The 109,220-nt window shown below is 64.5% G+C and carries 119 protein-coding genes and 2 tRNA genes (1 of these 121 only partly in view); 67 read left to right on the forward strand and 54 right to left on the reverse strand.

The features are described from left to right. The 3 genes from purH to HUI96_RS04500 all read right to left on the reverse strand — a co-directional run. Nucleotides 1-157: the beginning of a bifunctional phosphoribosylaminoimidazolecarboxamide formyltransferase/IMP cyclohydrolase gene (gene purH, locus HUI96_RS04490; protein ID WP_188253447.1), read on the reverse strand. It extends 1,460 nt beyond the left edge of the window; 157 of the gene's 1,617 nt are visible here — the first part of the coding sequence; its start codon is at nt 155-157; the stop codon falls past the left edge of the window. A gap of 111 nt (nt 158-268) precedes the next feature. Further along, complete coding sequence (locus tag HUI96_RS04495) at nt 269-775, reverse strand: hypothetical protein (RefSeq protein WP_188253448.1); 507 nt, start codon at nt 773-775, stop codon at nt 269-271. Between the two features lie 59 nt (nt 776-834). Then, entirely contained in the window at nt 835-1,065 is a 231-nt protein-coding gene (locus HUI96_RS04500) for a DUF378 domain-containing protein (RefSeq protein ID WP_188253449.1), read from the reverse strand. A 331-nt stretch (nt 1,066-1,396) separates the two neighbouring features. Between HUI96_RS04500 and HUI96_RS04505 the strand changes: the two genes are divergently transcribed. Continuing rightward, the gene (locus HUI96_RS04505; RefSeq protein ID WP_188253450.1) at nt 1,397-2,095 is read left to right on the forward strand and encodes a fumarylacetoacetate hydrolase family protein; all 699 of its coding nucleotides are present in this window, start codon (nt 1,397-1,399) and stop codon (nt 2,093-2,095) included. Nucleotides 2,096-2,154: 59 nt separating this feature from the next. On the opposite strand, the gene HUI96_RS04510 is transcribed toward HUI96_RS04505, so the two are convergent. The 3 genes from HUI96_RS04510 to htpX all read right to left on the reverse strand — a co-directional run bounded on the left by HUI96_RS04510 (nt 2,155) and on the right by htpX (nt 6,350). Continuing rightward, nucleotides 2,155-3,858, reverse strand: coding sequence for a heparinase II/III family protein (locus tag HUI96_RS04510; RefSeq protein ID WP_188253451.1), 1,704 nt, complete (start codon nt 3,856-3,858; stop codon nt 2,155-2,157). A 63-nt stretch (nt 3,859-3,921) separates the two neighbouring features. Continuing rightward, nucleotides 3,922-5,331, reverse strand: a complete 1,410-nt coding sequence (locus HUI96_RS04515) for an RsmB/NOP family class I SAM-dependent RNA methyltransferase (RefSeq protein WP_210320050.1) — start codon at nt 5,329-5,331, stop codon at nt 3,922-3,924. Continuing rightward, nucleotides 5,322-6,350, reverse strand: a complete 1,029-nt coding sequence (htpX, locus tag HUI96_RS04520) for a zinc metalloprotease HtpX (RefSeq protein ID WP_188253452.1) — start codon at nt 6,348-6,350, stop codon at nt 5,322-5,324. Before htpX ends, HUI96_RS04515 begins: the two co-directional genes overlap by 10 nt. Before the next feature lie 100 nt (nt 6,351-6,450). Here htpX and HUI96_RS04525 point away from each other — a divergent pair, with 100 nt between their 5' ends. Further along, nucleotides 6,451-6,681: a DUF1674 domain-containing protein gene (locus HUI96_RS04525; RefSeq protein ID WP_188253453.1), complete on the forward strand. Its 231-nt coding sequence runs from the start codon at nt 6,451-6,453 to the stop codon at nt 6,679-6,681. A 73-nt stretch (nt 6,682-6,754) separates the two neighbouring features. Beyond that, nucleotides 6,755-7,213, forward strand: a complete 459-nt coding sequence (locus HUI96_RS04530) for a thermonuclease family protein (protein WP_188253454.1) — start codon at nt 6,755-6,757, stop codon at nt 7,211-7,213. Between the two features lie 331 nt (nt 7,214-7,544). On the opposite strand, the gene HUI96_RS04535 is transcribed toward HUI96_RS04530, so the two are convergent. Further along, nucleotides 7,545-8,270: an MOSC domain-containing protein gene (locus tag HUI96_RS04535; RefSeq protein ID WP_188253455.1), complete on the reverse strand. Its 726-nt coding sequence runs from the start codon at nt 8,268-8,270 to the stop codon at nt 7,545-7,547. Between the two features lie 219 nt (nt 8,271-8,489). Here HUI96_RS04535 and HUI96_RS04540 point away from each other — a divergent pair, with 219 nt between their 5' ends. The 6 genes from HUI96_RS04540 (at nt 8,490) to msrB (ending at nt 13,294) form a co-directional block, all read left to right on the forward strand. Next, nucleotides 8,490-9,362, forward strand: a complete 873-nt coding sequence (locus HUI96_RS04540) for an acyl-CoA thioesterase (protein WP_188253456.1) — start codon at nt 8,490-8,492, stop codon at nt 9,360-9,362. A gap of 220 nt (nt 9,363-9,582) precedes the next feature. After that, a complete protein-coding gene (locus HUI96_RS04545; protein WP_188253457.1) occupies nt 9,583-9,921 on the forward strand; it encodes a P-II family nitrogen regulator in 339 nt (112 codons plus the stop codon). 30 nt (nt 9,922-9,951) lie between these two features. Next, nucleotides 9,952-11,322 carry an ammonium transporter gene (locus tag HUI96_RS04550; RefSeq protein WP_188253458.1) on the forward strand — a complete coding sequence of 457 codons (1,371 nt, stop codon included), beginning with the start codon at nt 9,952-9,954 and terminating at the stop codon, nt 11,320-11,322. Nucleotides 11,323-11,682: 360 nt separating this feature from the next. Then, nucleotides 11,683-12,204 (forward strand): Cache 3/Cache 2 fusion domain-containing protein, encoded by a 522-nt coding sequence (locus HUI96_RS04555; RefSeq protein ID WP_188253459.1) that lies wholly within the window; start codon nt 11,683-11,685, stop codon nt 12,202-12,204. Between the two features lie 143 nt (nt 12,205-12,347). After that, the gene (locus tag HUI96_RS04560; protein ID WP_188253460.1) at nt 12,348-12,794 is read left to right on the forward strand and encodes a GNAT family N-acetyltransferase; all 447 of its coding nucleotides are present in this window, start codon (nt 12,348-12,350) and stop codon (nt 12,792-12,794) included. A gap of 98 nt (nt 12,795-12,892) precedes the next feature. Next, entirely contained in the window at nt 12,893-13,294 is a 402-nt protein-coding gene (gene msrB / locus HUI96_RS04565) for a peptide-methionine (R)-S-oxide reductase MsrB (protein ID WP_188253461.1), read from the forward strand. A 9-nt stretch (nt 13,295-13,303) separates the two neighbouring features. Here the strand turns inward: msrB and HUI96_RS04570 are convergent, their stop codons facing one another. The 4 genes from HUI96_RS04570 to HUI96_RS04585 form a co-directional block, all read right to left on the reverse strand. Continuing rightward, entirely contained in the window at nt 13,304-13,645 is a 342-nt protein-coding gene (locus tag HUI96_RS04570; RefSeq protein WP_188253462.1) for a hypothetical protein, read from the reverse strand. A 32-nt stretch (nt 13,646-13,677) separates the two neighbouring features. Further along, nucleotides 13,678-14,082 (reverse strand): hypothetical protein, encoded by a 405-nt coding sequence (locus HUI96_RS04575; protein WP_188253463.1) that lies wholly within the window; start codon nt 14,080-14,082, stop codon nt 13,678-13,680. Nucleotides 14,083-14,315: 233 nt separating this feature from the next. Continuing rightward, nucleotides 14,316-14,498 carry a 50S ribosomal protein L32 gene (gene rpmF / locus HUI96_RS04580; protein WP_188253464.1) on the reverse strand — a complete coding sequence of 61 codons (183 nt, stop codon included), beginning with the start codon at nt 14,496-14,498 and terminating at the stop codon, nt 14,316-14,318. A gap of 142 nt (nt 14,499-14,640) precedes the next feature. Further along, complete coding sequence (locus HUI96_RS04585; protein ID WP_188253465.1) at nt 14,641-15,348, reverse strand: biosynthetic peptidoglycan transglycosylase; 708 nt, start codon at nt 15,346-15,348, stop codon at nt 14,641-14,643. Between the two features lie 147 nt (nt 15,349-15,495). Between HUI96_RS04585 and HUI96_RS04590 the strand changes: the two genes are divergently transcribed. The 4 genes from HUI96_RS04590 (at nt 15,496) to HUI96_RS04605 (ending at nt 19,263) form a co-directional block, all read left to right on the forward strand. After that, nucleotides 15,496-16,428: a polyprenyl synthetase family protein gene (locus HUI96_RS04590; protein ID WP_188253466.1), complete on the forward strand. Its 933-nt coding sequence runs from the start codon at nt 15,496-15,498 to the stop codon at nt 16,426-16,428. 167 nt (nt 16,429-16,595) lie between these two features. Beyond that, nucleotides 16,596-17,849 (forward strand): flavodoxin-dependent (E)-4-hydroxy-3-methylbut-2-enyl-diphosphate synthase, encoded by a 1,254-nt coding sequence (gene ispG, locus HUI96_RS04595; RefSeq protein ID WP_188253467.1) that lies wholly within the window; start codon nt 16,596-16,598, stop codon nt 17,847-17,849. Between the two features lie 85 nt (nt 17,850-17,934). Continuing rightward, on the forward strand, nt 17,935-18,783 hold the full coding sequence (locus tag HUI96_RS04600) for a lytic transglycosylase domain-containing protein (protein WP_425299200.1): 849 nt from the start codon (nt 17,935-17,937) through the stop codon (nt 18,781-18,783). A gap of 144 nt (nt 18,784-18,927) precedes the next feature. Beyond that, nucleotides 18,928-19,263 carry a hypothetical protein gene (locus HUI96_RS04605; protein WP_188253469.1) on the forward strand — a complete coding sequence of 112 codons (336 nt, stop codon included), beginning with the start codon at nt 18,928-18,930 and terminating at the stop codon, nt 19,261-19,263. Between the two features lie 21 nt (nt 19,264-19,284). Here the strand turns inward: HUI96_RS04605 and HUI96_RS04610 are convergent, their stop codons facing one another. Beyond that, on the reverse strand, nt 19,285-21,339 hold the full coding sequence (locus HUI96_RS04610) for a M3 family metallopeptidase (protein ID WP_188253470.1): 2,055 nt from the start codon (nt 21,337-21,339) through the stop codon (nt 19,285-19,287). 122 nt (nt 21,340-21,461) lie between these two features. On the opposite strand from HUI96_RS04610, the gene HUI96_RS04615 reads away from it, so the two are divergent. After that, entirely contained in the window at nt 21,462-21,935 is a 474-nt protein-coding gene (locus HUI96_RS04615) for a MarR family winged helix-turn-helix transcriptional regulator (protein WP_188253471.1), read from the forward strand. Continuing rightward, nucleotides 21,932-23,188 carry a multidrug effflux MFS transporter gene (locus HUI96_RS04620; RefSeq protein WP_188253472.1) on the forward strand — a complete coding sequence of 419 codons (1,257 nt, stop codon included), beginning with the start codon at nt 21,932-21,934 and terminating at the stop codon, nt 23,186-23,188. The genes HUI96_RS04615 and HUI96_RS04620 overlap by 4 nt, the downstream gene beginning before the upstream one ends. Nucleotides 23,189-23,218: 30 nt before the next feature. On the opposite strand, the gene HUI96_RS04625 is transcribed toward HUI96_RS04620, so the two are convergent. The 4 genes from HUI96_RS04625 to HUI96_RS04640 form a co-directional block, all read right to left on the reverse strand. Continuing rightward, nucleotides 23,219-23,863: a carbonic anhydrase gene (locus HUI96_RS04625; protein WP_188253473.1), complete on the reverse strand. Its 645-nt coding sequence runs from the start codon at nt 23,861-23,863 to the stop codon at nt 23,219-23,221. A gap of 65 nt (nt 23,864-23,928) precedes the next feature. Beyond that, nucleotides 23,929-24,702 carry a DUF429 domain-containing protein gene (locus HUI96_RS04630; RefSeq protein ID WP_188253474.1) on the reverse strand — a complete coding sequence of 258 codons (774 nt, stop codon included), beginning with the start codon at nt 24,700-24,702 and terminating at the stop codon, nt 23,929-23,931. Then, nucleotides 24,699-25,583 (reverse strand): pyridoxal kinase PdxY, encoded by an 885-nt coding sequence (gene pdxY / locus HUI96_RS04635; RefSeq protein WP_188253475.1) that lies wholly within the window; start codon nt 25,581-25,583, stop codon nt 24,699-24,701. Before pdxY ends, HUI96_RS04630 begins: the two co-directional genes overlap by 4 nt. A 6-nt stretch (nt 25,584-25,589) precedes the next feature. Next, nucleotides 25,590-25,841 (reverse strand): hypothetical protein, encoded by a 252-nt coding sequence (locus HUI96_RS04640; RefSeq protein WP_188253476.1) that lies wholly within the window; start codon nt 25,839-25,841, stop codon nt 25,590-25,592. A gap of 132 nt (nt 25,842-25,973) precedes the next feature. Here HUI96_RS04640 and HUI96_RS04645 point away from each other — a divergent pair, with 132 nt between their 5' ends. The 5 genes from HUI96_RS04645 (at nt 25,974) to ppa (ending at nt 29,335) form a co-directional block, all read left to right on the forward strand. Next, a complete protein-coding gene (locus HUI96_RS04645) occupies nt 25,974-26,612 on the forward strand; it encodes a LemA family protein (RefSeq protein WP_188253477.1) in 639 nt (212 codons plus the stop codon). A gap of 30 nt (nt 26,613-26,642) precedes the next feature. After that, nucleotides 26,643-27,485, forward strand: a complete 843-nt coding sequence (locus tag HUI96_RS04650) for a TPM domain-containing protein (RefSeq protein WP_188253478.1) — start codon at nt 26,643-26,645, stop codon at nt 27,483-27,485. A 13-nt stretch (nt 27,486-27,498) separates the two neighbouring features. Beyond that, nucleotides 27,499-28,122 (forward strand): TPM domain-containing protein, encoded by a 624-nt coding sequence (locus tag HUI96_RS04655; protein WP_237683953.1) that lies wholly within the window; start codon nt 27,499-27,501, stop codon nt 28,120-28,122. Nucleotides 28,123-28,201: 79 nt separating this feature from the next. Continuing rightward, nucleotides 28,202-28,708 carry a GNAT family N-acetyltransferase gene (locus tag HUI96_RS04660; RefSeq protein ID WP_188253480.1) on the forward strand — a complete coding sequence of 169 codons (507 nt, stop codon included), beginning with the start codon at nt 28,202-28,204 and terminating at the stop codon, nt 28,706-28,708. A gap of 90 nt (nt 28,709-28,798) precedes the next feature. Further along, nucleotides 28,799-29,335 carry an inorganic diphosphatase gene (gene ppa, locus HUI96_RS04665; RefSeq protein WP_188253481.1) on the forward strand — a complete coding sequence of 179 codons (537 nt, stop codon included), beginning with the start codon at nt 28,799-28,801 and terminating at the stop codon, nt 29,333-29,335. Nucleotides 29,336-29,589: 254 nt separating this feature from the next. On the opposite strand, the gene HUI96_RS04670 is transcribed toward ppa, so the two are convergent. Together HUI96_RS04670 and HUI96_RS04675 are read right to left on the reverse strand one after the other, a co-directional pair. Continuing rightward, entirely contained in the window at nt 29,590-29,910 is a 321-nt protein-coding gene (locus HUI96_RS04670; RefSeq protein ID WP_188253482.1) for a DUF167 family protein, read from the reverse strand. Nucleotides 29,911-29,914: 4 nt separating this feature from the next. After that, nucleotides 29,915-30,205: a YggT family protein gene (locus HUI96_RS04675; protein ID WP_188253483.1), complete on the reverse strand. Its 291-nt coding sequence runs from the start codon at nt 30,203-30,205 to the stop codon at nt 29,915-29,917. Between the two features lie 272 nt (nt 30,206-30,477). On the opposite strand from HUI96_RS04675, the gene HUI96_RS04680 reads away from it, so the two are divergent. The 6 genes from HUI96_RS04680 (at nt 30,478) to HUI96_RS04705 (ending at nt 36,137) form a co-directional block, all read left to right on the forward strand. Next, nucleotides 30,478-30,553: transfer RNA gene (locus HUI96_RS04680), tRNA-Ala, on the forward strand. A gap of 394 nt (nt 30,554-30,947) precedes the next feature. Further along, nucleotides 30,948-32,303 carry a phosphoglucosamine mutase gene (glmM, locus tag HUI96_RS04685; protein ID WP_188253484.1) on the forward strand — a complete coding sequence of 452 codons (1,356 nt, stop codon included), beginning with the start codon at nt 30,948-30,950 and terminating at the stop codon, nt 32,301-32,303. A gap of 346 nt (nt 32,304-32,649) precedes the next feature. After that, nucleotides 32,650-33,459 carry an outer membrane protein gene (locus HUI96_RS04690; RefSeq protein ID WP_188253485.1) on the forward strand — a complete coding sequence of 270 codons (810 nt, stop codon included), beginning with the start codon at nt 32,650-32,652 and terminating at the stop codon, nt 33,457-33,459. A gap of 189 nt (nt 33,460-33,648) precedes the next feature. Next, nucleotides 33,649-34,425 (forward strand): outer membrane protein, encoded by a 777-nt coding sequence (locus HUI96_RS04695; protein WP_188253486.1) that lies wholly within the window; start codon nt 33,649-33,651, stop codon nt 34,423-34,425. A 156-nt stretch (nt 34,426-34,581) separates the two neighbouring features. Next, entirely contained in the window at nt 34,582-35,694 is a 1,113-nt protein-coding gene (gene leuB / locus HUI96_RS04700; RefSeq protein ID WP_188253487.1) for a 3-isopropylmalate dehydrogenase, read from the forward strand. Between the two features lie 89 nt (nt 35,695-35,783). Then, entirely contained in the window at nt 35,784-36,137 is a 354-nt protein-coding gene (locus HUI96_RS04705; protein ID WP_188253488.1) for a DUF1428 domain-containing protein, read from the forward strand. A 111-nt stretch (nt 36,138-36,248) separates the two neighbouring features. Here the strand turns inward: HUI96_RS04705 and HUI96_RS04710 are convergent, their stop codons facing one another. From HUI96_RS04710 to rplS, 3 genes are all read right to left on the reverse strand, one after another. Then, nucleotides 36,249-36,716, reverse strand: coding sequence for a DUF6644 family protein (locus HUI96_RS04710; protein ID WP_188253489.1), 468 nt, complete (start codon nt 36,714-36,716; stop codon nt 36,249-36,251). A gap of 7 nt (nt 36,717-36,723) precedes the next feature. Next, the gene (locus tag HUI96_RS04715) at nt 36,724-37,119 is read right to left on the reverse strand and encodes a DUF6152 family protein (RefSeq protein WP_188253490.1); all 396 of its coding nucleotides are present in this window, start codon (nt 37,117-37,119) and stop codon (nt 36,724-36,726) included. A gap of 166 nt (nt 37,120-37,285) precedes the next feature. Further along, nucleotides 37,286-37,768, reverse strand: a complete 483-nt coding sequence (gene rplS, locus HUI96_RS04720) for a 50S ribosomal protein L19 (protein ID WP_188253491.1) — start codon at nt 37,766-37,768, stop codon at nt 37,286-37,288. Nucleotides 37,769-38,148: 380 nt separating this feature from the next. Here rplS and HUI96_RS04725 point away from each other — a divergent pair, with 380 nt between their 5' ends. Further along, nucleotides 38,149-38,901, forward strand: coding sequence for a sulfite exporter TauE/SafE family protein (locus HUI96_RS04725; RefSeq protein WP_188253492.1), 753 nt, complete (start codon nt 38,149-38,151; stop codon nt 38,899-38,901). Here HUI96_RS04725 and trmD read toward each other — a convergent pair. Both trmD and rimM read right to left on the reverse strand, forming a co-directional pair. Continuing rightward, on the reverse strand, nt 38,883-39,587 hold the full coding sequence (trmD, locus tag HUI96_RS04730; RefSeq protein ID WP_188253493.1) for a tRNA (guanosine(37)-N1)-methyltransferase TrmD: 705 nt from the start codon (nt 39,585-39,587) through the stop codon (nt 38,883-38,885). The genes HUI96_RS04725 and trmD overlap by 19 nt on opposite strands. After that, nucleotides 39,584-40,162, reverse strand: a complete 579-nt coding sequence (gene rimM / locus HUI96_RS04735) for a ribosome maturation factor RimM (protein ID WP_425299201.1) — start codon at nt 40,160-40,162, stop codon at nt 39,584-39,586. Before rimM ends, trmD begins: the two co-directional genes overlap by 4 nt. A gap of 132 nt (nt 40,163-40,294) precedes the next feature. On the opposite strand from rimM, the gene HUI96_RS04740 reads away from it, so the two are divergent. The 4 genes from HUI96_RS04740 to HUI96_RS04755 all read left to right on the forward strand — a co-directional run bounded on the left by HUI96_RS04740 (nt 40,295) and on the right by HUI96_RS04755 (nt 43,305). Further along, nucleotides 40,295-41,233 (forward strand): tyrosine recombinase XerC, encoded by a 939-nt coding sequence (locus HUI96_RS04740; protein ID WP_337917954.1) that lies wholly within the window; start codon nt 40,295-40,297, stop codon nt 41,231-41,233. A gap of 72 nt (nt 41,234-41,305) precedes the next feature. Then, nucleotides 41,306-42,376: a TraB/GumN family protein gene (locus HUI96_RS04745; RefSeq protein ID WP_188253495.1), complete on the forward strand. Its 1,071-nt coding sequence runs from the start codon at nt 41,306-41,308 to the stop codon at nt 42,374-42,376. 86 nt (nt 42,377-42,462) lie between these two features. Beyond that, nucleotides 42,463-42,678, forward strand: coding sequence for a hypothetical protein (locus HUI96_RS04750; RefSeq protein WP_188253496.1), 216 nt, complete (start codon nt 42,463-42,465; stop codon nt 42,676-42,678). 165 nt (nt 42,679-42,843) lie between these two features. After that, on the forward strand, nt 42,844-43,305 hold the full coding sequence (locus HUI96_RS04755) for a hypothetical protein (RefSeq protein WP_188253497.1): 462 nt from the start codon (nt 42,844-42,846) through the stop codon (nt 43,303-43,305). A gap of 64 nt (nt 43,306-43,369) precedes the next feature. On the opposite strand, the gene lpdA is transcribed toward HUI96_RS04755, so the two are convergent. From lpdA to HUI96_RS04810, 11 genes are all read right to left on the reverse strand, one after another. After that, nucleotides 43,370-44,776 carry a dihydrolipoyl dehydrogenase gene (lpdA, locus tag HUI96_RS04760; RefSeq protein ID WP_188253498.1) on the reverse strand — a complete coding sequence of 469 codons (1,407 nt, stop codon included), beginning with the start codon at nt 44,774-44,776 and terminating at the stop codon, nt 43,370-43,372. Between the two features lie 23 nt (nt 44,777-44,799). Further along, a complete protein-coding gene (locus tag HUI96_RS04765; protein WP_188253499.1) occupies nt 44,800-45,558 on the reverse strand; it encodes an SDR family oxidoreductase in 759 nt (252 codons plus the stop codon). A gap of 177 nt (nt 45,559-45,735) precedes the next feature. Continuing rightward, a complete protein-coding gene (locus HUI96_RS04770) occupies nt 45,736-46,140 on the reverse strand; it encodes an MAPEG family protein (protein ID WP_188253500.1) in 405 nt (134 codons plus the stop codon). Between the two features lie 86 nt (nt 46,141-46,226). Continuing rightward, nucleotides 46,227-47,507, reverse strand: coding sequence for a 2-oxoglutarate dehydrogenase complex dihydrolipoyllysine-residue succinyltransferase (odhB, locus tag HUI96_RS04775; protein ID WP_188253501.1), 1,281 nt, complete (start codon nt 47,505-47,507; stop codon nt 46,227-46,229). A 22-nt stretch (nt 47,508-47,529) separates the two neighbouring features. Beyond that, nucleotides 47,530-50,517, reverse strand: a complete 2,988-nt coding sequence (locus HUI96_RS04780; protein WP_188253502.1) for a 2-oxoglutarate dehydrogenase E1 component — start codon at nt 50,515-50,517, stop codon at nt 47,530-47,532. Between the two features lie 140 nt (nt 50,518-50,657). Next, nucleotides 50,658-51,569 (reverse strand): succinate--CoA ligase subunit alpha, encoded by a 912-nt coding sequence (gene sucD, locus HUI96_RS04785; protein WP_188253503.1) that lies wholly within the window; start codon nt 51,567-51,569, stop codon nt 50,658-50,660. A 60-nt stretch (nt 51,570-51,629) separates the two neighbouring features. After that, entirely contained in the window at nt 51,630-51,896 is a 267-nt protein-coding gene (locus HUI96_RS04790; protein WP_188253504.1) for a hypothetical protein, read from the reverse strand. A gap of 9 nt (nt 51,897-51,905) precedes the next feature. Continuing rightward, nucleotides 51,906-53,099 (reverse strand): ADP-forming succinate--CoA ligase subunit beta, encoded by a 1,194-nt coding sequence (gene sucC / locus HUI96_RS04795; RefSeq protein ID WP_188253505.1) that lies wholly within the window; start codon nt 53,097-53,099, stop codon nt 51,906-51,908. A gap of 7 nt (nt 53,100-53,106) precedes the next feature. Continuing rightward, a complete protein-coding gene (gene mdh / locus HUI96_RS04800) occupies nt 53,107-54,075 on the reverse strand; it encodes a malate dehydrogenase (RefSeq protein ID WP_188253506.1) in 969 nt (322 codons plus the stop codon). Nucleotides 54,076-54,470: 395 nt separating this feature from the next. Beyond that, complete coding sequence (zapE, locus tag HUI96_RS04805) at nt 54,471-55,667, reverse strand: cell division protein ZapE (RefSeq protein WP_188253507.1); 1,197 nt, start codon at nt 55,665-55,667, stop codon at nt 54,471-54,473. Nucleotides 55,668-55,696: 29 nt separating this feature from the next. Further along, nucleotides 55,697-56,233, reverse strand: a complete 537-nt coding sequence (locus HUI96_RS04810; protein WP_188253508.1) for a protease inhibitor Inh/omp19 family protein — start codon at nt 56,231-56,233, stop codon at nt 55,697-55,699. Between the two features lie 241 nt (nt 56,234-56,474). Here HUI96_RS04810 and HUI96_RS04815 point away from each other — a divergent pair, with 241 nt between their 5' ends. From HUI96_RS04815 to HUI96_RS04845, 7 genes are all read left to right on the forward strand, one after another. Beyond that, nucleotides 56,475-56,636 (forward strand): DUF1328 family protein, encoded by a 162-nt coding sequence (locus HUI96_RS04815; RefSeq protein WP_188253509.1) that lies wholly within the window; start codon nt 56,475-56,477, stop codon nt 56,634-56,636. 119 nt (nt 56,637-56,755) lie between these two features. Next, nucleotides 56,756-57,634, forward strand: coding sequence for a diaminopimelate epimerase (gene dapF / locus HUI96_RS04820; protein ID WP_188253510.1), 879 nt, complete (start codon nt 56,756-56,758; stop codon nt 57,632-57,634). Continuing rightward, nucleotides 57,634-58,917, forward strand: a complete 1,284-nt coding sequence (gene mtaB, locus HUI96_RS04825) for a tRNA (N(6)-L-threonylcarbamoyladenosine(37)-C(2))-methylthiotransferase MtaB (RefSeq protein WP_188253511.1) — start codon at nt 57,634-57,636, stop codon at nt 58,915-58,917. The genes dapF and mtaB overlap by 1 nt, the downstream gene beginning before the upstream one ends. A 13-nt stretch (nt 58,918-58,930) precedes the next feature. Further along, entirely contained in the window at nt 58,931-60,574 is a 1,644-nt protein-coding gene (gene ftsY, locus HUI96_RS04830) for a signal recognition particle-docking protein FtsY (RefSeq protein WP_188253512.1), read from the forward strand. 112 nt (nt 60,575-60,686) lie between these two features. Further along, nucleotides 60,687-61,334, forward strand: a complete 648-nt coding sequence (locus HUI96_RS04835) for a septation protein A (RefSeq protein ID WP_188253513.1) — start codon at nt 60,687-60,689, stop codon at nt 61,332-61,334. Nucleotides 61,335-61,355: 21 nt separating this feature from the next. Continuing rightward, on the forward strand, nt 61,356-61,970 hold the full coding sequence (locus HUI96_RS04840) for a pyridoxamine 5'-phosphate oxidase family protein (RefSeq protein ID WP_188253514.1): 615 nt from the start codon (nt 61,356-61,358) through the stop codon (nt 61,968-61,970). Nucleotides 61,971-62,206: 236 nt separating this feature from the next. Continuing rightward, nucleotides 62,207-62,374 carry a DUF1127 domain-containing protein gene (locus HUI96_RS04845; protein WP_188253515.1) on the forward strand — a complete coding sequence of 56 codons (168 nt, stop codon included), beginning with the start codon at nt 62,207-62,209 and terminating at the stop codon, nt 62,372-62,374. A 69-nt stretch (nt 62,375-62,443) separates the two neighbouring features. Here the strand turns inward: HUI96_RS04845 and HUI96_RS04850 are convergent, their stop codons facing one another. The 4 genes from HUI96_RS04850 to ccmA all read right to left on the reverse strand — a co-directional run bounded on the left by HUI96_RS04850 (nt 62,444) and on the right by ccmA (nt 64,692). Next, complete coding sequence (locus HUI96_RS04850; RefSeq protein ID WP_188253516.1) at nt 62,444-63,079, reverse strand: DsbE family thiol:disulfide interchange protein; 636 nt, start codon at nt 63,077-63,079, stop codon at nt 62,444-62,446. Then, nucleotides 63,076-63,246 (reverse strand): heme exporter protein CcmD, encoded by a 171-nt coding sequence (gene ccmD, locus HUI96_RS04855; protein ID WP_188253517.1) that lies wholly within the window; start codon nt 63,244-63,246, stop codon nt 63,076-63,078. Before ccmD ends, HUI96_RS04850 begins: the two co-directional genes overlap by 4 nt. Before the next feature lie 86 nt (nt 63,247-63,332). Next, nucleotides 63,333-63,995 (reverse strand): heme exporter protein CcmB, encoded by a 663-nt coding sequence (gene ccmB / locus HUI96_RS04860; RefSeq protein WP_188253518.1) that lies wholly within the window; start codon nt 63,993-63,995, stop codon nt 63,333-63,335. Nucleotides 63,996-64,086: 91 nt separating this feature from the next. Next, nucleotides 64,087-64,692, reverse strand: coding sequence for a heme ABC exporter ATP-binding protein CcmA (ccmA, locus tag HUI96_RS04865; RefSeq protein ID WP_188253519.1), 606 nt, complete (start codon nt 64,690-64,692; stop codon nt 64,087-64,089). A gap of 267 nt (nt 64,693-64,959) precedes the next feature. Between ccmA and acnA the strand changes: the two genes are divergently transcribed. Continuing rightward, on the forward strand, nt 64,960-67,650 hold the full coding sequence (gene acnA / locus HUI96_RS04870) for an aconitate hydratase AcnA (protein WP_211892340.1): 2,691 nt from the start codon (nt 64,960-64,962) through the stop codon (nt 67,648-67,650). 18 nt (nt 67,651-67,668) lie between these two features. Here acnA and HUI96_RS04875 read toward each other — a convergent pair whose 3' ends face one another. Next, nucleotides 67,669-68,376: a ceramidase domain-containing protein gene (locus HUI96_RS04875; protein ID WP_188253520.1), complete on the reverse strand. Its 708-nt coding sequence runs from the start codon at nt 68,374-68,376 to the stop codon at nt 67,669-67,671. A gap of 101 nt (nt 68,377-68,477) precedes the next feature. Here HUI96_RS04875 and HUI96_RS04880 point away from each other — a divergent pair, with 101 nt between their 5' ends. Together HUI96_RS04880 and HUI96_RS04885 are read left to right on the forward strand one after the other, a co-directional pair. Next, a complete protein-coding gene (locus HUI96_RS04880; protein ID WP_188253521.1) occupies nt 68,478-69,248 on the forward strand; it encodes a DUF1223 domain-containing protein in 771 nt (256 codons plus the stop codon). Nucleotides 69,249-69,631: 383 nt separating this feature from the next. Beyond that, entirely contained in the window at nt 69,632-70,015 is a 384-nt protein-coding gene (locus HUI96_RS04885; protein WP_188253522.1) for a DUF2794 domain-containing protein, read from the forward strand. Nucleotides 70,016-70,029: 14 nt separating this feature from the next. Here the strand turns inward: HUI96_RS04885 and HUI96_RS04890 are convergent, their stop codons facing one another. From HUI96_RS04890 to HUI96_RS04905, 4 genes are all read right to left on the reverse strand, one after another. After that, nucleotides 70,030-70,599 carry a GNAT family N-acetyltransferase gene (locus tag HUI96_RS04890; RefSeq protein ID WP_188253523.1) on the reverse strand — a complete coding sequence of 190 codons (570 nt, stop codon included), beginning with the start codon at nt 70,597-70,599 and terminating at the stop codon, nt 70,030-70,032. A gap of 104 nt (nt 70,600-70,703) precedes the next feature. After that, entirely contained in the window at nt 70,704-71,480 is a 777-nt protein-coding gene (locus HUI96_RS04895) for a Bax inhibitor-1/YccA family protein (protein ID WP_188253524.1), read from the reverse strand. Between the two features lie 215 nt (nt 71,481-71,695). Continuing rightward, on the reverse strand, nt 71,696-74,239 hold the full coding sequence (locus tag HUI96_RS04900; protein ID WP_188253525.1) for an ABC transporter permease: 2,544 nt from the start codon (nt 74,237-74,239) through the stop codon (nt 71,696-71,698). Nucleotides 74,240-74,294: 55 nt separating this feature from the next. Continuing rightward, the gene (locus tag HUI96_RS04905) at nt 74,295-74,996 is read right to left on the reverse strand and encodes an ATP-binding cassette domain-containing protein (protein WP_188253526.1); all 702 of its coding nucleotides are present in this window, start codon (nt 74,994-74,996) and stop codon (nt 74,295-74,297) included. A gap of 62 nt (nt 74,997-75,058) precedes the next feature. Between HUI96_RS04905 and HUI96_RS04910 the strand changes: the two genes are divergently transcribed. Then, entirely contained in the window at nt 75,059-75,688 is a 630-nt protein-coding gene (locus HUI96_RS04910; protein ID WP_188253527.1) for an arylesterase, read from the forward strand. Between the two features lie 128 nt (nt 75,689-75,816). Beyond that, entirely contained in the window at nt 75,817-76,410 is a 594-nt protein-coding gene (gene thpR, locus HUI96_RS04915; protein ID WP_188253528.1) for an RNA 2',3'-cyclic phosphodiesterase, read from the forward strand. A 28-nt stretch (nt 76,411-76,438) separates the two neighbouring features. Here thpR and HUI96_RS04920 read toward each other — a convergent pair whose 3' ends face one another. After that, a complete protein-coding gene (locus tag HUI96_RS04920; protein WP_188253529.1) occupies nt 76,439-77,080 on the reverse strand; it encodes a LysE family translocator in 642 nt (213 codons plus the stop codon). 187 nt (nt 77,081-77,267) lie between these two features. On the opposite strand from HUI96_RS04920, the gene HUI96_RS04925 reads away from it, so the two are divergent. The 4 genes from HUI96_RS04925 (at nt 77,268) to HUI96_RS04940 (ending at nt 80,729) form a co-directional block, all read left to right on the forward strand. Beyond that, nucleotides 77,268-78,395, forward strand: a complete 1,128-nt coding sequence (locus HUI96_RS04925; protein WP_188253530.1) for a TRAP transporter substrate-binding protein — start codon at nt 77,268-77,270, stop codon at nt 78,393-78,395. A gap of 67 nt (nt 78,396-78,462) precedes the next feature. Further along, nucleotides 78,463-79,101 carry a TRAP transporter small permease subunit gene (locus HUI96_RS04930; protein WP_188253531.1) on the forward strand — a complete coding sequence of 213 codons (639 nt, stop codon included), beginning with the start codon at nt 78,463-78,465 and terminating at the stop codon, nt 79,099-79,101. Further along, complete coding sequence (locus HUI96_RS04935) at nt 79,101-80,522, forward strand: TRAP transporter large permease (protein ID WP_188253532.1); 1,422 nt, start codon at nt 79,101-79,103, stop codon at nt 80,520-80,522. The genes HUI96_RS04930 and HUI96_RS04935 overlap by 1 nt, the downstream gene beginning before the upstream one ends. Nucleotides 80,523-80,561: 39 nt before the next feature. Next, nucleotides 80,562-80,729, forward strand: coding sequence for a hypothetical protein (locus tag HUI96_RS04940; protein ID WP_188253533.1), 168 nt, complete (start codon nt 80,562-80,564; stop codon nt 80,727-80,729). Nucleotides 80,730-80,733: 4 nt separating this feature from the next. Here HUI96_RS04940 and HUI96_RS04945 read toward each other — a convergent pair whose 3' ends face one another. Beyond that, nucleotides 80,734-81,585: a hypothetical protein gene (locus tag HUI96_RS04945; RefSeq protein WP_188253534.1), complete on the reverse strand. Its 852-nt coding sequence runs from the start codon at nt 81,583-81,585 to the stop codon at nt 80,734-80,736. Between the two features lie 148 nt (nt 81,586-81,733). Further along, a complete protein-coding gene (locus tag HUI96_RS04950; protein WP_188253535.1) occupies nt 81,734-83,059 on the reverse strand; it encodes an MFS transporter in 1,326 nt (441 codons plus the stop codon). Between the two features lie 272 nt (nt 83,060-83,331). On the opposite strand from HUI96_RS04950, the gene HUI96_RS04955 reads away from it, so the two are divergent. Further along, on the forward strand, nt 83,332-84,555 hold the full coding sequence (locus tag HUI96_RS04955; protein ID WP_188253536.1) for an argininosuccinate synthase: 1,224 nt from the start codon (nt 83,332-83,334) through the stop codon (nt 84,553-84,555). Between the two features lie 91 nt (nt 84,556-84,646). Here the strand turns inward: HUI96_RS04955 and HUI96_RS04960 are convergent, their stop codons facing one another. Both HUI96_RS04960 and HUI96_RS04965 read right to left on the reverse strand, forming a co-directional pair. Next, a complete protein-coding gene (locus HUI96_RS04960; RefSeq protein ID WP_188253537.1) occupies nt 84,647-85,204 on the reverse strand; it encodes an HNH endonuclease in 558 nt (185 codons plus the stop codon). Between the two features lie 111 nt (nt 85,205-85,315). Continuing rightward, on the reverse strand, nt 85,316-85,975 hold the full coding sequence (locus HUI96_RS04965; protein ID WP_188253538.1) for a DNA-3-methyladenine glycosylase family protein: 660 nt from the start codon (nt 85,973-85,975) through the stop codon (nt 85,316-85,318). Nucleotides 85,976-86,048: 73 nt separating this feature from the next. On the opposite strand from HUI96_RS04965, the gene gluQRS reads away from it, so the two are divergent. Together gluQRS and HUI96_RS04975 are read left to right on the forward strand one after the other, a co-directional pair. Further along, nucleotides 86,049-86,933 carry a tRNA glutamyl-Q(34) synthetase GluQRS gene (gluQRS, locus tag HUI96_RS04970; protein ID WP_188253539.1) on the forward strand — a complete coding sequence of 295 codons (885 nt, stop codon included), beginning with the start codon at nt 86,049-86,051 and terminating at the stop codon, nt 86,931-86,933. Nucleotides 86,934-87,075: 142 nt separating this feature from the next. Next, the gene (locus tag HUI96_RS04975) at nt 87,076-87,987 is read left to right on the forward strand and encodes a DMT family transporter (protein WP_188253540.1); all 912 of its coding nucleotides are present in this window, start codon (nt 87,076-87,078) and stop codon (nt 87,985-87,987) included. Here HUI96_RS04975 and HUI96_RS04980 read toward each other — a convergent pair. Then, a complete protein-coding gene (locus tag HUI96_RS04980; RefSeq protein ID WP_188253541.1) occupies nt 87,954-88,805 on the reverse strand; it encodes a YihY/virulence factor BrkB family protein in 852 nt (283 codons plus the stop codon). The two genes, HUI96_RS04975 and HUI96_RS04980, sit on opposite strands and share 34 nt — an antisense overlap. 90 nt (nt 88,806-88,895) lie before the next feature. On the opposite strand from HUI96_RS04980, the gene HUI96_RS04985 reads away from it, so the two are divergent. The 7 genes from HUI96_RS04985 (at nt 88,896) to HUI96_RS05015 (ending at nt 94,344) form a co-directional block, all read left to right on the forward strand. Then, entirely contained in the window at nt 88,896-89,729 is an 834-nt protein-coding gene (locus HUI96_RS04985) for an SDR family oxidoreductase (protein ID WP_188253542.1), read from the forward strand. 22 nt (nt 89,730-89,751) lie between these two features. Then, nucleotides 89,752-89,949 (forward strand): twin transmembrane helix small protein, encoded by a 198-nt coding sequence (locus HUI96_RS04990; RefSeq protein WP_188253543.1) that lies wholly within the window; start codon nt 89,752-89,754, stop codon nt 89,947-89,949. A gap of 23 nt (nt 89,950-89,972) precedes the next feature. Continuing rightward, entirely contained in the window at nt 89,973-90,560 is a 588-nt protein-coding gene (locus HUI96_RS04995; RefSeq protein WP_188253544.1) for a cob(I)yrinic acid a,c-diamide adenosyltransferase, read from the forward strand. 30 nt (nt 90,561-90,590) lie between these two features. Beyond that, nucleotides 90,591-91,358, forward strand: coding sequence for a rhomboid family intramembrane serine protease (locus tag HUI96_RS05000; protein ID WP_188253545.1), 768 nt, complete (start codon nt 90,591-90,593; stop codon nt 91,356-91,358). 192 nt (nt 91,359-91,550) lie between these two features. Further along, nucleotides 91,551-92,300: an electron transfer flavoprotein subunit beta/FixA family protein gene (locus HUI96_RS05005; protein WP_188253546.1), complete on the forward strand. Its 750-nt coding sequence runs from the start codon at nt 91,551-91,553 to the stop codon at nt 92,298-92,300. Nucleotides 92,301-92,324: 24 nt separating this feature from the next. Next, nucleotides 92,325-93,254 (forward strand): electron transfer flavoprotein subunit alpha/FixB family protein, encoded by a 930-nt coding sequence (locus HUI96_RS05010; protein ID WP_188253547.1) that lies wholly within the window; start codon nt 92,325-92,327, stop codon nt 93,252-93,254. A 211-nt stretch (nt 93,255-93,465) separates the two neighbouring features. Beyond that, the gene (locus tag HUI96_RS05015; protein ID WP_188253548.1) at nt 93,466-94,344 is read left to right on the forward strand and encodes a 3-hydroxybutyryl-CoA dehydrogenase; all 879 of its coding nucleotides are present in this window, start codon (nt 93,466-93,468) and stop codon (nt 94,342-94,344) included. A gap of 83 nt (nt 94,345-94,427) precedes the next feature. Here the strand turns inward: HUI96_RS05015 and HUI96_RS05020 are convergent, their stop codons facing one another. Continuing rightward, nucleotides 94,428-95,873 (reverse strand): FAD-binding oxidoreductase, encoded by a 1,446-nt coding sequence (locus HUI96_RS05020; protein WP_188253549.1) that lies wholly within the window; start codon nt 95,871-95,873, stop codon nt 94,428-94,430. A 121-nt stretch (nt 95,874-95,994) separates the two neighbouring features. Continuing rightward, a complete protein-coding gene (gene tlpA / locus HUI96_RS05025; protein ID WP_188253550.1) occupies nt 95,995-96,717 on the reverse strand; it encodes a thiol:disulfide interchange protein TlpA in 723 nt (240 codons plus the stop codon). 30 nt (nt 96,718-96,747) lie between these two features. Between tlpA and argH the strand changes: the two genes are divergently transcribed. From argH to HUI96_RS05050, 5 genes are all read left to right on the forward strand, one after another. Further along, nucleotides 96,748-98,148 carry an argininosuccinate lyase gene (argH, locus tag HUI96_RS05030; protein WP_188253551.1) on the forward strand — a complete coding sequence of 467 codons (1,401 nt, stop codon included), beginning with the start codon at nt 96,748-96,750 and terminating at the stop codon, nt 98,146-98,148. 68 nt (nt 98,149-98,216) lie between these two features. Beyond that, a complete protein-coding gene (gene lptM / locus HUI96_RS05035) occupies nt 98,217-98,426 on the forward strand; it encodes an LPS translocon maturation chaperone LptM (protein WP_188253552.1) in 210 nt (69 codons plus the stop codon). 9 nt (nt 98,427-98,435) lie between these two features. Continuing rightward, nucleotides 98,436-99,701: a diaminopimelate decarboxylase gene (lysA, locus tag HUI96_RS05040; RefSeq protein WP_188253553.1), complete on the forward strand. Its 1,266-nt coding sequence runs from the start codon at nt 98,436-98,438 to the stop codon at nt 99,699-99,701. A 122-nt stretch (nt 99,702-99,823) separates the two neighbouring features. Next, the gene (locus HUI96_RS05045; RefSeq protein ID WP_188253554.1) at nt 99,824-102,418 is read left to right on the forward strand and encodes a TIGR02302 family protein; all 2,595 of its coding nucleotides are present in this window, start codon (nt 99,824-99,826) and stop codon (nt 102,416-102,418) included. A 147-nt stretch (nt 102,419-102,565) separates the two neighbouring features. After that, a complete protein-coding gene (locus HUI96_RS05050) occupies nt 102,566-103,483 on the forward strand; it encodes a lipid kinase (RefSeq protein ID WP_188253555.1) in 918 nt (305 codons plus the stop codon). On the opposite strand, the gene hpt is transcribed toward HUI96_RS05050, so the two are convergent. Both hpt and HUI96_RS05060 read right to left on the reverse strand, forming a co-directional pair. Further along, nucleotides 103,469-104,023 carry a hypoxanthine phosphoribosyltransferase gene (gene hpt, locus HUI96_RS05055; protein WP_188253556.1) on the reverse strand — a complete coding sequence of 185 codons (555 nt, stop codon included), beginning with the start codon at nt 104,021-104,023 and terminating at the stop codon, nt 103,469-103,471. The genes HUI96_RS05050 and hpt overlap by 15 nt on opposite strands. An 11-nt stretch (nt 104,024-104,034) precedes the next feature. Beyond that, a complete protein-coding gene (locus tag HUI96_RS05060; protein WP_188253557.1) occupies nt 104,035-104,586 on the reverse strand; it encodes a hypothetical protein in 552 nt (183 codons plus the stop codon). Between the two features lie 188 nt (nt 104,587-104,774). Between HUI96_RS05060 and ftsE the strand changes: the two genes are divergently transcribed. The 5 genes from ftsE (at nt 104,775) to HUI96_RS05085 (ending at nt 108,304) form a co-directional block, all read left to right on the forward strand. After that, complete coding sequence (gene ftsE / locus HUI96_RS05065) at nt 104,775-105,434, forward strand: cell division ATP-binding protein FtsE (protein ID WP_188253558.1); 660 nt, start codon at nt 104,775-104,777, stop codon at nt 105,432-105,434. Beyond that, nucleotides 105,427-106,413 carry a cell division protein FtsX gene (locus HUI96_RS05070; protein ID WP_188253559.1) on the forward strand — a complete coding sequence of 329 codons (987 nt, stop codon included), beginning with the start codon at nt 105,427-105,429 and terminating at the stop codon, nt 106,411-106,413. Before ftsE ends, HUI96_RS05070 begins: the two co-directional genes overlap by 8 nt. Before the next feature lie 27 nt (nt 106,414-106,440). Further along, nucleotides 106,441-107,181 carry a YdcF family protein gene (locus HUI96_RS05075; RefSeq protein ID WP_188253560.1) on the forward strand — a complete coding sequence of 247 codons (741 nt, stop codon included), beginning with the start codon at nt 106,441-106,443 and terminating at the stop codon, nt 107,179-107,181. Between the two features lie 90 nt (nt 107,182-107,271). Next, the gene (locus HUI96_RS05080; protein ID WP_188253561.1) at nt 107,272-108,060 is read left to right on the forward strand and encodes a lysophospholipid acyltransferase family protein; all 789 of its coding nucleotides are present in this window, start codon (nt 107,272-107,274) and stop codon (nt 108,058-108,060) included. A gap of 157 nt (nt 108,061-108,217) precedes the next feature. Further along, nucleotides 108,218-108,304, forward strand: a tRNA-Leu gene (locus HUI96_RS05085). Nucleotides 108,305-108,831: 527 nt separating this feature from the next. Here HUI96_RS05085 and HUI96_RS05090 read toward each other — a convergent pair. After that, the gene (locus HUI96_RS05090; RefSeq protein WP_188253562.1) at nt 108,832-109,158 is read right to left on the reverse strand and encodes an ATPase inhibitor subunit zeta; all 327 of its coding nucleotides are present in this window, start codon (nt 109,156-109,158) and stop codon (nt 108,832-108,834) included. Nucleotides 109,159-109,220 lie beyond the last annotated feature (62 nt).

Genomic DNA, 109,220 nt, shown 5'->3' on the forward strand with positions numbered 1-109,220 from the left:
TCGCCTTGGCAGTGCCGCCGGTGGAGACCAACTCGATGCCGAGATGCGCGAGCGACCGGGCGAAATCGACAAGGCCGGCCTTGTCGGAGACGGAAAGGAGCGCGCGCCGCACCGGCATGAGATCGGGTCCGGGAATGTTCTTGGAGACGACGGCCATGCGAGGGCCCTCCGGTCGGTCAGACGTTGCCTGCGGCCTAAACAGAGGGTGAGCGGAAATCAAGCAAGAAGGTTCACCCCTTTCACCCTCAAGGATGAGAGGAACCGGAGGCTAGAGCGTGAGGCTGTCATAGGCCCATTGCAAGAGCGCCTGGCGTTGTCGGGGCCGGCAGTTCCAGTCGCCCGCCTCGCAGTGGCCGCGGACCTGGGCGGCATGGCGCTCGATCGCCTTCCAGCGCCTGATCTGCCTATCATCCTCGCCCGCAAGTCGCCGGCCCATGAAGTAGCGACAGTACCACTGGAACCATCCCCTCGGATCGTCAGGATGGATCCATCCCTTGCTACGCCAGACGCTCAGCGGCTGGCTGGCATCGACGCCGAAGAAATTCAGCGACGCATCACGATTCGCCGAAAGCTTCGCGTCGGCGAACCACTCGGCCGGGAATTCGCCCCTGCAGTCGGTCATGTATTTTCCGCCGAAAACGCCCAGGGAAAGCATTTTGGCGGGTGTGAATGCCGGGCGAAAGCCTTCGTGGAAATCGCGCCCGATCGGCGCTGTCAGGCGATAGCGATAGCCCTGCTGCATCCGATCGTTCACCTCGATCCACCGTTCCGGCATTCATGCTCCTGCCAACAAGGGTGGAAGGCGGCCCGTCGTAGACGAGAGCCGCCTGTCCGTCAGTGGTGAAGCGCGCGCTCCGCCGTCACCTCGCCGGTGCTGAAGGCCGAAACGAGTGGCACGATCTGCCAGAGGGCCGACAGGCCAAACAGGATGTAGATGAGCCGTGTAAGAGCCGAGCCGCCGTGGAAGATCAAGGCGATCACGTCGACGTTGAACAAGCCAAGCATGCCCCAGTTCAGGCCGCCGATGATGACCAGGATGAGGGTAATCAGGTTCAAGGGTTTCATTTGCAGGCTCCACGCATACGCCGCAGGCTCGTCGCGGCGCGCCAGCGCGCCTGATGGGCCGGCGGCAAGCTGGGTTCATCCTTCCGACGGAAGGATAGTCCCATCAAATAGATGGATAACGCCTGCCGTTGCGGCAATGTCGGTAGCGGTCACAGTCGCGTTCTCAACGTTTGAGCGACCAAGATGCCGCATGCCAACCCGGGAGTTGGCGCAGCCGCACCCCCACGGGCGTCGGGGGCGTGGCGATTGTTGTCGCGGCGGCGTAAGCTTTGATGACCAATCCGCTAGATCGGCACCACCTCGGCACGCCTACCAGGAGCAAACGATACCCATGCAAGGCACTTCCCCAGACTATGTCTTCCCGCCCGCGCCCGTCCCGGTGCTGCCGGTGAAGGGCACGGACAGATTTTTTGCCGTGCATCGGGTCTATTGCGTCGGCCGCAACTACGCAGCCCATGCCGTCGAGATGGGCGGCGATCCGGACAAGGAGCCGCCCTTCTTCTTCCAGAAGAACCCGGACAATCTGGTTACCATTGGCGAGTTTCCTTATCCGCCGGCCTCGAGCGACGTGCATCACGAGATCGAGATGGCGGTGGCCCTGAAGGGCGGCGGCAGGGACATACCGGTCGAGCGAGCGCTGGAATGCGTGTTCGGCTATGGCGTCGCGCTGGACATGACACGCCGCGACCTGCAGGCGAGTGCAAAAGAGATGCGCCGGCCCTGGGAAGTCGGCAAGGCATTCGAGGCGTCGGCGCCGTGCTCAGCCCTGGTGGCGGCCAGCGAAATCGGCCATCCATCGCAGGGGGCGATCTGGCTCGACGTCAATGGCGAGCGCAGGCAGACGGGTGACCTCAACCAGATGATCTGGAAAGTGTCTGAGATGATCAGCTATCTGTCCGGCCTGTTCACACTCCAGCCGGGCGACGTCATCCTGTCCGGCACGCCTGCGGGAGTCGGAGCGGTGAAACGCGGCGATCTGCTCTGCGGGAGTATCGACGGGGTCGGCGACCTCGAAGTGCGCGTCATTTGAAGCAGGACGATCCGACCGACGGAAGACGAGCGCAGGCGCCCCCGGCAAAGCCGCCCGCTTTACTCGGCGGCTTCCCTCCGCCGCTTCTCCAGTCGCCATGCCACCTGCGACGCCTCCGAGGCGTTGCAGTAGAGCACGACCTGGCGGCTGCGGCGCGGTCCGCCGACCGCGGCGAAGAAGATCGATTCCTCGACGCGCGGCGCGACGTCCGAGGAGAAGAACCAGCGGTCCGCTTGCGGCGGCGCCAGCACCAGCCGACCCTTGTTATCGCGAAAGAGTTCCACGTCGGGATGGAGGTGGAAGCGGATGGCCACCGCATCGGCTTCCGGAAATCGGCCGCTGCGGGAGATGAATCGGTCGGTCCCTGAAAGCAGGTCGCCCTCATCCGAGAGCCTCAGCGAGCGCTCGTGCCAGAGGCCGAAACGGGCCAGATAAGCGTCGTGGGCCGCCACGAAGCCTTGGCTGCCGGGCTGGTCGAGGCGGTCGCAGCGCACGTTGCGGGGGCCGTCCGTCAAAGGCGCGCCGAGCATGCCGCTGACGCGCGCGGAATGCGTGAAGCGGGCCGACGAGGTGTCGTTCAGACAAGCGGTCGAGTGTGCTGCGGTCGCACGTGCTAGCGGCCGAACCTCGTCGCCGCCAAAGGCGTCAATGCCGGCATTCACCACGAACTGGTGACGTCCCGAGGAGAGCTCGAAGGACAGGCAGCCGGCGTGGGCAGCCTCGGCGATCTCCAGCGGCGGCGGCACTCCGGTATCGGCGATGACCGTGGTGCCGCCGAGCGAAAGCCGCTCGTAGCCCGAGTGAGGCGCGTGCAGGAGCGGCGCTCCGCCAGTCTCGTCATGGCGCAGGATGGCGGCCACGCGCTCATGGATCGTCACCCCCATGCCGTTGAAATGGGCAAGGCTGCCGTCGGCATGGCGGAAGAAGCGAAGCGCCGGAAGCATGCGGTCGACCGCGCCGATGAGCTCGGCCGGCGGTGTCTCGGCCTGGTTGGCATAGGTCTGGCGCAGCGGCAGCAGGTCGGCGAGAAGCTCTATGAGCGCCATCGGATTGCGGGAGACGTGCCCGCCATCCGGAAGGATCTGACGGTCAAGTTCTTCAGCCAAATAACGCGTCGCGCCGCGCAGCGCCGAAGCAGGGGCGGGCAGGGAGAGGGCGGCGTAGGCCAGCGCGATGCGGGCTCGTAGCCGCGCTTCGCCTGCCGGCATTTCGCGGACCACCGAACGCAGATAGCGGATCTGCAGCGCGAGCGACTTCAGGAAGGAGCGGTAGAAGCCGAACTCTGCCCCTTGCAGCACCACTGAGGAATGCTGCAGCCAAGCGATCACGCGCTTGGCAGTGGTGCCCGGGTCCCATGCCGGATCCGAGATGCGGCTGCCGTGGGCGGCGATCCAGTCGGCCAGGAGCGCCCGCGCATTCGCTGCAGCCAGGTCCGTTCCTGCCGCTCGCATGTGGCGTAGCCAGCGGAACCCGTGAAGCGCTCTCAGCCAGCCGCGGTTCCCGACCTCGATGACGAAGGGCGAGCGGCCTGCCGTCTCCACCAGATGACCGGCGAGCGGGAAACGGCCGTGATAGATCTCGATCGCGATCTGGGGGTCTGCCAGACGCAGGTCCGGCGGGGCGATCAGCACGCGCTCCGGCGTGCGGCCGGTATAGCGCCAGCTATAGAACGGTCCGGTGCGCAGGCGGCGGCGTGCCTGGCGCCAGTATTCTCTGGCGACCAGGGCCCAGAGATGCCTGCCGTCGGCTGTCGCTGCCCCCAAAACAATACCCTCCGGTCACGCCGAAGGCTTGTAGATGATTCACGAGTCTCTGCGAAGCGTAGTTCAGCCCCGCCGACGAAGCCGCACCGCGAAGAAGCCGTCCATTCCCGAGAGCGCTGGATCGTCGGAAGCGAAATCGGCCGGCGTCGTGCGCAGCAAACCTTCCGGACTGACGAACTCTGCCGTACCGGGAATCTCGCCTGGCGCGATCCGCTCCAGCTCCATTTCGGGGTGATCGGCGAGGAAGTGCCGGACCAGGTCCTCACCCTCGGCAGGATCGAGCGAGCAGTTCGAGAAGACGATCCGGCCGCCCGGCCGAAGCAGCGCGACCGCGCTGTCGAGAAGCCGGCGCTGCAGGGCGGCGAGTTTTTCGACGTCGGCCGGCGACTTGGTCCACAACACATCCGGGTGGCGTCGTACGGTGCCGGTGGACGAGCAGGGCGCGTCGAGCAGGATCGCATCGAAGTTTTCGGCCGGCCGCCACGCGAGGACGTCCGCCTGAACAACCTCTGCCTCGAGTTGCAGCCGCGCAAGATTCGCCGTGAGCCGTTCGAGACGGCTGCGTGACGTGTCGACCGCCGTCACCTTTGCACCGGCGAAGGCAAGCTGCGCCGTTTTGCCGCCGGGCGCGGCGCAGAGATCGGCCACGCGCACGCCGCTGACCGCGCCGAGCAGGCGGGCCGGCAATGCTGCAGCGGCATCCTGCACCCACCACTCGCCTTCGGCATAACCAGGAAGCTCGGGGACCGCGGAGGGCAGGCGTGCCACCCGCACCGAGCCGGTCGGAAGGACGATGCCGCCAAAGGCTGCGGCCCAGCGCTGCGGGTCGGATTTGACTGTGAAGTCGGTCGGCGGCTCGACCCGATGCGCCGCCAGGATCTGTTCGGTGCGCTCGACATCGTAGGCCTCGCGCAGGCGAGAGACGAACCAGTCGGGCGCATCGGTCACCTTGCCGAGGACGCGCGGCACCGCCTGTTCCTTCTCGCGCGCCAGTCCGCGCAGGACCGCGTTCACCAGCGCCGCGAAACGCGCCGTGCGCGGATCGGATTTGGCGTGGGTGACCGCCAGATCAACGGCGGCGCTGTCCGGCACGTCGAGGAAAAGGATCTGTGCCGCCCCGACATGCAGGATCTGAGACAGCGTCGTCGCGTTTGCAGGAAGAGGCGAATGAAGGCGCTCGGCGATTAGCGCTTCGATGGTGCGGCGATGGCGCAGCGCGCTGGCCAGGATGGCCCGGACCAGGCCGCGGTCACGTACATCGAGGGCGAGAAACTGCGGATGCCCGTGCTCGGCATCGGTCAGCCCGTCGAGCGGCGTCTTGGCGTCGACCACGGCAGCAAGCAGCCGTGCGGCAGTTTTGCGCGAGGCCAGCCCGGCGACCTCAGATGCCGGCGCCTCGCGGGAGTCCGCCCTGTCCGCGCGACGCTTTTCGCCGCGATGGCCATGACGGCCGCTCCCCGACCTCACGACCAGGGACCGCGGCGCGTGCTCGGCCCCGTCGGGTTGCGTCCCCACCGATTGGTCTTCGGGGCCTGCTCTTGCGGCGTCTCGCGCGCAGGCGTGCGGCTGCCCCACGGGCCTTCATTCGGGGTTGCAGAGCCGGTCGCCTGCGTGCGCGGAGCCGCCTGCCCGCCACCGCCAGCAGATGAGAACTCCGGCTCCATGGCCATGAGGGCGGCGATCCGGTTCTCTGTGGCCGGATGGGTGGAGAAAAGATTGTCCATGCGCTCGCCGGAGAGGGGATTGATGATGAAGAGCGGGGCCGTCGCCGGATTGCGTTCGGCATCCGGATTGTGGATCTGCTCGACATTGCGGGCGATCTTGTCAAGGGCGGAGGCGAGCCATCTCGGGTTACCGCAGATTTCGGCGCCGCGCCGGTCGGCCGAATATTCGCGGGTGCGGCTGATCGCCATCTGCACGATCATGGCCGCGATCGGCGCCACGATCACGGCGACCAGCACGCCGACGATGCCCAACGGGTTGTTGTTCTCGCGGTTGCCGCCGAAAAAGAATGCGAAGTTGCCGAGCATGGAAATCGCGCCGGCGATCGTCGCGGTGATCGTCATCGTTAGCGTGTCGCGGTTCTGGACATGGGCCAGTTCGTGCGCCATCACACCGGCAACCTCCTCGTAGCTGAGGCGGTTGAGTAGGCCGGTCGTCGCCGCGACGGCGGCGTTCTGGGGGTTGCGGCCGGTGGCGAAGGCGTTGGGCTGGGGATTGTCGATCAGGTACACCTTCGGCATAGGCAGTTCGGCGCGCTGCGCGAGTTCGCGCACAATGCCATAGAACTCCGGCGCGGCGCGCTCGTCCACCTCCACCGCATGGTTCATCGAGAGCACCATCTTGTCGGCGTTCCAGTAGCTGAAGAGGTTCATGGCGGCGGCGATGAAGAAGGCGATGATCATGCCGCTGGAGCCGCCGATCAGATAGCCGACCCCCATGAACAGCGCCGTCATCACCGCCAGAAGCATTGCGGTCCGCATGATGTTCATCGCATTCAACCTCATACCGGCCAGCGGTCGCATGCCGCCGAAACCTCGCTATATGTTGGAAACATAGAGCCCTCTTTCAATGTTTCTGCAGGAGTCACGGATGCCCGTCAAACCCGAAAAACCGCCGGCGGACGACGCTTCCGACAGCGACGACGCCGCGCGCAAGGAGCTTGCGCCGGCTGCCCGCCGGGCGCTCGAGGAGGCGGCGGCGCGGCGTGTGGAAAGGGAAGCGCGGGTCGGCGCCATGCCACGTGAAGTCGGGGGCCGCGGCGGCGAGGAGCCGGTCCGCTACGGCGACTGGGAAGTGAAGGGGCTCGCGACGGATTTTTAGCCCCATAAACATCGCTCCCTGACGCCGCAGGGGCAGTTGCGGGTTTCATGAGAAAGGAATAAATTCCTTTTCCATGATTCGCTCCCTCTCGATCGCTGGTCTTTGCATCTGGGCCGCATTCAGCCTGTCGCTTTGTGCGTCAGACACGGCTGTAGCAGGGGAGCGCGTGTTCAAGGGGCCGGTCGAGGCGCGGGTGCTCGATGTGCTCGATGGCGACACCTTCGTGGCCGAAGCGCATGTCTGGCCCGATCAGTTCGTCCGCGTCAACGTCCGCATAAGAGGTATCGACACGCCAGAGATGAAAGCGCGCTGCGATGTGGAGCGGGTGGCTGCGCGGCGTGCGCGGGAAGTCCTTGCGCAGTTGCTCGAGCCCGGAACGGTCGCGATCTCCAACATCGGCAGCGCGAAATATTATGGGCGGGTGCTTGCGGACGTGATCACTCCGGACGGGGAACTGCTGGCCGACATTCTCGTCGCGGAGGGGCTGGCCAGACCCTATCAGGGTGGGCATCGAGCCGGCTGGTGCGGATAGCGCGGGACGGGACGCGCCCAATCAAACCGGCCCGGACATGGAAAAGGGCCGCTGCCTCGATGAGACAACGGCCCTTCCGTGCTTTTCGTCCAGCGCGGCCCGTAGCGGCGACCCCTCAGGCCGCCGGCCGCGCGTCATGCGCTTAACGGGAAGGCTGCTCCCCGAAAAGGCAATCCGCCGAGACCAGGCGCTGGGAAACGAAACCACTCGACATCGGATCACCTCCTTTCAATTCGTTGAACACGAGCCATAGAATGGTGGCTCCCCGTGGCGGTTACAAGGCGTGCCGTGAATTCTGCTCCAACGGCAGCGAGCATGCCGTTGGAGACGCCTAGATGATCAGCAACTCGTCGCCCACGAAAACCCGGCCCGGCCTGTCGACGGTGCAGTACACTCCCATGTTGTGGCTGTTGTGACGGACGAGCGTGCGCAGGATCTCGGGATCTTTCTCAAATCCGTCCTGCGCGATGATGGTAAAGCCGCAGCGGCGGCAAGGCTCCGAGACGGTCAGTTCGAGGTCGCCGATGGTCAGTCGCCGGCCGATCCATTCCGTTTCGGGGAACGAGCCCTCTACTGCCGGCAGGCCGACGACAATGTTCGGGCGGAAGCGCCGCGGATCCGCGACGCCCGTCGGATGCAACTGCTTCAGTCGATCCAGGGATGCGGTCGTGAGCAGATGGATCGGAGCCTTTTCGTAGCGCGGCGACAGGGTCTTGCCGGACTCATCGGCACCGAAAGGACGAACCGCAGCAGCAAGGCCGAGAAAGTCGGAAATGACTGCGTCCGCCTCGGCGCCTGGCGCCGAAACCCACGCGCCTCCAGGGACGGCGATCTGGAGGAGCCCAGCCGCGGTGAGCCTCGCCTTGATGCTTGAGACACCCTCCCACTTGGGAACTCCGTAGGGACGGGCCACCTCGTCGCTGCCGGCGTCGACAATACCGAACAGCCTGTCGCCGACGACGCCCTGGGGATCGACCCAGATCTCATCCTGCCTCTCGCCCCCGAACGAACTCACCGGATAGCGCCAGAGCTCGGTCACGCGATGCGGGGCAGTCATCGGCTCTGCGCTTTCTGCAGATGATTGCGTGCCAACTTGGTCGTTCCTCCGTCATGTGGGCGCAAGGTTTGCCTGGCCGACCCCATATTGCCAAGGGGCGGATCCGCGATGGCCATCGTCCAAAGCTTGACAGGGAGGGATGCCCGTTGCACCCCGGCCACCATAAGCGGATGGACGTCTCTGCTGCGGAGCCCGTCGGCTGAAGGAGAGCTGATCAAAATGTCTGCGCTGCGAGAGCTTCTTTCCATCCTCGATCTCGAGATGATCGAGCACAATCTCTACCGCGGCCGCAGTCCGAAGGAGAGCTGGCAGCGCGTGTTCGGCGGCCAGACCATCGCCCAGGCGCTCGTGGCCGCCCAGCGCACGGTGGAGCCCGACCGCCACGTCCATTCCCTCCACGGCTACTTCATGCGCCCCGGCGACACGGCTGCGCCGGTCGTCTACGAGGTCGACCGGATCCGCGACGGCAGCAGCTTCACGACGCGCCGCGTCGTCGCGATCCAGCACGGCCATGCCATCTTCTCGCTGGAAGCCTCTTTCCAGGTCGAGGAGACCGGGCTCGAGCACCAGATCGCGATGCCCTCCGGAGTGCCCGACCCGGATACGCTGAAAGGTCCGGCCGAGATCCTGCGCGACTATGGCGATGCGGTCCCGGAAGGAATCCGCCTCTATTGGTCGCGCGAGCGGCCGCTTGAAATCCGTCCGGTGTTTCTCGACCACTATACCAGCCGGGAGAAGCTGCCGCCGGTCCAGCATGTCTGGATCAGGATTGTTGGACCGGCGCCGGCCGACAGGGCCATGCGAGCGGCCGTGCTTGCCTATCTTTCCGACATGACGCTGCTGGACACTTCGACCTTCGCCCATGGTCGGGCGGTGTTCGACCGCGATATCCAGGCGGCCAGCCTCGATCATGCGATGTGGTTCCATCGCGACGCCGGGCTGGACGACTGGATTCTTTACACGCAGGACAGCCCCTCCGCCCAAGGCGCGCGCGGTTTTACGCGCGGCAGCCTCTATTCCCGACAAGGCCTCCTGATCGCTTCGGTGGCACAGGAAGGACTGATCCGCCTGAAGCGTCCGCCTGCAGAATAGGCAGTTTTCTCAAACAGCCTAACAATTGTGCAAGTGCAATGCTGCGCCTGCTAAGGCGTAGGTCCGCTTGCGCTCAAATTCTCTTTGTTTCCAGACAGTTGATGCTGCAGTGCCGCAACTGGCACGGAGCTTGAATTACCCTTTGCATGCACCGGCTGCCGGAAACGGAAGCCGTCGAGGCATGAAGCGCGGAACACCGCAAGGCGAAGGGTGAAACCTCATGAAGATCGTGATGGCCGTCATCAAGCCATTCAAGCTTGACGAGGTGCGCGAGGCGCTCACCACGGTCGGGGTGCACGGCCTGACCGTCACCGAGGTCAAGGGTTATGGGCGCCAGAAGGGCCACACCGAGATCTACCGTGGCGCCGAATACGCGGTGAGCTTCCTGCCGAAGATCAAGATCGAAGTCGCCATTCCCTCGGACCTCGCCGACAGGGCGGTCGAGGCCATCACGTCTGCAGCCAAGACGGGCCAGATCGGCGACGGCAAGGTGTTCGTCTTCCCGCTCGATCAGGCCGTGAGAATCCGCACCGGCGAAACCGACGCCGACGCCCTTTGACGCGTGCCACCAAATATCATGGAGACCTCAATGACCTTACTTGGAAGACTTGCGCCGGTGGCGCGCACCTCGCTGGGGAGCGCTCTTGCGCTCTGCGCGCTAGGCACTCTCGCGGCGTTGGCCCAGGAAGTCGCGCCCGCGGCCGCGGCTCCCGCCGCCGCTCCCGTCATGGACAAGGGCGACACCGCCTGGATGATGGCATCCAGCGCGCTGGTGCTGTTCATGCTCCTGCCGGGCGTTGCCCTGTTCTATGGCGGCCTGGTGCGCGCCAAGAACGTGCTCTCCGTGCTCATGCAATGCACGACCATCGCCGCCCTCGTCATGGTGATCTGGGTGTTCTGGGGCTACTCCTTCGCCTTTGGCGGCGGCACCAGCCCCTACTGGGGCGGCCTCGGCAAGATCTTCCTGGCGGGGGTGCATAAGGACACCACGGCGGCTACCTTCACGCAGGGCGTGGTCCTCCCGGAATACGTCTTCATCGCCTTCCAGATGACCTTCGCCTGCATCACGCCGGCCCTGATCATCGGCGCTTTCGCCGAGCGCATCAAGTTCACGTCGGTGATCCTGTTCGTGGCGCTCTGGGTGACTTTCGTCTACTTCCCGATCGCGCACATGGTGTGGGATTCGCACGGTCTGCTCTTCGGCTGGGGCGCGCTCGATTTCGCTGGCGGCACCGTCGTCCACATCAACGCCGGCATCGCGGCGCTGGTGGGCGCGCTGATCATCGGCAGGCGCGCCGGCTACGGCAAGGACAACATGGCCCCGCATTCGATGACGCTCACAATGGTGGGCGCCTCGATCCTGTGGGTCGGCTGGTTCGGCTTCAATGCCGGCTCCAACCTTGAGGCCAATGCCGGCGCGGCGCTCGCCATGATCAACACTTTCACCGCCACGGCGGGCGCCATCCTCGCCTGGGTCCTCATCGAGGGTGTGCTCCGCGGCAAGGCATCGATGCTTGGCGCGGCGTCCGGCATGGTCGCCGGCCTGGTCGCCGTCACCCCGGCTGCAGGCTTTGTCGGCCCGGTCGCTGCCATCGTGCTCGGCGCCATCGCCAGTGCGGCGTGCTACTACTTCGTGGCGGTGGTGAAGGTCAAAATGGGTTACGACGACTCGCTGGACGTGTTCGGCGTCCACGGCATCGGCGGCATCATCGGCGCGATCGGCACCGGCATCTTCGCCTCTTCGTCGCTGGGTGGCGTCGGCTACGCAGAGGGTGTCACCATGGGTGGGCAGGTGACGACGCAGATCCTCGCCGTGCTGGTGACCATTGCATGGTGCGGCATCGGCTCCGCGATCCTCTACAAGATCGTCGACGCGCTCATCGGCCTTCGCCCGGCCGAGGAAGCCGAGCGGCAGGGGCTCGACCTCACCTCGCACGGCGAAGTCGCCTATCACGGCTGATATAGCAGCCGCCGCCCGACCATGTCGGGGAGGCCTCTTCTCCCGATTTTTGGCCCGGCCTTTGCGCCGGGTCGATCCTTTGCCCGAAGCACAGGCACCGCCGACATGGCTTTCCACGTGATCGCGGCACGGGTCGACCAAATGTCCTGTTGCCCAAGATCAAAGCCGCTCCGCCCATTCTCCTCTACAATTAAGCAAGCACGCGCCGGCCACTGCCTTCCGAGTGTGACGGCGTGCTTGGCGCTCCTATCGTACGAGGCCATCGCGCGACCTCGTGGTGCAACCGGCACTCGCCTGTTCTTCGGAGCCCGCCAGCATCGACGTCGGCTCCTGCAGGCTTCGTCAGAGGAGGAAACGACCATGAACCTCAAGCGAGCTATTGCCGCTCTCTGGGCCGCCCTTTGCTTCGTTGGTGCACTGACGCTTCTGCCCGGCAATGGCCAGGCTCAGGATATCCAGGTCAAGGGGGCGATGGAGATCCTGCGCTCTATGACGGACGAACTGGGTCCGCCGAAGATAGAGGGGACGGATATGGTGGCGGGCAAGAAGGTGCCCGTCCTGTATTTCGGCTCCACCAAGATGAACAACAACTTCGATGTCGTCGACAAGGTCGTCGAGCAGGCTGGCGGGACTGCCACGATCTTTGTGAAGAGCGGCAACGACTATGTCCGCATCGCCACCAATGTGAAAGCGGCCGACGGTACGCGGGCGATCGGGACCATCCTCGATCCGAAGGGCAAGGCGATCCAGTCCATCAACAAGAACGAAGCTTTCTACGGAGACGTGGTCATCCTCGATAACCCTTACACGGCCGGGTATGAGCCGATACGGGATGGCTCTAACCAGGTGATCGGGATCCTTTATGTGGGCTATATGAAGTAGCGCGCAGACGCCCGCCGCCGCGGGCAAGCGCTAGTGTCCGCCGAGGCATGTTCGGTGCGGACAGCGAAGGACGCCTGCCTGTGCCATAGCCGCCGCGGCGCTCTGACGTATAACCTCATGATACAAACTTCGTGAGGTGCGCCATGCCGTCTGTCGTCGTTCGTCCGCTGCAACAGGCCGATCATGCCGATTGGCGGCGGCTGTGGACCGCCTATCTCGCCTTCTACAACACGGTCCTGCCGGAGGAGGTCTATGCCTCAACCTGGCAGCGGCTGTTCACGGACGGTGAATTTGAGCCAAAGGGGTTTATCGCCATGCTGGAGGGCAGGGCAGTCGGGCTCACCCATTATCTCTACCACCGCTCCTGCTGGGCCAAGGAGGACAACTGCTACCTGCAGGACCTCTTTGCCGATCCGGAGGTGCGGGGCAGGGGCGTGGGCGCGGCACTGATCAAGGCGGTGCAGGATGCCGCCGCGGAGAAAGGCGTCACCAACGTCTATTGGATGACGCACGAGACGAACGAGACGGCACGGAAGCTTTATGATCGCGTCGCGCGGCGCACGGGATTCATTGAGTATGATCTGCTCTGATTGACGACCATTCATGCGTCGAGTTCCCTGAGGTGGGACACCACTTAGCAAGTGCCTATATTGCGGTCAGGCGAGAGGTCGCGCAGGAGAAGCAAAGCATGGACAGCAAGGTCTATCCCGTCACCCGAACCGACGCCGAGTGGCGCGCCATGCTCACGCCTGAGCAGTACCAGGTTATGCGCCACCACGGTACGGAGCGCCCGGGCAGTTGCGCGCTGCTCCACGAGAGGCGGGCCGGCACCTTCAGATGCGCGGGCTGCGACCAGCCGCTGTTCGAATCGAAGCTGAAGTTCGAGAGCGGCACCGGCTGGCCGAGCTTCAACGATCCGGTTCCGGGCTCGGTCGAGACGACCGTGGATCGGAGTTACGGCATGGTGCGGACCGAGGTGCATTGTTCGCGCTGCGGCAGCCATCTTGGCCATGTCTTCGAGGACGGCCCGCCGCCGACCCACCTGCGCTACTGCATTAACGGCGTGGCGCTGAATTTCGAGCCGGCCTGACGGCCTGTTTCAGAGCAGCAGCGCAGCCAAGAGCCACAGCAGGGCGGCCGCCTGATAAGCGACGGCGGTCGCCCAGGGCTTTTGCTCGGCCGTGCGCCAGACGGCGAAGGCAAGGAACAGATTGTAGGGCACGGGCGCGAAGTGCACGATAAGTGTCGCCCAAAGCGGTGCTTGCGCGGCGAGGAGCGCCAGGGCTGCAAGCGTGGTCGCTGCGTTAAGCGCGGTGCCGACCAGAAGCAGGTCGCGCCAGAACAGACGCTCGATCGGCACCCGACCATTCCAGCGCGAGGCGAAGAAGCCGTGGCGGCTGCGCTCGGAAGAATCGTGATCATCATCGGCGCGGCGCTGCATCTCCCGATCCGCCGCGCCCATCCTTCGGGCTATCAGCCGACGTTCACGTCGCGGCCCACCGAGCGGATCGTCACAGAGAATCCGGCCAGCAGATCGACCAGAGCGGCCACCATCAGCGTGAAGAAGACAGGATGGGCGGCCCCGCGCACCAGTAGGAACTCGACCAGAAAGGCGACGAACACGAAGGTCGAAAGCAGATGGTCGACGATCGACGCATTGGACGACCGGGTCGACTTCAACATCTCGGCAAACAGAAGCACCAGGGAAAGCACGATCAGGAGATCGCCGACCGACATGGTCCAGACGCCGCCAGACATCATGTAGACCGAGAAAAGTTCGGCCGAGAAGGGGTCTTCCGCCGTTCCGCCGAACAGGCCGGCAAGACCCAGATTAAAGAGCAGGAATGGAACGATCAGCAGGGGAAACATGCCGAGCATGTGCAGTCTCCGGAACGAGTGGCGCCGGTCTTTACATTCAGGGTGTGTTGAGATTCAGGTCAGGCCGAGGCGAAAATGGTGATGGTACGTGAGCATCGGAAGCGACGCAGAAAAGCACCAGTTGCGGCCGTCCCCACCTCAAACTCAACCGCAGTCAGGCGCTGATGGCGCGAGTCTGACGCAAAAAGACCGGCGCGAGGCCGGTCTCAAGTCATGTGAAAGCCGGGCGAGCCTCAGCTCTCCTTGGGCTCCAGCACCTGCCGGCCGCGATACATACCGGTCTTCAGGTCGATGTGGTGCGGGCGGCGCATTTCGCCGGAGTTCTTGTCCTCGACATAGGTCGGGGCCTTGATCGCGTCGGCGGACCGGCGCATGCCGCGTCTGGACGGCGAGGTCTTTCGTTTTGGCACAGCCATGGAAGTGCTCCATTCCTTCGGTCAATGGACCCGGCTGCTCAGGCAAGGGAGCCACGCGGTTCGGGCCTGTATCGTGAAATTCGGCGAGCCTATACACGCGCGGGGCGGGTTTGGCCAGACTCGGGCTGAAACTTTTTCGGCTCTACCTGACGCATTGCACATAGTCGCCGGCGCCTGCTGCACGGCGCTGGATGAGACTTGCCAGCCTGCGCATGCCGGGTCCCGGCTTCGCAGGGTTGCGCGTTATCGGGTTCGGCAGGGTGACGGCCATCAGCGCCGCCTGGCGAGGGCTGAGCCTTTTGGCCGAAACGCCGAAATGGTGCTGCGCGCCGGCCTCGATGCCGTAGATCCCCGGGCCCCACTGGGCGATGTTGAGATAGATCTCCATGATCCGGCGCTTCGGCATGACCAGGTCGAAATAGGCGGCGTAGGGGAGTTCGATCACCTTGCGCACGAACGAGCGACCGTTCCAGAGGAAGAGGTTCTTCACCGTCTGCATGGTGATGGTCGAGGCGCCGCGCGTTTGCTCGCCGGCAAGCGCATCGTTCACCACGCCCTTGAGTTCGCCGAAGTCGATGCCGTAGTGGCGGCAGAACTGCCCGTCCTCCGACATGATCACGGAGTTCACCAGCACCGGGGAGATATCCTCGAGAGCAACCCAGCGCCGGTCGTAGCCCCGGAGTGACGCAAGGTCGGAGACCATCAACGTCGAGACAGGATGGACAAAGGGTGGCAGGTAAAGGAGCGTCAGGCCGACCGGGATCAGGAGCACCGCAATGGCGGCTGTCACGGCTCTGCGGACCCACACGCCCAGGCCGAGGCGTCGTGACCGGCCCCTCTCTCTTGCCATTCCCTCGGTGTCCGTTTGAACGGTTTCGTCCAAGCCCACTCGCCATCCCGCTCGTTGTGTCCCGGCATAAAGGTCCAAGGCTGCGAGCGCAACGCTTGCCTTCGTCGGCCGGCTTGACCGCGGCCCGGTTTCGCCTAAACGGGCCGCATGGTGACACCGACCCCACCTTCCTTCGAAGATTTGCTCGCTCGCCGCGCGGCCGAGATCGAGGATGAACTCGCCCGCTTGCTTGGCGAAATCCCGGCCGACCGCGAGATCGTGAGGCCGAAACAGCTCCTGGCCGCCATGCGGCACGGGGTGTTCAACGGCGGAAAGCGAATTCGTCCGTTCCTGGTGCTGGAGAGCGCGGCCCTGTTCGGCCATGCCGGGCCCGAGGCTTTGCGGGTGGCGGCGGCGCTCGAATGCGTCCACTGCTATTCACTCATCCACGACGACCTGCCGGCGATGGACGATGACGACATGCGCCGTGGCCAGCCGACCGTGCATCGCGCCTTCGACGAAGCCACCGCGATCCTCGCGGGCGACAGCCTGCTGACTTTGGCTTTCGATGTGGTCGCCGAGCCGCCGCCGGCCGGGCGCGATGCCGCGGGTGCGGCACGGCGGCAGTTGGAACTCACCCGCGGCCTCGCCCGCGCGGCAGGGCTTGGCGGCATGGCCGGCGGCCAGGCGCTCGACCTCGCTGCGGAAAGGGAGACGCCGGACGAGGCCGGCATCATCACCCTGCAGGCGATGAAGACCGGCGCGCTGATCCGCTTCGCCTGCGAGGCGGGAGCGATCGTCGCCGATGCGGCGCGCGATGACCGGGAGCGGCTGGCCGAGTTCGGCTCTGCGATCGGCCTTGCCTTCCAACTGGCCGACGACCTGCTCGACGTCACGGCGAGCGCCGAAGCGATGGGCAAGGCGACGGGCAAGGACGCGGCGGCCGGCAAGGCGACGCTGGTCGCGCTGCATGGCGCCGACTGGGCGCGCCGGCAGCTTTCCGGCCTGGTCGATCAGGCTCATGCGCTGCTCGAGCCTTATGGCGACCGCGCCGCGACACTGAAGGCCGCCGCGTCGTTCATCGCGGAAAGGCGGAGCTAGAATCTCGTTCCGGGCGAGGGCTCCGTCCCCCGCGGCGGTTCAGGATCGATCGTTCTGAACTTTCCCTGTGTGGCGCCTCTTCGCTCGGCGCATTCCCGCCCGCCATTGACAAGGCAGGCCTCATCCGCCACCTCAAGGCCATCCCTTCAACAGAGGCGCACCGGGCCATGACCGGATATCAATCCTCTCCCTTGCCGCGGAGGCGCTCGGTTGCCGTCAATGTCGGCGGCGTGATCGTTGGCGGCGATGCGCCGGTGGTCGTGCAGTCCATGACTAACACCGATACGGCCGATATCGACTCCACCGTCGCGCAGGTGGCGGCGCTGTGGGAGGCGGGCTCCGAAATCGTGCGCATCACGGTCGACCGCGACGAGAGCGCGGCGGGGGTCGCCGGCATCCGCGAGAGGCTGGACCGGCTCGGCATCCCCGTGCCGCTGGTGGGGGACTTCCACTATATCGGCCACAAGCTGCTCGCCGATCATCCCGAGTGCGCCCAGGCCTTGGCGAAGTACCGGATCAATCCCGGCAATGTCGGCTTCAAGGACAAGAAGGACCGGCAGTTCGCGGCGATCGTCGAGATGGCGATCCGCTACGACAAGCCGGTGCGGATCGGCGTGAACTGGGGGTCGCTCGACCAGGAACTGCTCACCAGGCTCATGGACGAGAACCAGAGGAACGGCGCGCCGCTGACGGCCGACGAGGTGACGCGCGAGGCGATCGTGCAGTCCGCGCTGCTTTCGGCCGAGATGGCCGAGGAGATCGGGCTCCCGCGCGACAAGATCATCCTATCGGCCAAGGTGAGCCGGGTGCAGGACCTGATCGCCGTCTATATCGAGCTGGCCCGCCGCTCGGACCACGCGCTGCATCTCGGCCTCACCGAGGCGGGGATGGGGACGAAGGGCATCGTGGCCTCGTCCGCGGCCATGGGGATCCTGCTGCAGCAGGGCATTGGCGACACGATCCGCGTCTCGCTGACGCCCGAACCCGGCGGAGACCGCACCCGCGAGGTGCAGGTGGCGCAGGAACTTCTGCAGACGATGGGGTTCCGTCAGTTCACGCCGGTGGTGGCTGCGTGCCCCGGCTGCGGCCGCACCACCTCCACCGTGTTCCAGGAACTGGCGCAGACGATCCAAGAGGATCTCCGCCGCAACATGCCGGTATGGCGGGAAAAATATCCCGGCGTCGAGGAGCTCAAAGTCGCCGTCATGGGCTGCATCGTCAACGGCCCGGGCGAGTCCAAGCATGCCGACATCGGCATCTCGCTGCCGGGTACCGGCGAGACGCCCGCCGCACCGGTCTTCATCGATGGCCGCAAGGCCGCGACGCTGCGCGGCCCAGATATCGCCCAGGATTTCCAGAAGATGGTGGCGGATTATATCGAGGCGCGGTTCGGACAAGGTGGAAGGGCTGCGGCGGAGTAATTTCGCGTCTTTGCGCACCGCACGTTGGTGGCCGCTGCGCGCCTTTGCCTGCTGGCGTGCGAAGGGGCACAATCAACTAACACAAGTGGGCTTCTGCCTCGCGACACTTTTCCCGTCGTTGATCGCATCCAGCGCCCTCGCTGAACCCTCCACTCCGCGGCCCGATCCGCCCATCACCACGGCGCGCATCTGCGACCTGATCGACGTGCATGCCACGAAGAACGGGCTGCCGCGTGACTTCTTCGCCCGCCTGATCTGGAAGGAGAGCCGCTTCGATCCGAACGCGGTGAGCCCGGTGGGAGCCGAGGGGATCGCACAGTTCATGCCCGGCACGGCCAAGCTGCGCGGACTGGCAAACTCATTCGACATCGAGCAGGCGCTACCGGCGTCGGCGCGCTATCTCGCCGAACTGAAGACCGATTTCGGCAATCTCGGCCTCGCGGCCGCCGCCTACAACGCCGGCGAGGCGCGGGTGACGAACTGGCTCGCCTCCGGCGGCTTTCTGCCGCTCGAGACCGAAGGTTACGTCCTCGACATCATGGGCGAGCCAGCCGACAATTTTAGCGACAAGAGCCACGCAGGAACGATACGCCCGCTGGATCCAAAACGGTCGTTCGGTGAGGCCTGCCGCGACATGCGTACCATCCGCTCGCACACCATCGCCATGGCGACGATCCATATTAAGCCGTGGGGCATCCAGGTCGCCGGCAATTTTAACCGTGCCGCGGCGATCCGGCAGTGGCAGCGGGTATCCGGGCAGTTCAAGGGAATGTTGAAGGGCGAGGAGCCGGTGGTCAGCAGGATCCGAACGCCACGCGGCCGACGTGGCATCTATGCCGTCCGCATCGGTGCGGATGACCGCAAGAAGGCAGACGACATATGCCAGCGGCTGCGGCAGGCGGGTGGCTCCTGCCTCGTGATGAGGAACCGCTGAGCCGTCGGAGCCCTGTCCGCGCCCGCACCAAAGAAAAAAGATAAAAAAGCCTTACTTCGGAAACCTGTTGTTAGGGATATTCCCTAATTGATTGAGCTGCGCCGTCGTGATGGAACGAACGGCGATCGCGGCTGTTTCAGAGACATGGCGACCTCGAAGATGTTCGGCAATAAGAGATGGCGGCTCCTGGCGGGCGTTGCGGCGCTCGTGATTTCCGGTGCCGCGGTGGCGGCCGAAATCGCCTATCCCCTCGAGGGAGAGCGCCTCGCGCTGGTGGCTCCGCAGATCGGCGCCGCTGTTTCGAGCATCAATCCTGCGCAGCCTTCCCAGGATGAAACGGAGCGCTTCGCCGACGCCCCGTATGGCGTCGACGCAATGGTGACCGGACCGGTCAGCGCCGCCTTCAAGCAGCAGCAGGAGCGGCTGGGCTGCGCCGAGGCCGAGTGGCCCAACATCCCCACCGGCTGCTATCCAGACTGAGCCGGCGCCTGACGGCCTGGATTAAGCCAGGCCGCGCTTGACCATCATCGCCTCCGGGCTCGGCATCTTGCCGCGGAACGCCTTGTAAAGCTCTTCCGGATCTTGTGAGCCGCCTGCCGCGTAGATGTGCGTGTTGAGCTTGCGGGCGAGCTCCGGATGGAAAGGATCGCCGGTCTCCTCGAAGGCCGAGAAGGCGTCCGCGTCGAGCACCTCCGACCACATGTAGGAATAGTAGCCGGCCGAGTAGCCGTCGCCGGCGAAGGCGTGCTGGAACTGCGGCGTGCGGTGGCGCATCGCGATCGCCTGCGGCATCTCGATCCTCTTCAAGGTCTCGGCCTCGAAATCCATCGGATCGACTGGGGAATCAGGCCGCGCGTGGTATGCCATGTCGACCAGCGCGGAGGAGGTGAACTCCACGGTCGCGAAGCCTGCGCCGAAAGTGCGGGCAGCCAGCATCTTTTCCAGCAGCGCCTTCGGCATCGGCTCGCCGGTCTCGTAATGGCGCGCGTGCTTCTCCAGGATCTCCGGCACGGTCAGCCAATGCTCGTAGAGTTGGGAGGGAAGCTCGACGAAGTCGCGGCTCACCGACGTGCCGGAGATGGAGGGCCAGGTCACGTCGGTCAGCATCCCGTGCAGCGCGTGGCCGAATTCGTGGAACAGCGTCTTCGCCTCGTCGAGCGACAGGAGCGCTGGCTCGCCCTCCGGCGCCTTGGCGAAGTTCATGATGTTGTAGATGATCGGCTCCGAGCCCTGGCCCAGCTTGTAGCCGGAGCGCAGCGCGCTCATCCAGGCGCCGGAGCGCTTCGACGGCCTAGCGAAATAGTCGGCGAGGAAGACGGCGACGCGACGATCGCCCTGCATGACCTCGAAGGCGCGGACGTCCGGGTGCCAGGCGGGAATGCCTTTCCGCTCTACGAAGGTGAGCCCGAACAGCCGGCCGGCGACGTCGAAGCAGGCCTCGATGATCCGCTCGAGTTGGAGGTACGGCTTGAGTTCCGCCTCGTCGAAGGCGTAGCGCTCGGCCCGCAGCTTCTCCTGATAGTAGCGCCAGTCCCAGCCGGCGATCTCCTCGTTCGCGCCGGAGGCGGCGGCGATGCGCTGAAGCTCCGCTTGGTCGGCGGACGCCTTGGCCTTCGCCCGGTCCCATACCGGCTCGAGTAGGCCCCAGACATTCTCCGGCGTCTTGGCCATGGTGTCGTCGAGCTTCAGGGCGGCATAGCTCCCGTAGCCGAGCAGCTTTGCCTTTTCGGCGCGCAGGGCCAGCGTCCGGGCGACGACCTCGCGATTGTCGGTCGAGCCGCCGTTCTCGCCGCGCTTCGTGAACGCTTTCCAGGCCGCCTCCCGCAGGTCGCGGCGGGTGGAGAAGGTCGTGAACGGCTCGTAGATCGAACGCGACAGAGTCAACGCGTACATGCCCTTGCGGCCGCGCGACTCCGCAGCCTGGGCCATGGCGTCGCGCAGGAACTCGGGCAGGCCGTCCAGGTCGCCTTGTTCGAGGAAGAGCACCCACTCCTTCTCGTCGGCCAGAAGATTCTGGCCGAAGCGGGCACCGAGCGAGGCAAGTTCCTCGTTGATCGCCGCCAGCCGCTTCTTGCCCTCCGGATCGAGTTTTACACCGGCGCGGACGAAATTCTTCCAGCTTTTTTCCAGGACGCGCAGGGTCTCCGCATCGAGACCGAGCGTATCGCGCCTCTGATAGAGCGCGTCGATCCGGCCGAAGAGTGCTTCGTTCATCGAGATCGCGGAATAGTGGCGCGCCAGCTTCGGCGCCATGTTGCGTTCGACGGCCTGGATGGTGTCGTTCGTGTTCGCGCCGGCGACGCACCAGAAAATGGCGGCGACGCGGCTCAGCGCATCGCCGGACAATTGCAGCGCCGCCAGCGTGTTCTCGATCGAGGGCTCCTCACCATTCGAGGCAATCGCATCGATTTCGGCATCGTGCGCGGCCAGCGCCGCATCGAAGACCGGCCCGAAATCCCCGTCGCTGATTTGCGCGAAATCCGGCAGGCCGAGCTGTCCTGTCCATCGCGTCAGCGGTTGGCGTTCGAGGTCGATGGCGGGAGTGGCTTCGGTCATCTGCATCGCTCTTCAGGGGAGGGGTAGCTTCCATTTAGGAGGGGGAGGAATGCGGCGCAACGATGTTGACCGGCTGCCTCTCCCTTGCTAGGTGCGGCAAAATAGTAAGGGAAACTTATCAAATGCCGGCGGTCTTGGATTCTGACAGCTTCGGCTTCCTCATCACTGACGCGACGCGCCTATATCGCGCCGAGTTTGACCGGCGGATCGCCGCCGCAGGGCTCGGCATCAGCCCCGCGGACGCGCGCACGCTCAGCCACGCCACTCGCTGCGGCCCGATCCGGCAGAACCTGCTGGCCGGACGGATCGGGGTGGAGGCGATGACGGTCAGCGAGTCCCTCGACCGGCTGGAAGGGCAGGGGCTGGTGGAGCGCGGCATCGATCCTTCCGATCGTCGAGCGAAGCTGGTGCACGTGACGGACGCGGGTGCGGCCATGCTGGGCAGAATCCACGAGATCGCCCAGAGTCTCTGGGCCGATGCATCGGCGGGTGTGACCGGGTCGGACTGGGAGCGTTTCCTTCAAACCCTGAAATCGGCGCGCGACAATCTCGCCTCCTTGCGCGAGCAGTCCCGGAGCGGAGGCGTCGTGGCATGAACGTGCAGTCCAGGCCGGCAGCGCGACCGGTGATGAGTGAGCGCCGCGTCAGCCTGCTCGGCGGCCTGCTGGTGGCGATCGGGCCGGTCTCCATGGCGCTCTACACACCGGCCATGCCGGAGATCGTGCACGCCTTCGGGACGACCGAGGCGGCGGTCAAGCTTACGCTCTCGGTATATTTCGCCGGCTTCGCGCTGGCCCAACTCGTCTGCGGCCCGTTGTCGGACGGGCTCGGGCGCAAACCCGTCACCTATGGCTTCCTCGCGATCTATCTCGTCGCTTCGCTGCTGGCGATGATCGCACCGAACGTGCATGTGCTGATCGTAGCGAGGTTGCTGCAGGGCGTCGGCGCCGCCGTGGGCTGGGCGATCGCCAGAGCCATCGTCCGCGATCTCTTCACGCATGAGCGCTCCGCCCGCATCATGAACCTGATCGGCCTGATCCTGGCGGTCGGACCGGCGGTGTCGCCGACGCTCGGCGGGCTTACGATGGAACTCGCAGGCTGGCATGCGATCTTCGTGCTGATGTTCGTGGCGGCACTCGGCATCATCCTGGCCGTGCGGCTGATCATGGTGGAGACGGTGCAGCGCGACATCTCGCGTATCCGGCCGCGCGCGCTGATCGGGTCGTACCGCCAGGTCCTCGCCTCGCCCTATTTCGTGCTGTCGAGCCTGGTGCTGTCCGGCTCGGTGGGAGCCCTCTACACACAGGCGACGGTCCTGCCCTTCATCCTGATGGACAGGGTGGGGTTCACGCCCAGCCAGTTCGGCGCGGGGATGCTGATGCAGTCGGGGATGTATTTCGCGGGCTCGCTTGCCGTGCGCCAACTGCTCGGCCGCTTTGGCGCTTTCCGGCTCGTGCCGGTCGGGCTTGCCTTCATTGGCCTCGGCAGCGTCGCCGTTGCCGTCACGTTGCGGGTCTATGAGCCCTGCTTCCTCGGGGTCATGGGACCGGTCGCGCTGTTCTCGTTCGGCATCGCGTTCGTCATACCGGCGACTGCGACCGCAACGCTGGCACCTTTTCCGCACATCGCCGGAGCGGCCTCCTCGATGAGCGGCTTCTTCCAGATGGGGGGCGGCCTGCTCGGAGGCCTGATCTGCGCGGCGATGGGCGATCCCGTGGTGGCGATGGCGACGGTCATCCCCGCCATGGGGCTGCTTGCCATCCTAAGCTGGGCATTGTGGACGAGGCTTCCGACGCCGAAGGCCGCCTCGGTCGTTCAGGCCCCTCCGGTCAGTTCCCCGTCGGAGTAGACCGGGGCAAATCGCGCCAACTGTACTGGTTCAGTCGATCTCGGGGCGCCTGAAGTCGCCGGTCTCGCGGTCCATCACCCACAGCTCGCCGGTCGATATGTCGAACCAGGCGCCGGAAAGTGTGAGCTGGCCCTCGTCCTCCAGAGCCTTGATGTAGGGGAAGGTGCGGAGGTTCGCGATCGAATAGCGGATCGAAATGCGTTCGAGTGCGGTCTGCCGCTCGCCCTCGGTGAGCAAGGTGTTCCCGGACACGGCATCGGCCGAAGGCGCGAGCAGGCTCATCCATTTCCCGATGAAATCGCCGGGCGAAGCCGGCCCGGAGCCGGGCGCCAGCGCGGCGCGGATGCCGCCGCAGCGACCGTGACCCATGACCACGATGTTCTTGACCTTAAGGCTCTGAACCGCGAATTCGAGGGCAGCCGAGGTCGAGTGGAATTCGCCGTCCGGTGCATAGGGCGGCACGAGGTTGGCGACGTTGCGCAGCACGAAGAGTTCGCCCGGCCCTGCGTCGAAGATGACCTCGGGGGCAGATCGGGAGTCGCAACAGGCGACCACCATCGTTGCGGGCGCCTGCCCCCCGCGCGCAAGCTCGCGATAGCGATCCGTCTCGGCGGCGTAGCGCCCCTGCATGAAATTGCGGTAGCCGGAAAGCAACTGGTCGGGGAGATCGGTCATGGATTTCCTCCTAAAGGCAAGTGCCCCGGCGGATCAATGGGCGACTTGCTGCGCCGCAGCATTTTTCAAGCCCAGATCGCGACCGGAATTCCGTGCCCGTCGCGCCCGGGAGGATCGGGGAAGGGCAAGGCCTCGCCTCGCGCATGCCGCGCCGCGATCATGAGTACGGCGCAGGCGTCGAGGAAATCGTCGTCGCCAGCACCGCGCGGGGTAGGACCATCCAGGAAATCTCGCTCGATCCCGCATCTGGCGAGGAGTTCGCGCCGCTCCTCCATGCCCTCCGGATTGATGCGGCCCTTCACCTTCTTCGGCTTTCCCATAGGGCGGCCACCGTTCAGTCGCCAGAACGCGACCTCGGGATGCGACTCCAGGATGCGCTCCCGGAGGTCGGGGCGGGCGATGAGAAGTTGGTCCAGCTCGCGGATTTTCGAGAAGATCCCGAACGCCTGAATGGAGACGCCGCGCGGCGGATCGGAGGTCGCGCGGGCAATCCCGCTCGCCTGCCGGTGCAATTCGTACCAGCGGTCGAGCGTGCTGAAGGGCTCGTCGGCGGCATAGACGGCCGCCCGCGAGGGTATCGAGAAGACGCTCGACTGGCGCTCGCCCAGAAATTTGCGCACGATGGCCTCGGGTCCGCGGCCTCCCTTCGTGCTGAAGGAAGGAAGACCGATCGGCATGTCGACCGCGACGACCGCATCGTCGGGAAGCGCATCGACCAGGTCGCAGAAGCGCCGCGCGATCAGCGCCTCGGGTGCCTGCCCGCGCCGGCGGACGACGGCGATCCAGCCGGCCTTGCAGCCATCCACGCCGGCGATATCGACCGGTGCGTCAAGGCTCATGCGCGGCGGTCGGGTCCGGGATGCATCAGATGCCGCAGATGGACCATCGCCATCGGATGAGAGAGGCTCTGCGCGTCGGTTTCGATCTGGAGTTCGTCGCCGCCTCGCTTGGCTGTACGAGCGAGGATCTCGAAGACAGAGGCTGTCGCCGACTGCAGTGCCTTGCCAGCCGGCTGGCCCTCCAGGAATCTCGCCAGTAGTAGAGCCGAGGTCAGGTCGCCAAGCCCGTTCGGAGGCTTGTCGATCATGCGGTGCTCGGCGAGCAACGCCTCGGAGGGGGTTAGCAGCAGGTTGCCGATGCCGCCCGCCATCAGAGCGGGGGAGGACGTGACCAGCATCGTGGGCGGACCTGCCGTCAGCGCCGCCGACATGACGTTGCGCAGTTCGTCGAGGCGTTCGCCCATCATCCATTCGAGTTCGTAGCGGTTGGGCGTCGCAATGTCGGCGATCGGCATCAGCACGTCACGCATGGCCTCGGCCACCGGCTGCGGAACATAGAGGCCGCGCATGTCGCCCATCACCGGGTCGCAGAGATAGATGGCGCGCGGGTTCCTCGCCTTCACGGCGCCGACCAGCGAGGCGACGGCCTCGGCCTGCGTGGCGTCGCCGAGATAGCCCGACAGGACGCCGGCGACCTCGCCCAGCCATGGCGCGTTCTCCAGGTCCTTCATCAGGGCGGCGAACTCGCGCGGATCGGGAACGATGCGCGTGGCGCGGCCATGGCCGGGATGCCAGGGCAGGATGACGGTCGGCACGGCCCAGACGGGGATGCCCAGGCTCTCCAGGGCCAGCACGACGGCCCGGTTTCCGACCGAGCCACGGGCGACGTGGCTGGACACCACGATCACGGCGCGGGGATTTTCCTCAGGCGGGGCGTTCATTGCAGATCAGAGTCCGCGCAGCAGGTAGGAGGCAAACCAGAGGACCAGGCCAATTGTCAGCACGAAGCCGAGCGTGCGGCCGATCCGGGTTCCCCAGGTCTCGATCGGATCGTCGTCCTGCCGGATGCCGGCCGCGTCCCTGTCTGGTCGATCGCCGGTCGGGAGGCCGGAGAACAGCCCGCCATCTGCTTCGCGGCCCACTCGTCCAATGATGCGCCGCGATTCATCGGTCCGATCCGCGTCGTTGCCGCTACGCACGCGATCCTCCTCAGTCAACCGAAAGAATCGCTATCACACCCTTCGCTGCGCGTCCAAGGCTGTTCGGGCCAACCCGTTTCATTGTGGCCGGAGTGTGATAAGTCTTCGCCTCTATTGATTGCGAGGGGTTTCATGTCGATCAACAGCCTAGCCGCCGCTTCGCCCCAGCGTCGGACGCTGGCCCTCATGGTGCTTGCCGCGCTGCTGCCGCTGTTGTCGGCCTGCGGCTACAATACGATCCCGACGGCGGAGGAAAAGGCCAAGGCGGCCTGGAGCGAGGTGCTCAACCAGTACCAGCGCCGCGCTGACCTCATCCCGAACCTGGTGGAGACCGTGAAGGGCTATGCCACGCATGAGCGCGAAACGCTAGAAGCCGTGGTCGAAGCCCGCGCAAAGGCCACCCAGGTAAGGGTCACACCGGAGACGCTGACCGATCCCAATGCCTTCAAGGCGTTCCAGGAGAACCAGGCCGGCCTGACCAGCGCGCTCTCCCGCCTGCTTGCCGTGGTGGAGAACTATCCGGACCTCAAGGCCAACCAGAACTTCCTCTCGCTGCAGGCGCAACTGGAGGGCACAGAGAACCGTATCGCGGTCGCCCGCCGTGACTACATCGAGGCGGTAAGGGAGTATAATCTCACGTTGCGCACCTTCCCGTCCGTGCTGTGGGCGAAGCTCTGGTTCACCGATGCTGAGCCGTTCCAGAATTTCACAATCGCCGAGGACAAGATGCAGGCGCCGACGGTCAATTTTGGCACCAAGCAGGGCGGTTAAGGGGCGTTCGAGCACTCGGGTCGACCTCATATGGTCATACTCACGTCCGGCCGAGAGCCGTTGAAGGCGGCTATTGCCTTCCTGGCGCTGTTCACGGCCCTGCTGCTGTCGAGCCTCGCGCTCGCTGCCGAACTGCCGAAACTCACCGGCCGGGTGGTCGACAATGCCGGGATGATCGACCCCGCGGACGATACGGCGCTCACCCAGAAGCTCGAAGACTTCGAGAAGAAGTCCACCGACCAGATCGTGGTGGCGACCATCGACAGCCTCAATGGCGAGGCGATCGAGTCCTATGCCAACCGGCTCTTTCGCGAATGGCACCTCGGCCAGGCGGGCGAGAACAACGGCATCCTGCTCCTAGTCGCAAAGGTCGACCGCAAGATGCGCATCGAGGTCGGCTACGGCCTGGAGGGCACGCTGACCGACCTCCATTCCAAGCTGATCATCGAGAACACGATGCTGCCGGCCTTCCGCGCCGGCGACTTCTCGGGCGGGATCTCTCGCGCCGTCGACGATATCATAATGGTTCTGGAGGGCAATGCGGCCGAGTTGGAAGCCCGCTACAAGCGCAATCAGCCGAGTGCTATTGAGGATGTCGACTGGGTCGCCGTAGTCTTCATCGCGCTGTTTCTCACGATCTTCCTCGGCGCGATGGCAATGGCGATCCTGCCGCCCATCTTCGGGAAGAGGATCGGTCGCAATCGATATCGCTGGCTCGGCATGGACATCACTACCGGTGGCGGTGCGGGAGGCTGGTCGTCCGGGCGCGGTGGCGGATGGTCGTCCGGTGGCGGAGGATGGTCGTCGGGCGGAGGCGGTTTCTCCGGCGGCGGTGGCTCTTCCGGTGGCGGCGGCGCCTCTGGGAGCTGGTGATATGCGGCACGGCATGACCCCTGACGATCACCAACGCATCGCCGCGACGATCCGCGCAGCAGAGGCCAAGACGTCCGGCGAGATCTTCTGCGTGGTGGCGCGCCGCAGCGACGGCTATTTCTATCCCGCCGCGTTCTTCGTTGCCCTGTTCACGATGGCCGCGGCACTGATTGCCGCCTTCGTGCTCGAATATCTGTGGATCAGCGTAAGGCTGCCGATTTTCGTGTCAGCGGTGGTCTCGGCACTTGCCACGGCCTGGCTTCTCCTCCTGCTCCTGCCGCAAGCGCGCATCCTGTTCGTGCCACACCGGCACCGCCATCGGCGCGCCCACGAGAATGCCATGAGGCAGTTCCTGGCCCGCAACATCCATCTCACTTCGGCCAGGACTGGAGTGCTGATCTTCGCCTCGCTGGCGGAGCACTATGCCGTGGTAATCGCTGACAGCGGCATCAATGCCAAAGTGCCGCAGGAAACCTGGAATGAGATCGTCGGCGATCTTGTCCGCAAGGCCGGCGAGGGGCGCTTGCCTGAGGGCCTGGGCGCGGCTGTCGACAAGGTGGGAGGCCTGCTTTCCTTGCATTTCCCGCGCGGCGCCGGGGACGTCAACGAACTCGACGATCATGTTGTGGAAATCTGAGGTTGCATCGAAGGCTACGTAGAGACCACAACCTGTCGCCGCTTGCATTGATCGTGTGGAGTTCTACACTCGATCGGTCATGACTACGCTGACCATCGATATCCGCAAGGCCGTCCCCGAGGACGCGTCGACGATCGCCGAGATCCATCACGACGCGTGGATGGGGGCGTATGCCGGCATCATTCCGCACAAGGCGCTCATCCGCATGGTGCACCGCCGCGGCGAGGACTGGTGGGCGAGCGCTATAAGGCGCGCGGCGAGCGTCATGGTGATCGAACTCGGCGGCGAGATCGCCGGCTATGCCACGATAGGCAGGAATCGGGCTCGCCAGCTTCCGCAGCAGGGCGAGATCTACGAACTTTACCTGAAGCCCGAATATCAGGGCGTCGGCCTGGGCAGCCGGCTATTCCGCGCCTGCCGCAGGAAGCTCACAGGCCATGGCCTGAAGGGGCTGGTCGTATGGGCGCTGGAGGACAACCAGAACGCCCTGTCCTTCTACGCCGGAGCCGGTGGACGGGACGTGGCCGAAGGCGTCGAGGTCTTCGACCAGAAGGCGCTGAAGAAGATCGCATTCGTCTGGGATTGAACCACCTCTGCCTGCGACGCTTCGGCACGGGGCGTTGCGCCTGCGTGTCGGGGCAGTTATCGGGAGCCCGTCAGAAAAGGGATTCCCGCCATGCGCATCGAAGCCATTTCCACGGGCAGCAACCCGCCCGAGGACGTCAACGTCATCATCGAAGTGCCGGTGGGCGGCGAGCCGATCAAGTACGAAATGGACAAGGAGGCCGGCACGCTCTACGTCGACCGCTTTCTCCACACCCCAATGCGCTATCCCGGCAACTACGGCTTCGTGCCGCACACGCTCTCGGGCGACGGCGATCCGATCGACGTGCTGGTCTGCAATACGCGCGCGCTGGTGCCGGGCTGCGTCATCAATGTCCGTCCGATCGGCGTGTTGATGATGGAAGACAATGCCGGCGTCGACGAGAAGGTGATCGCGGTGCCGTCACCGCATCTCACCAAGCGCTACGAAAAGGTCTCCAACTACACCGACCTGCCGCAGATCACGCTGGACCAGGTCGCCCACTTCTTCCAGCATTACAAGGACCTCGAGCCGGGCAAGTGGGTGAAGATCAGCGGCTGGCAGGACGCCGACAAGGCCCGCCAGATGATCGTGGAAGCGATCGAGCGCGCGCGCGCCGCCAAGGGCTGATGGCCAGCGCGCCGGGTGGATCCTGGCGCGAAAATTCCGGCAGCGCGGCGTCTTCATTCACGACGACGCGCTTGTCGTCTCGCACGAGAAGTCGCGGGCCTGTTCGTCCGCGATTCTGCGGACTGTCTTGTTCGCCCTCAACTCCCGCTCGTCGCCACCAGTTCGACGGCGCAGCTTCGCCAGGGCTCGGCTGTCCGACTCTCCTGCTGCTGTGCGACCGCTAGCTCAAATGCTGGCCGGAGGGAAACGGACGCTCAATCCTCAGCAGCCGCGAATGTGTCGAGCTTGGTTGAGATGGCGGCCGGATCCGCCTCGATCCGCACAGTCTTGAGGCGGGCGGTATGGCCGGCCACTACCGTGACCGTGGACCGTGGAATTTTCAGGCATTCTGCAATCACGCGCTCGAGCGCGGTGTTGGCCGCGCCTTTCTCCGGCGCTGCACGCACGCGCACCGCGAGGTGGCTGCGACCGTCCGCGCTTTCCTGGATGGCGTCCACCCGGTCCGTGCCGGATTTCGGCGTGAGCCGGACGAAGAGGTCGATGCCGCCGTCGCGCGCCCGGTAGAAGGCGCTCATTGCCTTAGACGACGAGCGGAGCCACACTGGTCCACAGGAACTGCCGGAGGAAGAAGATAATGAGCAGCACGATGATCGGCGAGATGTCGATGCCGCCGAGATCGGGCAGCAGCCTCCGGATCGGCGCGAGCACCGGCTCGGTCACGCGGAACAGGAAGGTGCCCACCGTGCCGACGAACTGGTTGCGCGGGTTCACCACGTTGAAGGCATAGAGCCAGGAGAAGATCGCGGAAGCGATCAGCAGCCACCAATATATTCCGAGCGCGAGATCCACCGTCTGGATGAGGGCGAGCATGAAGGTCTCCTGAGAACCGCCGACATGTAGCCACTAACCCGTTGCAGGACAAGGTTTGGAAAGGTCACGGCAGCATCTGATCGCGCCCTGGCAATCCAGAGTTCGATCCAGCCTGTTTGCCGCTCATCCGCTTGCGCGACCAGCTAAACTTTCTCCTCGGCAAGCCTGTTCCGGAAAGGACATCGGCACCGCCTATCGGTATGCGCCAGAGAGGCCATCCAGGATGCTTGACAGCGGAGGCGGCGCTGCACATAACACCGCATCCGTCGGACGGGGCTGTAGCTCAGCTGGGAGAGCGCGTCGTTCGCAATGACGAGGTCAGGGGTTCGATCCCCCTCAGCTCCACCAACGGCGGATCATCTTATACCCTCAGTCACCCCGCATAAGGTGATCTTGTGGCAAACGGCGATTGGCGCGCCACATTGGTGACAAGCATCATCTTTCCAGAATCGGGGGGATGCACCCGGCAAGTGTAGCGGGTACGCGGCGCTCACAAGCCAGTGATCCACCTTCCGATACGGAAAACTAACCGGAAGAATCTACGCTGCGTTTACGTTGGCGAAGCGGTTTAGTTTGCCGCGCGGCAGGACCAGGAAGATGCAACCGGCGATGGCGACAATGCAATCTCGAAGAATGCGGCAGCCACGCGGGAGCATCGTAACAGGGAATCACACTTTGTGATGTCGCGTCGGCGCGTTTTTGTGGCAATGCGGTCTCACCAGGTCTGTTTGGGACAGTCTGCATGACGAGACAATATTTCGGGACGGACGGCATTCGCGGGAGAGCGAACAAGCACCCGATGACGCCGGAAGTCGCCATGAAGGTCGGCATGGCGGCCGGGCTCTCCTTTCAACGGGGCAAGCACCGTCACCGCGTCGTCCTCGGCAAGGATACGCGACTCTCCGGATACATGATCGAAAACGCCATGGTGGCCGGCTTCTGCGCGGCCGGCATGGATGTCTTCCTGCTCGGCCCGATCCCGACTCCGGCGGTCGCCATGCTGGTGCGGTCTCTGCGCGCCGACATCGGGGTGATGATCTCGGCGTCCCACAACCCTTATTACGACAACGGCATAAAGCTGTTCGGCCCGGACGGCTACAAGCTCTCCGACGAGATCGAGTCCCGGATCGAGGCCCTTGTGGATCAGAACGTCGACATCGCTCTCGCAGATGCCGACAGGCTGGGCCGGGCGAAGCGCATCGACGGCGTTCACGACCGCTATATCGAATTCGCCAAGCGGACCCTGCCCAAATCCATGTCGCTGGCCGGCTTGCGCATCGTCATCGACTGCGCGCACGGCGCGGCCTACAAGGTGGCGCCCGCAGCCCTCTGGGAACTCGGCGCGGAGGTGTTCGCGATCAACAACGAGCCGGACGGCTTCAACATCAACCAGGAATGCGGCTCGACCCATCCCGAGAGCCTCGCCAAGAAGGTCCACGAGGTGAGGGCCGACATCGGCATCGCGCTCGACGGCGACGCCGACCGCATGATCATCGTCGACGAGAAAGGCAATGTCATCGACGGCGACCAGATCATCGCGCTGATCGCGGAGACCTGGCTGCAGAACGGCAGGCTGGCGGGCGGCGGCGTGGTGACGACGGTCATGTCGAACCTCGGGCTGGAGCGCTTCCTCGCCGATCGCGGGCTGCAACTGCACCGCACCAAGGTCGGTGACCGCTACGTGGTGGAGCACATGCGGGCGCACGGCTTCAATGTCGGCGGCGAACAGTCGGGCCACATCGTCCTGTCGGATTTCTCGACCACCGGCGACGGGCTGGTCTCGGCGCTGCAGGTCCTTGCCTGCCTCAAGCGTTCCGACAAGCCGCTGAGCGAACTGCTGAGCAAGTTCGAACCTGTGCCACAGGTCCTCAAGAACGTTCGCGTGACAGGGGGTGGCAGGCCGCTCGAGACGGCGGAAGTCAAGGCGGTGATCGAGGGTGCCCGCGAGCGGCTGGGCGATTCCGGGCGTCTGGTCATCCGCCCCTCCGGCACGGAGCCGCTCATCCGGGTCATGGCCGAGGGCGACGATCCTCAACTGGTCGAGCAGGTGGTCGGCGACATCGTCGAGGCGATCTCGGAGCTTCGGACGGCGGCCTGACCCGGCCGGCAAGAGGCTGAAGGAAGCCGCGCGCCTAGCGCGGCTTTTCTTTTGTTCGGCAGGACAGTGGGGGTGAATCAGGCGCGGCGGTTCATGTGCGCCAGTCAAGTTCCCCCGCGATCCCTATGCACTAGCCTCGAATTGCGGAGAGGTAGTGCTCCGTCCTGCTGCTCAGCTGGACAGCAAGTCAGCAACGGTGCGTGTTTATGCTTAACCGGCGTGGTTAAAGAACACGGTTAAGCGCACTTTAACCTTTCCCCTCCATTATCCATGCTCTGTTGAAACTAGTCGGGCGCGGGCGGTCCAGTCCGATGAGCGTGGGGTATCTCAGATGGTGAGACTTGGAATGAGGGGGCTCGCGGCCGTCCTGGCGAGCGGCATCGCCTTTCCGGCCGTCGCTGCCGATTTCTTCGAGCCGCCTCCGGTCGTCGAGGCGCCGCCGCCGGTCTACCAGGCTCCCGCAGTCGGCGGGTGGTACATCCGCGGCGATGTCGACTATCACTGGAACGATTTCAGCCACGCGGACTACATCACCGGCACGCCCGGCGCCGAAGGCAGGCTCAACGGCGACCTGAAGGGCGCGATGTCGATCGGCGCCGGCATCGGCTATCAGGTCAATGACTACTTCCGCGTCGACTTCACGGGCGACTATTTCTTCGACGCGGATTTCGACGGCTCGACGGTAGGCTTCTGCGGCGGCGGAGCGCCGTGCGTGTCCAGCGACTCGACCTCGATGAATGCGCTGCTGCTGCTCGCCAACGCCTATGTCGATCTTGGCACCTATTATGGCTTCACTCCGTATGTCGGTGCCGGCATCGGCGGCGCCCATGTGCGTTGGGACGATCTGCGCAACGTCAATGACGACGGCGAGTTCTTCCACGAGGGCGGCAAGGAGTGGCGTTTCGCCTATGCCGCGATGGCCGGCGTTTCCTACTGCCTGACCAGCGCGACCAAGCTCGACGTGGGCTATCGCTTCTCGCACATCAATGGCGGCCGCATGTTCGGCTTTGATACCGGGGCAGGCCCGGGCTTTGACGACGGCATCAATGTGCACGAAGTGCGCGGCGGCCTTCGCTACCAGTTCACCGGCAATAACGGCTGCGAACCGCCGCCCCCGCCGGTCGCTTACGAGCCGCCGCCCGTCTACAAACAGTAGGCCGCCGCTCAGCGAGTTCTCGACCGCCCGGTTCCGCCGGGCGGTTTTGCTTTGGGCGCAATTGGCCGAAGGCGGATTCGTCAACCATCCGTTAGCCTTAACTGGCGTTTAACCGTTATGGTTAACAATGCTTCCGAATAGCGATGCAGGATCGTTCCGCCGCGTCGCCGCATCGGGAGTCTTGCACCAATGACCCTTGCCAGCCGCGCCGCACTCCTTCTGGCTGTTTCAGTTCTTCCGCCGGCGACCGCCGCTGTCGCTGCCGATTACGAACCGCCGATCTATGTCGAGCCCGCGGAAGAATACGTTCCGGTCGAGGTGGGCTCCGGTTGGTATTTGCGCGGGGATATCGCCTACAACTTCGAAACGCGGTTCAAGAACACCAGGGCCGAGCTGAGCGGCGACTTCTCGGAGTTCGCGCCCTTCTTTCCTTACATCCCGACGCGCTTTGATGAAAAGGAGACGCCGGTTTTTGGGAGCGTCGGATTCGGCTATCACTTCAACGACTATCTGCGCGCGGATGTCAATCTGGGCCTGCTGCCGAAGGATCGCTTTGCCATCGATGGGTTCCTAGGAGGAGGGTGCACTCTGAACTGCGATCTTGGGGTCGATATCGAGCAGACCTATTGGACAGGGATAGCCAACGGCTACATCGATCTCGGAACCTATGCCGGTCTCACGCCGTACGTCGGTGCGGGAATAGGAGTGCTCTACAGCAAGATCGAAGTAGAAGGTGAGGCCGCGGGGGTCCGGGCCGAGTTCACGGATAGGGACTATAACTTCCTTTATACGCTTAACGCGGGGCTCTCCTATCAGATTGCCGCCAACACGTCGCTCGACGTTGGCTATCAATTTCTCTCGGCGCCGGATGCTCAGTTCATCAGGATCGATCCTGATCGCGTCAAGGTGGGCGAGGGCATCGACTTCCACCAGGTCCGCGTAGGCCTGCGCTACGATCTCTGGTAAATCGCACTTCTAAGAAAACAGTGGGCGGCGGTGTGACGGCACCGCCGCCTTTGTTTTTGGGCCATGGGCGCCGTGAGGCTTGGCTTGCGCCTTGCGCAGGCGAGGCTCCGGGGCTAGCAAGGCTCCAGCTTTCCAAACGTTCAGGAACATCGCGACATGGCTTCGAAGACACTCCTCCTGCTCCCCGGCGACGGCATCGGTCCGGAGGCGATGGCCGAGGTCGAGAAGCTGATCGCGGTCATGAACGCCGACTATGGCGCGGGCTTCGAGACCGAGCGCGGACTGGTCGGCGGCTCGGCCTACAATGCCCACGGCGAGGCCATCTCCGAAGAGGATATGGCCAAGGCGCTCGCCGCGGACGCAGTGCTGTTCGGTGCGGTCGGCGGACCGAAGTGGGACCATGTTCCCTACGAGGTGCGGCCTGAGGCGGGGCTGCTGCGCCTGCGCAAGGATCTGGCGCTCTTCGCCAATCTGAGGCCCGCCATCTGCTATCCGGCTCTCGCCCAGTCGTCCTCGCTCAAGCCGGAGGTTGTCGAGGGTCTCGACATCCTGATTGTGCGCGAGCTCACCGGCGGCGTCTATTTCGGCGAGCCCAAGGAGATCATCGATCTCGGCAACGGTCAGAAGCGCGGCATCGACACCCAGGTCTACGACACCTTCGAGATCGAGCGCATCTCCTCGGTCGCCTTTGAACTCGCCCGTACGCGCAAGAATCACGTCACTTCGATGGAGAAGCGCAACGTGATGAAGTCTGGCGTGCTGTGGAACGAGGTGGTCACCCAGACCCAGAAGGCGAAGTATGCCGACGTGAAGCTCGACCACATGCTGGCCGACGCGGGCGGGATGCAGCTGGTGCGCTGGCCGAAGCAGTTCGATGTGATCGTCACCGACAACCTGTTCGGCGACATGCTTTCCGACGTCGCCGCCATGCTGACCGGCTCGCTCGGCATGCTGCCGTCGGCCTCGCTCGGCGCGCCGGATGCCAGGACCGGCAAGCGCAAGGCGCTCTACGAGCCGGTGCACGGCTCAGCGCCTGACATCGCCGGCAAGGGCATCGGCAACCCGATCGCGATGATCGCCTCCTTCGCCATGTGCCTGCGCTATTCGTTCGGAATGACGGCGGAAGCCGACCGGCTGGAGGCCGCGATCTCCGGCGTGCTCGACGATGGCCTGCGGACGGCCGACATCATGTCCGAAGGCATGACCCAGGTCGGTACCACAGCGATGGGCGACGCCGTCATCGCGAAGTTCCGCGCCTTGTCGGCTTGATGGTCTCGCCAGCGAAATAATCTTCCCTCCGCTGTCGGATTGCTGTTTCCTCCTTCGTCCTTGGGGCTTACCCACGAAGGAGGAACCGAATGTCCTATGTCGACGGATTTGTGCTGGCAGTTCCGAAGAACAATCTCGACGCCTATCGCAAGATGGCGCAATTGGGTGGCGAAGTCTGGAAGGAACACGGCGCGCTGGCCTATGTCGAATGCCTGGCCGACGACGTGCCCTATGGCGAACTGACCTCGTTCCCGCGCGCGGTCCAGGCCAAGGAGAACGAGGTCGTCGTCTTCTCCTGGATCGTCTATGAGTCACGCGCGCACAGGGATGCCGTCAACGCCAAGGTCATGGCCGACCCGCGTTTGAAGTCGGACTGGGAGACCATGCCCTTCGACGGCAAGCGCATGATCTTTGGAGGCTTCCAGCCGTTCCTCGAGCTTTGAGCCGCTTCCGGCCGGCTCCACACGACGCAATGCTGCGGGACTGACACGCCTTCAGGGCCGGGGTCCCAGCAGTCGGCGTGCTTCTGCGACGGACGCAAGTGGGTCTTGGCTCTATGCCACGAACCCTATGAAGCGGCCGGCCAGAAGCACGGAGGTCCACAGCAACATCGAGACCAACGCCGATGCCTGCTGGGCGGGGGAGGGCGCCTTGTCCGCGGGCCTCTTGCGGGCGAGCCACAGGAACAGCAGGAAGTTCAGCCCGGCGAGCACGATGAGACCCATCTTGGCGAGGAAGATGGGCATGGCGGCATATTCCGTCGCCCGCACCGAGAAGAGCGCAAGACCCGTGATCACGGCGCCTAGGAAAGCGAGAAGAGCGACCCGCCGCATGAGGGCCAGGAAGGGTTCACCGGCTACCAGCTTCAGAGCTCCGAGCAGGCGCAGATCCATCAGCAAGACAGAGGTGAACAAGGCGCCTATTGCCGCGACGTGCAGGGCGTTGACGATCGGATAGACATAGAACGACCCCTTGAGCAGCCGGACCAAGCCGGTGTGTTCTAGGGCTGCCAGGAACTCCACGGCGGGCTCAGACCGGCGGTATCCGGTCCGGATAGACGTCGAACGTCTTGCCGTTCACGATGATGCGCACTGCCTTCATGCGGTTTTCCGACTTGTCTCGCGAGCGATTGCCGATCGCGATGACCTTGTCCCCGGCCTTGGCCGAGTCCTCGGTGAAGCCGGCGCGGATGGTCGCCGAAGGAGGGGCAAGCTCCACCCGCCAGATTGCACCTTTCACCTCGACATCCAGCGTCACATGGGGGTTGCCCATATCGATGCTGCGGATCGTGCCTTCGATCTGCGAGCTCTGTTCCTCGGTCCAGGACCAGCCGTGATGAGCCATTGCCGGCAAAGCCGGTCCAAGTGCAAACAGAGCCGCGGCCACGAGTCCGGCCAGCCAATTTCCACGAGCTGATTTCCTCATCGGCTCCTCCTCGGAGGTGCTGCAGGCCCACTGATCCCAACAGCATGTGCGTCCGGCGGACGCGTGCATTGAGCACGGTCAATATCGGTCAAACACCTGGCCGCAGTCCAGACGCAAAAAAGGCGGCACAGCGGCCGCCTTTTCTCGTTTCGATGAATGCCGGAGCTTATTCCGCCGCGTCCTTCTTCTCGGCGGCGAGCGCCTGAGCGGCAGCGATCTTCTCGGCCTCGAGACGCGCCTTCTCGGCATTCGCGGCTTCGCGCTCGGCGTCGTTCAGCTTGCGGGCGCGCACGCCGGTGTTCTCGGAGATGCGGGCCGACTTGCCGCGGCGGTCGCGCAGGTAATAGAGCTTGGCGCGGCGGACCTTGCCGCGGCGGACGATCTCGACCGCCTCAACGGCGGGGGAATAGATCGGGAAGACGCGCTCCACGCCCTCGCCGTAGGAAATCTTGCGAACCGTGAAGTTCTCCTGGAAGCCGGAGCCGGAACGCGCGATGACCACGCCCTCATAGGCCTGCAGGCGGGTACGGCTGCCTTCGGTGACGCGCACCTGGACGCGCACGGTGTCGCCCGGCTGGAATTCCGGGAGCTTGCGCTTGGCTTCGATCTTGGCGGCCTGCTCGGCCTCGAGCTGACGGATGATGTCCATCTCAGTAACCTCTTCTTGCTTCTCGACAGCCAGAGCGCCCGACTCTTGCCTTGCAGCCGATGGCCGCTCAGCTATGCCGTCTCTCGGAAAGAGAAGCAGGGGCGAGTTCACCGTCCTTATGACGGGCCCGGTCGGTCATCCTTCCGGTAGCGTCCGCGCGATACACCAAAACGACCGGCTTGTCACTCCCTAAGAGCGCGGATTGGCCGAGGCGTCGACCCTCGCAGGAAGCGCCGCGCGAGACAGTCGAGGCTTCTCCACCTTCTCGAGCAAGACTGAAAGCCTGGCATATCCTTAAGCTCGATCCGGCGGCTTGCGCCACGGTGGCTCTGCCCGTAGACCCGACGACCATTCATTCAGCATCAGGGCGGTCCCTCGAAATGCAAATTGCCGAAATCCTGCTCCTTGCAGTCGCGGGCTTCGGCGGGGGCGCGATCAATGCGGTCGCGGGCGGTGGCACGTTCCTCACCTTTGGCGCCATGACGCTGGCCGGGGTGCCGCCAATCTCCGCCAATGCCACCTCGTCGATCGTACAATTTCCCGGCTATGTGACCTCCACGCACGCCTACTGGCGCGACATCAAAACCTTCTGGCGTGAGGCGCTTGTGCTTGCCGCGCTCTCCGCGGTCGGCGCGCTTGCCGGCGCGCTCATCCTGCTTGCGCTCGACAATCCGTCCTTCCGCGCCATGGTGCCGTGGCTGCTGATCGCCGCAACTGCGCTATTCGCCGCCGGTCCATGGCTCAAACCGAAGCCACGGCCGGGCGAGGCGGCAAAGGTCAACTCCCTCGCGAGTTCGGTCGCGCAGTTCCTGACCGCGATCTATGGCGGCTTCTTCGGGGCCGGCATGGGTGTGATGATGCTGGCCAGCCTCGGGCTTACGCAATCCGGAGACTATCACCGGCTCAATGCGCTGAAGAACATGCTCGCAGTGGTCATCGCGGCCGTCGCGATCCTGGTCTTCGTTTCGGGCGGCGTGGTCGCTTGGCCCGAAGCGCTGGTGATGATCCCCGCGGTGGCGCTCGGCGGCTACGCCGGCGTGTGGGCGGCGCGGCGCGTGCCGCAGGCCGTCATGCGCGGCATCGTGATCGCGGTGGGGCTATTGCTTGCCGCCTATTATTTCGTGACAGGCTGAGTGCGGCCCGAAAGCAGATCCGGCCGCCGCTCTCTCGTCAGCCTCTCCGCCTGCTCGCGCCGCCATGCGGAAATTTTCGCATGGTTGCCCGAGGTCAGTACGTCGGGGATCGGCATGCCCTCGAACTCCTGCGGGCGCGTGTAGTGGGGATGTTCGAGCAGGCCGTGCTCGAAACTCTCCTCTTCGCCGGACTGCGCGTTGCCCATGACGCCGGGAAGCAGCCGCACGATCGCATCGAGCAGCACGATGGCCGCCGGTTCCCCGCCCGACAGGATGTAGTCGCCGACCGAGATTTCCTCGAAGCCGCGGGACTCGATCAGACGCTGGTCGATGCCCTCGAACCGGCCGCAGAGGATTACCGCACCGGGACCGGCGGCGAGTTCGCGCACGCGCGCCTGGGTCAGCGGTTTTCCGCGCGGGCTCATCAGCAGGCGAGGCCTCGGGTCTCCGGCGGGTGATCCATGATCGACGGCGCGCGCGAGCACGTCGGCGCGCATGACCATACCCGCCCCGCCGCCGGCTGGCGTGTCGTCGACGCTGCGGTGTTTGTCGAGCGCAAAGTCCCTGATCTGCACCATCTCCAGCGACCACGCCCCTTCCGACAGCCCGCGACCCGCCAGCGAGAGGCCGAGCGGGCCCGGAAACATCTCCGGGTAGAGCGTGAGAACGCTGGCGCGAAAAGTCACCGGTTTTCTCCAGCGTTCTTCGGGCCGCGTGGGCGGCGGTCCGTTTCGGAGGCCGATCCCGATAGCTCGGGAGATCCGTTCTCTTCCATATCGATAAGGCCCGCGGCCATCTCATCGATTGCGATGAACCCGCCCGCGACATCGACCAGGGGCACGGCAGCCTCGCTGAAAGGGATTAGGACGCCCTTCTTGTTACGGTGCGTGATCTCGAGAAGATCGCCGCCGCCGAAATTCTGGACGGCGGTCACCTTGCCGATCACCTCGCCGCTAACGCCGCGAATCTCGAGCCCGATCAGGTCGGCATGGTAGAACTCGCCTTCTTCGGTGTCGTCGGGCAGGGCCGAGCGATCGACGTAGAGAGCCGTGCCGTTCAGCGCCTCGGCAGCATTGCGGTCGCTCACGCCCTTGAAGCGGACGACGACCATGTCCCCCGCCGGCCTGATGTCGAGGATTTCGAAGGAGCGGCCATCTAGCGCTTTCACCGGACCGTATTCGCCGAGCGCGAGCGGATCCTCGGTGAAGGTTTTCACCCGCACCTCGCCGTGAATGCCGTGCGCGGCGCCGATCACCGCCATCTGGACCGGGTTCTTCAAGCTTTGCTCCATGGCGCCCGCTCTAACGCCGGCGGCGTAGAGTTTCAACGAGCGCGCGTTCACCGCGTGCTAACTTCTCGCGCGCCAGCATTGGTGCTTTCCGGGAGAATCGCCGTGCAGGAGTTCCTCATCGCCGCCAAGCCGGACCTGCAGGCGGCGCGCGAAAGCTGGCTGAAGATGCTGGGCAAGGAGCGGCGGATGTCGCCGCTGACCGTCGATGCCTATGAGCGCGACACCAGGCAATTCCTGCAGTTCCTCACCGGCCATTGCGGCGGTCCTGTCGGCATCAGCGACATTGCCAGCCTGCGCCCGGCGGACCTGCGCGCCTTCCTCGCTTCGCGACGCAATGGCGGGGCAGGGGCGCGTACGCTCGGACGAGGCCTCGCCGGCGTGCGCTCGCTGCTGCGGTATCTTGAACGAAAGGGCCTCGTGAATGCAGCGGGGGCAACCGCACTGCGGGCGCCCAGGCAGCCGAAGTCCCTGCCGAAGCCGTTGACGGCGCTGGATGCCCGCAGGGTCGTCTCCGTCGATGAACAACTCGCGGAGGAGCCATGGGCGGCAGCGCGCGACGCCGCGGTGCTGACCCTGCTCTATGGATCGGGTCTGCGCATTTCCGAGGCGCTCGGCCTCCCGGCCTCGGTGCTCCTAGGGTCGGACGAAAGCGTGCTCAGGGTCACCGGCAAAGGCGGCAAGACGAGGCTTGTCCCGGTCCTGCCGGTAGCGCTGGAGGCGGTGGCGGAATACCGGCGGCTCTGCCCCTACCACCTTGATCCGGACGGGCTGTTGTTCCGCGGCGCCCGGGGAGGGCCGCTCAACCCCGCCATCATCCAGCGGGCGATGCGGAAGATGCGCAGCGCCCTCAACCTGCCGGACACCGCTACCCCACACGCACTTCGCCACTCCTTCGCGACGCATCTGTTGGGGCGGGGCGGCGACCTACGCGTCATCCAGGAACTGTTGGGGCACAGCAGTCTTTCCACCACGCAGGTCTATACTGGTGTCGATACGGCGCGCCTGCTCGAAATCTACGATGCGGCACATCCGCGGGCCTGATCGGTTCGGATGCACCGCCTTTTCAGTTGGAGCTTAACAGTTTCGCCGTGTTTTCAGGCTAATCCGGTCTCCATGAAACGGGTTGTCGCCATCGCCGAACGCGGCGCCGCGCCACTGCTGCATCTGCTTGCGGCCTTACGGCTGCTTTTCTTCCTCGCCTTCCTCTTCTCGCTGGTCTTCGCTGCATCGCAGGTGCGGGCCGAGACGATCGCCTGCGCCGGCAAGGATCTGATCTCCGGTCTCCAGCACGATGACCCGGCACTCTATGAGGAGATAAAGTCGGCGGCGGCGAAGACCGAAAACGGTTCGGGCATATTGTGGAAGATTGAGAAGCAGGGGGTCGGGCCGTCCTACCTGTTTGGTACCATGCACGTCACCGACCCGCGGGTCACCAGCCTGCCACCCGATGCCAAATCCGCCTTCGATCAGTCGAAGACGGTCGTCATCGAAACGACCGACGTCCTCGACCAGGCCAAGATGATGGCGGCGCTGGCGAAGACGCCCGAACTGATGATGTTCACCGACGACACCACGCTGACCTCGCTGCTGCCGCCGGACGAAGCGGAGATCGTCAACAAGGCACTTGATGCACGCGGCATACCGCATCTCAGCGTGGCCAAGATGAAGCCGTGGATCATTGCCGCCATGGTGGCGCTGCCCGCCTGCGAGCTTCAGCGCAAGGCTGCCGGGGCGCCTGTGCTCGACGTCAAGCTCGCCCAGGACGGCCAGGCCAGCGGCAAGGTCCTCATGGGCCTGGAGACCGTCGCGGACCAACTCGGCGCCATGGCCTCCCTGCCAATGGATTTCCATCTCAAGGGCCTCGTCGAGACCCTGAAGCTCGGCGACCGCATGGAAGACGTGGTGGAGACCATGGTGGTGCTCTACCTGCGTGGCGACACCGGCATGATCTGGCCGCTGCTGCGCGGGGCGCTGCCCGCGGGTGCCGACGATGAGGCCGGATATGCGGCCTTCGAGGAAGCCATGCTCACGGCGCGCAACAAGACGATGGTCGAGCGTGCGCGCCCGATCCTGGATGAAGGCAATGCCTTCATAGCCGTCGGCGCCCTGCATCTTCCGGGTTCCGACGGCATCGTCTCGTTGCTCCGCAAAGACGGCTATACCGTCTCGCCCGTTGCCCACTGAGCGCTCCTTCACGCAAAGCGTGATTTGTCGTCCGGGCGATCTTTGCTAACCTCGGCCTGCCCACTACGCAGGGAAGGAGGACGTGCATGATCAAGCTGTTGGTGATTGCCGCCGGTCTCGGGCTTGCCATCTCGAGCGCACAGGCCTGCGAATCGAAGACGCATATTCATACCACCAAGGCGACTGTCGATCAGAGCACCGTTGCAAGCGTCACGGAACAGAGCGCGACGGCGGCACAGTCTCAGCCAGTGCTTGTTCAGGATAATTCCAACGAACAGGCGGTAAAGGAAAGCGCGAAATAGCCGCGCTTACTGAGGGGTTTTCACAAGATCTTGGACGGCGGGTGTCACAGTTGTGGCACCCGGCGGAGAAGTCATTCGCGACACGAATCCGTTCCTGACGGCCGGATTTGAAACCGAATCGGATTTTGTGCGTTCAGCCTCCATTGAAGCGCATGGAGGACTAACATGGCCAACCCTGAACGTATGCGGGATCCACGTCTCGACGATCCGATCAATCCGGTTCCGCCGCTTGGCACGGATCCCGTCGATGCTCGACTGAACCCGGCAAACACCGACGATCCACGGGTCGTCAACCGCAACGTTGTCGCCGAGCGCCGTGGCGGAAGCGGCGTACTGATCGCAGCCGTCGTTCTCGTTCTGGCCGTGATCGCCTACTTCATCTTCGCGCCGGCAACCGACAACACCCCCGCGACGACCGACCAGCCGGTGACGACCGAGCCGGCGACCGGCGGTGCTGATGCGACCGCTCCGGCCGCCACCACGCCGGCTGCTCCGGAGGCCACGGCCCCTGCCGCTCCGGAAGCGACCGCGCCGGCCTCGCCCGATGCTTCGACGCCGGCTGCTCCGGCTCCCGAGTCGACGGCTCCGGCCGAGACCGCTCCAGCGAATCCGGCTCCGGCCCAGTAATCTAAAGTTCGTCTCCCAGGACGGGCGGCCCGCTTCGGCGGGCCGTTTCCGTTTGGGGGCCTCGTCAGATGTGGATCGGCTTGAAGAAGGTCGCCAGCGCGGCTTCCTTGACCGCTTCCGACATCGTCGGGTGCGCGTGACAGGTCCGCGCCAGATCCTCGGCCGAGCCGCCGAATTCCATCAGCACCGCCGCCTCGTGGATCATCTCCCCGGCGCCGAAGCCGACGATGTGGACCCCCAGCACCTTGTCCGTCGTCTTGTCTGCGAGGATCTTCACGAAGCCATCCGTGTGCAGCATCGCGCGTGCGCGTCCGTTCGCGGTGAACGGGAACTTGCCGACCTTGTATTCGATGCCTGCCTTCTTCAGGTCATCTTCGGTCTTGCCGACGGAGGCGATTTCCGGGCTCGTATAGACGACGCTCGGGATAACGTCGTAGTTCACGTGGCCTGCCTGGCCGGCGAGGATCTCGGCAACGGCGACGCCCTCGTCCTCGGCCTTGTGCGCCAGCATCGGGCCGGCAATCACGTCGCCGATGGCATAGATGCCGGGCACATTGGTCCGGAAGTGGCCGTCCGTATTCACCCGGCCACGTTCGTCCAGCTCGACGCCGGCCTCGGCAAGCCCCAGCCCATCCGTATAAGGGCGACGCCCGGTGGCGATGAGCACCACATCGGCCTCGACGCTTTGCGCTTCGCCGCCCTTGACCGGCTCAAACGTGACACTCGCGCCTTTCCCCGTCTTCTCGACGCCCGTGACCTTGGCGCCGAGCCTGATGTCGAAACCCTGCTTGCCCAGCATCCGGCCGAACTGCTTCGCCACCTCGCCGTCCATGCCGCCCAGGATGGCGTCCAGATATTCGACCACGGTGACCTTCGCGCCTAGCCTGCTCCAGACCGAACCGAGTTCGAGGCCGATCACACCGCCACCGACCACCACGAGCCGCTCCGGCACCTTGTCGAGCGCGATCGCGCCGTCCGAGGAAATGATGACCTTTTCGTCGAAGTTGACCTTCACGCCGGGAATGCCAGCGACGTCGGAGCCGGTGGCGATGACGATCGCCTTGGTCTCGAGTTCCTGGCTGCCACCGTTCTCGGTAGCCACGGATACCTTGCCGGCCGAGACGATCCGGCCCGTTCCGCGGATTCCGTCGATCTTGTTCTTCTTGAATAGGAAGGCCACGCCGTTCACGTTGGCGGCGACGGTGGTGTCCTTGTGCTCCATCATCTTCGCGAGATTGAGCTTCGGCTTGTCGACCTCGACGCCCAGCGCGCTCACTCCATGGCCGACCTCCGCGAACATCTCGGACGCGTGCAGCAGAGCCTTGGATGGGATGCACCCGACGTTCAGGCAGGTCCCGCCATAGGTCGCGCGCTTCTCCACCACCGCAACCTTCAGGCCGAGTTGCGCGGCCTTGATCGCACAGACATAGCCCCCCGGACCGCTGCCGATCACCACGACGTCATAAGCCATCAATCCGTCCTCTTCCTCTGCGGCTAGCGGCCGCCGCTCACTGTTACGATTGTGCCCGTGGCATAGGATGCCTCGTCGGACAAAAGCCAGAGGATCGCCCCGGCGATCTCCTCCGCCTTGCCCGGCCGCTTCATCGGAATTGCCGGCGCCACTCGCCCGGCCCGGTCGGGCTGGCCGCCGGATGCATGGATTTCGGTATCGATCGTGCCGGGCCGCACCCCGTTGACGCGGACTCCTTCCTCGGCGACCTCGCGCGCCAGGCCGATCGTGAAGGAGTCGACCGCGCCCTTGGAGGCAGCGTAGTCGACATATTCTCCCGCCGAGCCGAGTTCCGCGGCGACCGACGAGACGTTGACGATCGCGCCACCCTTGCCGCCATGACGCGTCGACATGCGCCGGATCGCCTCCCGGGCGCACAGGATCGTGCCGACCACGTTGATGCGCATCATCCGCTCCAGGCGTTCCACGCTCATCTCGTCGACACGGGCTTTCTGGTCGACCACCCCGGCATTGTTGACCAGCCCGTCAAGGCGCCCGAAGCGCTCGTCGACTGCCTTGAACATGGCGAGGATCTCGGCCTCGCTGCCGATGTCGCCGCGGATGGCGAACGCATCGCCTCCGGCGGCAACAATTGCAGCGACGATGCTGTTCGCTGCTTCCTCGTTGGCGGTGTAGTTCACCGCGACGCGCCAGCCCTTTTTCGCTGCCATGAGGCAGGTCGCGGCGCCGATGTTGCGCGAACCTCCGGTGACCAGAAGCGTCTTACGTTCGGTGAGGCTCATTGCTGGCATCCTGTGATCGAAAAGACGTCTCACCGCGCGTGCTGCAGCGCGCCGGATCTCGCTTCGCAGTAGTGTTCAATGGGGCAGGGGCCTGGGCGGCGGTGGGCATCGCCGCAAGCTCGGCGGTCGCCGCTCCCGCAGCCCTGGCCGGCGCAGGTCTCGAGACGCGCAGGAAGTTCACGCGATCAACCTGAACAGCATCATCAGGAGACCGGCTACCGAGACCAGCCAAGTCAGCGTGCGCAGCACGGGCACGCCGGCGGCGTAAAGGACCAGGTAAACGACGCGGGCGGCCAGCCAGACCCAGGCTCCGGCCGCGCCGATGCCGCCCGTGTCGCCCGTGACCACCAGCGCGAGGGCAAGAGCGACGAAGGCCGGATAGGTTTCCAGAAGGTTCCTAAGCGCCCGCTCCAGGCGGCCCGCGATCAAGTTGGGGGATTGGCGTCGCTCGTCTCGCGGCCCGAGCAGATATTTCGGACCGAGATCGTAGGTGGAGACGGCCTGCAGCACGACCTGCACGAGCAGGAGAACCACGCTACAGGCGAGGACGACGATCTCGGTCGAGGCCGTCACCGCTTCCATGTCAGACCTCTGACGAAGATCGTCCGGACGGACGCGATGTCATAGGCTCAGGCATTACGGGCTCATCCCCTCCCGGGCTCGCTTCCTTACAGGTCCAGAACCAGCCTTTCCGGATCCTCCAGGCTTTCCTTGACCCGCACCAGGAAGGTGACCGCTTCCTTGCCGTCGACGATGCGGTGGTCGTAGGAGAGCGCCAGGTACATCATCGGCCGGATGACGATCTCGCCGCCGACGACAACCGGGCGCTCCTGGATCTTGTGCATCCCGAGGATACCCGACTGCGGCGCGTTGAGGATGGGCGTCGACATCAGCGAGCCGTAGACGCCGCCGTTCGAGATTGTGAACGTGCCGCCCTGCATGTCGGCCACGGAGAGCTTGCCGTCACGTGCGGCGAGGCCGAGGCGGCCGATCTCCTTCTCGATCTCGGCGATCGACATGCGGTCGGCATCACGCACCACCGGCACGACGAGGCCCTTCTCGGTACCGACCGCCACGCCGATGTGGGCGTAGTTCTTGTAGATGATGTCGGTGCCGTCGATCTCGGCGTTCACCGCCGGGATTTCCTTCAGCGCATGCGTCACCGCCTTGGTGAAGAAGCCCATGAAGCCGAGCTTCACGCCGTGCTTCTTCTCGAAGACGTCCTTGTACTTGGAACGCAGGTCCATCACCGCCTTCATGTCCACCTCGTTGAAGGTGGTGAGCATGGCGGCCGTGTGCTGCGCATCCTTCAGCCGCCGGGCGATCGTCTGCCGCAGCTTGGTCATGCGCACCCGCTCCTCGCGCACCTCGTCCTCGGCGGGCGAGGGAGCGCGAGCGATCTGCGGGGCAGGAGCCGAGGGCGCCGGAGCCTCGGAAGGCTGGGAAGGCGCGCCCCTGGCGATCACCTCCAGCACGTCGCCCTTCAGCACCTGTCCGCGCTTGCCGGAGCCCTGCACCTGATCGACGGAAATGTTGCTCTCGGCGAGAAGCTTCGCCGCGGAGGGTGCCGGGGACATTTCCCGCTCGGTGATGGGGCCGACATCGCCGGCAAGGGCGGCGGTCTTGGCTTGCGCTTCCTTGACCGTGCTCGCGCCGGATGCCCCGGCGGCCTGGGCCACCGAACTGGCTTTCTGGGACTTTCCGGCGGCTGCGCCGTCCGAAATGGTCCCGAGCAGGGCTCCAACCCCCACGGTTTCGCCATCCGCGGCGGCAATCTCGGAGAGCGTTCCGGCAGCCGGCGCGGGGACCTCGATGGTTACCTTGTCGGTCTCGAGTTCCACCAGCGGCTCATCGGCGACAATCGGGTCGCCGACCTTCTTGAACCACTTGCCGATGGTTGCTTCGGTGACCGACTCGCCGAGCGTGGGGACGCGGATTTCACTGGCCATGTTTCCTGCCCTATGATGCTGATTATTCGCCGAGCGCGTCGTCGAGGAATGCCTGGAGTTGCGCCTGGTGCTTCGACATCAAGCCGGTGGCGGGCGATGCAGCGGCCGGCCGGCCGGTATAGCGCACGCGCTGGTGCTTGGCGTCGATGTGCGCCAGCACCCATTCCAGATACGGGTCGATGAAAGACCATGCGCCCATGTTCTTCGGCTCTTCCTGGCACCAGACCATCTCCGCGTTGCGGAAGCGTGACAGTTCGGTGATGAGCGCCTTGGCCGGGAAGGGGTAAAGCTGCTCCACACGGAGCAGATAGACGTCGTTGATGCCCCGCTTCTCGCGCTCTTCGTAGAGGTCGTAGTAGACCTTGCCCGAGCACAGCACGACCCTGCGGATCTTCGAATCCTTGACGAGCTTGACCTGCTGGTTGGGCAGCATCTGCGCGTCGTCCCACAACAGGCGGTGGAACGAGCTTTCGCCGGCCATCTCCGACAGCGTCGAGACGGCCCGCTTGTGGCGCAGCAGCGACTTCGGCGTCATCAGGATCAGCGGCTTGCGGAAGTCGCGCTTCAACTGTCGGCGCAGGATGTGGAAGTAGTTCGCCGGCGTGGTGACGTTGGCAACCTGCATGTTGTCTTCGGCGCAGAGCTGCAGGAAGCGCTCCAGACGCGCGGACGAATGCTCCGGACCCTGACCCTCGTAGCCGTGCGGCAGCAGGCACACCAGGCCGGACATCCTCAGCCACTTGCGTTCGCCCGAGGAGATGAATTGGTCGAACACCACCTGGGCGCCGTTGGCGAAGTCGCCGAACTGTGCTTCCCACAGCGTCAGAGCGCGCGGCTCAGCCAGGCTGTAGCCGTATTCGTAGCCCAATACCGCCTCTTCCGAGAGCATCGAGTTGATGACCTCGTAGCCGGCCTGTGCGGCCGAAAGATTGTTCAGCGGGATGTAGCGGGTCTCGTCGCGCTGATCGTAGAGCACCGAATGGCGCTGCGAGAAGGTGCCGCGCTCGGAATCCTGACCTGACAGTCGGACCGGATGGCCTTCGACGAGAGTCGCGCCGAAGGCGAGCGCCTCGGCCGTCGACCAGTCGATGCCTTCGCCGGACTCGATCATCTTGCGGCGGGTATCGAGGAAGCGCGCGATGGTGCGGTGCGCCTCGAAATCCTTTGGAATTTCGGTGAGCTTGCGCCCGATATCCTTGAGCGTCTTCAGCGGCACTGCGGTCTTGCCACGCCGCTGCTCGTCCTGATTGTCGGCCGTGCGCAGGCCGGACCAGACGCCGTCAAGCCAGTCGGCCTTGTTCGGCTTGTACGATTGACCGGCCTCGAACTCAGCCTCGAGCCGGGCACGCCAGTCAGCCCTCATCTTGTCGACCTCGCCCTCGGTCACGAGGCCTTCACCGATCAGCTTGTCGGCGTAGAGCTGCGTCGTCGTCTTGTGGTTGCGGATGGTACGGTACATGATCGGCTGGGTGAACGCCGGCTCGTCGCCTTCGTTGTGCCCGAACCGGCGGTAGCAGAACATGTCGATCACGACCGGCTTGTGGAACCGCATGCGGAACTCGGTCGCGATCTTGGCGGCATAGACCACGGCTTCCGGATCGTCGCCGTTCACATGGAAGATCGGCGCCTCGATCATCTTCGCCACGTCGGAGGGATAGGGCGAGGAGCGCGAGTAGCGCGGATTGGTGGTGAAGCCGATCTGGTTGTTGATGATGAAGTGCAGCGAGCCGGCGACGCGATGCCCGCGCAGGCCGGAGAGACCGAAGCACTCCGCCACGACGCCCTGGCCGGCAAACGCGGCGTCGCCGTGAATGAGCAGCGGCAGAACCTTCGCGCGCTCCTCCAGCGGCACGATCTCCTCGCGGCTGCGGCCATAGAGATGGTCCTGCTTGGCGCGGGCCTTGCCCATAACAACCGGGTCGACGATCTCGAGATGCGAGGGGTTCGCCGTCAGTGACAGATGCACCTTGTTGCCGTCGAACTCGCGGTCCGACGAGGCGCCGAGATGGTACTTCACGTCGCCCGAGCCCTCCACGTCGTCGGGCGCGTACGAGCCGCCCTTGAACTCATGGAAGATGGCGCGGTGCGGCTTGGCCATCACCTGCGAAAGCACGTTGAGGCGGCCGCGGTGGGCCATGCCGAGCACGATCTCCTTCATGCCCAGCGAGCCGCCCCGCTTGATGATCTGCTCCAGGGCGGGGATCAGCGACTCGCCGCCGTCCAGGCCGAAGCGCTTGGTGCCTTTGTACTTGACGTCGATGAACTGTTCGAAGCCTTCGGATTCGACGAGCCTCTGCAGGATCGCCTTCTTGCCCTGGGGGGTGAAGGCGATGCCTTTGTCAGGTCCTTCGATGCGCTCCTGGATCCAGGCCTTCTCGGCCGGGTCGGAGATGTGCATGAATTCGACGCCCAGCGTCGAGCAATAGGTCCTGGTCAGGATCTCCAGCATCTGCCGGACGGTAGCGTATTCAAGCCCCAGAACGTTGTCGATGAAGATCGGCCGATCGTAGTCCGCCTCGGTGAAGCCGTAGGCGATGGGGGACAACTCGTCATAGTCCTCGATGGGCTTTGCCAGGCCGAGCGGGTCGAGATGGGCATGAAGGTGACCGCGCATACGGTAGGCGCGGATCATCATGATGGCTCGTACGGAATCGCGGGTGGCGCTGACCACGTCGGGGCCGGACACCGCCTTGCCTTCCGCGACAGCCTTTTCCTTCACCCTCGTTTCGATGCGCCTTTCGACCGCCGGCCAGTCGCCGTCGAGGGCGGAAACCAGTTCGCCGTTGACGGCGATCGGCCAACCCGGCTTCGTCCAGGAGGCGCCCTCGGCGTTGCGGCGCACGTCACCCGCATCGTCGTTCAGGCCGCCGAAGAATTCGCGCCATTCGGCTGAAACCGAGTGCGGATCATCCTGATACGCGGCGTAGAGCGACTCGATATAGTCGGCATTGCCACCGTAGAGGAAGGAAGTGACCGAGAACTGGTCGTTGGCCTTGTCTTGCCGTGACATCTATCCTTGCCGGAGCCTGTTGCCCCGCCCCTTGTATTCGTCAGCTGTTGATCGTCGGTCGTCAGTCGTAATTCCGCCGGCTACGTTTGCCGACATTTCACTCGTCTGCCGAATGACGACTTACGAACCACGGACCGACCCTAACCCTTGATCGCCTCCACCAGCGTCGTGCCGAGCCGTGCAGGTGACGGCGAAACCTTGATGCCTGCCGATTCCATCGCGGCGATCTTGTCCTCGGCGCCGCCCTTGCCGCCCGAGATGACCGCGCCGGCGTGTCCCATCGTGCGTCCGGGAGGCGCGGTGCGCCCTGCAATGAAACCGGCCATCGGCTTCCTGCGCCCGCGCTTCGCCTCGTCCTTTAGGAACTGCGCCGCGTCCTCTTCGGCCGAGCCGCCGATCTCGCCGATCATGATGATCGACTTGGTCTCGTCGTCGGCCAGGAACATCTCGAGGATATCGATGAATTCCGTTCCCTTAACAGGATCGCCACCGATGCCGACTGCGGTCGACTGGCCAAGTCCTTCATTCGTCGTCTGAAACACCGCTTCATAGGTAAGCGTTCCGGAGCGCGAAACAACGCCCACCGAGCCCTTGCGGAAGATGTTGCCGGGCATGATGCCGATCTTGCATTCGTCCGGCGTGACGATGCCCGGGCAGTTCGGCCCGATCAGACGCGACTTCGACTTCATCAGCCTGGCCTTGACCCGCACCATGTCCAGCACCGGAATGCCTTCGGTGATGCAGACGATCAGCGGGATCTCTGCGTCGATTGCCTCGATGATGGCTTCCGCCGCGCCTGCCGGCGGCACATAGACGACGCTGGCATTGGCGCCGGTCTTCTCCTTGCCCTCGGCGACGGAAGCGAAGATCGGCAGTTCCACCGGGCCGTCATTGACCTGGCCGGTCCACCTCTCGCCGCCCTTCTTGGGGTGGATCCCGCCCACCATCTTGGTGCCGTGATAGGCCAGCGCCTGCTCGGTGTGGAAGGTGCCGGTCTTGCCGGTCAGCCCCTGCACGAGGACTTTCGTGTTCTTGTCGATCAGGATGGACATGAAGCGCTAGCTACCCTGTGAAATCAGGTGGTGTGTTGAAAGCCCCGCTCTATCGGGACCCTACAATCGCGTTATTCCGAGTTCGTCCCGCCAATTCTGGGAAGTTTGCTGGCGGGTCTGTTCGTCGAGCGTAATGGGTCCGTCGCGATGAATGCCCCGCCGCGTTAGTCGCCCCTGCGATTCCAGGTAATCGATGTCGAGCCAGTCCTCGACATAGGCTTTGACGAGTTGTTCGACAGAGACCTGCCGACAGGCGGCACAGGTCTCGAGCATCGTCATCGTCTCTGCGTCAAACTCCACCTGGACCGCTTGACCGCTCCCCGCCATCGCCCGCTCCTAGTTTTTCACCGCCGATACGATCTTCTTCGCAGCATCATCGAGATCGTCCGCCGGAATGACGTTCAGTCCGCTCTCGCGCAGAATCTTCTTGCCGAACTCGACATTCGTGCCCTCAAGCCGAACCACCAGCGGCACCTTCAGGCCGACTTCCTTGACAGCCGCTACCACGCCCTCGGCGATCACGTCGCACTTCATGATGCCGCCGAAGATGTTGACGAGGATGCCTTCGACCGCAGGGTCGGCGGTGATGATCTTGAAAGCTGCCGTCACCTTCTCCTTGTTGGCGCCGCCGCCGACGTCGAGGAAGTTGGCCGGCTCGGCTCCGTAGAGCTTGATGATGTCCATTGTGGCCATCGCCAGCCCGGCGCCGTTCACCATGCAGCCGATGTTGCCGTCGAGCGCGACATAGGCGAGGTCATGCTTCGACGCCTCGATCTCCTTGTCGTCCTCCTCGGTGATGTCGCGCAGTTCCTCGAGTTCCGGGTGGCGGAACGAGGCATTGTTGTCGAAGGACACTTTGGCGTCGAGAACGCGCAGCCGGCCGTCCTTCATGACGATCAGTGGGTTCACCTCGAGCAGGCTCATGTCCTTCTCGACAAAGGCCTTGTAGAGGGCGGGGAACAGGCTGACGCTGTCCCTCGCCGCATCGCCTTCGAGCTTCAGCGCCGAATTGAGCACACCGATCTCGCGCCCGGTGACACCCTTGTCCGGATCGATCGCCACGGTGACGATCTTCTCCGGCGTGTCATGGGCGACCTGCTCGATGTCCATGCCACCCTCGGTCGAGACGACGAAGGCGACGCGGCCGACCGAGCGGTCGACCAGGATCGACAGGTAGAGCTCGCGAGCGATGTCGGCGCCGTCTTCGATGTAGAGGCGGTTCACCTGCTTGCCGGCGGGGCCTGTCTGCTTGGTGACCAGCGTGTTGCCCAGCATCTCGCCGACGTTGGCGATGACCTCGTCCACCGACTTCGCCAGCCGAACGCCGCCCTTGGCGTCGGCGCCGAGTTCCTTGAAGCGGCCCTTGCCGCGTCCGCCGGCGTGGATCTGGCTCTTCACCACCCAGAGCGGACCGGGCAACTGGCGCGCGGCCGCCTCGGCGTCCTCGGCCTTGAGCACCGGAACGCCCGCCGCCACCGGCAGCCCATAGCCCTTGAGAAGTTGCTTGGCCTGGTACTCGTGGATGTTCATGGACGCCTCACTTCGAGCCGAGTGCGGGCGCGATGTTGACGCAGGCTTCGCAGAGGCCGCGAACGGCCTCGACGGACTTGTCGAACATCTTCTGCTCGGCGCCGTTCAAGTCGAGTTCGATGATGCGCTCCACGCCGCCGGCGCCGATCACCACCGGAACGCCGACATACATGTCCTTCAGCCCGAACTGGCCGGAAAGGTAGGCCGCACAGGGCAGCACGCGCTTCTTGTCCTTCAGGTAGGATTCCGCCATCGCGACTGCCGAGGAGGCGGGCGCATAGTAGGCCGAGCCGGTTTTCAGGAGGCCGACGATCTCGCCGCCGCCCTTGCGGGTGCGCTCGACGATGGCGTCCAGCTTCTGCTGCGAAGTCCAGCCCATCTTGACGAGGTCGGGGAGCGGGATGCCCGCGACGGTCGAGTAGCGCGTCATCGGGACCATGTCGTCGCCGTGGCCGCCGAGCGTCATGGCGCTTACGTCCTCGATCGAGACCTTGAACTCCTCGGACAGGAAATAGCGGAAGCGGGCGGAGTCGAGCACGCCGGCCATGCCGACCACGTGAGTCTTGGGCAGGCCCGAGAACTTCTGCAGCGCCCAGACCATCGCATCGAGAGGGTTGGTGATGCAGATGACGAAGCTGTTCGGCGCATACTTCTTGATGCCGGCGCCGACCTGTTCCATGACCTTGAGGTTGATGCCCAGCAGGTCGTCGCGGCTCATGCCCGGCTTGCGCGGCACGCCGGCGGTCACGATGCAGACGTCGGCACCCTCGATCCCGGCATAGTCGTTGACGCCGAGATAGCTGGCGTCAAAGCCGTCGACGCTCGAGGACTGCGCGATGTCGAGGCCCTTGCCCTGTGGAATGCCTTCGGCGATGTCGAAAAGCACAACGTCGCCAAGTTCCTTGAGGCCGATCAGGTGGGCCAGAGTGCCCCCGATCATTCCCGAGCCGATGAGGGCTATCTTGCTGCGTGCCATGCGGATGGAACCCCTGTCTTAAGAGACGTAGCGATGTCGCGTCAGGATCTACGGGCTGATTGCCGCCCTAAAAAACGCGGCAGGCATACCGCTGGACCGGTAAATTTTCAACCAACATATTCGAGCTTAGCGATTTCAAACGGTTAGATCAATCGGCATTTACGTAAGCGTCAAAAATGTATCGCGAAAGCCTGCTCTCGCGCCCGGCAGCGCTCGGGATATTATCGCCGGTACAGCGGGCACGGCGCGCAGGCGTTTCACTGTTTCAACTTCAACGAAGACTGGTAGCTCATGTTCCCAGGCATCGCGGCATGCAGCGTCGAGCCGCTCGGTACTTCTCGTCCGCTTGCGCGGCCCTAGCGGGAACGGTTATGTCGCGCCGCCTACCTTGCGGTTTAAGTCCCGGCCATCACTTCCGGATCTGGGCTTGCGGGGCCGTGCTTATCCGCCCAGTTCCACAGCCAGTCCTGACTCTGCATCTCGGTAAGTCGCGAGGCGGTGCGCTCGAATTCGAAGGTCTCGACGCCGCTCCTTCCAGAATAAAGTTCGGAGGGCGGGGCAGCGGCGCTCATCACCAGTCTGACATGACGGTCATAGAGCGTGTCGATCAGAAGGATGAGCCGCTTGGCTTCGTTGCGCCTGCCATCGGCCAGCACAGGTACGTTCTCGACAAAAATCGTCGAGTAGCGGTCGGTGATCGCCAGATAGTCGCGCGCGCCGAGCGGCTTCTCGCAGAGATCGGCGAAGCTGAAGCGGGCGGCGTCGCCGCAGGCGAGCGGCACGCGGATCTCCCGGCCTTTCAGCGGAATCGTCTCCGGCGCGCACCGGTGGCCGTGGGTCATCGCATCCCAGGCTTCATCCATGAGTCGGTCGGCCTCGGGTCCGAGCGGCGTGATGTAGACCGGCAGCCGAGACAGCTTCTCCATCCGGTAGTCGGTGTCGGCGTCGAGGCAGATGACGTCTGCATGCTGCTTCAGCACATCGACGAAGGGCAGGAACAGCGCTCGGTTCAGGCCGTCGCGGTAGAGATCGTCCGGGGCAACGTTGGAGGTGGCGACCAGCACCACGCCGTTGGCGAAGAGGGCGGTGAAGAGCCGCGACATCACCATGGCGTCGGCAATGTCGGTGACCGTGAACTCGTCGAAGCAGAGAAGCTGCGCCTCTTCCGCGATCGACCGCGCCACCGGCGGTATCGGGTCGTTCTCACGCACCGTACCGAGCTTGCGCGCCTCGCGGTGCTTCTGGATACGATCGTGCACGTCGGCCATGAAATCGTTGAAATGGGCTCTGCGCTTGCGCCGCATAGGGATCATGTCGAAGAACATGTCCATCAGCATGGTCTTGCCGCGGCCGACCCCGCCGTGGATGTAAAGTCCTTTCACGTCCTTGGATTCCGGCTTCCGCCCGAATAGCCAGCCGAGCGAACTCGACTTGCGCGCCAGCCGCTTGGCGGCCAGGCAGTCAAGCAGGCGGTCGAGAGCCGCTATGACCCGCGCCTGGGCCGGGTCGGGCTGAAGTGCTCCGGTCTCGGCGAGATGGTCATAGCGCTGCCTGACCGTCACATGTGTCGTCAGGCCGTCGCGCAGGTGCATTTTTCAGACGATGCCCGCTTTGCCGATCGTCAGCGGCTGAGGGATATGGGAACGCCGGACTCCGTCTGGCCGTCGAACTTCTCGGGGCCGGAGGAGTAGAGGCGGGCCATGACGCCGCCATTCTCGTCATAGAGCGAGAGCTGCTTGCCGGCGACCGCCCAGGACTTCACCCCATCCACCGGAGCGGGGCAGCGCAGCGGGCCCGCCCGATAACCTTGGCCGTACTTCGTCTGCGAGGTCGCGATTTTGCAGCTCTGGCCGGAGACCGAGACCGTCCACACGCCGCCCACCGAAGAGGGCGTCAGGTCTGGCGCGCCTGCCGGCGGTGCCGCTGGCGTGGCGGCGGCCATCTGGTCTCCCATGGTGCCCGGTGCGGCCGGGAAGTCGGTGGTCGCTCCGCCGGGTGCCACCGGCGGGGGAAGTTGGTTGCTCGTCACCTGGCCGGCCGGGGCCGCCGGGAGTGGCGTCGGCCCCGCATCCGGTGCGGAGAACCGTGAACTCTGGCAGCCGCTGATTGCCAGCGCTGCGACAACTGCGAAAAGGACCCCCGTCCTGAAAAGTACCATTCCCGATCTCCTGCGGGTGCCGCCCGCTTTGCCCGACCCGAATGCAAGTTCTGCTGAACGGATAATAGGGCAGAATTTCAACCGTTCATGATTAACATCGGGTTTCCAGAAACACATGTTGCAAATTTGCCGCGCGTTTCCCGACAACTGCAGCGTGTGCCGCTAGGTCAGCACGCGAGGGCGGCAGGCTTGAGGAACGAAGAAGCCACACTGTCGTTTCGCGCCTGCATCGGAGGCAACTATGATCAAGTGGATCTTGATCCTTCTGGTCGTGGCGGCAGTGGCGAGCCTGCTCGGCTACCACACGCTGGCCGGGGCGGCAGCGACGGGTGCGCGCATCCTCATAGGCATCGTGCTGGTGATCTTCCTGCTTGTCCTGTTCGGCCTTTTCGCCGTCACCTGAAGGCGCGGGCCGGAGAGGCGGCGGCAACAGGCCAACGGACATGCCGCAGCGGCCAACGCTGGTAATTTAGCCGCGCTTCCGCCATATAGGCCCAAACCGGACAAGAGACTTTGGCCCCAATGGCGCGCGCTTCCTTCGCCAAGATGAACGGGCTCGGCAACGAGATCATCGTTGCCGACATGCGTTCGCGCGCCGATCGTGTCACCTCGGAGGCGGCGCGCGCGCTCGACGCCGATCCGGCCACCAAGTTCGACCAGATCATGGCGATCCACGACCCGAGGACGCCGGGCACCGACTGGTTCGTCCGCATCCTCAACTCGGACGGCTCTTCCGCGCAGGCTTGCGGCAACGGCATGCGCTGCGTTGTGCAGGCGCTCGCCGCCGAGACCGGGCGCAGCGTCTTCACCTTCGAGACAATTGCCGGCATCCTCAACGCCGCCGAGCACGAGGACGGCACCATCTCGGTCGACATGGGCCGGCCGCGCTTCGGCTGGCAGGACATTCCGCTCGCCGTGGAGTTCCGGGACACAAGGGCGATCGAGTTGCAGATCGGGCCCATCGACGCGCCCGTGCTGCACTCGCCCTCGGTCGTCTCGATGGGCAATCCGCACGCCATCTTCTGGGTCGACGAGGACGTGTGGTCCTTCGATCTCGACCGCTTCGGTCCGCTGCTCGAAAACCACCCGATCTTCCCGGAACGCGCCAACATCACGATTGCCCAGAAGACGGGACCGGACACGCTGACCATCCGTACCTGGGAACGCGGCGCGGGGCTGACCAAGGCCTGCGGCACGGCCGCCTGCGCCAGCGCGGTGGCGGCAGCGCGTACCGGGCGCACTGGGCGGCTCGTGTCGATCGTCGCGCCGGGCGGAACGCTGAAGGTCGAGTGGCGGGAGGACGATCATGTCGTGCTCACCGGCCGCGCCGAATGGGAGTTTTCCGGCAGCTTCGACCCCGCCACCGGCGCCTGGGCGCGCGACACCGAGAGTGCGGCCTGATGGCGGTTGAGATCGTCACCTTCGGCTGCCGCCTCAACACCTATGAATCCGAGGTGATGCGCCGCGAGGCCGAAGCTGCCGGGCTGGGCGAACTCGCCGGCGGCGCGGTGGTCGTCAACACCTGCGCGGTCACCGGCGAGGCGGTGCGACAGGCGCGCCAGGCAATCCGCAAGGCGCGACGCGACAACCCGCAGGCACGCATTATCGTCACCGGCTGCGCGGCCCAAACCGATCCCGCGAGCTTCGCCGAGATGAACGAAGTCGACCTCGTGCTCGGCAATGAGGAGAAGCTCAAGGCCCACAACTACCGGGCGCTTCCCGACTTCGGCGTGAACGATTTCGAGAAGGCGCGCGTCAACGACATCTTTTCCGTGCGCGAGACTGCGTCCCACATGGTCGACGCGATCGAAGGCCGGGCCCGCGCCTTTGTGCAGGTGCAGAACGGCTGCGACCATCGCTGCACGTTCTGCATCATCCCCTATGGGCGCGGCAATTCGCGCTCGGTGCCGATGGGCGCCGTGGGGGAGCAGGTGAAGCGCCTTGTCGGAAACGGCTACGCCGAGGTGGTTCTGACCGGCGTCGACCTGACCAGCTATGGCGGCGACCTGCCGGGCGCACCGAAGCTCGGGCGTCTGGTGAAGACGATTCTGCGCCAGGTGCCCGACCTGCAGCGGTTGCGGCTGTCCTCGATAGACTCAATCGAGGCCGATCCCGATCTGGTCGAGGCGATCGCGGCGGAGCGCCGGCTGATGCCGCACCTGCACCTGTCGCTGCAGGCCGGCGACGATATGATCCTGAAGCGCATGAAGCGGCGGCACAGCCGCGACGATTCCATCCGTTTCTGTTCGGAAATCCGGGCAAGCCGGCCGGACATGGTTTTCGGCGCCGACATCATTGCAGGCTTCCCGACCGAAACCGAGGCGATGTTCGAAAACTCGCTGAAGATCGTCGAGGAGTGCGGGCTGACCCACCTTCACGTATTCCCGTTCAGCCCGCGCAAGGGAACACCCGCGGCGCGCATGCCGCAGGTCGACCGGGGCGTCGTCAAGGAGCGTGCCCGCCGGCTGAGGCAGGTCGGGGCTGCGGCGTATCGCCGGCATCTCGACAGGCTTTTGGGAACGGAGCAGCGCATCTTGATCGAAAAGCCGGGTCTTGGCCGGACGGAAGGTTTTACGCTGGCCGCGGTCGGGGTGGGCGAGCCGGGCGAGATCGTCCGCGCCGTTGTCGCCGGCCATGACGGCGAGCGGCTGACCACCGCGCCTGCCGCTCCGCAGGCGGCCTGAGTTCGGAGCGCATATGGCCCTAAAATTTATCAAGAAGGTATTCTCCTTCGGCCGCAAGGAGGCCGAGGAAACTCCTCCGGAAGACCAGCCGCTCGCCCCGCTCAATCTCGACGCGCTGAAAGAGTTCGCGGCGGAGAAGCCGGCCGAGGTCTCTCCCTCCCCCTTGAGGGGAGGGTCGGTCGGCGAAGCCGACCGGGGAGGGGTCCTTGATGAAGCGCGCGAGGTCCTCTCCTCGCCAACACCGTTTGAAGAGGCGCCGCGCGCTGCCGACACGACCCCCTCTGGTCCTTCGGACCATCTCCCCATCAAGGGGGAAGGGGCCGCCGCGCCGGCAATAGAACCTTTCCCGGCGCGTCCGGAGATTCCAACCACTCCAGGCGAAGTGCCCGAACCGGCTCCCGCGGAGATCCCGGTCACGCCCGAGGATGTACCCGCGCCATCGATGCCGGGCGAGGTGCCGCCCGGACCCGGCGAGACGCCTGCGCCCGAGCAGCCGGAAGTGCCTCCGGAGACGCCGGCGCCTAGCCAGCCCGAACCAGCGCCCGCGCCTTCTCCACCCGATGTCCCCGAGACGCCGAGCGTCCCAACCCAGCCCCCCACCGAAGTGCCGCCGGAACAGGCGCTCGCTACAGGGCCTGTGCAGCCCGCCGCTTCCGCGCCGGTCTTGACAGGCAAGGTCACTGTTGGAAAGGCGGTCGAGAAGGCTGCCGAACCGCCTGCTACGGTTGCCGCCGAGGCGCGCCGGACCTGGTTCCAGCGACTTCGGCAGGGGCTGTCGCGCTCGTCGCGGGAACTGAGCGGCTCGATTTCCGGCATCTTCACCAAGCGCAAGCTCGACGACGATACGCTCGAGGAACTCGAGGACGTGCTGCTGCGCGCCGACCTCGGCATGGAGACCGCGCTTCGGGTCACTGACTCGCTGGCCTCGTCGCGCTATGGCCGCGACGTCTCGGATGCGGAAGTGCGCGCCATTATGGCGCAGGAGGTCGAGAAAGTGCTGGCGCCGGTCGCCATGCCGCTCGAGCTCGACCTCTCCCACAAGCCGCACGTGATCCTGGTGGTCGGCGTGAACGGCACCGGCAAGACCACGACCATCGGCAAGCTCGCCGCCAAACTGCGGCAGGGCGGGCTTTCGGTGATGCTGGCCGCCGGCGACACTTTTCGCGCCGCGGCGATCGAGCAGCTGAAAATCTGGGGCGAGCGCACCGGCTCGCCGGTCGTTTCCTCCAAGCTCGGAGCAGACGCCGCTGGGCTCGCCTGGGACGCCTTCGAGAAGGCAAAGGCGGCGGGCTCCGACGTGCTGATCATCGACACCGCGGGGCGGCTACAGAACAAGGCCGAGCTGATGGCGGAGCTCGAGAAGATCGCCCGGGTGCTCGGCAAGCATGATCCGGAAGCGCCGCACACCGTGCTGCAGACGGTTGACGCCACCACCGGGCAGAACGCGCTCAGCCAGGTCGAGATCTTCCGCAACGTGGCGGGCGTGAACGGGCTGGTGATGACCAAGCTTGACGGAACGGCGCGCGGCGGCATCCTTGTCGCCATCGCCGCCAAGCACAAGCTGCCGGTCTACTTCATCGGCGTCGGCGAGCAGGTGGAGGATCTTGAGCCGTTCTCGGCGGGCGATTTCGCCAAGGCGATTGCGGGGGTGGGATGATGAGAGGGGCTGTCATCGACGCGCGTCATCCCGGAAGCCATCTCTCGCTGCCGCTCGGGACGGCTTCCGGGATGCCGTCTGGTGGTGGTGCCGTCGCGAGTGAGGGCAGACGATGAACCCACCCATTCTCGAGCCGGATCCGACCGATCCCCGCAAGAAGGAGATCAATCCGCTGCTGAAGCTCGCGCTGGAGCTCGGGCCGCTCTTGGTATTCTTCTTCGCCAACACGCGCGGCGAATGGCTGGCAAAGACCTTCCCGGTGCTCGGCGAAATGGGCCAGCCGATTTTCATCGCCACCGGCCTGTTCATGGTGGCGACCGCGATCGCGCTTGTCGCGTCGTGGGTGTTGACGCGGACCTTGCCGATCATGCCGCTGGTGTCCGGGATCGTGGTATTCGTGTTCGGCGCGCTCACGCTCTGGCTGCAGGACGACATCTTCATCAAGATGAAGCCGACCATCGTGAACACGCTGTTCGGCGCGGTCCTGCTCGGTGGGCTGGCGTTCGGAAAGCCGCTGCTCGGCTACGTCTTCGACGCGGCCTTCCGGCTGGACGCGGAGGGTTGGCGCAAGCTCACGTTCCGCTGGGGGCTGTTCTTCCTGTTCCTGGCTGTCGTCAACGAGGTCGTCTGGAGGAGTTTCTCGACGGACACCTGGGTGGCGTTCAAGGTCTGGGGCATCATGCCGATCACGCTTCTGTTCACGTTCAGCCAGATGCCGTTGATCATGCGCCATTCGCTGGAGGAGCGAGCGCAGAAGTAGAAGCGAGCCTGGGAGGGGGAAATGGAGTTCATCAGGTCACGCGACGAGTTGCGCGCGCATTACAAGCCGGCGTCGGACACTGCACTGCGTAAGGAACTCCGGGCGCTGGACGGCCACTGCAAGCGGTTCATTGCGGCTAGCCCCTTCGTCCTGATCGGCTCCTCGGACGGCCACGGCAACGCCGACGTCACGCCCAAGGGTGACCGCCCTGGCTTCGTCGCCGTGCTCGACGACGTCACCATCGCCATCCCGGATCGCCCCGGCAACAATCGCCTCGACACGCTGGAGAACATCGTCGCCAATCCGGCCGTCGGGCTGCTCTTCCTCATTCCCGGCATGAACGAGACGCTGAGGATCAACGGCGAGGCGCGAATCACGCTGGACAGCTCGCTGCGCGAGGGTCTTGCGGTGGACGGCAAGCTGCCGCTCGGCGTGGTGATCGTGAAGGTACGGGCGGCCTACATGCATTGCGCCAAGGCCTTCCTGCGTTCCGAGCTTTGGAATCCGCAGAGCTGGCGGCCCCGCTCCGAAATGCCGACGCTGGGCGAGATCCTTAAGGACCATCTGGCATTGTCCGAAACAGCCGATCAGACGGACCGCTGGCTGGACGAGGGATATCGCGCGACGATGTGGTAGCGCGATCGCTTAACGGTGTCTGCTGCGGTGCAGCATCGCTGCCCAGGGGGCGTCGCTCCCTGAGCGGGCCTTGCGCGGATCGATCAACGATCTCAATGATCTATTAAGCTGCCATGCGCTCTCGTCAATGCTGCGTTGCAGCATAACGGGTTGCTGAAAGGCGTCCGGATAGCGATCTTACGCAAAGGGAGGATCAACCAGATCGCCGCACGGCGGTCCAATATGGGGATCCAGAGATGTTTTCCAATCTGATTCAGAACGCCCGTGAGCGCGTGGCTAAGCGTCGGCGCTACAATCAACTCGTCGACGAGATCATGGGCCTGTCGCCCCGCGACCTCGCCGACATCAACGGCAACCGCACCGATATGCTGCGGCACGCCTACCGCCAGGTGTACGGCAGGTAACAAGTTGCCAGGGTGGCATCGAAGGCGGGCGCCTGACCGGCGACCGCCTTTTTGCGTTTCTGAACGGCGTCAGTTGGTAGGGGCGACAGGTGATGCGCCATCGCTTCCGGCATTCGAAGCCGCAGGCGCTCTGCCCGACGCCAAAGCCTTCTCGATCTGCGGCATGAACACCTTCTCGGCGCTCTCGGGATCGAGCGGGCCGACATGCTTGTAGGCGATCTTGCCGTCCGAGCCGACGATGAACGTTTCCGGCACGCCGTAGACGCCCCAGTCGATCGCGGTGCGGCCTTTTTCGTCACGTCCGATTGCAGAATAGGGATTGCCGAGGTCGCCGAGGAAGCGGCGGGCGTTTTCCGGCTGATCCTTGTAGTTCAGTCCGGCCACGACGAACCGCCCGTCCTTGGCCAGTTCCATCAGAACCGGGTGCTCCTGGCGGCATGGCGCGCACCAGGATGCCCAGACGTTGACCAGCGTCACCTTGCCGGCGAAGGCGGAGGACTCCAGGCCGGGCAGGCCAAGACCCTCGATCGGCGGCAGATTGGTCTGGGGCGCCGCGCTGCCGATCAGCGCCGACGGCACCGTTGAGGTGTCCTTGCCGGACATCAGTTGCGCGAGGAAGATGCCCGCCAGCACCAGGAAGAATGCCAGCGGCAGCAGCGTGATCCAGCGGCGGGACCGCCGCGCTTCGGGCTGTTCGGCGGTCATGGCCGCGCCTCCGGCTTGGCGGAGCGGCGGCGGATGCCTTCCGACTCGAGTTCCGCCAACTCGCGGCGCCGGGCGCGGTAGTCGAGCAGGATCCAGCCGACGAGGCCGGCGAGGGCCACGGCAGTGGCCGCGTAGGCCGCCAGAACGTAGAGCGCGTGAGCGGACATGCTCGTTTCCATTCGTTCGGTGCACCCTTAACCGTTCCGACTAACGCCTGCAATTCGCGCGCCCTGCGGCCGATTCGCGGCCTTGGCTAGTCGGCATGGCGCAAGGCGGACGCGGCGGCGACGGGCCCGACCACGGCGAAGAAGAGGGTGAGCGCGCAGAGGATCAGGAAGGGCGGCAGGAAAGGCGACGGATCGGTCACCGCGCCGTAGGTCGCGGTGACGCCGAAGATCAGTATAGGAATGGTCAGCGGCAGCACGAGCACGGAGATCATCAGCCCGCCGCGCGGGAGCGCCACCGCGACCGCAGCCCCCGCGGCGCCGATGAAGGTGATCGCCGGCGTGCCGACGAGTAGCGTGAGCGCCGCCGCGCCCAGCCCGGCAGGCTGGACGTTCATGAACAGGCCAAGCAGCGGCGAAGCGGCGATCAACGGCAGCACGCTGGCCGTCCAGTGGGCAAGGCATTTCACGATCACGGTCAGGGCCAGCATGTGCCGGTCGTCGGCCAAGAGCAGCAGGTCGAGTGAGCCGTCCTCGCGGTCGGCCTGGAACAGCCGGTCGAGACCGAGCAGCGAGGCGAGCAGCGCACCGATCCACAGAATGGCCGGGCCGATCCGCGACAGAAGCTCGAGGTCGGGCCCGACGCCGAACGGGATGGTGGCGACGACGGCAAGGAAGAACACGACGCCGGTCAGTGCCCCGCCGCCCGCACGGATGCCGATTCTGAGGTCGCGGAGGAAGAGGGCTAGCATGACATAGCTCTGCGGGGTGAAGCAGACTCTCGAACGCCGTGTTCCTTCGCGTAGGGCGGGACCTTCGCCCAGTCGCGATCCTGAGCGAAACTCATCCGGAATACTCCCCCATCCTCAGTTCACTTGCCCCCTCCAGCCCGAGTGCGAGATGGGTGGCGGCGATGACGATGCCCCCACTCCGCAGATGCTCGCGCATGAGGCCGGCGAACCGCATCTCGGAGGCCGCGTCCAGCCCGGAGGTCGGCTCGTCGAGCAGCCAGACCGGCCGCCGCGAAATCAGCAGGCGCGCGATCGCGGCGCGGCGCTTCTGCCCGGTCGACAGGACGGCGAAGGGAAGGTGCCCCAGGCCATCGAGCGCCACCATCTCCAGGGCCTCTGCGATGGGAAGAGCGGAATCGCCATAGAAATCGCACCAGAAGCGGAGGTTCTCCGCCACGGTGAGCGCGGTCTTCATGCCGTTCTGGTGCCCGAGATAGTGGGAGGCGGCGGCAACAGAGGGGTCGTCCGCGCCCTCGAGGCCGATGCGACCTGCCGCCGGCGGCAGCAGGCCGGCCACAATCCGCAGCAGGGTGGATTTGCCCGAGCCGTTCGGGCCGGTGACGACCAGGGCCTGGCAGGGCTCAAGGGCGAAATCGACTTCGGAGAAGATGACTCCACCGCCGCGCTCGCCGCTCAGTTTGTCGGCGATCAGCCGCATCAAGCCCCCTAATCGCGAATGTCCAAAAGTGGCGCTCCGAAGCGCAGGATGTGTCTAGAACTATTCCAGGATTTTCTCTATATGCGAGGCAACCGTGCCAGCGGCCGGCGCGGTAACGAAATTTGCGCCGGACCAGCGCGACGCCGGGAATGCCGGCGGGAGCGCTCGGGAGCGGACTGCGGAAATGGCCGTACCCGCACCTTTGCGCGTGATGAGCATGCCATCGGAGTCCGTTCTCTTTCAGGCGGAACAGACCAGGATGGGATCGTGACGAAATCACTCGACAGTTTCAACAGCCGCAGAACCCTCACGGCGGGCGGGCGTGAGCACGTCTACTACAGCCTCGTCGAGGCCGAGAAGAACGGGCTCCCCGGCGTTTCCCGACTGCCCTATTCGATGAAGGTGCTGCTGGAGAACCTGCTCCGAAACGAGGACGGGCGCTCGGTCACCAAGAAGAGCATCCAGGCCGTCGCCGAGTGGCTGACCGACAAGGGCACGGCGGGCGTCGAGATCGCCTACCGCCCGGCCCGCGTGCTGATGCAGGATTTTACCGGCGTTCCCGCGGTGGTCGACCTCGCAGCCATGCGCGACGGCATCGCCGCGCTCGGTGGCGATCCGCAGAAGATCAATCCGCTGGTTCCGGTCGACCTGGTGATCGACCATTCGGTGATCGTCGACGAGTTCGGCACGCCGCTCTCATTCGCGCGTAACGTGGAACTGGAGTACGAGCGCAACCAGGAGCGCTACAAGTTCCTGAAGTGGGGGCAGCAGGCGTTCCGCAACTTCCGTGTCGTACCGCCGGGCACCGGCATCTGCCACCAGGTGAACCTCGAATATCTCGGCCAGGTGGTCTGGACCAACACCGAGGACGGCGAGACGACCGCTTATCCGGACACCTGCGTCGGCACCGATTCGCACACGACGATGATCAACGGCCTCGGCGTGCTCGGCTGGGGCGTCGGCGGCATCGAGGCCGAGGCGGCCATGCTGGGGCAGCCAGTGTCGATGCTTTTGCCGGAGGTGATCGGCTTCCGCCTCACTGGCAAGCTCAAGGAGGGCGTTACCGCCACCGACCTCGTGCTCACCGTTACGCAGATGCTGCGCAAGAAGGGCGTGGTCGGCAAATTCGTCGAATTCTTCGGCCCCGGTCTCTCCAACATGACCCTCGCCGACCGCGCCACGATCGGCAACATGGCGCCCGAATATGGCGCGACCTGCGGCTTCTTCCCCGTGGACGCCGAGACCGTGCGCTATCTCACAATGTCGGGCCGCGCCGAGGCGCGCATCGAACTGGTGGAGGCCTACAGCAAGGCCCAGGGCATGTGGCGCGACGAGAACTCACCCGACCCGGTATTCACCGACACGCTGGAACTCGATCTCGGCGACGTGGTGCCGTCGATGGCTGGCCCGAAGCGTCCGGAGGGCAGGGTGCCGCTTTCGGGTATCGCCGCTGGTTTCGCCAAGGCGATGGAGACCGATTACAAGCGCACCGCCGACATCGATGCGCGCTATAACGTGGAAGGTGAGGACTACGACCTCGGCCACGGCGACGTGGTGATCGCGGCGATCACCTCCTGTACCAATACTTCCAATCCGAGCGTGCTGATCGCCGCTGGCCTGCTGGCCCGCAACGCCAACCGGCTCGGCCTCAAGCAGAAGCCCTGGGTGAAGACTTCGCTGGCTCCCGGCAGCCAGGTCGTCGCAGAATATCTGGAGAAGGCAGGCCTGCAGAAGGAACTGGACCAGATCGGCTTCCACCTTGTGGGCTTCGGCTGCACCACCTGCATCGGCAACTCCGGCCCGCTGCCGGCGCCGATCTCCAAGACGATCAACGACAAGGGCCTGATCGCCGCGGCGGTGCTTTCCGGCAACCGCAACTTCGAGGGGCGCGTCTCGCCCGACGTGCAGGCCAACTATCTTGCCTCGCCGCCGCTGGTCGTCGCCCATGCGCTCGCGGGAACGGTCACGAAGGATCTTACCACCGAGCCGCTCGGCGAGGGCAGCGACGGCAAGCCGGTCTATCTCCGTGACATCTGGCCGAGTTCGGCCGAGATCCAGGAGTTCATCGAGAAGAACGTCACCCGCGACCTGTTCGCGCGCAAATATGCGGACGTCTTCAAGGGCGACGAGAACTGGCGCAACGTGCAGGTCCCCGCCGGCGAGACCTATGCCTGGGACAATGCGTCGACCTATGTGCAGAACCCACCCTACTTCGAGGGCATGCAGCGCAAGCCGGGAGCCATCGGCACGGTCAAGGACGCGAGAGTCCTCGGGCTGTTCGGCGACAAGATCACGACAGATCACATCTCGCCCGCGGGCTCGATCAAGGCTGCGTCGCCGGCTGGCAAGTACCTCATCGAGAATGGTGTCGGTGTCGCCGACTTCAACCAGTACGGCACGCGGCGCGGCAACCATGAGGTGATGATGCGGGGCACCTTCGCCAACATCCGCATCCGCAACCACATGCTGGGCGAGAACGGACGCGAGGGCGGATACACCATCCACTATCCGACCAAGGAGGAGATGCCGATCTACGACGCCGCCATGCTCTACAAGCAGGAAGACGTGCCGCTGGTGATCTTCGCCGGCATCGAATACGGCAACGGCTCGTCGCGCGACTGGGCGGCCAAGGGCACGAACCTGCTCGGCGTACGGGCAGTGATCGCGCAGTCGTTTGAGCGTATCCACCGGTCGAACCTGGTTGGCATGGGCGTCATCCCCTTCGTCTTCGAGGAAGGCACCTCATGGCAGTCGCTCGGCCTCAAGGGCGACGAGACGGTCAGCATCGAAGGATTGGAGAACATCCGGCCGCGCCAGAAGATGATCGCGAAAGTCAGCTTCGCGGACGGCGCGGTGAAGGAGGTGCCGATCCTCTGCCGTATCGATACGCTCGATGAGCTCGACTACTTCAGGAACGGCGGCATCCTGCACTACGTTCTGCGCGAACTGGCGGCCTGACGCCGCTCAAGAGGTCGCTTATCGAGCCGCGGGCGCCAGGTGCGTCCGCGGCTTTTCCATGCCTCGATCCACCTCGCCATGCTTCGCGATGGCCGCGAGAACGATCCCGAGCATGAGGCCGTTGAGAAGGTGCCACATGAAATGCGTCCCGATGGGAAGCGTCCCGCACACCATCGGATCGAGCATGCGGAAGGTCACGGCCAGAACGAAAATGCCGGCGGCGGCGATGTTGTACCAGCCGGCCGGGCTGCCGCGCAGCGCTGCGATCAGCCCCAGTACGATCAAGGCAAGGAACGGCGGCAGGTAGCCGGTCGATCCGTTCGTCGCCTGGCGGAGCCAGTCGGGCACCAGCAGCGTCACCGTGCCGGCAATGGCGTAGAAGCCTATGAAGATTGCGAGAGTGGCGGTCCAGGAGAGGCGGGCAAAACGACGCAAGGTGAATATCGAATAGGCGAGGGTGAAGGTGGCAATCGGCAGGATGTCCGCCCACTTCATGATTTCCGTCGCGAATGTGTGGAAAAGAAACGATCCCACTCCGATGGCAACGACCCACCACGCCAGCGTGGTGGCGAACGTGTCGGCCCCGGTCCTGCGCATTGCCGCAACGCCCCACAATCCCGCCAGCACAAACGAGAGGTTGCTGAGTGCGTTGACCGGCTCGGCCCAGAAGCCCGGTCCCAGCCGCTCGCAGTAAAGATCGACGTTTTCAAGAAGCGACGCGTCCATGCCTCACCGCAACGTGACTTCCCGTTGAAATTGTCATCTGCCTATGTTCCTGTGAACAAAAAAGAAAAGCCGGCCAGTCCGGCAGGGTACCTGGAAACGCTATGAAGCGCGAAAAACTGACCGGCTTGGCGGCCTTCGCGCTTGCGGCGGCGATCTGTGCGTCGATGATGCAATCCGCACTCGCCGAATCTCCTCGATTGCGGGGCGTTGTAGAGCTTTTCACAAGCCAAGGTTGCCGGTCCTGTCCGCCAGCGGATGAGATCCTGGGAGAGCTTGCGGCCAAGGGGGACGTGGTCGCGCTAGCCTATCACGTCGATTACTGGGACTATCTCGGCTGGAAGGACACGCTCGGTTCACCGGACAACACGAAGCGCCAGCGCGATTACGGCCGCACGTTCGGCATCCGCTCCGTGTACACGCCGCAAGCCGTCATCAACGGCCAGGTCCATGTAAACGGAGCCAAGCGGAACGCAGTTACCGGCGCTCTGGATGCGCTGGCCAAGTCCGGCAAGGGCATGTCCGTGGAGCTCAAGGCCGAGCAGGTCGGGGAAAGCATTGTTATCGAGACGGGTGCGGGCCCGACCTACAGCAAGGCCCACTTGGTGCTCGTCTTCTTCGAGGATGCGAAGCCAGTCCAGATCGAGCGTGGAGAGAATACTGGCAGTACGGTCATGTACTGGAACGCTGTGACCGGCGTCCAGACAGCGGGGATGTGGAAGGGCAAGCCTGCCCGGTTCGAGTTGCCGATGAGTGCCATCACCGATAAGGGCGGCTGTGCGGCGCTGCTGCAGTCCGTCAGCAAGGACGGTCTTCCGGGCCCAATCCTCGGAGCCACCATCCTGCGCAGCCCGGAGACGGCCTGGAACAAATAGCGCGGATCCGATCCGGATGCCGCGCAACAAAATACCGGTGGCGGCGAATGCCGACACCGGCTGCAGCGATTGAAACAGCGGTTTTCGATTGGCCAGAGTTGGTTCGATCCGACCCGGGCTCGTGGGCGGGGGGCTTGGGGTTACGAGCCAGTGCCGGACCGAACCGTCTCAGGCAACGAGGGCTAGACTCGCGGCACATTGGGGCGTCAGGGAGAGTAAAACACGGCAGCATTGTGGCGGCATTTCACCAATCATTGCCTGTTGCAACATTGCGTGATCAGTCGAATTCCTTTCCTTTCGCGCCGCTTGCGAATGGCTGCAGCTTGCATTTCGTGGCCGGACACTCCACCTTTGAGTGGCTGATGTCACGGAGGCAATTGCTGATGACAGATCATGGCGGATCGGAGGGTGGGGACGGATCCGCGATATTGATCCAGCTGAATCACCCAAGACGCGACAAGGCTGAGGCCCCTGTCGGCTTCGACCGGCGTGAGCTCGACCAGATCCTGCGGATCTATGGCCGCATGGTAGCCGCTAACGAATGGCGCGATTACGCCATTGACCACCTGAAGGACCGGGCGGTCTTCTCGGTCTATCGCCGCGCCCACGACCTTCCGCTGTTCCAGATCGTCAAAGACCCGCGGCTTGCCCGCAAGCAGGGCATGTTTTCCGTGGTCGCGACGACAGGCGCGGTCCTGAAGCGCGGACACGATCTGGCCCGCGTGCTGGGCGTTTTCGACAGCAAGCTGAAGCTGGTCGAGGCGTAGCCACTAAAGCACGATCAAACGCCACCGCGGAATCGGCGTTCCGGCACCGACTCCGGATTGGGCGGCAGCGAGGTGCCGCCGTTGAGTGGAAGCTGCATGAAGACAGTGTCCAGCCAGCGCCCGTGCTTGTAGCCGGAACCCTCCAGAACGCCGCTGTGCCGGAACCCCAGGCGCTCATGAAGACGAACGGATGCGCTCTCGGGCGAGCCGTCGCCAATGACGGCAACGATCTGCCGATAGCCGCCCAAGCGAACATCCTCGATCAGTCGCTCCATGAGCACGCGGCCGATACCGCGGCCCTGCGCCTCGGGTGCGACGTAGATCGAATCCTCAACGATGAAGCGATAGGCAGGCCGTGGCCTGAACGGTCCCGCATAGGCATAGCCAGCGACCGTCCCCTCGGCTTCCGCCACCAGATAAGGAAATCCGCCCGGCTTCAGCACCGTGAAGCGTCCGGTCATCTCGGCGAGCGAGGGCGGCTCGAGTTCGTAGGAGGCCGTCCCGCTCAGCACGGCATCCGCATAGATTTCGGTGATCCGGCCGAGATCCGTCAAAACAACTGGGCGAACGACAACATTGCTCATCAACTAGGCAAGCTCCGGAACTGCCTAATTAATAGATGGGATTTTCGCAAAAATGAAGGGCGGCACAAAGGCCGCCCCGTTGGTCCAATTCCTGGAAGCTCCGCTTACTCGCGGTTGCCGAGGAACGACAGCAGGAAGGTGAACAGGTTGATGAAGTCGAGATAGAGCGTCAGCGCGCCCATGATGGCCTTGCGGCCGGCGACGAGAACCTCGTCGCCCTCGAAATACATCTCCTTGATCTTCTGGGTGTCGTAGGCGGTGAGGCCTGCGAACACCAGCACGCCGATAGCCGAGATGGCGAACTGCAGGGCCGGCGACGCCAGGAAGATGTTCACTACCATCGCGATGATGAGGCCGATCACGCCCATGAACAGGAACGTGCCCCAGCCGGTCAGGTCGCGCTTGGTGGTGTAGCCGAACAGCGACAGCGAGCCGAAGGCGGCGGCGGTGATGAAGAAGGTCTGGGTGATGCTCTGCGCCGTGTAGACAAGGAAGATCGACGACAGCGACAGCCCCATCAGGCCGGCGAAGATCCAGAATGACGTCTGGGCGGCCGAGACGCTGAGCGTATGCACTCGGGCGCTCAGGAAGAACACCATGCCGAGCGGGGCGAGCATGACGACCCACTTCAGCGGCGAGCCGTAGAGCGCGACGCCCAGCGAGGTCAGCATCTTGCCGTTGCCGAGGGTGGCGACCGCCGCCGACGGATCGTTGGTGGTGGCCAGCATCATCGTGCCGAGGGCGGCCAAGCCGGTGATAGCGAGACCGAGCGCCATAAGGTTGTAAACCTTGAGCATATAGGCGCGCAGGCCCTCGTCGATGGCGGCGTCGGCGCGGGAGCCCGCCGCGACACGCGCCTGATAGTTGCGAAGGTCAGCCATAGGTTCCTCTATTGCTTCTGCCCCGTCGGGTGTCGGGCTTTCATGCCCAGGCGCCGCTGGCGAGGCTCCAGCATGCCTGACAAGAATATGATATGCCGCGGGAGTTTGGACAAGACCCGTAGCCCTCTCGTCGCCCTACACGTGCGCGTTTTTTTTCTACAATTTCATACAAAGCAGGCACTTGGCCCCGAACATTGCGACGGCCTGGAGGCGGCTCACAGGTTCCTCAGCACCGGCGCGGCCTTGTGGCCGAGCACCCGCCAGGTCCCCACGAGCCCGATGCCGACCGTGAGCACCAGCGCAATCGCGATCGTGCTGAGGGCCACCGTCGGCGAGAACGCCGACGGCAGCTTCATGATGCGATCAACCACGAACCAAGCGGCAATGCCTCCAGCGACAAGCGCAAAAACCGCTGTGGCGAGCCCGATCAGCATGTATTCGAGCGAGAAGGCGGTGATCAGGGTTTTGCGCGTGGCGCCGAGGGTCTTCAAGACGACGGCGTCATGGACGCGCGAGCGATTCCCTGCAGCGAGTGCCCCCGACAGCACGAGCACGGAGGCGATCAGGGCGACGCTTGCCGCCGCCCTGATGGCGCTGCCGAGTTGCGCCACCAGCCGATTGACCACGTCGAGGGCGTCCTTGACGCGCACGCTGGTCACGGCCGGAAATGTCTGGGTCACGCGATTGAGGACTGCCGCCTCCTGCTGGAGCGTGGCGCCCGGCATGGTGAGCGTCGCCAGCCAGGAGTGCGGCGCGCCGGCGAAGGTGTTGGGCGAGAACACCATGACGAAATTGATGCCCAGCGACTCCCACTGGACCTCGCGCAAATTGGCGATGCGCGCGGTGATGTTGCGACCGAGCACGTTGACCGTCACGGTGTCGCCGATGTTGAGACCGAGTTGGCCGGCTTCCTCGGCCGAGAAGGAGACGAGCGGCTCGCCGCTGTAGTCGGCCGGCCACCACTCGCCGGCGCTTAGCGTGGCATTCTCCGGAATGTTCCGCGCATAGGTGATGCCGCGGTCGCCGCGCAGAACCCAGGCGCCCTCGGGCGGTACCTTCACCTTCTGCACCTCCACGCCGTTGAGCTCCATGATACGGCCGCGCAGCATGGGCACGCGTATCAGCTTACCTTCGGGCGCGGTCTCGGCGATAAGGCTCGAAAAGCTGTCCACCTCCGTTGGCTGGATGTCGACGAAGAAGAAGTTCGGCGCCTGCTCGGGCAGCGAATCGGTGATCTGCCGCCGCAGGTTGCCGTCGATCAAGGCCAGCGTCACCAGCAGCGTGAGACCGAGGCCGAGCGACAGGATCACGGATGGCGTCAGCGCGCCCGGCCTGTGAATGTTGCCGATGGCGAGCCTGAGCGCCGTTGAGCCGACGCGCGGCGAGCGGCGCGCCAGAGCCTGCACCCCGAGGCCGACGGCATGCAGCACAATGAAGGCGAAGATGGCGGAGGCGACGAAGATCGCCGCGATGCGGCGATCCGTCGCGAACCAGACCGAAAGGCCGGCAAGCACGGCCGCGATGCCGAGCGCCAGCGCGACGTATCCTGTCTTCGGCAGTCCGCGCGCGCCGGTTCCCATCTCGCGGAACAGTGCGGTTGCCGGAACTTGCCGGGCCCGACCGAGGGGCAGGACCGCGAAAACCAGGGTGACGAGGACGCCGAAGGTGGCTGCGAGCGCCAATGCGCCGGGATAGATCCCGGTCTGCGTGGGAACGGGGATGTAGGAGGACAGCGCGGCACTCGCACCAAAGGGCATCAAGGCCGCTAGGACCAGTCCCGCCACGATGCCGATCGAGGCGATGATCAGAATTTGCGCGAGATAAAGCGTGAACACGAATCCGCCAGGCGCTCCGAGGCATTTGAAGGTGGCGATCACCCCGCGCTTGCCGTCGAGATAGGCGTTGACCGCGTTGGCGACGCCCACGCCTCCCACGACCAGGGCCGTGAGGCCAACCAGGGTAAGGAATTGCGAGAAGCGCTCGATGTTGGCGGAGAGCGCCGGAGCCGCGTTCGAGCGGGTGCGGATGCTCCACCCGGCTTGCGGGAATTTCTCGGCCGCCACCGCCCTGATCTCGGCGATTTGCGCGTCGCTCGTCCCGGCCGGCAGGCGCAGCTTGTAGACGTGTTCGACCAGACTGCCCGGCTGGACGAGCCCGGAGGCGCGCAGACCCTCGAGCGAGACGAGCAGGCGAGGCGCGAAGGCCAAGCCGTCTGAGATGGAATCCGGTTCCGTCACGAGCTTTGACCGAAGCTCGAATGTGAGATTGCCCAGCTTGATACGTGAACCGGGCGTGAGGCCGAGTCTCTCGAAGAGCAGGTCGTCGGCGGCAGCACCCCACACGCCGTTCCGGTTGCCGAACAGGTCCTGCTGCGGCAGCACCGGCTCCGTCTCTAGCTCGCCATAGAGCGGATAGGCGCCGTCGACCGCCTTCACCTCGACGAGCGCCTGGTCGGAGCCGTCTTCCAGGCGGGCCATAGAGCGCATGTCGGCGCTTTCGGCGAGATCGCCCAAGCCTTGAAGGAATTGCTGCTCCTGCGGCGTCGCCTCTCGCTGGTTGAGCTCGAAGCGCATGTCGCCGCCGAGCAGCGCCTGTCCCTGGGAGGCAACGCCCGCCGAGATCGAGCGCGCCACCGAGTTGACGCCGCCGATCGCGGCGACCCCGAGCGCGATGCAGGTCAGGAAGATGAGAAAGCCCGAGAGGCCGCCGCGCATCTCGCGCAGCGCGAAGCGGAGGGCGAGGGGGAGGTTTTTCAGCATGGTGCGCCGCTTCCCGAAGAAGCGCGGCTTACTCGCAACTGCACAATGCGAGCCATCATGCCACGACCGCATGAGGTCGCGCGCCCGCCTCGATCCGCCCCGAGCGCATGGCGATCTGGCGCGAACAGCGGGCGGCGAGCGAGGGATCGTGCGTCACAAGGACCAGCGTCGTGCCGCGCTCGGCGGCGCTGGAGAACAGAAGGTCGGCGATGTGCCGGCCGGTCGCCTGGTCGAGATTGCCGGTCGGCTCGTCGGCGATCAGGATGCGAGGCTCCGGCGCCAGCGCCCGGGCGATCGCGACGCGCTGCTGCTCGCCGCCGGACAACTGGCCCGGGTAGTGGTTGAGCCGCTCTGCGAGCCCGACCATCTCCAGTTCGCGTCGCGCCAGCTCGAACGGTTTCGGCCGGCCGGCGAGTTCCAGGGGTACGGCGACGTTTTCCAGCGCCGTCATGTTAGGGATGAGGTGGAACGACTGGAACACGATTCCGATGGTTCGGCCGCGAAAGGCCGCGATCTCGTCCTCGCTCCTGCCGTTGAGCAACTGCCCCGCTATCCTCACCGTGCCGGAATCGACGCCTTCCAGCCCGGCCAGCACCATCAGCAGGGTCGACTTGCCGGAACCGGACGGCCCGACGATGCCCGCAGTCTCGCCCGCCGCGATATCGAGGCTGATCTTTTTCAGCACGTGAACCGACGATGCTCCCTCGCCCAGCGTCAGCGACACCTCGCGAAGTTCGATGACGGCTTCTGTGCTCACGGATCGGTCCTATATGGAGGGCAAGAGGGGCAGGAATGTTTCGGTCATATGGGGGTCAGCGGATGTCTTTCAAACGGTTGCTGTTCTTCGTGCTGGCGCTCGTGATCCCGTTCGGCGCCGCCTCGGCTGAGCCGCGCACGATCGTCGGCTTCGGCGACAGTCTGATGGCCGGCTTCGGCCTCGATACCGGACAGAGTTTTCCTGAAAAGCTGCAGGCGGCGCTTAAGGAGAGGGGTCACGATGTCGTGATCACCAATGCCGGCGTTTCCGGGGATACGACCAGCGGCGGCCTTTCGCGCCTGGACTGGTCGGTACCCGACGGAACGGACATCGTGATCCTCGAACTCGGCGCCAACGACATGCTGCGCGGAGTAGGCCCCGAGGTCACGCGGAAGAATCTCGAGGCGATGATCAAGCGTCTGAAGGAACGCGGAATCGCGGTTCTGCTTGCCGGGATGCTCGCTGCGCCGAATCTCGGCCCCGACTACCAAGCCAAATTCAACGCCATATATCCGGAACTGGCCAAGCAATACGGCCTCGCATTCCACCCCTTCTTTCTCGATGGGGTCGCAGGGGACCGGAAGTTTCTGCTGGAGGACGGAATGCATCCCAATGCGGCAGGCGTGGATCGAATGGTGGAGAGCTTCCTGCCGACCATGGAAGCGATGCTGAGGGAGCAGGGCGCCTCTTAAGGGGGGCGCGGAAGAGTACGGATCGTCAGCAATTTAGAATTGTGTTGCATACAAACAGCTTGCCCAGGGGCGGGATCGATGGTCCCGTGTCCCATAAGGCGAGTTCGATTCGAGGAAGGGAGGCTTTCATGCCACGTCTTTTCACCGCCCTCGAAATTCCCCGCGATGCGGCGCTGTCGCTTTCGCTCCTGCGGGGCGGCTTGCCGGGCGCCCGGTGGGTCGACGTCGAGAACTACCACATCACCTTGCGCTTCATCGGCGACGTCGAGGGCTATGTGGCCGACGAGATCGCCAACGCACTCGACCGAGTCAGGCGGCCCGGCTTCGAACTGCAACTTGCCGGGGTAGGCGCATTCGGATCGAAGAAGCCTCACTCGGTCTGGGCCGGGGTTGCCCAGTCTCCTGATCTTTCTGCCTTGCAGGCCGAGATCGAACGCATCTGCCAGAGGGCCGGCGTGCCGGCGGATCAACGCAAGTTCACGCCGCATGTGACGCTGGCGCGGCTACGCAACTCCAGCCCGGCCGAGGTCGCGAAATATCTTTCCGCGCGGGGAAATTTCGAGGCCGCGCCGTTCAAGGTTTCGCGCTTCGTGCTGATGTCGTCGCGAGACTCCGTCGGCGGTGGGCCCTATGTCATCGAGGAAGCGTGGCCGCTTGTCGGTGGCGACGCCCGCGGCGGATCGCTGCCGGAATATTCCGGCTTCGCCAATATGTGGCGTTGAGTTTGGCGGAACCTGGCCCTTGGGGAATCTACTTCGCGTTGGCCGTCAAGATCTTCAGTGCGAAGGCGGAAAACACCCCGGCGAACAGGTAGTCGACGACGCGCGTCACCTTCGGGCTCTTGCGCAGAAGCCCGGCAAAACTGTCGGCCGCGATCACCATCGGCACGGTCACCGGCAGCGAAAGCGGGATGAACAGCAGCCCGAGGAAGAACAGCTTGCCCGGCCCGTGCGGGTCGCTTGCCGATACGAACTGCGGCAAGAAGGTCATGAAGAACAGGATGATCTTCGGGTTGAGCAGGTTGATGCCGATCCCGGTCGCCCAGCTTTTGACCAGCGGCCGGCGGGCCCGCTGACTGGTATCGGGCGAAAAGGCCGAGCCCTTCGTGACCGCCTGCCAGGCGAGCCACAGCAGATAGCCGGCGCCGCCGATCTTGAGCGCAAGGAAGGCCTCCGGCGAAGCGACGATCAGCGCCGACAGTCCCAGCGCCACAAGTGTCGTGTGGATGATGCAGCCGGTCATCGCGCCGGCCATGCAGGCGAAGCCCGAGGCCCGGCCTTCGGACAGCGCGCGGCCGACGAACAGCGTCATGTCCGGTCCGGGCGTGATTGCGATGATGAAGGTGGCGATCGCGAACTGGGCGATCGTGAAGGTGTCGGGGATGAAGGTCATGGCGCAACCGGTACTGTAGTCGCCTTCTACGCGCAGCGCCCGCCGGCTGCAATATCGTGGCAATGCCTACCCGCTTTATGTGTGGGAAGTGCATTGTAAGTGAATACGAAGACTTGCAACGAGTCGTTGAACCTCTATTCTGGTCTAGCCAGAAGGGAACTACCCTTCGGCATTGGAGGAGGAACCAATGACAGGTAATTCACTATCGCGCAGGCGATTCCTGAAGACATCGGCAGTGGGTGGCGCAGCAACGGCGGCAACTGCTCTTGCCGCTCCGGCTGTGCTGGCGCAGACTCCGCTCACGATCAAGATGCAGTCCTCATGGCCGGCTTCCGACATCTGGATGGATTTCGCCCGCCAATATATTGAGCGCGTCGAAAAGATGTCGGGCGGCCGGCTGAAATTCGAGCTTCTGCCGGCGGGCGCGGTGGTCGGCGCATTCCAGGTGATGGACGGCGTGCATGACGGCGTGATCGACGCCGCCCATACGGTGCCAGCCTACTGGTACGGCAAGCACAAGGGCGCCTCGCTGTTCGGCACCGGGCCGGTCTTCGGCGGCAGCGCAACGACGATGCTCGCATGGTTCCACCAGGGCGGCGGCAAGGAGCTTTATCGCGAGCTCACTCAGGACGTGCTCGGACTGAACGTCGTCGGCTTCTTCGGCTTCCCAATGCCGGCGCAGCCCTTCGGCTGGTTCAAGAACCCAGTCGAGAAGGCAGCGGACGTGCAGGGCTTCAAGTACCGCACCGTCGGCCTGGCCGCGGACGTGATGCAGCAGATGGGGATGAGCGTCGCTCAGCTTCCGGGCGGCGAGATCGTGCCGGCAATGGAGCGCGGCGTCATCGACGCCTTCGAGTTCAACAACCCCTCGTCGGACCTGCGCTTCGGCTCGCAGGACGTCTCCAAGCACTACATGCTGTCGTCCTACCACCAGGCCAGCGAGACGTTCGAGTTCATCTTCAACAAGGACGTCTACGACGATCTCGACGACGACCTGAAGGCGATCGTGGAGTACGGCGTCGAGGCGGCGTCGACGGCCAACACGGCCTCCGCGATGGACAACTACTCAGCCGACCTGCAGAAACTGCAGAACGAACACGGCGTCACCGTCCATCGCACGCCGAAGGAGATCCTCGACGTCCAGCTCAAGGCATGGGACGCGGTGATCCCGACGCTTGAAGCCGATCCCTTCCTCAAAAAGGTACTGGATAGCCAGCGCGCCTGGGTCGAGCGCGTCACCTTCTACGAGTTGATGAACGCAGCTGACCTGCAGCTTGCCTACGACCACTATTTCCCCGGCAAGCTGAAGCTCTAGCCTCCTCCGCGTCGGTCCGGACCCGGCGAATCGTTCGCCGGTCCGGCTTCCCAACCCGCGAGCCTCCATGCACCGCTACATCATGTTTGCCGACGGCCTGTCCGCCTGGTTCGGAAAGGTCTTCTCCTGGAGCATCGTGCTGATGACCTTGGCCGTCAGCTACGAGGTCCTGGTCCGCTACTTCTTCAGGGCGCCCACCCCCTGGGCGTTCGACATCAGCTACATGCTCTACGGTACGCTGTTCATGATGGCCGGTGCCTACACCCTGTCGCGCGACGGCCATGTGCGCGGGGACTTCATCTACCGACTCTGGTCTTCGCGGACGCAGGCCGCGGTCGAACTCGTCCTCTATTTCCTGTTCTTCTTCCCCGGCATTATCGCGCTGGTGCTTGCCGGCTGGAAGTATGCCGCTCGAAGCTGGGCGCAGCAGGAAGTCAGCATCAACAGCCCGGCCGGCATCCCGATCTACCAGTTCAAGACCGTGATCGTGGTGGCCGGTGTACTTCTGTTCCTGCAGGGCATCGCCCAGGTCTTCCGCTGCCTCATCTGCCTCAAGACGGGCCAATGGGTACGGGCTGCCGAGGACGTCGAAGAAACGGAAAAGGTCCTCATGGATACCAAGAGTCTGGACGTGCTGAGGCACGGATCCGAAGCCGTGGACATTCCCGACGGATCCGTCGGGTCGCGTCGTGATGGAGACGCGTGATGAGCGATCCGGCAATCGCCGTCCTGATGCTTCTGGTCCTGATCCTCGCGATCTTCCTTGGGTTCCCCGTCGCGTTCACGCTGATGGCGCTGGGCGTCGCCTTCGGCTACTACGCCTATTTTGACCCGCATCGCATGTGGCGCGCCTTCGAGCGGGCGGTGGAGAACGGCGCCGATGGCTGGACGCTCACCGAAACATGGGTCGGGGGCTTCTTCAACAACCGGATCTTCGACCTTTTCGTCAATCAGACCTTCTCGGTCATCTCAAACGACGTCCTGACCGCCATCCCGCTGTTCCTGTTCATGGGATACATCGTAGAGCGGTCGAACATCGTCGACCGCCTGTTCAAGACGCTGTTCATCGCGACCCGCAACCTGCCGGGGTCGATGGCGGTCGCGGCGCTCGTCACCTGTACCCTGTTCGCCACGGCGACGGGCATCGTCGGGGCGGTGGTGACGCTTATGGGGCTGCTGGCCCTGCCGGCCATGCTCAAGGCGCGCTATGACGTCCGCTACGCGTCGGGCGTAATCTGTGCAGGCGGCACGCTGGGCATCCTCATCCCGCCGTCGATCCTGCTCATCGTCTACGGCGCCACCGCCGGCGTCTCCGTCGTCCGCATGTATGCCGCGGCGCTGCTGCCCGGACTGCTGCTTGCCGGACTCTACCTCATCTACGTGATCGGGCGCGCCGTCCTCAATCCGAATCTCGCGCCGAAGCCCTCCAAGGAGGAGGTCGGGGACCATTCCTTCCTCGAGATCACCTGGATGATGGTGACGTCGTTCCTGCCGCTCGCCTTACTCATCCTCGCGGTGCTGGGGGCCATCCTCTTCGGCTTCGCGACGCCGTCCGAGGCGGCGGCAATCGGCGCTTTGGGAGGCGTGCTGCTTGCAGCCGCCTACCGTGCGCTCACCTGGCAGCGGCTCAAGGAATCGACCTATTTGACGGCGCGCACCACCGCCATGGTGTGCTGGCTGTTCGTGGGTTCGGCCACCTTCGCCTCGGTCTTCGCCTATCTCGGCGGGCAGCAACTGGTCGGCGACTTCGTGACCGGGCTCAACATGTCGCCGCTGATGTTCCTGATCGTTGCGCAGTTGATCATCTTCATACTCGGCTGGCCGCTGGAGTGGACCGAGATCATCGTCATCTTCATCCCGATCTTCCTGCCGCTGCTGGCGCACTTCGAGATCGACCCGCTCTTCTTCGGCGTCCTGGTGGCGGTCAATCTGCAGACCGCATTCCTGTCGCCGCCCATGGCGATGTCGGCCTACTATCTCAAGGGCATTGCTCCGCCGGGCGTTCAACTGCCGGACATCTTCTACGGCATGATGCCCTATATGCTGATCGTCATCCTGTGCATGGTGATCCTCTACACCTTCCCGCAAATCGTCTATGGGCTGCCGAATATGATCTACGGAGGCTGATTCAATGCGCGTGGACACGACGGTCCGGGAGCACTTGCGATGATGCTGGACAGGATATTCGCGCTGCTGGCGTACGCCGCCTTCCTGGGCTTCATCGGCATCGTGGTCATGAAGGTGGGGCGGATCGACCTCGCGGTCGCCGCCGCCATAGGCGCAGCGCTGGCAGGCTACGATATCTGGTCGCAGATGTTCGCCAGGCGCCGCTGAACTGTCAGGGGGTCATCGTTCCCCTCAGCGGCTCCGTCATCTCCTTTGCGATCTGCTCGTCGCGCAGCGCATAGCGCTCCCTGTCGAAGGCCCAGTGCATCTGCTCGGTTTCTCCCGTCGACGGGACAGTGACGAGTTCGGGCCAGTTGTCACTGGAGGCGTTCGGGTCGAGATAGAGCGACATGCCTTCGCTGTGATAGATTTCGCGCCAGGGCGTGTCCGTGGCCGTGCGCGCGTAGCCGAATAGCGTGCAGCCGCTACGCCCGTAGTACCATGCCGAGCCGCAGAGCGAGGCGAACAGCATCTGGTGTCCGCCGCCGCGTTCCACGATCGCGGCCGAGAGTACTGGCGTTGCGGTGGTGGCGGTACGGAACAGTTCGACCTCCTTGGCGAGGAGCTTGTTCGCCTGGTCAGCCGGCGGCCCGGCCTGGGCCAATGCCACATTGACGTAGGGCGACATGTCGATTGGGCTGCAGCGCGGCGCGACTGCGTCGATCACCCGCTGCGAGTTGCGCAACGCGAAGGCAGCCGAGAGCCCATCCGCGCCGGAGCCGACAGAAACCTGCAGGCGTGCGCCCGCCTTTATCGCCCGCACGAACTCGAAGGTGATCGGGATCGAGATGGAAGTGGCCGTCTGCTCGGCCTCGATCTCCCGGGCCCTGCCGTCGATGGTGACCTTGGACGGCAGGTTGGGCGCGAACGCCTCCCGCTTGTCGGTCCTCAGCCGCATCGTCCAGCGCTGCTCGGCGCAGACAAGGGAGCCGCCGTTGATTCCGTTTGACTTCAAGGGGACCGGCAGGATGGCGACCGCGCCGCTGCCGGCCTCTTCCCATCGGTCAGAGGCGAAGGCAGGCATCGCGATTGCCGCCGCAAGCGCGGCCATGGGGAGGCGGAGCAGGGCTCGCCGCCTCCAGTTCAGGAGCGTATTCGGGATCATAGCCCGGAGTTTCGGGGCGATTGATTAAAAGTGTATTGAATGGGGCAGGCAGGGCTTAGTCGTGGCCCTATTCGTATTCGCGCTCGATATCCCTGCCGGTGTAGTCCGTCATCAGCGCTGTCGCGATCAGACTGAGCACCGAGCAGGCGAGGATGTAGAACGCGACCGCGTAGGCCGTCCCAAACGTGCTGAACAGCCATGCGGCGATGAGAGGAGCAGGGCCGCCGGCAATGACGGACGCGAGCTGATAGCCGAGCGACGCACCGCTGTAGCGCAGCCGACCGGTGAAGGCTTCCGCGATCAGCGCAGCTTGCGGTCCATACATCATGTCGTGGGGTATCAGCGAGATCACGATGGCGAGGAAGATCAGCGCCGCGGAGCCCGTATTCAGCAGCCCGAAATAGATGAAGCCGTAGACGCCGATAGCCGTCGCGCCGATCATGTACATGCGCTTGCGTCCGATCCGATCGGAGATGTGACCGAACAGCGGGATCGAAACGAAGGAAACGATCGCCGCCGCCAGCACGGCAACGAGAAGAAAGTCGCGCGAGACCTTCAGCGTTCCAACTCCATACGCGAATATGAAGGCCGTGAAGATGTAGAAAGGCGCCTGCTCCGCCATACGCAAAAGCGCGCAGAGCAGAATCTCTTTTGGTTGGCGGCGCACGACCTCCAGCATCGGTGCCCGCTCGACTTTGTTTTCAGCGACGAGCCTTTGGAATATCGGCGTCTCCATGATGCCAAGCCTGATCCAGAGGCCGAGGACGACGAGCAGGAGGCTCAGCAGAAACGGAACACGCCAGCCCCATGTCAGGAACTGATCGCCAGACAGCCAACTGAACACGAGGACCGCGAGATTGGCGAGGAAGAGGCCGCACGGTACGCCAAACTGCGGCCAGGATGCGATGAAACCGCGATGGCCGGAGGTCCGCGCCCATTCCATCGAAAGCAGTACGGAACCGCCCCATTCGCCGCCCACGCCGATGCCCTGAATGAAGCGCAGCGCCGTCAGGATGATCGCGCCCCAGATGCCGATGCTTTCGTAGGTCGGGACGAGCCCAACGAGGAACGTCGCGATGCCCATCGTCATCAGCGTGGCGATGAGCGTGGATTTTCGGCCGATGCGGTCGCCATAGTGGCCGAAAATCGCTGCGCCGATGGGGCGGGCGAGAAAGCCGACAGCATAGATGGCGAACGCCTCGAGCGTGCCGACGAGCGGATCCGAGTGCGGGAAGAACAGCCGCGCGAACACGAGGCCGGTCACCGTGCTGTAAAGGAAGAAATCATACCATTCGATCGCGGTGCCGACCGTGCTCGCTATCACGGCGCGCCGAAGCTGCCTGCCGTGTTCCTGCTCGGACAGCATCACGGCGCCAAGATCGATGGCTACCATAACCGCCTCCACGCATCGTCGTGCCGACTGCGCAGACCGGTGCAAAATATACTTAGATCTTGATACTTGCTCAAGCTGGCCAATGGCGGCGACTCATCCAAGGCAGACGACAGTCTCGGCCACCTGGTGCCGAACCGCGGTCAAGCGACTGCCAATACCCAGCCGCAGATTTCAAGCTAAGGCGCCACTCCGCCGCCTTGCCCGGCAAGGCATTCCTGATATTAGTGCCGCCGGATCGGCCAAGGGGCCGAAAAGCGTATGCCGGGGAAGTCATGTCGAAGTGGAAAGACGTCAAGAAGGTCGTGCTCGCCTATTCCGGTGGCCTCGACACGTCGATCATCCTGAAGTGGCTGCAGACGGAGCTCGGCGCGGAGGTCGTCACCTTCACCGCCGACCTCGGCCAGGGCGGCGAGTTGGAGCCGGCGCGCAAGAAGGCCGAGATGCTCGGCATCAAGGAAATCTACATCCGCGACGTGCGCGAGGAGTTCGTCTCCGACTTCGTCTTCCCGATGTTCCGCGCCAACGCCGTCTATGAGGGCCTCTACCTCCTCGGCACCTCGATCGCGCGACCGCTGATCTCGAAGCATCTCGTCGAGATCGCGCGTGAGACCGGCGCCGACGCCGTCGCTCATGGCGCGACCGGCAAGGGCAACGACCAGGTGCGTTTCGAACTCTCTGCCTATGCGTTGAACCCCGATATCAAGGTGATCGCGCCCTGGCGCGACTGGTCGTTCAAATCGCGCACGGACCTCCTCAATTTCGCGCGCGACCACCAGATCCCGATCGCCAAGGACAAGCAGGGCGAGGCTCCGTTCTCGGTCGACGCCAACCTCCTGCACTCCTCCTCGGAGGGCAAGGTGCTCGAGGATCCGTGGCAGGAGCCGCCGGAATATGTGCACCAGCGCAGCGTCTCGCCGATGGACGCGCCGGACCAGGTGACCGAGATCACGATCGAGTTCGCCAAGGGCGATGCGATCGCACTCAACGGCGAGAGGCTTTCGCCGGCGACGCTGTTCTCGCGCCTCAACGATCTCGGCCGCGACAACGGCATCGGCCGCCTCGACCTGGTCGAGAACCGTTTTGTCGGCATGAAGTCACGCGGCGTCTACGAGACGCCGGGCGGCACGATCCTGCTCGCCGCCCACCGGGCGATCGAATCGATCACACTTGACCGCGGCGCCGCGCACCTCAAGGACGAGATCATGCCGCGCTATGCCGAACTGATCTACAACGGCTTCTGGTATGCGCCGGAGCGGGAGATGCTGCAGGCGCTGATCGACAAGAGCCAGGAGGAGGTCGAGGGCGAGGTGCGGCTGAAGCTTTACAAGGGCAACGTCATCGTCACCGGCCGCCGCTCCGACAAGTCGCTCTATTCGGATGCGCTGGTGACCTTCGAGGACGATCGCGGCGCCTATGACCAGAAGGACGCCGCCGGCTTCATCCGCCTCAACGCGCTCCGGCTGAGGACGCTCGCGGCGCGGAACAAGAAGGGGTGAGATAGCAGCGCCGAGGGAGGGAGGCTCCCATAACTCTCCGTCCGCCCGCGACAATGGGAGTAGCGAGAGTGGCCGGAACTGCAGAGAACCCTTACGGCTCCAGTTCGACGTCCCAGTAGAGATAGTCCATCCAGCTTTCGTGCAGGTAGTTGGGCGGGAACAGCCGGCCGTTGTTGTGAAGATCGTGCACCGTCGGCTGATAGGGCCTCTGCATCGGCCACATCTTGGCCTGCGCCGGAAGATGGCCGCCCTTCCTCAGATTGCAGGGCGAGCACGCGGCGACCACGTTCTCCCAGGTCGTGGCGCCGCCGCAGCGGCGCGGGATGACATGGTCGAAGGTCAGGTCCTCGTTCTTGCCGCAATACTGGCACTGGAATCTGTCGCGCAGGAAGACGTTGAAGCGCGTGAAGGCAGGATGCCTGGACGGCTTGATGTAGCTCTTCAGACTGACGACGCTCGGCACCCTCATCGAGAAGGAGACCGAAGAAACCGAATGCTCGTATTCGGCAACAATATTCACGCGGTCGAGGAAGACAGCCTTGATTGCGTCCTGCCAGGACCAGAGGGACAAGGGATAGTAGCTGAGCGGCCGGTAATCGGCATTCAAAACCAGCGCGGGAAGCCCATCCGGAGATACGGCAACCGTCAAGCGAAGGGCCTCCTTGGCATGGGAATGACTGGCCCGAATAGTCTAAGCCCTAGATGACAGGCGTGTGAAGCCGCTAGGCTGCAAGAATCGTTTGTAGAAGCGCAGAAAATCTCAAGATTTCTTGTGATTTTGCGTGATCGGCGCGGCTTCGCGCCCTTTGATGTGCCGATAATAGGCCCAGAAAAGGCGGGATGCGACACCTCGCCACGGCGCCCATGATTCGGCGATCTCAGCCACGATTTGCTCGCCCGGCCGCTCTTCCAGCCCCAGCGCGTGGCCGACCGACACCTGAAGCGCCAGATCGCGCGCGGGAAACACGTCCGGATGGCCTGCGGCGAACAAGAGATAGATCTCGGCGGTCCACGGACCTATGCCCGGCACGGCAGTGAGCCGCAAGATGGCCTCTTCAGCCGGCAGTTCGCACAGGTCGATGAGGTCAAGCCCGCCGCGAACGGCTTCTGCCGCGGCGATCAGGGTGCGTTGCTTCGGGCGGGAGAACCCGGCCGCCCGGAAGAGCTCGTCGTCCGAGGCGATGACTGCGTCGGGTGTTATCGGGTCCATGAGCGTTAGGAGCCGTCCCATGATCGCGTCGGCGCTGGCGCGCGAGACCTGCTGCGACACGATGATCGAGGTCAGGCTGGCAAAGCCGGGCTCAGTCAGGCGCAGCGGCACGTCTCCCGCCAGGTCACGGACGCGGCCGAGGCGCGGGTCGGCCACGCAGAGCGCATCGAGCCCGGCCCTCACGTCCTCGATCCCGGTGATGCGCTGCATAGGAGCCCTTGTTCTGCAAAGGCCGGCAAAGTAGCAATCGTCAGGACGACCGCACAACCCAAATCCGGCGCAGATGAACATCCCCGTCTTCCGATTCGCGCCAAGCCCGAACGGTCTCCTGCATCTCGGCCATGCCTATTCGGCGCTCGTCGATCAGCATTTCGCCGAGCGCCTGGGCGGGCGGCTGCTGCTCAGGCTCGAAGACATCGATGCGGCGCGCTGCACGCCGGAGTACGAAGCGGCAATTTTTCGCGATCTCGCCTGGCTCGGCATCGGCTGGGAGAATCCGGTGCGGCGGCAGTCGGACCACTTTGGCGAGTACGAGGCAGCGCTGAACCGGCTGAGGAAGGAAGAGCTCGTCTATCCGGCCTCCATGAGCCGGGGCGAGGTACGGGCATTCATCGCCGACCGTGAGACGGCCGGGGAGAACTGGCCGCGCGACCCGGACGGCGTGCCGCTCTATCCAGGCTCGGACAGGCGGCTTTCCGGGCGCAAGCGCGCTGAACTCCTGGCCGAAGGCATACCGTTCGCCTGGCGGCTGGACATGGCGGCGGCGCTGGAGCGCGTCGGTGCGAAGCTTTCATGGAGCGAACTCTCCGGTGCCGATCTTTCCGCCTCGAGCTGCATCGAGGCGAGGCCGCAGGACTGGGGCGACGTAATCCTGGCGCGCCGGGACGTGCCCACCAGCTATCATCTCTCGGTGGTGCTCGATGATGCCTTGCAGGGCGTCACCCACGTGGTGCGCGGCATGGACCTTTATGCGGCGACCGCCGTCCACCGCGTACTGCAGGAACTGCTGGACCTTCCCGCTCCGGGATATCGCCACCACCGCCTGATCCTCGGCCCGGACGGGCGGAAGCTATCGAAGAGTTTTCAGGACACGGGGATTGCAGCATTGCGGGAACAAGGCGCGACGCCGGAGGCGGTGCGGCGGATGGCGGGGCTGGAGGAGGGATGAGGGAACATTGCCGGGCGCGAGCGCTGCTGGCGAAGGATGGCTTCCTAAGTTCACCCCAACCAAATCAATGATTCAGCTTTTCGCCTTTGCCTCCGACGGGCCGGGAAAATAGAGCGGGCGATAAACAGAGACGTCTCCCCGCATGCCACTCGCTCGCAAGCTCATCCCGTTGCTCTTCGTTCTGCTCTGGTCGACCGGCTTCATCGGCGCGCGTTATGCCATGCCGTGGGCCGAACCGTTCACCTTCCTTGCCGTACGCTTCGGGCTTGCGATGGTTATCCTCGCCGGCATCGCCGCCGTGCTCGCGCCGGCACGAGCCGAGGCCAAGGCCCGCGGGACGAAGCGCAAGGAGGCGGCATCCTCCATCGCGACGGGGGTTCTCATGCACGGTGTCTATCTGGGCGGAATCTTCTGGGCCGTGCGGGAAGGGCTGGGCGCCGGCCTTGCCGCCCTGATCGGAGGGCTGCAGCCGCTGATCAGCGCCGTGCTGGCCGGTGCCCTGCTCGGCGAAAAAGTCCGCCCCCGCCAATGGCTGGGGCTGATAACCGGCCTCGCAGGCGTGGTGATGGTGATCCTGCCCAAGCTCGGGGCCGGGCTCGATGCCGTGACCATGCCGATGCTGGTCGCGGCGCTGACCGCCGTCGGCGGCTTGAGCCTCGGAACCATCCTGCAGAAGAAGATCGGCGGATCGGCCGATCTGGTCAGGGGCACGGCTTGGCAATATGTCGGCGCGGCCGCCCTGATGTTCACAGCCTCTCTTGTATTCGAGACGCGTACCTTCGTGCTGACCGGCGAACTCGTCTTCGCCATGGCCTGGCTGGTTCTCGTGCTGTCGATCGGTGCGATCTTCTTGTTGATGATCATGATCCGCGACGGCGCGATGGCGAAGGTCTCCTCGCTTTTCTACCTCGTTCCCCCGGTAACGGCGGTGATCGCCTGGGTGCTGTTCGGCGAGAGCCTTACGCCGGTGCAGGTGGCCGGAATGGCGGTTGCGACCTTCGGCGTTGCGCTTGCCACCGCTCAGGAGCCGACGCGAGCACGGGCCTCGAGATAGCGGCGGATCGAGGCGTTGAGCTCGCCGCCCAGGATGAAGATCGCCGAGATGATATAGAGGAAGACCACCGCGATCATGATCGAGGCCAGACCCGCATAGGTGGTCACATATGACGAGAAGTGGTCGAGATACGTGGCAAATACGGTCGAGCCGATCAGCCAGCCTATCAGCGTGAAGATGATCCCGGGCACGATCTGCACGAAGCGCCGACGCCCGGCCGGCAGCCACATGTGGACGGCGATCAGGCCGAGAACAATCACCGCAGACGCGATCACGATGCGCCACAGCGTGATGGTTCCCATATAGGGCGCGAGCCATTCCGCCTGGGCCACCGCGAAACGGCCGATCAGCGGCGCCAGAACCAGCAGCACGCTGATGGCCACGAAGCCGATCGTGGCGATCAGCACGAAGGCGATGCTCTGGATGCGTCGGTAGAGGAACGAGCGCGTCTCGGTCACGCGATAGGCGCGGTTGAGCGAGGTGCGCAGCGCCTCGATGCCGTTCGAGGCGAAGAAACCGGCGAGCAGCACGCCATAGGTAAGAAGGTCCGTGCGCTGCACGGTAAGCACGTTGACCACCTCGCGCGCGATCGGGTCGGCGATCTCGTCCGGCCATGTGTCGAACACCAGATGCACGGCCGTATCGGCGAAGGCTTGTGCCCCGAAAAAGCTCGCCAGGGTGGTGGCGAAGATCAGGAAGGGAAACAGGGCCATCAACGCCGTGATGGCCAGATGGCTCGCCATCGACCAGCCGTCATCGTCGTAGAAGTGTCCAAGCATGTCCGCCAGCACCCGACGAACGGCCACGATCTTCCGCATCCCCACGGATCTCCGTCGATTGTGTCCCGCGGCGGAATATGGGAAGGGGTCGTTCAAATTGGCAACCCAGACTTGGCCAGGATCAATGACTTGACGACGGGGCGCACGATCATCGTCACCGGTGCCTCTTCGGGCATCGGCGCCCATTGTGCAAGGGCACTGAAGCGGGACTGCTGGCAGGTCTTCGCCACGGCTCGCAAACCCGCTGACATCGGTGCACTGGAAGCAGACGGCATCGAAGCCTTCTATTTGGACTACCGCGAGCCGGCGTCAATCGAGGCCCTCGTGACCGCCGTGCTCACCCGGACCGGCGGCCGGCTCGATGCCCTCTACAACAATGGCGCCTACGCGCAGCCCGGCGCTGTGGAGGACCTGCCCGTCTCGGCATTGCGCGAGCAGTTCGAGGCGAATGTCTTCGGCTGGCACGACCTGACGCGACGAATCGTCCCGGTGATGCGGGCCCAAGGACACGGTCGCATTGTGAACTGCTCGTCGATCCTCGGCTTGGTGCCGGTCAAATGGCGTGGAGCCTATGCCGCCTCGAAGCATGCGCTGGAGGGGTTGATGCTGTGCATGCGGGCCGAGTTGGAAGGCTCCGGCGTCCATGTCTCGATGATCGAGCCAGGACCGATAAGATCCAGGATCGCCTCGAACGGGCTCGAGTGGTTCCTGAAGAACATCGACCACGAAAACTCGGTGCATCGGGAAGCCTACCAGGCGCAACTCGCCAGGCTTCGCGGGGGCGGCTCGAGTTCTCGTCTCAAGCTGGGGCCGGAAGCGGTCTATGAGGTGCTGCGCCATGCACTCCTGTCACCTCGGCCGCGGCCGCATTATGTAGTGACCCTGCCGGCCAAGGCCGGCGTCGTCCTCAAGCGGCTGCTGCCGGCATCACTCCTATACCGCGTCCTGGCTTCGCAGGCCTGAGCGGCAACCAAGCGGAACGAACATGGCCTCAGTCTTCAACATCCTCGCCATCGTCGCCATGGCTGCCGTGGTGATCGTGCTAATCCGTGGCCTGATCAACATGATGCGCGGCGGATCCGGCAACACCTCGAACAAACTGATGCAGGCACGCGTCATGCTGCAGTTCGTGGCCCTCGTGCTGATCCTGATCACGGTCTGGCTGACGCGCGGGGGAGGCTGAAGCGCTTCTGGAGGGTGGAAGGAATGGTCAAGCTCAACAAGATCTACACGCGCACGGGCGACGACGGCACGACGGGGCTCGGCACTGGCGAGCGCCGCATGAAATCCGACCTGCGGGTCGAGGCCTATGGCACGGTCGACGAGGCGAACGCCTGCATCGGACTGGCGCGGCTGCACACGGCGGCAGGCGATCCAGAGCTCGACGCCATCCTCGGCCGGATGCAGAACGATTTCTTCGATCTCGGCGCCGATCTCTGCACGCCGGAAGCCAAGGAGGGCAAACCGCTCGGCTACGAACCGCTGCGCATGCTCGGGTCCCAGACCACGCGGCTGGAGGCCGACATCGACCAGCTAAATGCCCGGCTGGAGCCGCTGCGCTCTTTCGTGCTGCCCGGCGGCTCGCCTGCCTCCGCCGCATTGCATCTGGCCCGCACTGTGACGCGGCGCGCCGAGCGTCTGATGGTCGCGCTGGCGGCCACGCCCGGAGAGCACGTCAATCCGGAGGCGGTCCGATACGTCAACCGCGCATCCGACCTGCTCTTCGTCGCGGCCCGTGTGGCCAATGACAGCGGCAAATCCGACGTGCTATGGGTGCCGGGCAAGAACCGCTGAACAAACAAGACGGTAGGGGCGGGGCCAGCCTTGTTCATTCCGCTCCACGACGCGAACAGCCTCAAGCACATCCGCATGCAGTACGTCACGATCGGCCTGATCGTGGCCAACGTGCTGGTCTTTCTGCTGACCGGGATGGGTTCCGAGGAGTTCAGCATCGCCACCACCCTGGGTCTCGGCTACATCCCCTCCGTTGCGTTCCATGAGGTCCAGCTTCCTCCGGAGTTCTATTTGCTGCCGGCGCCGTTGAGCTACGTCACTTATGCCTTCCTGCATGCCGACCTGTGGCATCTCGGCGGCAACATGCTGTTCCTCTGGGTCTTCGGCGACAATGTCGAGGATGCCCTCGGTCACTTCAGGTTTCTGATCTTCTACCTGCTCTGCGCGGCTGGCGGCGCGGCGCTGCACGGCTTGGCCGCTCCCGCCTCGCAGGTGCCGCTGATCGGCGCCTCGGGCGCCGTCGCCGGAGTCGTCGCGGCCTATCTGATCCTGCACCCACGCGTGAAGATCTGGGTGCTGGCCTTCGGCCGCATCCCGTTGCGCATCCCTGCCTGGATTGCGCTCGCGCTCTGGATCGGCTTCCAGTTCGTCAAGTTCGCCATCGCCGGGGAAGACGAGGTGTCCTGGGCCTGCCACATCGGCGGCATCCTGACCGGCGCGCTCCTCGTTCTGATCCTGAGAAGGCGTTCGGTGCCGCTACTCGACCGCGAGGTCGTCACCCCGAAGGCGGTTATGGTCGAGCAGCCGATCTCTGTCAGGCCAGTTCAGGCCAAGCCGGGGCCTTGGGATAGGCGGTGACCTTCAAACGATTCGAAGCTCTCCTTCGTATTGACGGCCGGGCCTGCGCTATCTAGGTTCCGCCGCGCTTCCGGCGGCGCCCGGGATATTCAAATTTGGCCGGATATTTCGCGGATTCGTCGCCTTTCGGCAAATGACGGCATGGCTGCCCTGATAGGAGCATCCGCGACTGAAGAAGAAGGACCAGGACGGATGAAAGTTCTCGTACCCGTAAAGCGGGTGGTCGATTACAACGTGAAGATCCGCGTGAAGCCGGACGGGTCGGGCGTCGAGCTTGCGAACGTCAAGATGTCGATGAACCCGTTTGATGAGATCGCGGTCGAGGAGGCGATCCGCCTCAAGGAGGCCGGCAAGGTCGAGGAGATCGTCGCGGTCTCGATCGGACCGGCGCAGGCTGCCGAGACGCTGCGCACCGCGCTGGCGATGGGCGCCGACCGTGCCATCCTGGTCAAGGTCGATTCGCTGGTCGAGCCGCTCGGCGTCGCCAAGGTGCTGAAGGGCGTGGTCGAGGCCGAGAAGCCGGGCCTCGTCATCCTCGGCAAGCAGGCGATCGACGACGACGCCAACCAGACCGGCCAGATGCTGGCCGCGCTTCTCGACTGGGCGCAGGCGACCTTCGCCTCCAAGCTGGCGATCGAAGGCGAGAAGGCGACGGTCACCCGCGAAGTCGACGGCGGCCTGCAAACGGTGGAACTGAAGCTGCCGGCGATCGTCACGACCGACCTGCGCCTCAACCAGCCGCGCTATGCTTCGCTGCCCAACATCATGAAGGCGAAGAAGAAGCCGCTCGACGAGAAGACCCCGGCCGATTTCGGCGCCGACGTGGCGCCGCGCCTCAAGGTGTTGAAGACCGAGGAGCCGAGCGGCCGCAAGGCGGGCGTGAAGGTGAAGACGGTCCAGGAACTCGTCGACAAGCTCAAGAACGAAGCCGGCGTGCTCTAAGTTCGGAAGGAAGGGAACAAGAACATGGCAATTCTCCTTATCGCCGAACATGACAATGCGAGCCTTTCCGACCAGACGTCGAAGGCTCTGACCGCAGCCCTTCAGATCGGCTCGGAGGTCGACATCCTGGTTGCTGGCAAGTCCGCCAAGGCTGCCGCCGATGCAGCCGCGGCGCTGAAGGGCGTGCGCAAGGTGCTGCTGGCCGAGGCCGACGAACTGGCCGAGCGCCTCGCCGAGCCGCTCGCTGCTCTCGTCGTGTCGCTCGCGGGCAACTACGGCACCATCGTCGCGCCGGCGACCGCCTCGGGCAAGAACGTCGCGCCGCGCATCGCCGCTCTCCTCGATGTCTCGCAGGTTTCGGAAATCATCGAGGTCGTTTCGCCCGATACCTTTAAGCGGACGATCTATGCCGGCAACGCGATCCAGACGGTCCAGACCAGCGAACCGAAGAAGGTGATCACCGTTCGCACCGCCTCGTTCCAGGCCGCCACTCAGGGCGGATCGACAAAGGTCGAGCAGGTGTCTGCGGCCGCCAACCCGGGCGTCTCAACCTTTGTCGAGAACAAGCTCTCCGAGAGCGACCGTCCGGAACTCACCTCGGCCAAGATCATCATCTCCGGCGGACGCGCGCTTGGCTCGTCGGAAAAATTCCAGGAGGTCATCCTGCCGGTGGCCGACAAACTCGGCGCAGCGGTCGGCGCTTCGCGTGCTGCGGTCGATGCCGGCTATGCGCCGAACGACTGGCAGGTCGGACAGACCGGCAAGGTGGTAGCGCCGCAGCTTTACATCGCCGTCGGCATCTCCGGCGCGATCCAGCACCTCGCCGGCATGAAGGATTCGAAGGTGATCGTCGCCATCAACAAGGACGAGGAGGCGCCGATCTTCCAGGTCGCCGACTACGGCATCGTCGGCGACCTGTTCACGATCCTGCCGGAGCTCGAGAAGGCGCTGTAGCCGTTCGGGATTGCTAACCGAAAGCAAGGGCCGGAGCGCGTCGCCGCTTCGGCCCTTTTCTTGTGCGACATTGGGGAAAGCTGCCCAAAACTTCTACTTTCGCATCACAGGCTGGGCAAAATCCGTGCAGCCTCTGGACGGAACGCGGCCAATCCCTTTAGTGTGCACTGCAATATCACCCAGCGTCTAAAGGCGAATAGGGACAGGTGTCATGAGTAGGATCGAGACGGTCGGGATCGTCGGGGCAGGGCAGATGGGCAGCGGGATCGCCCATGTCGCGGCTCTCGCAGGATACAGCGTGCTCCTCTACGACATCTCGCCCGACCGGATCGAAAAGGGCATCGCCACCATCAACGGCAACATGGCCCGCCAGGTTTCCCATGGGAAACTGAGCGAAGGCGAGCGACAGGCCGCGCTGGCGCGCATCGCTCCGGCGCCAAATTTGCAGGACCTCGCAGGCTGCGACCTCGTGATCGAGGCGGCGACTGAAGACGAGTCGATCAAGCGCAAGATCTTCGCGCAACTCTGTCCGGTGCTGAACCCGGAGGCGATCCTCGCCACGAACACGTCGTCGATCTCGGTGACAAGGCTTGCATCGGCGACCGACCGGGCCGAGCGTTTCATCGGGATCCATTTTATGAACCCGGTCCCGGTGATGAAGCTGGTCGAACTCGTGCGCGGCATCGCCACGGAGAACGAGACCTTCGAGACCGCCAAGGAGTTCGTCACCCGGCTCGGCAAGACGACGACGGTCTCGGAGGATTTTCCGGCCTTCATCGTCAACCGCATCCTGCTGCCGATGATCAACGAGGCGATCTACACCCTCTACGAGGGCGTGGGCACGGTTGAAGCGATCGACACGGCCATGAAGCTCGGCGCCAACCATCCGATGGGGCCGCTGCAGTTGGCCGACTTCATCGGGCTCGACACCTGCCTATCGATCATGCAGGTGCTGCATGATGGCCTGTCTGACTCGAAATACCGGCCTTGTCCGCTGCTGGTGAAGTATGTCGAGGCAGGCTGGCTGGGCAGGAAGAGCGGCCGTGGCTTTTACGATTACCGCGGCGAGCACCCAGTCCCAACGCGGTAGATCTAACGATAGCGGCGGCCCCAATGGTGAGGGTCGCCGTATCGGTCTCAGTTCCAGAAAAACCACCCGCCGCGCTTCCGCCCCTATTCGGCAGCCTGAAGTCCCACATCGGGTCGCACGTTCTGGTTCATCCGGAACATGTTTTGCGGGTCGTAGTGCTGCTTGATCTCCGTCAGGTGCCGATAGTTGGCGCCATAGGCCGCCTCCACGCGATCGACCTCGTCTCCCGGCATGAAGTTGATATAGGCCGTGCCGATGGCGAACGGCTTGCCGCCTTCATAGACGCGCCGTGCCCAGTCGATGCACTCCTTGTCCATCGCCGGATCGCGCCAACGCGCATGCACATTCATGACGAAATGCGGCAGGCGCTGCGGGAAGGCAGTCGCGTCTGCCGGAATGCGGCTGGCCGCACCGCCGACATAGCCGATGAATATCTCGCATTCGGGTCCAGGCAATTCGCGAACCGCCTCAATCAGCAGGTCGATTGCCTCGTCTGAAAGCTCGGCAAAGTCATGGCTCTTCCAGTAGTTGCGCGCGCCCGGTGCAAGCAGCGGGTCGAACGCCTGCTGCCAGCCGGTGAACGGGTGGGGGCCGACGACATCGGCGATCGGATTGCCGATCGCCCGCATCCTGGCTGCCGCCTCCTCGCCCTTCTCGATTGGCCCGCAATCGCACATGGCAAGAACCAGCACCTCCTTGCCGTGCCATTCGGCCGGCAGGAAGGGCAGCGGCGGCGCCTTGCGCATAACCACCCAGGTGGTGAATTCGTCGGGCGCCGCCGCAAGCGCCTCGCGGTATTCGCGCAGCACTGTTTGCGCATCCGCGAATGGATGCACGACCAGCCCGGACAGAACCTCCGGGCCAACCTTGTGCAACTTGAATTCGAAGGCCGTGACGATGCCGAAATTGCCGCCACCTCCGCGGAGCGCCCAGAAAAGGTCGGGGTTTTCCGTGGCGCTCGCACGCACCAGTTCGCCATCGGCGGTGACGACATCGGCCGACAGGAGGCTGTCGCATGTCAGCCCGTACTTGCGGGTCAGCCAACCGAAGCCGCCGCCCAGCGTGAGCCCGGCAATGCCGGTGGTCGAGTTGATCCCGGTGGGCACCGCCAGTCCGAACGCCTGCGTTTCCTTGTCCACGTCGGCAAGCGTGGCGCCCGGCTCCACCCAGGCCCTGTCGGTTGCCACATCGACGCGTACCGACCGCATCGGCGACAGATCGATCATCAGACCGCCGTCGCACAGCGCGCTGCCGGCGATATTGTGACCGCCGCCGCGAACGGCCACCAGAAGCTGATTGTCACGCGCAAAGCGGATTGCCTGCATTACGTCGGCGGCCCCGGCGCAGCGCACGATAAGCCCTGGTTTCCGATCGATCATGGCATTCCAGATGACGCGCGCCCCGTCATAGGCGTCATCCTCCTCGCGAAGCACGCTGCCGCGCAAACCGGCGGGGAGCGCCTCCAGCACCGCCGCGTCGATTGCGATCCTGCCTGATCCTAGGGTGATGAGATTGAGGCTGGTGGTCATGACAGTCTCCCGTTTGGGTGTGACCATCCCCCAGCCGAATTGTGCGCCACTATGCGGCAGTGCACAAGGCGGGCCATGAAGATCCGGACAGGCTCATGGCTCGTCCGGTCGAAGCCGGCATTCAATCAGCTATTGCGGCCTCGATCAGGTGCTTGGCGTCGTCGCTCGCCCACTCGGCCGGGCCGTTCATGTGGGCGAGGAGGCAGCCCTCGCCATCGATAAGCAGCGTCACCGGCAGGCCCAGCGCCAAACCTCGCTTCTTGAGGTCGTTGAAGAGATCAAGCGTGTTGTCGCGATAGTAGCCCAATGCGCCGACCTTGGTCTCTTCCAGGAATTTCTTCGGCTTCGTATCGTCTCCGGTGTCGACGTTCACCGCGATCACCTCGAAACGATCGTTCCCCTTTTCTTTCTGGAGCGCATCCAGAGACGGCATCTCGGCGCGGCAGGGCGCGCACCAGGTTGCCCAGAGGTTGAGAAGGATGGTCTTGTCGGCCCTGTCCGCCAGCGTCATCGGCTTGCCGGCCGGATCATGGAACGCAAGTGTCTTCAGCGACTGCGGCGGGTCGGCAGGCAGCATCGCCGCGACCTGGCCGACAGCGGCATCGGCAAGAGTCTTGGCGTGGTCGGCCTTCGCAGGGCAGGTGTCGTCCGCGGCTATGGGGTTCTGCGACTGGTCTGGAGTCGCACCGGCAAGCGTTCCGCCGGGCCTGGTCGAGGCAGCGTTGTTGCCAGAAAAGCCTCCGGTGACATATACCCCGACCGCGCCGGCAAACACACCGGCCACCATGGCGAGCATCACCGCGCGCCAGGCGGGGAACAGTCTCTTTTCCTTGCGGTCAGTCATTCTAGAAATCTCCGGAGCCGGGGTAGCACGATGGGCAGCGACAAGGCCAGCAACGCGATGTGGGGCGGACGTTTTGCCTCGGGTCCCGCCGCCATCATGGAGGCCATCAACGCGTCCATCGGCTTTGATAAAAAGCTCTACGCCCAGGATATAAGAGGCTCGATCGCGCATTCGGAGATGCTGGCCAAGACCGGCATCATTTCGGCCGACGATCAGCAGAAGATCGCCGAGGGTCTGCGGAAAATTCTGGAGGAGATCGAAAGCGGGACGTTCACTTTCTCCACCGCGCTGGAGGACATCCACATGAACGTCGAGGCGCGGCTGGCCGATCTGATCGGGCCGGCGGCCGGGCGCCTGCACACTGCGCGCTCGCGTAACGACCAGGTCGCCGTCGACTTCCGCCTCTGGGTCAAGGATGAGCTTTTCCGCGTGGCGGAGGCGCTGAAGGGTCTGATCGCCGCATTTCTCGCCCGCGCCGAGGAGCATGCCGCGACCGTGATGCCAGGCTTCACGCACATGCAGTCGGCGCAGCCGGTCACCTTCGGCCATCACTGTATGGCTTATGTCGAGATGTTCGGGCGCGACCTGTCGCGCGTGCGCGATGCTATCGAGCGTATGGACGAATCGCCGCTGGGTGCGGCCGCGCTCGCCGGCACCGGCTTCCCGATTGACCGGCACATGACCGCCGAGGCGCTGGGTTTCCGCGAGCCGACGCGCAATTCGCTGGACAGCGTATCGGACCGCGACTTCGCCCTGGAGTTCCTTTCGATCGCGGCGATCTGCGCGACGCATCTTTCGCGGCTGGCGGAGGAGATTGTCATCTGGTCAACGCCGCAGTTCGGCTTCGTAAAACTGTCGGACTCGTTTTCGACGGGCTCCTCGATCATGCCGCAGAAGAAGAACCCGGACGCGGCGGAACTGGTGCGGGCCAAGACGGGCCGTGTCAACGGCCATCTGATCGGCCTGCTCACGGTGATGAAGGGCCTGCCGCTCACCTATTCGAAGGACATGCAGGAGGACAAGGAAGCGGTCTTCGACGCGGCGGAGACGCTCGACCTGATGCTCGCCGCCATGACTGGCATGATCGGAGATATGACGATCGACACCAGGGCGATGCTGCAGGCGGCGGGCTCGGGCCATTCCACAGCGACCGACCTCGCCGACTGGCTAGTGCGCGAGCTCGGTCTTCCCTTCCGCGAGGCGCATCATGTCACGGGCCGCGTCGTCGCGCTTGCCGAGGCGAAGAAGACGACCTTGCCGAAACTTGCGCTGTCGGACCTGCAGGGCATCCATCCCGGCATCAGTGAAGACGTGTTCTCGGTGCTCTCGGTGAAGAAATCGGTCGAGAGCCGCAAGTCCTTCGGCGGCACCGCACCGGCGGAGGTCAGACGGCAGATCCGCTACTGGAAGAAGCGGCTGGCGCGCGGCTAAATCCCAGGATGCATTGCGGCGCAAACTCCGCTACAAGCGGCCGCATATCTCTTGGCGTGGTTGGTTCGATGATCGCTTCTCGGCTGGTGGTTACATTTGCGGTTGTTGCCGCTCTTGGCGTGGCCGCCGGCTGCGGGCGCAAGGGCGATCTGGACACGCCATATGACGCCGCCGTGCAGGCGCGCAAGGATGCCGAGAGGGCCGGCCAGCCGGTCCCGCCCGAGCCGCAGAAACCGGTCGAGGACAAGCCGTTCATCCTCGACAAGATCATCCAATAACCTCCACCCATGAACCACTTCGAATTCCGCGACGGCGTACTGCACGCCGAGGACGTGCCCGTGCCCGAGATCGCACGCGCGGTGGGTACGCCGTTCTATTGCTATTCGACGGCGACGCTCGAACGGCACTACAACGTCTTCCGTAGCGCTCTTTCGGGGCTCGACGCGCTCGTCTGCTACGCAATGAAGGCAAATTCCAACCAGGCTGTCATCCGTACGCTGGCGAAGCTGGGCGCGGGTGCGGACGTCGTCTCGGAGGGCGAACTGCGACGGGCGCTCGCCGCGGGGGTGTCTGCGGAAAAGGTCCTGTTCTCGGGCGTCGGCAAGACCGCGCAGGAAATGGATTTCGCGCTCGCGGCCGGGATCCTTTGCTTCAATATCGAGTCCGAACCGGAACTGGAGCTTCTCTCGCGGCGCGCGGTGGCGGCCGGCAAGACCGCGCCGGTTTCGCTGCGCATTAACCCCGACGTCGACGCCAAGAGCCATAAGAAGATCTCGACGGGCAGCGCCGAGAACAAGTTCGGCATTCCGTGGCAGCGCGCGAGAGAGGTGTACCGCCGGGCGGCCGAATTGCCGGGCATCCGGGTCACCGGCATCGACATGCACATCGGCAGCCAGATCACCGATCTGCAGCCTTTCGATGCCGCCTTCGCGCTGCTGGCGGAACTGGTAACGACGCTGCGGGCCGACGGCCACACGATCGAGCATGTAGACTTCGGCGGCGGCCTTGGCGTCCCGTATCGCCGTGACAACGAGCCGCCGCCGCATCCGGAGGCCTATGCGGCAATCGTGCAGCGTCACGCGGCAGGTCTCGGGGTGAAGGCCATCTTCGAGCCGGGCCGGCTGCTGGTGGCCAATGCCGGCATTCTCGTCTCGGAGGTCATTTATCTCAAGGAAGGGGATGCGCGGAACTTCCTGATCGTCGACGTCGCGATGAACGACCTGATCCGGCCGACCCTTTACGATGCCTTCCATGAGATCTTCCCGGTCGTGCAGCAGCCCCTGGATGCGCCGCGGATGAAGGTCGACGTGGTCGGACCGGTCTGCGAGACGGGCGATTTCCTTGGGCATGAACGCGACCTGCCGAGGCTCGCACCCGGCGATCTCATCGCGGTCGGCACAGCCGGGGCCTATGGCGCCGTCCAGGCCAACACCTACAACACGCGGCTGCTCGTCCCCGAAGTCCTGGTCAACGGCGACAGGTTCCACGTGATCCGGCCAAGGCTGAGCTATGAGGAACTTATCGGCCACGACTCGGTTCCGGACTGGTTATGAGGCGACAGGACGCGGGTCCGCCGGGCATCACGATTATGTAAATGCCTCGCCTTTGCCCGGTTTGCTGCTATCCTCGATTGCCGAGAGGCCGTGCCCAGGTGCGGCCGCAGCCGGAAGGGCCGATGACGGACGCCTCTGACACTACGAGACATCTCCCGTTTTCCAGACGTTTGATGCAGACGAGGCTCGCCACGCGCGCCGCGATGACGCTCGAGCGCCTTTGGCCGCTGGTCCTCCCCCTCCTCGTCACCGTCAGCCTGTTCGCGAGCCTTTCCTGGCTTGGCGGGTTCCGCCTGATGCCGGACTGGCTGCGCCTGTGCGTGCTGGGGGCGTTCGCGATCGCACTCATCGCCTGCCTCTATATCCTCCGCTCCTATCGCAAGCCGCAGCCGGAAGAGATCGACCGGCGCATCGAAGCGGCGAACGAACTCGTCCACACGCCGCTGCTGGCACAGACGGACAAGCTGGCAGGAACCGAGAACAGCTTCGCCCAGGCGCTGTGGCGCGAGCACCGGCGGCGCATGTCGGAAAAACTCGTCGGCGTGAGCGGCGACCTGCCCCGAACGGGCGTGCCGGATCGCGACCCGTGGGGTCTTCGCGCTGCAGCCGCGCTGCTCTTGGTGATTGCATTCGCCTTCTCGTTGGGCCCCCGCGGCGGATCGCTGCAGGACGCATTCCGCACGGTGGCATTCGCGGCGCCGGTGCCCGCGCGCATTGATGCCTGGGTGACGCCGCCCCCCTACACCGGCAAGGCGCCGATCTTCCTCACCGCCGAAAACAACACGGAGACGCGCAGCTACACGGTCCCGGAAGGCAGCGAAGTCTCGCTGCGCGTGACCGGAGGCAGCGGCGACGAGACGCTCGCTTTCACCGATCTCCAGGGCGCGGTGACCGACATCCCAGTGAAGGGCGCGGAGGCGGAAAAGCAATCGGAGGCGTCCGCCGTTGGGTCTCATGCCAACGCCGCGCCTCGGCAGTTCACCGGAACCTTGAAGGTGGATGGCGAACTCGCTCTGCGCTCCGGGGAGCGGGATGTGCAGAACTGGGCCTTTGCGGTCACGCCGGACAAGCCGCCGGTGATCCGCTTTGCCGACGAGCCGAAGCGAGCGGTGAATGGAGCTCTCGAGCTTCGCTACGAGATAAATGACGACTACGGCGCTGCATCGGCCAAGTCGAACTTCGCCCTCGAGGAACCGCCGCCCGAGGACGCACGGCCGCTCTATGGAGCGCCGGAGATGCCGATCTCGGTGCCTCGCAAGGGACAGACCGCGGGGAAGACGAACCGCGACCTGACCGAACATGTCTGGGCCGGCAGCCGCGTGACGCTCTCGCTGACCGCCGTCGATCACAAGGGCCAGGAAGGGACATCCGAGACCAAGACTATCGTCCTACCCGAGCATCCGTTCCAAAATCCGCTGGCGAGGGCCGTGGTCGAGCTTCGCAAGATCCTCTCGCTCGACGCCAACGAGAAGCCGCAGGTCATGCAGTTGATCGACGCGATCACGCTGCGCCCCGAGGACACCTTCGACAATCCTTCGCACTATCTCGGCCTGATGGCGGGGCGCACCCGCCTCGACATGGCCCAGACCGACGACCAGCTGCGCGAGGTCGCCGACTACTTCTGGAACATGGCGCTGCAGATCGAGAACGGTGCCCTCTCCGACGCCGAGAAGCGGCTGCAGCAGGCGCAGGAAGCACTCAAGCAGGCGCTGCGGGACGGCGCCAGCGACGAGGAGATCGACCGGCTGATGAAGGAACTGCGCCAGGCCATGAATGAATTCCTGAAGGAGTTCGCCGAGCGCGCCATGAAGGACCCCAACACCGCCATGCAGGCGCCGCAGCAGGGCCAGGAACTGCGCCAGAGCGATCTGGAACGGATGATGGACCAGATCGAGAACCTGGCGAAATCGGGTAACCGCGACCAGGCCGAGCAACTGCTCTCGCAGCTTCAGGATATGATGAACAATCTGCAGGCGAACCGCCAGCGGCAGCCCGGCGAAGACGGCGAGCAGAGCGAGATGCGCCAGCAGATGAACAAGCTCGGCGACATCATCCGGCGCCAGCAGGAGATGATGAACGAGACCTTCCGCATGGATCAGAGGCAGCGCGGACAGCGCGGCCAGGATGGCGAGCAGCAGTTCGGCGACATGGGCGAGCAGGGGGACCAGCAGCAAGGCCAACAGGGTCAGCAAGGTCAGCAAGGCAAGGGCATGACGCCCGAGGAGTTCGCCGACGCCATGAAGCAGTTGCAGGAAGGCCAGGGCAAGCTGAAGGGCGATCTGGATTCGCTGACGAAGGGTCTCGAAGGCATGGGCATCAAGCCAGGCGAGGGCTTTGGCGAGGCAGGCGACGCCATGGGCCAGGCCGAGGGCGCGCTGGGCGAAGGCCAGGGCGACCGGGCTGTCGGCGAACAGGGCAGGGCCCTCGAGGCGCTGCGCAAGGGCGCCCAGGACATGATGCAGCAGATGCAGCAGGCCATGCAGGGCGAGGAAGGCGAGGGGCGAGAAGGCGGACGCCAGCGCAACGCCGACCGTGATCCGCTCGGTCGTCCGCGTGCCACGACCGGTCCGGATTTTGGCGAGTCGGTTAAGGTGCCCGACGAGATCGACATCCAGCGCGCGCGACAGATCCTCGACGCCATCCGCAAGCGGCTCGGCAACGCGCTCAGCCCGGAACTGGAGCGAGATTATCTGGAGCGGCTGCTGCGGCTGCAGTAGCCCACTAACCTCTTGGGCAGTGGTGGGCAAAAAGAGACGCTCGCGGCCAGTTGGCCTTTGCAAGCCGGGACCTCGCCGGTGATCCGATCCGTCCTATTTAGCTCCTGCGGTCCACCTTCGACGTGAGCACTCCGCCGGGAGCCATTCGTGCAGCCTGAGGATTCGTCCAAGAAGAGAGCCTTGCTGGTGATTAATCCGCGGGCGCGGAGCGGGTCGTCCTCGGTCGACCCGGCGATCGAACTGTTGAGCGATGCCGGTTTCGAGATTCGCGAAACCAGGATTTCGGACGGCGACACGATCTCTGATGTCATTCGCCGCGACGCCTCTGAGATCGATCTGGTGATCGTCGGCGGCGGCGACGGCACGCTCAACGGGGCTGCCCCGGCGCTGGTCGAAACCGGGCTGCCACTAGGGGTTCTGCCACTTGGCACAGCCAATGACTTCGCGCGCACGCTGGGCATTCCGCCCGATCCGGTTCAGGCGGCAGAGGTGATAAAGGCCGGGCAACTCCACACGGTCGATCTCGGCGAGGTGAACGGACACCTCTTCTTCAATGTCGCCAGCATCGGCTTCAGCGCCGAACTCGCGGCCGAACTGACCGCGCGGGCCAAGAAGCGCTGGGGAGTTATGGGTTACGGCATCGTCGCCGCGCGCTTGCTGATGCGCTCGCGCCTGTTCAGCGCCTATCTCGAGCACGACGGCGAGACGGAGAAGATCCGGACGCTGCAGATTTCAGTGGGGAACGGCCGGCACTATGGCGGCGGCCTGACGGTCGAGGAGACTGCGACCGCGGATGACGGCAAGCTCGATCTCTATAGCCTGGAAGTCGACCACTGGTGGCGGCTGCTCGCGCTGCTGCCCAGCCTGCGCAAGGGCACGCATGGCAGATGGGACGATGTGCGCGCCTTCCAGACGACCCAGGTGACAATCCGCACAAAGTGGCCGCGTGCGGTCAATACGGATGGGGAACTGACGACCTATACGCCGGCTGAATTCCGGATCAGGACGAAGGCGATACGTGTCTTCATTCCGCCCGAGCCGGCTGCCGGACTAGGCGGCGCTTGAGGCATCGCCCTTGACCACTCCCACAAATGGTAGCTCGCGGAAGGCGTGCGCCACGTCCATGCCGTAGCCGACTACGAAATAATCGGGGCACTCGAAGCCGACGAAATCGGCTTCCAGCGTCGTCTGGCGCCGCATCCTCTTGTCGAGCAGCACCGCGATCGAGCAACTGCGCGCGCCGCGCGACATCATCAGTTCCTTCGTGAATTGCAGCGTCTTACCCGACTCGAGGATGTCGTCGATCAGCAATACGTCGCGGCCGTTGACCTCGTTGTCGATGTCGCGCAGCACGCGGACTTGGCCGCTGGTCGTTCCCGCGCCGTAGCTGGAGATGAAGATGAACTCGACTTCGGGCGAAAGACCGACGTCGTGCATGGCGCGGATCAGGTCGGCCGCGAAGATGAATGAGCCCTTCAGCACTGAGATGACCAGAAGGTCGTGGTAGTCGTGCGCGGCGATCTCCTTGGCGAGCTCCAGATTGCGCCGGGCGATTGTAGAGGCGCTGAACAGCACCTCGATTTCTTTGTTGCGCACGACCGGCATGGAAGGGGCTCCTATTCGGCGAAGCTGACGGCCACTGATTTAACGCCGCTTCTAGGGACGTCGAGGCGGCTCGAAAAGGCGAATCGTTCTCCAGAGGCGAGGCTGGGCGATGATGTCCCCAGCTTGTAGCGCGTCACGGAGCCGTCCCTGGCGGAAACGCTGATGGTCAGGAACGGGAGCTTGACCTGTCTTGTTCCCTCGTTCGAGGCGGTGCCGTCGACGAGCAGGAGATGCCGGGCGCCCGAAGCATCGATCCTCGCAGTCAGTCCAGAAATCGTCGGGGCGGCGGTCTCGCCACCCGGCAGGAAGTTGCGGGCGAGCGTATGTCCGCCCGAGATCCAGAACGCACTTGCGACGAGCGTCATTCCAGTGAGCCAGAAGGCCACGCCGCCTCGTCTGTCAAACAGGCGGGTGGAGGTGGGGACGCGACACGTCAGCCCATTGAGACCGACCTCCCGCGGATCGATACGGCCGGCTTTCTGAGCCTGCGGGCCCACCGTCTCGAACTCGGCGTCGATGACGTCGCCCGGCTGCTTGGCGGCCCGTCTATTGCTTGCAGCCATGATTTCGCCGGGAACTGCGCTTGCATATGGCATCTGGACCATTCTTCGAGTCCCAAACTCTTGCGGAGGTGGCTGAAACCGGCGCAGTTGCCATTTGATCCGGGTCCCCTTAACCGGCGGTTAACCATGCGGGGACAAAGCTCGCGTTGAAATCTCCCGAATTGAGCATTGCCAAACCGAGACCGGCCTTGATCCGCTTTGAAAATGTCGGCCTGCGCTACGGAATGGGACCGGAGATCCTCCGGGACATCTCCTTTCAGATCCCGCCGAGTTCCTTCCAGTTCCTCAGCGGCCCTTCCGGCGCCGGCAAGACCACGCTGCTGCGACTTCTCTTCATGTCGCTGAAGCCGACGCGCGGGCTCATCCAAATGTTCGGCAAGGATCGTTCGCGCATCACGCCCCGGGACTTGCCGCTACTGCGTCGACGCATCGGCATCGTCTTCCAGGATTTCCGGCTGCTCGACCACATGACGACCTACGAGAACGTCGCCCTGCCGCTCAGGGTGCGCGGCCGCGAGGAATCGAGCTACCGGTCCGATGTCTCGGAACTCCTCAAGTGGGTGGGACTGGGCGAGCGGATGCACGTGCTGCCACCGGTGCTTTCGGGTGGCGAGAAGCAGCGCGCCGCGATCGCGCGCGCGCTGATCGAACAGCCGGAGATCCTGCTGGCGGACGAGCCGACCGGAAATGTCGATCCGCCCTTGGCCCGCCGCCTGCTGCGCCTGTTCATCGAGTTGAACCGGCTGGGCACTGCCGTCGTTATCGCCACGCACGACCTTGGACTGATGGAACAGGTGGATGCAAGACGCATGATCCTGTCGAACGGAAGGCTGGACATCTATGATTGAGATGCCGGTCGAAGTCTCGGCCAACAGTGGCGCCGGGGCAGAGAGGGCCAAGGAGCGGGTGCGGAAGGGCCAGGCCCCGATCGTTCCGGCCCGCGGGGTGGCCGGCAACGCGCTGGTCCTGGTCATCGCCATCATGACCTTCCTTTCCTGCCTCACGCTCGGCGCCGTCACCATGGTTCGCGACACGGCTGCGGCCTGGCAGACCCAGATCGCGCGGGAGGCGACCATCCAGATCAAGCCCGATGAAGGGCTCGACATGGAGGCCGCCCTCGCCGAATCGGCAAGCATCGCCGGCGGTTTTCCCGGCGTGACCGGCACCCGGATCATCGATCGGAACGCCACCGCGCGGCTGCTGGAGCCCTGGCTGGGGGCCGGGCTGAACATGGACGAACTGCCCGTCCCGCGGCTCGTCATCCTGACCGTCGACCGGGCCAGTCCGCCTGACTTCGCCGCTCTGCGCAGCGCGCTGACGGAGAAAGTGCCCGGCCTTATCCTCGATGATCACCGAACATGGGTCGACCGTCTCGTCTCCATGTCGCGCACCACCGTCACGATAGGCCTTACGGTGCTGGCGCTGATCCTCCTGGCGACGGTGCTGACGGTCGTGTTCGCCACGCGTGGGGCCATGGCCGGCAACGGCCACATCATCGAGGTGCTGCACTTCGTCGGAGCAGAAGCACGTTTCATTGCAAAGGAATTCCGCCGCAATTTCCTCGTGACCGGGATGAAAGGCGCCGTCGCAGGCGGCTTCGCGGCCGTCCTCGTATTCCTCGGATTTTCGCTCTGGTCCTCGCGCAATCTGGCGACGCCACAGGCGGATCAGGCGATGGCGCTGTTCGGCAACTTCAGCATCGGCGTCCTGGGATATGCCGGGGTTGTCTTCATCGTGGCGCTGATCGGCGCGATCACGGCCGCCACCTCCCACGCCACAGTGGTCGCTCATCTTCATGGCCTGGAGGTTCGTCAGCCCGATGGTTAGTGCGCCGATCGATATCGGGTTGGCTCAATGCTACCCAGCCGATCAAATCCGGATTACATCTTCGCCATGATGAAGGCGGCTTCGCGAGATTCGGGAGGTGCACGCGGACCCGGCGCCGGGCGGGCTCTGCGCGTCGCGGCAATGGCCTTGCTGGCCGGTGCCATTTTCTTCGTCGGCGGCTTCGGCCTGTTTGCCACCTATGTCAGCGAACTCGAGACGCCCCGCGAGATCAAGACGGCAGACGGGATCATTGTGCTTACCGGCGGGCAGGCTCGTCTCGACGCCGCGCTCGAGTTGCTCAAGTCGGGGAAAGGCAGGCGGCTGTTGATCAGCGGGGTCCATCCCGACGCTGGCCGTGATTCGCTGCGGCGCATCACAGGCGGCGACAAGGATCTGTTCGCCTGCTGCGTCGACATCGACCATGCGGCGCTCGACACAATCGGCAATGCCGAGGAGAGCGCCAAATGGGTGCAGAGCCATGCCTATGAGCGCGTGATCCTGGTCACGAGCAACTACCACATGCCGCGAAGCCTGCTCGAGATCGGCAGACTGGTCGAGCGCGCTAAAGTCGAGCCTTATCCGGTCGTGAACACGCCGCTGGCGGGCGGCGGCTGGCTGACCAAGCCGGCTGCACTCAGGGTGATCTTCACCGAATACACCAAATATGTCGCCGCCGTTGCCCGCAGCGCACTTCCGGCAGGCTCGATCGGGGACGGCGAGCCCCGCTATACGGCAACAATAGTGCGGAACACAGTCGAGGCCGATTGACCTATCGGTCGCCGCTCCATTCTCAAACATTGAACATGAAGCGGAAGCCGGTGTACGAAGCCCGGTCTGCGCCATGGAATTCCGCATCACATGATTGCCCTTCGTTCGCTGATCTTCAACAGCGTCTTCTATCTGAACCTCATCGTTCAGATGATTCTCTGGGCGCCGCTGTTCTTCCTGATGCCGCGCAAGAAGGCTTGGTTCGTGCCAAAATTCTGGGCGCGCTCGAGCCTCTGGCTGTACGACAAGCTGACCGGCACCAAGCACGACATATCTGGCCTGGAGAATCTTCCCGAGGGCTCCTTCATCCTGGCGCCGAAGCACCAATCGTTCTGGGACGCCTTCGCCTTCTTCCCGTTCCTGCGCGACCCCCTCTACATCCTGAAGCGCGAGCTCACCTGGATACCGTTCTTCGGCTGGTACATCATGAAGATGCGGCTGATCCCGGTCGATCGCGGCAGCCGCTCGAAGGCGCTCAAGAAGGTGGTGGTCGACACCAAGCGCGAGATGGCGCACGACCGTCAACTCATCATCTATCCCGAAGGCACCCGCCGCGCGCCCGGAGACGAGCCGCTCTATAAATACGGCATCGTCGAGCTTTATTCGCAGCTCGGGCTGCCCGTGGTGCCGGTCGCCCATGTCGCCGGGCTTTACTGGCCGCGCCGAAAATTCCTGCGCTATCCCGGTACGATCAAGGCGCGTTTCCTGCCGCCGATTCCTGCCGGCCTGGGCAAGGAAGAGTTCATGCGCCGGCTCATTGCCGAGACCGAGGCGGGCTGCGACGCGCTCCTGATCGACGCGGCCAAAACCCCCGGCCACCCGCCGCTTCCGCCCTCGGCGGTGAAGCGGCTGGCGGAACTGGGTGTTCAGGCGGCCTAGCCGAGCCTCGGCGCAGTCGTCTCCTACGAATGCGCCTCACCGGCGAGGCTGCTGCTGAGTGCGAGGAAATGGGTTTAGGCCGGAAAGCCTCAGCTTGCTGTTGACGACGCCGGGTTCCGCCGTATAGTCCGCAGCCTCATGCCCGGAACAGGGCAGGGCCCCTGTGGCGGAATTGGTAGACGCGGCAGACTCAAAATCTGTTGCCTTCACGGGCGTGCTGGTTCGATCCCGGCCAGGGGCACCATTTCCCAAGCAAACATTTTTCTTCGCCTGCCCTCTCGTGGCGACGGGAGTAGTAGCTCAGGGTCGTGGGCTAAGGGCATCGTCTTCGCCAACCCACAGAGGCGGAGCCGAACCTCAGGCTCCGCCTCGCAATCAAAGCGCCAGGATCGTCAGCCGTTGCCGATGATCTTGTTCGCCAGGGCGGCGTAGGCCGCGAGGATGGTTCCGACGGTGATCGCAGTAAAGAGCAGCTTGCGCATGGCAGTTCTCCTCCAGAGAACAATATAAAACGTGGTGATGTTTGGAGAAATTTCAAGACGACGCTAGAAATTTATAGTACAATCGATCAATGCGATAAATAAGATTGCCTATCTTCAAGATATTGCTTGGAGAAATCAGTCCATTGCCAGCTCGGCTCGGGGTGCCGCTTCCCCCCTTTTCTGAGAGCGATGCAGGGCGCCGGGACGAGCTTCCTGCCCGTGCATCAGATACTCGCCGGGGCACCGCTTGCTATTCCGAGCATGGCCCGTTGGCGACCTAAAGCCGACCTCATGGTTTGATGAGATTGCGGGCAAGCACCGCTGCTGCGGAATCGAGGGAATCCCCTCGCCTTCTTGGCTTCAGGTTCCCGGCTTGGATCATGCATTCGTTCATGGCGCGTCGGATCTCTTCGTCGGATTGGGACACGCCCGCCGCGTCGAAGTCCTTGCGGATCTTGCTGAATACGTCGCTGCGCTCGGGTTCGAATGCGTCGTTGGCGAGGGCGTTGGCATAAGCGTCGGCTTCAGCGCCTGTCATCCCCAGTTTTTCGGCGGCCCATCTGCCGAGAAGCCCATTGCGGAGCGTTATCCTTCCCCAGTCGGTCGCACTGGTCATTCGAAGTCTCCGGCTGCCAGGCTTTGAATGCAACTTCGGTCGAAGGACACTGGCTCGGCCGA

The organism is Pseudaminobacter soli (ex Zhang et al. 2022), from assembly GCF_014595955.1.
Taxonomy (GTDB): Bacteria; Pseudomonadota; Alphaproteobacteria; order Rhizobiales; family Rhizobiaceae; genus Kumtagia; species Kumtagia pseudosoli.

Coding starts and splice junctions, on each gene's coding strand:
- lptM (WP_188253552.1), top strand. CDS start 98,217: ATGATCGCTTCTCGGCTGGTGGTTACATTTGCGGTTGTTGCCGCTCTT.
- HUI96_RS04545 (WP_188253457.1), top strand. CDS start 9,583: ATGAAGATCGTGATGGCCGTCATCAAGCCATTCAAGCTTGACGAGGTG.
- HUI96_RS04790 (WP_188253504.1), bottom strand. CDS start 51,896: ATGGCGGGGAGCGGTCAAGCGGTCCAGGTGGAGTTTGACGCAGAGACG.
- HUI96_RS04815 (WP_188253509.1), top strand. CDS start 56,475: ATGATCAAGTGGATCTTGATCCTTCTGGTCGTGGCGGCAGTGGCGAGC.
- mtaB (WP_188253511.1), top strand. CDS start 57,634: ATGGCGGTTGAGATCGTCACCTTCGGCTGCCGCCTCAACACCTATGAA.
- HUI96_RS04540 (WP_188253456.1), top strand. CDS start 8,490: ATGTCTGCGCTGCGAGAGCTTCTTTCCATCCTCGATCTCGAGATGATC.
- HUI96_RS04810 (WP_188253508.1), bottom strand. CDS start 56,233: ATGGTACTTTTCAGGACGGGGGTCCTTTTCGCAGTTGTCGCAGCGCTG.
- ccmA (WP_188253519.1), bottom strand. CDS start 64,692: ATGCGGCTGATCGCCGACAAACTGAGCGGCGAGCGCGGCGGTGGAGTC.
- HUI96_RS04955 (WP_188253536.1), top strand. CDS start 83,332: ATGTCGAAGTGGAAAGACGTCAAGAAGGTCGTGCTCGCCTATTCCGGT.
- HUI96_RS04560 (WP_188253460.1), top strand. CDS start 12,348: ATGCCGTCTGTCGTCGTTCGTCCGCTGCAACAGGCCGATCATGCCGAT.
- HUI96_RS04875 (WP_188253520.1), bottom strand. CDS start 68,376: ATGGACGCGTCGCTTCTTGAAAACGTCGATCTTTACTGCGAGCGGCTG.
- HUI96_RS04495 (WP_188253448.1), bottom strand. CDS start 775: ATGCCGGAACGGTGGATCGAGGTGAACGATCGGATGCAGCAGGGCTAT.
- HUI96_RS04780 (WP_188253502.1), bottom strand. CDS start 50,517: ATGTCACGGCAAGACAAGGCCAACGACCAGTTCTCGGTCACTTCCTTC.
- ppa (WP_188253481.1), top strand. CDS start 28,799: ATGCGCATCGAAGCCATTTCCACGGGCAGCAACCCGCCCGAGGACGTC.
- HUI96_RS04605 (WP_188253469.1), top strand. CDS start 18,928: ATGGCGACCTCGAAGATGTTCGGCAATAAGAGATGGCGGCTCCTGGCG.
- HUI96_RS04715 (WP_188253490.1), bottom strand. CDS start 37,119: ATGAGGAAATCAGCTCGTGGAAATTGGCTGGCCGGACTCGTGGCCGCG.
- HUI96_RS05020 (WP_188253549.1), bottom strand. CDS start 95,873: ATGACCACCAGCCTCAATCTCATCACCCTAGGATCAGGCAGGATCGCA.
- HUI96_RS04620 (WP_188253472.1), top strand. CDS start 21,932: ATGAACGTGCAGTCCAGGCCGGCAGCGCGACCGGTGATGAGTGAGCGC.
- htpX (WP_188253452.1), bottom strand. CDS start 6,350: ATGAACATCATGCGGACCGCAATGCTTCTGGCGGTGATGACGGCGCTG.
- ftsY (WP_188253512.1), top strand. CDS start 58,931: ATGGCCCTAAAATTTATCAAGAAGGTATTCTCCTTCGGCCGCAAGGAG.
- HUI96_RS04575 (WP_188253463.1), bottom strand. CDS start 14,082: ATGCTCGGCATGTTTCCCCTGCTGATCGTTCCATTCCTGCTCTTTAAT.
- sucC (WP_188253505.1), bottom strand. CDS start 53,099: ATGAACATCCACGAGTACCAGGCCAAGCAACTTCTCAAGGGCTATGGG.
- HUI96_RS04725 (WP_188253492.1), top strand. CDS start 38,149: ATGCAAATTGCCGAAATCCTGCTCCTTGCAGTCGCGGGCTTCGGCGGG.
- HUI96_RS04525 (WP_188253453.1), top strand. CDS start 6,451: ATGCCCGTCAAACCCGAAAAACCGCCGGCGGACGACGCTTCCGACAGC.
- mdh (WP_188253506.1), bottom strand. CDS start 54,075: ATGGCACGCAGCAAGATAGCCCTCATCGGCTCGGGAATGATCGGGGGC.
- HUI96_RS04940 (WP_188253533.1), top strand. CDS start 80,562: ATGATGCTGGACAGGATATTCGCGCTGCTGGCGTACGCCGCCTTCCTG.
- pdxY (WP_188253475.1), bottom strand. CDS start 25,583: ATGAACGCCCCGCCTGAGGAAAATCCCCGCGCCGTGATCGTGGTGTCC.
- lpdA (WP_188253498.1), bottom strand. CDS start 44,776: ATGGCTTATGACGTCGTGGTGATCGGCAGCGGTCCGGGGGGCTATGTC.
- HUI96_RS04770 (WP_188253500.1), bottom strand. CDS start 46,140: ATGGAAGCGGTGACGGCCTCGACCGAGATCGTCGTCCTCGCCTGTAGC.
- ccmB (WP_188253518.1), bottom strand. CDS start 63,995: ATGCTAGCCCTCTTCCTCCGCGACCTCAGAATCGGCATCCGTGCGGGC.
- HUI96_RS04945 (WP_188253534.1), bottom strand. CDS start 81,585: ATGCCTGCCTTCGCCTCTGACCGATGGGAAGAGGCCGGCAGCGGCGCG.
- lysA (WP_188253553.1), top strand. CDS start 98,436: ATGAACCACTTCGAATTCCGCGACGGCGTACTGCACGCCGAGGACGTG.
- HUI96_RS05075 (WP_188253560.1), top strand. CDS start 106,441: ATGCTACCCAGCCGATCAAATCCGGATTACATCTTCGCCATGATGAAG.
- HUI96_RS04975 (WP_188253540.1), top strand. CDS start 87,076: ATGCCACTCGCTCGCAAGCTCATCCCGTTGCTCTTCGTTCTGCTCTGG.
- tlpA (WP_188253550.1), bottom strand. CDS start 96,717: ATGACTGACCGCAAGGAAAAGAGACTGTTCCCCGCCTGGCGCGCGGTG.
- HUI96_RS05070 (WP_188253559.1), top strand. CDS start 105,427: ATGATTGAGATGCCGGTCGAAGTCTCGGCCAACAGTGGCGCCGGGGCA.
- HUI96_RS04880 (WP_188253521.1), top strand. CDS start 68,478: ATGAAGCGCGAAAAACTGACCGGCTTGGCGGCCTTCGCGCTTGCGGCG.
- sucD (WP_188253503.1), bottom strand. CDS start 51,569: ATGTCCATCCTGATCGACAAGAACACGAAAGTCCTCGTGCAGGGGCTG.
- HUI96_RS04690 (WP_188253485.1), top strand. CDS start 32,650: ATGAGGGGGCTCGCGGCCGTCCTGGCGAGCGGCATCGCCTTTCCGGCC.
- HUI96_RS05015 (WP_188253548.1), top strand. CDS start 93,466: ATGAGTAGGATCGAGACGGTCGGGATCGTCGGGGCAGGGCAGATGGGC.
- HUI96_RS04660 (WP_188253480.1), top strand. CDS start 28,202: ATGACTACGCTGACCATCGATATCCGCAAGGCCGTCCCCGAGGACGCG.
- HUI96_RS04650 (WP_188253478.1), top strand. CDS start 26,643: ATGGTCATACTCACGTCCGGCCGAGAGCCGTTGAAGGCGGCTATTGCC.
- HUI96_RS04585 (WP_188253465.1), bottom strand. CDS start 15,348: ATGGCAAGAGAGAGGGGCCGGTCACGACGCCTCGGCCTGGGCGTGTGG.
- thpR (WP_188253528.1), top strand. CDS start 75,817: ATGCCACGTCTTTTCACCGCCCTCGAAATTCCCCGCGATGCGGCGCTG.
- HUI96_RS04655 (WP_237683953.1), top strand. CDS start 27,499: ATGACCCCTGACGATCACCAACGCATCGCCGCGACGATCCGCGCAGCA.
- HUI96_RS04745 (WP_188253495.1), top strand. CDS start 41,306: ATGAAACGGGTTGTCGCCATCGCCGAACGCGGCGCCGCGCCACTGCTG.
- HUI96_RS04890 (WP_188253523.1), bottom strand. CDS start 70,599: ATGAGCAATGTTGTCGTTCGCCCAGTTGTTTTGACGGATCTCGGCCGG.
- HUI96_RS04590 (WP_188253466.1), top strand. CDS start 15,496: ATGGTGACACCGACCCCACCTTCCTTCGAAGATTTGCTCGCTCGCCGC.
- HUI96_RS04755 (WP_188253497.1), top strand. CDS start 42,844: ATGGCCAACCCTGAACGTATGCGGGATCCACGTCTCGACGATCCGATC.
- hpt (WP_188253556.1), bottom strand. CDS start 104,023: ATGCCGGTCGTGCGCAACAAAGAAATCGAGGTGCTGTTCAGCGCCTCT.
- msrB (WP_188253461.1), top strand. CDS start 12,893: ATGGACAGCAAGGTCTATCCCGTCACCCGAACCGACGCCGAGTGGCGC.
- HUI96_RS04630 (WP_188253474.1), bottom strand. CDS start 24,702: ATGAGCCTTGACGCACCGGTCGATATCGCCGGCGTGGATGGCTGCAAG.
- HUI96_RS04570 (WP_188253462.1), bottom strand. CDS start 13,645: ATGCAGCGCCGCGCCGATGATGATCACGATTCTTCCGAGCGCAGCCGC.
- glmM (WP_188253484.1), top strand. CDS start 30,948: ATGACGAGACAATATTTCGGGACGGACGGCATTCGCGGGAGAGCGAAC.
- HUI96_RS04500 (WP_188253449.1), bottom strand. CDS start 1,065: ATGAAACCCTTGAACCTGATTACCCTCATCCTGGTCATCATCGGCGGC.
- HUI96_RS04835 (WP_188253513.1), top strand. CDS start 60,687: ATGAACCCACCCATTCTCGAGCCGGATCCGACCGATCCCCGCAAGAAG.
- HUI96_RS04840 (WP_188253514.1), top strand. CDS start 61,356: ATGGAGTTCATCAGGTCACGCGACGAGTTGCGCGCGCATTACAAGCCG.
- HUI96_RS04925 (WP_188253530.1), top strand. CDS start 77,268: ATGACAGGTAATTCACTATCGCGCAGGCGATTCCTGAAGACATCGGCA.
- HUI96_RS04895 (WP_188253524.1), bottom strand. CDS start 71,480: ATGGCTGACCTTCGCAACTATCAGGCGCGTGTCGCGGCGGGCTCCCGC.
- rpmF (WP_188253464.1), bottom strand. CDS start 14,498: ATGGCTGTGCCAAAACGAAAGACCTCGCCGTCCAGACGCGGCATGCGC.
- HUI96_RS04765 (WP_188253499.1), bottom strand. CDS start 45,558: ATGAGCCTCACCGAACGTAAGACGCTTCTGGTCACCGGAGGTTCGCGC.
- HUI96_RS04950 (WP_188253535.1), bottom strand. CDS start 83,059: ATGGTAGCCATCGATCTTGGCGCCGTGATGCTGTCCGAGCAGGAACAC.
- HUI96_RS04930 (WP_188253531.1), top strand. CDS start 78,463: ATGCACCGCTACATCATGTTTGCCGACGGCCTGTCCGCCTGGTTCGGA.
- dapF (WP_188253510.1), top strand. CDS start 56,756: ATGGCGCGCGCTTCCTTCGCCAAGATGAACGGGCTCGGCAACGAGATC.
- argH (WP_188253551.1), top strand. CDS start 96,748: ATGGGCAGCGACAAGGCCAGCAACGCGATGTGGGGCGGACGTTTTGCC.
- HUI96_RS04980 (WP_188253541.1), bottom strand. CDS start 88,805: ATGCGGAAGATCGTGGCCGTTCGTCGGGTGCTGGCGGACATGCTTGGA.
- leuB (WP_188253487.1), top strand. CDS start 34,582: ATGGCTTCGAAGACACTCCTCCTGCTCCCCGGCGACGGCATCGGTCCG.
- HUI96_RS04705 (WP_188253488.1), top strand. CDS start 35,784: ATGTCCTATGTCGACGGATTTGTGCTGGCAGTTCCGAAGAACAATCTC.
- zapE (WP_188253507.1), bottom strand. CDS start 55,667: ATGCACCTGCGCGACGGCCTGACGACACATGTGACGGTCAGGCAGCGC.
- HUI96_RS04965 (WP_188253538.1), bottom strand. CDS start 85,975: ATGCAGCGCATCACCGGGATCGAGGACGTGAGGGCCGGGCTCGATGCG.
- HUI96_RS04610 (WP_188253470.1), bottom strand. CDS start 21,339: ATGACCGAAGCCACTCCCGCCATCGACCTCGAACGCCAACCGCTGACG.
- HUI96_RS04695 (WP_188253486.1), top strand. CDS start 33,649: ATGACCCTTGCCAGCCGCGCCGCACTCCTTCTGGCTGTTTCAGTTCTT.
- gluQRS (WP_188253539.1), top strand. CDS start 86,049: ATGAACATCCCCGTCTTCCGATTCGCGCCAAGCCCGAACGGTCTCCTG.
- HUI96_RS04910 (WP_188253527.1), top strand. CDS start 75,059: ATGTCTTTCAAACGGTTGCTGTTCTTCGTGCTGGCGCTCGTGATCCCG.
- HUI96_RS04505 (WP_188253450.1), top strand. CDS start 1,397: ATGCAAGGCACTTCCCCAGACTATGTCTTCCCGCCCGCGCCCGTCCCG.
- HUI96_RS05090 (WP_188253562.1), bottom strand. CDS start 109,158: ATGACCAGTGCGACCGACTGGGGAAGGATAACGCTCCGCAATGGGCTT.
- HUI96_RS04900 (WP_188253525.1), bottom strand. CDS start 74,239: ATGCTGAAAAACCTCCCCCTCGCCCTCCGCTTCGCGCTGCGCGAGATG.
- HUI96_RS04885 (WP_188253522.1), top strand. CDS start 69,632: ATGACAGATCATGGCGGATCGGAGGGTGGGGACGGATCCGCGATATTG.
- HUI96_RS05045 (WP_188253554.1), top strand. CDS start 99,824: ATGACGGACGCCTCTGACACTACGAGACATCTCCCGTTTTCCAGACGT.
- HUI96_RS04550 (WP_188253458.1), top strand. CDS start 9,952: ATGACCTTACTTGGAAGACTTGCGCCGGTGGCGCGCACCTCGCTGGGG.
- odhB (WP_188253501.1), bottom strand. CDS start 47,507: ATGGCCAGTGAAATCCGCGTCCCCACGCTCGGCGAGTCGGTCACCGAA.
- HUI96_RS04920 (WP_188253529.1), bottom strand. CDS start 77,080: ATGACCTTCATCCCCGACACCTTCACGATCGCCCAGTTCGCGATCGCC.
- HUI96_RS04645 (WP_188253477.1), top strand. CDS start 25,974: ATGTCGATCAACAGCCTAGCCGCCGCTTCGCCCCAGCGTCGGACGCTG.
- HUI96_RS04530 (WP_188253454.1), top strand. CDS start 6,755: ATGATTCGCTCCCTCTCGATCGCTGGTCTTTGCATCTGGGCCGCATTC.
- rimM (WP_425299201.1), bottom strand. CDS start 40,162: ATGGCGGTGATCGGCGCCGCGCACGGCATTCACGGCGAGGTGCGGGTG.
- ispG (WP_188253467.1), top strand. CDS start 16,596: ATGACCGGATATCAATCCTCTCCCTTGCCGCGGAGGCGCTCGGTTGCC.
- HUI96_RS04625 (WP_188253473.1), bottom strand. CDS start 23,863: ATGACCGATCTCCCCGACCAGTTGCTTTCCGGCTACCGCAATTTCATG.
- HUI96_RS04670 (WP_188253482.1), bottom strand. CDS start 29,910: ATGAGCGCCTTCTACCGGGCGCGCGACGGCGGCATCGACCTCTTCGTC.
- rplS (WP_188253491.1), bottom strand. CDS start 37,768: ATGGACATCATCCGTCAGCTCGAGGCCGAGCAGGCCGCCAAGATCGAA.
- HUI96_RS04555 (WP_188253459.1), top strand. CDS start 11,683: ATGAACCTCAAGCGAGCTATTGCCGCTCTCTGGGCCGCCCTTTGCTTC.
- HUI96_RS04845 (WP_188253515.1), top strand. CDS start 62,207: ATGTTTTCCAATCTGATTCAGAACGCCCGTGAGCGCGTGGCTAAGCGT.
- HUI96_RS05010 (WP_188253547.1), top strand. CDS start 92,325: ATGGCAATTCTCCTTATCGCCGAACATGACAATGCGAGCCTTTCCGAC.
- HUI96_RS04990 (WP_188253543.1), top strand. CDS start 89,752: ATGGCCTCAGTCTTCAACATCCTCGCCATCGTCGCCATGGCTGCCGTG.
- HUI96_RS04535 (WP_188253455.1), bottom strand. CDS start 8,270: ATGACTGCCCCGCATCGCGTGACCGAGCTCTGGCGCTATCCGGTGAGT.
- HUI96_RS05080 (WP_188253561.1), top strand. CDS start 107,272: ATGATTGCCCTTCGTTCGCTGATCTTCAACAGCGTCTTCTATCTGAAC.
- HUI96_RS05005 (WP_188253546.1), top strand. CDS start 91,551: ATGAAAGTTCTCGTACCCGTAAAGCGGGTGGTCGATTACAACGTGAAG.
- HUI96_RS04750 (WP_188253496.1), top strand. CDS start 42,463: ATGATCAAGCTGTTGGTGATTGCCGCCGGTCTCGGGCTTGCCATCTCG.
- HUI96_RS04675 (WP_188253483.1), bottom strand. CDS start 30,205: ATGCTCGCCCTCATCCAGACGGTGGATCTCGCGCTCGGAATATATTGG.
- HUI96_RS04850 (WP_188253516.1), bottom strand. CDS start 63,079: ATGACCGCCGAACAGCCCGAAGCGCGGCGGTCCCGCCGCTGGATCACG.
- HUI96_RS04995 (WP_188253544.1), top strand. CDS start 89,973: ATGGTCAAGCTCAACAAGATCTACACGCGCACGGGCGACGACGGCACG.
- HUI96_RS05060 (WP_188253557.1), bottom strand. CDS start 104,586: ATGGCTGCAAGCAATAGACGGGCCGCCAAGCAGCCGGGCGACGTCATC.
- HUI96_RS04935 (WP_188253532.1), top strand. CDS start 79,101: ATGAGCGATCCGGCAATCGCCGTCCTGATGCTTCTGGTCCTGATCCTC.
- ccmD (WP_188253517.1), bottom strand. CDS start 63,246: ATGTCCGCTCACGCGCTCTACGTTCTGGCGGCCTACGCGGCCACTGCC.
- HUI96_RS04615 (WP_188253471.1), top strand. CDS start 21,462: ATGCCGGCGGTCTTGGATTCTGACAGCTTCGGCTTCCTCATCACTGAC.